Annotated in this window: 98 protein-coding genes, 3 tRNA genes and 1 pseudogene (2 of these 102 only partly in view); 62 read left to right on the forward strand and 40 right to left on the reverse strand. The window is 71.5% G+C overall.

The window, feature by feature from the left end; all coding sequences use genetic code 11:
• A protein-coding gene (locus ACZ7L4_RS16600; RefSeq protein WP_450809604.1) for a MerR family transcriptional regulator crosses the window boundary here: on the reverse strand, positions 1–220 show its 5' portion. 254 nt of this gene lie to the left of the window's left edge; the window shows 220 of its 474 coding nt (coding positions 1–220); it begins with the start codon at positions 218–220; its stop codon lies beyond the left edge, outside the window.
• Between the two features lie 108 nt (positions 221–328).
• On the opposite strand from ACZ7L4_RS16600, the gene ACZ7L4_RS16605 reads away from it, so the two are divergent.
• Both ACZ7L4_RS16605 and ACZ7L4_RS16610 read left to right on the forward strand, forming a co-directional pair.
• Entirely contained in the window at positions 329–796 is a 468-nt protein-coding gene (locus ACZ7L4_RS16605) for a GNAT family N-acetyltransferase (RefSeq protein ID WP_472103119.1), read from the forward strand.
• A gap of 30 nt (positions 797–826) precedes the next feature.
• Positions 827–1636 carry a serine hydrolase domain-containing protein gene (locus tag ACZ7L4_RS16610; RefSeq protein ID WP_472103121.1) on the forward strand — a complete coding sequence of 270 codons (810 nt, stop codon included), beginning with the start codon at positions 827–829 and terminating at the stop codon, positions 1634–1636.
• 28 nt (positions 1637–1664) lie between these two features.
• Here ACZ7L4_RS16610 and ACZ7L4_RS16615 read toward each other — a convergent pair whose 3' ends face one another.
• Positions 1665–2330, reverse strand: coding sequence for a pirin family protein (locus tag ACZ7L4_RS16615; protein ID WP_472103122.1), 666 nt, complete (start codon positions 2328–2330; stop codon positions 1665–1667).
• 85 nt (positions 2331–2415) lie between these two features.
• On the opposite strand from ACZ7L4_RS16615, the gene ACZ7L4_RS16620 reads away from it, so the two are divergent.
• The 5 genes from ACZ7L4_RS16620 to ACZ7L4_RS16640 all read left to right on the forward strand — a co-directional run bounded on the left by ACZ7L4_RS16620 (position 2416) and on the right by ACZ7L4_RS16640 (position 7384).
• Positions 2416–3645, forward strand: coding sequence for a PucR family transcriptional regulator (locus tag ACZ7L4_RS16620; RefSeq protein WP_450809600.1), 1230 nt, complete (start codon positions 2416–2418; stop codon positions 3643–3645).
• 89 nt (positions 3646–3734) lie between these two features.
• Positions 3735–4655, forward strand: a complete 921-nt coding sequence (locus tag ACZ7L4_RS16625) for an ACP S-malonyltransferase (RefSeq protein WP_472103124.1) — start codon at positions 3735–3737, stop codon at positions 4653–4655.
• An 18-nt stretch (positions 4656–4673) separates the two neighbouring features.
• Entirely contained in the window at positions 4674–5705 is a 1032-nt protein-coding gene (locus ACZ7L4_RS16630; RefSeq protein WP_472103126.1) for a beta-ketoacyl-ACP synthase 3, read from the forward strand.
• Positions 5706–5777: 72 nt separating this feature from the next.
• Positions 5778–6026, forward strand: coding sequence for an acyl carrier protein (locus tag ACZ7L4_RS16635; RefSeq protein WP_472103128.1), 249 nt, complete (start codon positions 5778–5780; stop codon positions 6024–6026).
• A gap of 86 nt (positions 6027–6112) precedes the next feature.
• Positions 6113–7384: a beta-ketoacyl-[acyl-carrier-protein] synthase family protein gene (locus ACZ7L4_RS16640; protein WP_472103130.1), complete on the forward strand. Its 1272-nt coding sequence runs from the start codon at positions 6113–6115 to the stop codon at positions 7382–7384.
• A gap of 87 nt (positions 7385–7471) precedes the next feature.
• Here the strand turns inward: ACZ7L4_RS16640 and ACZ7L4_RS16645 are convergent, their stop codons facing one another.
• Positions 7472–7966 (reverse strand): DUF3145 domain-containing protein, encoded by a 495-nt coding sequence (locus ACZ7L4_RS16645; protein ID WP_399233190.1) that lies wholly within the window; start codon positions 7964–7966, stop codon positions 7472–7474.
• 343 nt (positions 7967–8309) lie between these two features.
• Here ACZ7L4_RS16645 and ACZ7L4_RS16650 point away from each other — a divergent pair, with 343 nt between their 5' ends.
• Together ACZ7L4_RS16650 and ACZ7L4_RS16655 are read left to right on the forward strand one after the other, a co-directional pair.
• On the forward strand, positions 8310–9218 hold the full coding sequence (locus tag ACZ7L4_RS16650) for an SGNH/GDSL hydrolase family protein (protein ID WP_472103132.1): 909 nt from the start codon (positions 8310–8312) through the stop codon (positions 9216–9218).
• Positions 9219–9250: 32 nt separating this feature from the next.
• Positions 9251–10252, forward strand: coding sequence for an aldose epimerase family protein (locus tag ACZ7L4_RS16655; RefSeq protein ID WP_472103134.1), 1002 nt, complete (start codon positions 9251–9253; stop codon positions 10250–10252).
• Positions 10253–10284: 32 nt separating this feature from the next.
• Here ACZ7L4_RS16655 and ACZ7L4_RS16660 read toward each other — a convergent pair whose 3' ends face one another.
• A complete protein-coding gene (locus ACZ7L4_RS16660) occupies positions 10285–12741 on the reverse strand; it encodes a beta-glucosidase (RefSeq protein ID WP_472103136.1) in 2457 nt (818 codons plus the stop codon).
• Positions 12742–12852: 111 nt separating this feature from the next.
• Between ACZ7L4_RS16660 and ACZ7L4_RS16665 the strand changes: the two genes are divergently transcribed.
• Positions 12853–13437, forward strand: coding sequence for a TetR/AcrR family transcriptional regulator (locus ACZ7L4_RS16665; RefSeq protein ID WP_422407152.1), 585 nt, complete (start codon positions 12853–12855; stop codon positions 13435–13437).
• Here ACZ7L4_RS16665 and ACZ7L4_RS16670 read toward each other — a convergent pair.
• From ACZ7L4_RS16670 to ACZ7L4_RS16680, 3 genes are all read right to left on the reverse strand, one after another.
• Entirely contained in the window at positions 13434–14258 is an 825-nt protein-coding gene (locus tag ACZ7L4_RS16670) for an EI24 domain-containing protein (protein WP_472103138.1), read from the reverse strand. The genes ACZ7L4_RS16665 and ACZ7L4_RS16670 overlap by 4 nt on opposite strands.
• Positions 14259–14297: 39 nt before the next feature.
• The gene (locus tag ACZ7L4_RS16675; protein ID WP_450809591.1) at positions 14298–14720 is read right to left on the reverse strand and encodes an organic hydroperoxide resistance protein; all 423 of its coding nucleotides are present in this window, start codon (positions 14718–14720) and stop codon (positions 14298–14300) included.
• Between the two features lie 114 nt (positions 14721–14834).
• Entirely contained in the window at positions 14835–15860 is a 1026-nt protein-coding gene (locus ACZ7L4_RS16680) for an NADP-dependent oxidoreductase (RefSeq protein ID WP_450809590.1), read from the reverse strand.
• A 125-nt stretch (positions 15861–15985) separates the two neighbouring features.
• On the opposite strand from ACZ7L4_RS16680, the gene ACZ7L4_RS16685 reads away from it, so the two are divergent.
• Positions 15986–16423 carry a MarR family winged helix-turn-helix transcriptional regulator gene (locus tag ACZ7L4_RS16685; protein WP_450809589.1) on the forward strand — a complete coding sequence of 146 codons (438 nt, stop codon included), beginning with the start codon at positions 15986–15988 and terminating at the stop codon, positions 16421–16423.
• A 16-nt stretch (positions 16424–16439) separates the two neighbouring features.
• Here the strand turns inward: ACZ7L4_RS16685 and ACZ7L4_RS16690 are convergent, their stop codons facing one another.
• Positions 16440–17105 (reverse strand): SCO2400 family protein, encoded by a 666-nt coding sequence (locus tag ACZ7L4_RS16690; protein ID WP_472103141.1) that lies wholly within the window; start codon positions 17103–17105, stop codon positions 16440–16442.
• A gap of 214 nt (positions 17106–17319) precedes the next feature.
• On the opposite strand from ACZ7L4_RS16690, the gene ACZ7L4_RS16695 reads away from it, so the two are divergent.
• The 8 genes from ACZ7L4_RS16695 (at position 17320) to ACZ7L4_RS16730 (ending at position 27254) form a co-directional block, all read left to right on the forward strand.
• Positions 17320–18477: a mandelate racemase/muconate lactonizing enzyme family protein gene (locus ACZ7L4_RS16695; RefSeq protein ID WP_472103143.1), complete on the forward strand. Its 1158-nt coding sequence runs from the start codon at positions 17320–17322 to the stop codon at positions 18475–18477.
• The gene (locus ACZ7L4_RS16700; RefSeq protein WP_472103145.1) at positions 18474–19481 is read left to right on the forward strand and encodes a zinc-dependent alcohol dehydrogenase; all 1008 of its coding nucleotides are present in this window, start codon (positions 18474–18476) and stop codon (positions 19479–19481) included. Before ACZ7L4_RS16695 ends, ACZ7L4_RS16700 begins: the two co-directional genes overlap by 4 nt.
• A gap of 184 nt (positions 19482–19665) precedes the next feature.
• Complete coding sequence (locus ACZ7L4_RS16705) at positions 19666–20622, forward strand: hypothetical protein (RefSeq protein ID WP_472103147.1); 957 nt, start codon at positions 19666–19668, stop codon at positions 20620–20622.
• A 160-nt stretch (positions 20623–20782) separates the two neighbouring features.
• Positions 20783–21898, forward strand: a complete 1116-nt coding sequence (gene chvE / locus ACZ7L4_RS16710; protein ID WP_472103149.1) for a multiple monosaccharide ABC transporter substrate-binding protein — start codon at positions 20783–20785, stop codon at positions 21896–21898.
• Between the two features lie 30 nt (positions 21899–21928).
• Entirely contained in the window at positions 21929–23479 is a 1551-nt protein-coding gene (mmsA, locus tag ACZ7L4_RS16715; RefSeq protein ID WP_472103151.1) for a multiple monosaccharide ABC transporter ATP-binding protein, read from the forward strand.
• Positions 23476–24729, forward strand: a complete 1254-nt coding sequence (mmsB, locus tag ACZ7L4_RS16720) for a multiple monosaccharide ABC transporter permease (protein ID WP_472103153.1) — start codon at positions 23476–23478, stop codon at positions 24727–24729. Before mmsA ends, mmsB begins: the two co-directional genes overlap by 4 nt.
• Positions 24730–24765: 36 nt before the next feature.
• A complete protein-coding gene (locus ACZ7L4_RS16725; protein WP_472103155.1) occupies positions 24766–25938 on the forward strand; it encodes an aldose epimerase family protein in 1173 nt (390 codons plus the stop codon).
• 98 nt (positions 25939–26036) lie between these two features.
• A complete protein-coding gene (locus ACZ7L4_RS16730) occupies positions 26037–27254 on the forward strand; it encodes a pyridoxal phosphate-dependent aminotransferase (protein ID WP_472103157.1) in 1218 nt (405 codons plus the stop codon).
• Between the two features lie 3 nt (positions 27255–27257).
• On the opposite strand, the gene ACZ7L4_RS16735 is transcribed toward ACZ7L4_RS16730, so the two are convergent.
• The gene (locus ACZ7L4_RS16735) at positions 27258–27722 is read right to left on the reverse strand and encodes an RrF2 family transcriptional regulator (protein ID WP_472103159.1); all 465 of its coding nucleotides are present in this window, start codon (positions 27720–27722) and stop codon (positions 27258–27260) included.
• Between the two features lie 120 nt (positions 27723–27842).
• Here ACZ7L4_RS16735 and ACZ7L4_RS16740 point away from each other — a divergent pair, with 120 nt between their 5' ends.
• Complete coding sequence (locus ACZ7L4_RS16740) at positions 27843–28778, forward strand: sulfite exporter TauE/SafE family protein (protein WP_472103161.1); 936 nt, start codon at positions 27843–27845, stop codon at positions 28776–28778.
• Between the two features lie 14 nt (positions 28779–28792).
• Here the strand turns inward: ACZ7L4_RS16740 and arfA are convergent, their stop codons facing one another.
• The 8 genes from arfA to ACZ7L4_RS16780 form a co-directional block, all read right to left on the reverse strand.
• Positions 28793–30298 carry an arabinosylfuranosidase ArfA gene (arfA, locus tag ACZ7L4_RS16745; RefSeq protein WP_472103163.1) on the reverse strand — a complete coding sequence of 502 codons (1506 nt, stop codon included), beginning with the start codon at positions 30296–30298 and terminating at the stop codon, positions 28793–28795.
• Positions 30299–30325: 27 nt separating this feature from the next.
• Entirely contained in the window at positions 30326–31189 is an 864-nt protein-coding gene (locus ACZ7L4_RS16750; protein ID WP_472103165.1) for a carbohydrate ABC transporter permease, read from the reverse strand.
• The gene (locus ACZ7L4_RS16755; protein WP_472103167.1) at positions 31186–32127 is read right to left on the reverse strand and encodes a carbohydrate ABC transporter permease; all 942 of its coding nucleotides are present in this window, start codon (positions 32125–32127) and stop codon (positions 31186–31188) included. Before ACZ7L4_RS16755 ends, ACZ7L4_RS16750 begins: the two co-directional genes overlap by 4 nt.
• Positions 32124–33473: an extracellular solute-binding protein gene (locus ACZ7L4_RS16760; RefSeq protein WP_472103169.1), complete on the reverse strand. Its 1350-nt coding sequence runs from the start codon at positions 33471–33473 to the stop codon at positions 32124–32126. Before ACZ7L4_RS16760 ends, ACZ7L4_RS16755 begins: the two co-directional genes overlap by 4 nt.
• A gap of 177 nt (positions 33474–33650) precedes the next feature.
• Positions 33651–34499, reverse strand: a complete 849-nt coding sequence (locus tag ACZ7L4_RS16765; RefSeq protein WP_472103171.1) for an SMP-30/gluconolactonase/LRE family protein — start codon at positions 34497–34499, stop codon at positions 33651–33653.
• A complete protein-coding gene (locus ACZ7L4_RS16770; protein ID WP_472103173.1) occupies positions 34496–35272 on the reverse strand; it encodes an IclR family transcriptional regulator in 777 nt (258 codons plus the stop codon). Before ACZ7L4_RS16770 ends, ACZ7L4_RS16765 begins: the two co-directional genes overlap by 4 nt.
• A gap of 120 nt (positions 35273–35392) precedes the next feature.
• A complete protein-coding gene (locus ACZ7L4_RS16775) occupies positions 35393–36622 on the reverse strand; it encodes a PucR family transcriptional regulator (RefSeq protein ID WP_472103175.1) in 1230 nt (409 codons plus the stop codon).
• 3 nt (positions 36623–36625) lie between these two features.
• Positions 36626–36778 (reverse strand): hypothetical protein, encoded by a 153-nt coding sequence (locus tag ACZ7L4_RS16780; protein WP_356377293.1) that lies wholly within the window; start codon positions 36776–36778, stop codon positions 36626–36628.
• 230 nt (positions 36779–37008) lie between these two features.
• Between ACZ7L4_RS16780 and pgfA the strand changes: the two genes are divergently transcribed.
• The 11 genes and pseudogenes from pgfA (at position 37009) to ACZ7L4_RS16835 (ending at position 50452) form a co-directional block, all read left to right on the forward strand.
• Entirely contained in the window at positions 37009–38019 is a 1011-nt protein-coding gene (pgfA, locus tag ACZ7L4_RS16785) for a cell envelope lipid trafficking protein PgfA (RefSeq protein ID WP_472103177.1), read from the forward strand.
• A 181-nt stretch (positions 38020–38200) separates the two neighbouring features.
• On the forward strand, positions 38201–39352 hold the full coding sequence (locus ACZ7L4_RS16790; RefSeq protein WP_472103179.1) for a glycosyltransferase family 4 protein: 1152 nt from the start codon (positions 38201–38203) through the stop codon (positions 39350–39352).
• The gene (locus ACZ7L4_RS16795; RefSeq protein WP_472103181.1) at positions 39349–40107 is read left to right on the forward strand and encodes a class I SAM-dependent methyltransferase; all 759 of its coding nucleotides are present in this window, start codon (positions 39349–39351) and stop codon (positions 40105–40107) included. The genes ACZ7L4_RS16790 and ACZ7L4_RS16795 overlap by 4 nt, the downstream gene beginning before the upstream one ends.
• Before the next feature lie 5 nt (positions 40108–40112).
• A pseudogene (locus tag ACZ7L4_RS16800) lies at positions 40113–43208 on the forward strand (alpha-(1->3)-arabinofuranosyltransferase); the annotation flags it as partial.
• Between the two features lie 1140 nt (positions 43209–44348).
• Complete coding sequence (locus ACZ7L4_RS16805) at positions 44349–45644, forward strand: condensation protein (RefSeq protein ID WP_472104038.1); 1296 nt, start codon at positions 44349–44351, stop codon at positions 45642–45644.
• Entirely contained in the window at positions 45641–46387 is a 747-nt protein-coding gene (locus ACZ7L4_RS16810) for a class I SAM-dependent methyltransferase (protein ID WP_472103183.1), read from the forward strand. Before ACZ7L4_RS16805 ends, ACZ7L4_RS16810 begins: the two co-directional genes overlap by 4 nt.
• 6 nt (positions 46388–46393) lie before the next feature.
• Complete coding sequence (locus ACZ7L4_RS16815) at positions 46394–47308, forward strand: hypothetical protein (RefSeq protein WP_472103185.1); 915 nt, start codon at positions 46394–46396, stop codon at positions 47306–47308.
• On the forward strand, positions 47298–47540 hold the full coding sequence (locus tag ACZ7L4_RS16820; RefSeq protein ID WP_472103187.1) for a Trm112 family protein: 243 nt from the start codon (positions 47298–47300) through the stop codon (positions 47538–47540). The genes ACZ7L4_RS16815 and ACZ7L4_RS16820 overlap by 11 nt, the downstream gene beginning before the upstream one ends.
• A complete protein-coding gene (locus ACZ7L4_RS16825) occupies positions 47537–48370 on the forward strand; it encodes an FkbM family methyltransferase (RefSeq protein WP_472103189.1) in 834 nt (277 codons plus the stop codon). The genes ACZ7L4_RS16820 and ACZ7L4_RS16825 overlap by 4 nt, the downstream gene beginning before the upstream one ends.
• Positions 48342–48932, forward strand: coding sequence for a hypothetical protein (locus ACZ7L4_RS16830; protein ID WP_472103191.1), 591 nt, complete (start codon positions 48342–48344; stop codon positions 48930–48932). Before ACZ7L4_RS16825 ends, ACZ7L4_RS16830 begins: the two co-directional genes overlap by 29 nt.
• Positions 48933–49414: 482 nt before the next feature.
• Positions 49415–50452 (forward strand): rod shape-determining protein, encoded by a 1038-nt coding sequence (locus ACZ7L4_RS16835; protein WP_472103193.1) that lies wholly within the window; start codon positions 49415–49417, stop codon positions 50450–50452.
• Between the two features lie 114 nt (positions 50453–50566).
• Here ACZ7L4_RS16835 and ACZ7L4_RS16840 read toward each other — a convergent pair.
• The 3 genes from ACZ7L4_RS16840 to ACZ7L4_RS16850 all read right to left on the reverse strand — a co-directional run bounded on the left by ACZ7L4_RS16840 (position 50567) and on the right by ACZ7L4_RS16850 (position 50968).
• Positions 50567–50640 (reverse strand) — tRNA-Ile (locus ACZ7L4_RS16840).
• 177 nt (positions 50641–50817) lie between these two features.
• Positions 50818–50890, reverse strand: a tRNA-Asn gene (locus ACZ7L4_RS16845).
• Between the two features lie 5 nt (positions 50891–50895).
• Positions 50896–50968 (reverse strand) — tRNA-Asn (locus ACZ7L4_RS16850).
• A gap of 183 nt (positions 50969–51151) precedes the next feature.
• On the opposite strand from ACZ7L4_RS16850, the gene ACZ7L4_RS16855 reads away from it, so the two are divergent.
• From ACZ7L4_RS16855 to ACZ7L4_RS16870, 4 genes are all read left to right on the forward strand, one after another.
• On the forward strand, positions 51152–51463 hold the full coding sequence (locus tag ACZ7L4_RS16855; RefSeq protein WP_450809560.1) for a YtxH domain-containing protein: 312 nt from the start codon (positions 51152–51154) through the stop codon (positions 51461–51463).
• Between the two features lie 67 nt (positions 51464–51530).
• Complete coding sequence (locus ACZ7L4_RS16860) at positions 51531–52961, forward strand: xylulokinase (RefSeq protein WP_450809559.1); 1431 nt, start codon at positions 51531–51533, stop codon at positions 52959–52961.
• 145 nt (positions 52962–53106) lie between these two features.
• On the forward strand, positions 53107–54846 hold the full coding sequence (locus tag ACZ7L4_RS16865; protein WP_472103195.1) for an ABC transporter ATP-binding protein: 1740 nt from the start codon (positions 53107–53109) through the stop codon (positions 54844–54846).
• Entirely contained in the window at positions 54846–56771 is a 1926-nt protein-coding gene (locus tag ACZ7L4_RS16870) for an ABC transporter ATP-binding protein (RefSeq protein WP_472103196.1), read from the forward strand. The genes ACZ7L4_RS16865 and ACZ7L4_RS16870 overlap by 1 nt, the downstream gene beginning before the upstream one ends.
• A gap of 95 nt (positions 56772–56866) precedes the next feature.
• On the opposite strand, the gene ACZ7L4_RS16875 is transcribed toward ACZ7L4_RS16870, so the two are convergent.
• The 5 genes from ACZ7L4_RS16875 to ACZ7L4_RS16895 form a co-directional block, all read right to left on the reverse strand.
• The gene (locus ACZ7L4_RS16875; protein WP_472103198.1) at positions 56867–58126 is read right to left on the reverse strand and encodes an RNA polymerase sigma factor; all 1260 of its coding nucleotides are present in this window, start codon (positions 58124–58126) and stop codon (positions 56867–56869) included.
• Positions 58127–58503: 377 nt separating this feature from the next.
• Positions 58504–60402: a DNA primase gene (dnaG, locus tag ACZ7L4_RS16880; protein ID WP_472103200.1), complete on the reverse strand. Its 1899-nt coding sequence runs from the start codon at positions 60400–60402 to the stop codon at positions 58504–58506.
• A 57-nt stretch (positions 60403–60459) separates the two neighbouring features.
• On the reverse strand, positions 60460–61725 hold the full coding sequence (locus ACZ7L4_RS16885; RefSeq protein ID WP_450809554.1) for an NAD(P)/FAD-dependent oxidoreductase: 1266 nt from the start codon (positions 61723–61725) through the stop codon (positions 60460–60462).
• A 78-nt stretch (positions 61726–61803) separates the two neighbouring features.
• Positions 61804–63144, reverse strand: coding sequence for a deoxyguanosinetriphosphate triphosphohydrolase (locus ACZ7L4_RS16890; protein WP_472103202.1), 1341 nt, complete (start codon positions 63142–63144; stop codon positions 61804–61806).
• Between the two features lie 46 nt (positions 63145–63190).
• Positions 63191–64051: a sirohydrochlorin chelatase gene (locus ACZ7L4_RS16895; protein WP_472104040.1), complete on the reverse strand. Its 861-nt coding sequence runs from the start codon at positions 64049–64051 to the stop codon at positions 63191–63193.
• A 442-nt stretch (positions 64052–64493) separates the two neighbouring features.
• Between ACZ7L4_RS16895 and ACZ7L4_RS16900 the strand changes: the two genes are divergently transcribed.
• From ACZ7L4_RS16900 to ACZ7L4_RS16920, 5 genes are all read left to right on the forward strand, one after another.
• The gene (locus tag ACZ7L4_RS16900) at positions 64494–65165 is read left to right on the forward strand and encodes a SanA/YdcF family protein (protein WP_472103204.1); all 672 of its coding nucleotides are present in this window, start codon (positions 64494–64496) and stop codon (positions 65163–65165) included.
• A gap of 79 nt (positions 65166–65244) precedes the next feature.
• A complete protein-coding gene (locus ACZ7L4_RS16905; RefSeq protein ID WP_472103206.1) occupies positions 65245–67353 on the forward strand; it encodes a molybdopterin oxidoreductase family protein in 2109 nt (702 codons plus the stop codon).
• A gap of 339 nt (positions 67354–67692) precedes the next feature.
• Positions 67693–69267, forward strand: a complete 1575-nt coding sequence (locus ACZ7L4_RS16910) for a M4 family metallopeptidase (RefSeq protein WP_472103208.1) — start codon at positions 67693–67695, stop codon at positions 69265–69267.
• Between the two features lie 208 nt (positions 69268–69475).
• Complete coding sequence (locus tag ACZ7L4_RS16915; RefSeq protein ID WP_472103210.1) at positions 69476–70027, forward strand: hypothetical protein; 552 nt, start codon at positions 69476–69478, stop codon at positions 70025–70027.
• Between the two features lie 61 nt (positions 70028–70088).
• The gene (locus tag ACZ7L4_RS16920; protein WP_472103211.1) at positions 70089–70745 is read left to right on the forward strand and encodes a class F sortase; all 657 of its coding nucleotides are present in this window, start codon (positions 70089–70091) and stop codon (positions 70743–70745) included.
• 22 nt (positions 70746–70767) lie between these two features.
• Here the strand turns inward: ACZ7L4_RS16920 and ACZ7L4_RS16925 are convergent, their stop codons facing one another.
• Positions 70768–71550, reverse strand: a complete 783-nt coding sequence (locus ACZ7L4_RS16925) for a sulfite exporter TauE/SafE family protein (protein WP_450809547.1) — start codon at positions 71548–71550, stop codon at positions 70768–70770.
• A gap of 292 nt (positions 71551–71842) precedes the next feature.
• Complete coding sequence (locus ACZ7L4_RS16930; RefSeq protein ID WP_472103213.1) at positions 71843–73297, reverse strand: ferredoxin reductase family protein; 1455 nt, start codon at positions 73295–73297, stop codon at positions 71843–71845.
• A 200-nt stretch (positions 73298–73497) separates the two neighbouring features.
• Between ACZ7L4_RS16930 and ACZ7L4_RS16935 the strand changes: the two genes are divergently transcribed.
• From ACZ7L4_RS16935 to ACZ7L4_RS16950, 4 genes are all read left to right on the forward strand, one after another.
• Positions 73498–74748, forward strand: coding sequence for an NAD(P)/FAD-dependent oxidoreductase (locus ACZ7L4_RS16935; RefSeq protein WP_472103215.1), 1251 nt, complete (start codon positions 73498–73500; stop codon positions 74746–74748).
• Position 74749: 1 nt separating this feature from the next.
• On the forward strand, positions 74750–77269 hold the full coding sequence (gene nirB, locus ACZ7L4_RS16940; protein WP_472103217.1) for a nitrite reductase large subunit NirB: 2520 nt from the start codon (positions 74750–74752) through the stop codon (positions 77267–77269).
• Positions 77266–77616, forward strand: coding sequence for a nitrite reductase small subunit NirD (nirD, locus tag ACZ7L4_RS16945; protein ID WP_472103219.1), 351 nt, complete (start codon positions 77266–77268; stop codon positions 77614–77616). Before nirB ends, nirD begins: the two co-directional genes overlap by 4 nt.
• A gap of 201 nt (positions 77617–77817) precedes the next feature.
• Positions 77818–79083, forward strand: coding sequence for an LPXTG cell wall anchor domain-containing protein (locus ACZ7L4_RS16950; protein ID WP_472103221.1), 1266 nt, complete (start codon positions 77818–77820; stop codon positions 79081–79083).
• A gap of 64 nt (positions 79084–79147) precedes the next feature.
• Here the strand turns inward: ACZ7L4_RS16950 and ACZ7L4_RS16955 are convergent, their stop codons facing one another.
• The 3 genes from ACZ7L4_RS16955 to ACZ7L4_RS16965 form a co-directional block, all read right to left on the reverse strand.
• Positions 79148–80074, reverse strand: a complete 927-nt coding sequence (locus tag ACZ7L4_RS16955) for an oxidoreductase (protein WP_472103223.1) — start codon at positions 80072–80074, stop codon at positions 79148–79150.
• A gap of 203 nt (positions 80075–80277) precedes the next feature.
• On the reverse strand, positions 80278–82995 hold the full coding sequence (ppdK, locus tag ACZ7L4_RS16960) for a pyruvate, phosphate dikinase (protein ID WP_450809539.1): 2718 nt from the start codon (positions 82993–82995) through the stop codon (positions 80278–80280).
• A gap of 417 nt (positions 82996–83412) precedes the next feature.
• Entirely contained in the window at positions 83413–84615 is a 1203-nt protein-coding gene (locus ACZ7L4_RS16965) for an ROK family protein (RefSeq protein WP_472103225.1), read from the reverse strand.
• Between the two features lie 125 nt (positions 84616–84740).
• Between ACZ7L4_RS16965 and ACZ7L4_RS16970 the strand changes: the two genes are divergently transcribed.
• Positions 84741–86090 (forward strand): MGH1-like glycoside hydrolase domain-containing protein, encoded by a 1350-nt coding sequence (locus ACZ7L4_RS16970; protein ID WP_472103227.1) that lies wholly within the window; start codon positions 84741–84743, stop codon positions 86088–86090.
• Positions 86087–88045 (forward strand): amylo-alpha-1,6-glucosidase, encoded by a 1959-nt coding sequence (locus ACZ7L4_RS16975; protein WP_472103229.1) that lies wholly within the window; start codon positions 86087–86089, stop codon positions 88043–88045. The genes ACZ7L4_RS16970 and ACZ7L4_RS16975 overlap by 4 nt, the downstream gene beginning before the upstream one ends.
• A gap of 136 nt (positions 88046–88181) precedes the next feature.
• Here the strand turns inward: ACZ7L4_RS16975 and dusB are convergent, their stop codons facing one another.
• Positions 88182–89309, reverse strand: a complete 1128-nt coding sequence (gene dusB / locus ACZ7L4_RS16980) for a tRNA dihydrouridine synthase DusB (protein WP_450809535.1) — start codon at positions 89307–89309, stop codon at positions 88182–88184.
• Positions 89310–89442: 133 nt separating this feature from the next.
• Between dusB and ACZ7L4_RS16985 the strand changes: the two genes are divergently transcribed.
• Positions 89443–90912, forward strand: coding sequence for an MFS transporter (locus ACZ7L4_RS16985; RefSeq protein ID WP_472103231.1), 1470 nt, complete (start codon positions 89443–89445; stop codon positions 90910–90912).
• Positions 90913–90932: 20 nt separating this feature from the next.
• On the opposite strand, the gene ACZ7L4_RS16990 is transcribed toward ACZ7L4_RS16985, so the two are convergent.
• Positions 90933–91823 (reverse strand): helix-turn-helix transcriptional regulator, encoded by an 891-nt coding sequence (locus tag ACZ7L4_RS16990; RefSeq protein WP_472103233.1) that lies wholly within the window; start codon positions 91821–91823, stop codon positions 90933–90935.
• 101 nt (positions 91824–91924) lie between these two features.
• On the opposite strand from ACZ7L4_RS16990, the gene ACZ7L4_RS16995 reads away from it, so the two are divergent.
• The 3 genes from ACZ7L4_RS16995 (at position 91925) to ACZ7L4_RS17005 (ending at position 95096) form a co-directional block, all read left to right on the forward strand.
• Complete coding sequence (locus ACZ7L4_RS16995) at positions 91925–93355, forward strand: MFS transporter (protein WP_472103235.1); 1431 nt, start codon at positions 91925–91927, stop codon at positions 93353–93355.
• Positions 93356–93457: 102 nt separating this feature from the next.
• On the forward strand, positions 93458–94474 hold the full coding sequence (locus ACZ7L4_RS17000; RefSeq protein WP_472103237.1) for an aldo/keto reductase: 1017 nt from the start codon (positions 93458–93460) through the stop codon (positions 94472–94474).
• Between the two features lie 25 nt (positions 94475–94499).
• Positions 94500–95096: a TetR/AcrR family transcriptional regulator gene (locus ACZ7L4_RS17005; protein WP_472103239.1), complete on the forward strand. Its 597-nt coding sequence runs from the start codon at positions 94500–94502 to the stop codon at positions 95094–95096.
• A gap of 347 nt (positions 95097–95443) precedes the next feature.
• Here the strand turns inward: ACZ7L4_RS17005 and ACZ7L4_RS17010 are convergent, their stop codons facing one another.
• The gene (locus tag ACZ7L4_RS17010) at positions 95444–95899 is read right to left on the reverse strand and encodes an ATP-binding protein (RefSeq protein WP_472103241.1); all 456 of its coding nucleotides are present in this window, start codon (positions 95897–95899) and stop codon (positions 95444–95446) included.
• A 174-nt stretch (positions 95900–96073) separates the two neighbouring features.
• Here ACZ7L4_RS17010 and ACZ7L4_RS17015 point away from each other — a divergent pair, with 174 nt between their 5' ends.
• Genes ACZ7L4_RS17015 through ACZ7L4_RS17025 form a run of 3 tightly spaced genes read left to right on the forward strand, consistent with a single transcriptional unit; the run spans position 96074 to position 97388 of the window.
• The gene (locus tag ACZ7L4_RS17015; protein WP_472103243.1) at positions 96074–96931 is read left to right on the forward strand and encodes a helix-turn-helix domain-containing protein; all 858 of its coding nucleotides are present in this window, start codon (positions 96074–96076) and stop codon (positions 96929–96931) included.
• Positions 96931–97161, forward strand: coding sequence for a DUF397 domain-containing protein (locus ACZ7L4_RS17020; protein WP_472103245.1), 231 nt, complete (start codon positions 96931–96933; stop codon positions 97159–97161). Before ACZ7L4_RS17015 ends, ACZ7L4_RS17020 begins: the two co-directional genes overlap by 1 nt.
• Positions 97158–97388: a DUF397 domain-containing protein gene (locus tag ACZ7L4_RS17025; protein ID WP_472103247.1), complete on the forward strand. Its 231-nt coding sequence runs from the start codon at positions 97158–97160 to the stop codon at positions 97386–97388. Before ACZ7L4_RS17020 ends, ACZ7L4_RS17025 begins: the two co-directional genes overlap by 4 nt.
• Before the next feature lie 72 nt (positions 97389–97460).
• On the opposite strand, the gene ACZ7L4_RS17030 is transcribed toward ACZ7L4_RS17025, so the two are convergent.
• Entirely contained in the window at positions 97461–98843 is a 1383-nt protein-coding gene (locus tag ACZ7L4_RS17030) for a glycine--tRNA ligase (RefSeq protein WP_399233022.1), read from the reverse strand.
• A 188-nt stretch (positions 98844–99031) separates the two neighbouring features.
• On the opposite strand from ACZ7L4_RS17030, the gene ACZ7L4_RS17035 reads away from it, so the two are divergent.
• The 4 genes from ACZ7L4_RS17035 to ACZ7L4_RS17050 all read left to right on the forward strand — a co-directional run bounded on the left by ACZ7L4_RS17035 (position 99032) and on the right by ACZ7L4_RS17050 (position 102135).
• Entirely contained in the window at positions 99032–99988 is a 957-nt protein-coding gene (locus ACZ7L4_RS17035; RefSeq protein WP_472103249.1) for a metal ABC transporter substrate-binding protein, read from the forward strand.
• 17 nt (positions 99989–100005) lie between these two features.
• Complete coding sequence (locus tag ACZ7L4_RS17040) at positions 100006–100779, forward strand: metal ABC transporter ATP-binding protein (RefSeq protein WP_472104042.1); 774 nt, start codon at positions 100006–100008, stop codon at positions 100777–100779.
• 5 nt (positions 100780–100784) lie between these two features.
• Positions 100785–101669, forward strand: a complete 885-nt coding sequence (locus ACZ7L4_RS17045; RefSeq protein ID WP_472103251.1) for a metal ABC transporter permease — start codon at positions 100785–100787, stop codon at positions 101667–101669.
• A gap of 67 nt (positions 101670–101736) precedes the next feature.
• Entirely contained in the window at positions 101737–102135 is a 399-nt protein-coding gene (locus ACZ7L4_RS17050; protein WP_385756931.1) for a Fur family transcriptional regulator, read from the forward strand.
• Between the two features lie 78 nt (positions 102136–102213).
• Here ACZ7L4_RS17050 and ACZ7L4_RS17055 read toward each other — a convergent pair whose 3' ends face one another.
• The 3 genes from ACZ7L4_RS17055 to ACZ7L4_RS17065 are packed head-to-tail and all read right to left on the reverse strand — an operon-like array spanning position 102214 to position 104340.
• On the reverse strand, positions 102214–103026 hold the full coding sequence (locus ACZ7L4_RS17055) for an isoprenyl transferase (protein ID WP_450809521.1): 813 nt from the start codon (positions 103024–103026) through the stop codon (positions 102214–102216).
• A gap of 37 nt (positions 103027–103063) precedes the next feature.
• Positions 103064–103813, reverse strand: a complete 750-nt coding sequence (recO, locus tag ACZ7L4_RS17060; protein WP_472103253.1) for a DNA repair protein RecO — start codon at positions 103811–103813, stop codon at positions 103064–103066.
• 5 nt (positions 103814–103818) lie between these two features.
• Complete coding sequence (locus tag ACZ7L4_RS17065; protein ID WP_472103255.1) at positions 103819–104340, reverse strand: RrF2 family transcriptional regulator; 522 nt, start codon at positions 104338–104340, stop codon at positions 103819–103821.
• 65 nt (positions 104341–104405) lie between these two features.
• On the opposite strand from ACZ7L4_RS17065, the gene ACZ7L4_RS17070 reads away from it, so the two are divergent.
• Positions 104406–105851 carry an MFS transporter gene (locus ACZ7L4_RS17070; protein WP_472103257.1) on the forward strand — a complete coding sequence of 482 codons (1446 nt, stop codon included), beginning with the start codon at positions 104406–104408 and terminating at the stop codon, positions 105849–105851.
• A gap of 49 nt (positions 105852–105900) precedes the next feature.
• Here the strand turns inward: ACZ7L4_RS17070 and ACZ7L4_RS17075 are convergent, their stop codons facing one another.
• Entirely contained in the window at positions 105901–106116 is a 216-nt protein-coding gene (locus ACZ7L4_RS17075; protein ID WP_422407234.1) for a hypothetical protein, read from the reverse strand.
• Between the two features lie 354 nt (positions 106117–106470).
• Here ACZ7L4_RS17075 and ACZ7L4_RS17080 point away from each other — a divergent pair, with 354 nt between their 5' ends.
• Both ACZ7L4_RS17080 and ACZ7L4_RS17085 read left to right on the forward strand, forming a co-directional pair.
• On the forward strand, positions 106471–107304 hold the full coding sequence (locus ACZ7L4_RS17080) for a helix-turn-helix domain-containing protein (RefSeq protein ID WP_472103259.1): 834 nt from the start codon (positions 106471–106473) through the stop codon (positions 107302–107304).
• The gene (locus tag ACZ7L4_RS17085) at positions 107286–107564 is read left to right on the forward strand and encodes a DUF397 domain-containing protein (protein ID WP_472103261.1); all 279 of its coding nucleotides are present in this window, start codon (positions 107286–107288) and stop codon (positions 107562–107564) included. Before ACZ7L4_RS17080 ends, ACZ7L4_RS17085 begins: the two co-directional genes overlap by 19 nt.
• Positions 107565–107805: 241 nt before the next feature.
• Here the strand turns inward: ACZ7L4_RS17085 and ACZ7L4_RS17090 are convergent, their stop codons facing one another.
• Positions 107806–108993 carry an MFS transporter gene (locus tag ACZ7L4_RS17090; protein ID WP_472103263.1) on the reverse strand — a complete coding sequence of 396 codons (1188 nt, stop codon included), beginning with the start codon at positions 108991–108993 and terminating at the stop codon, positions 107806–107808.
• 100 nt (positions 108994–109093) lie between these two features.
• Here ACZ7L4_RS17090 and ACZ7L4_RS17095 point away from each other — a divergent pair, with 100 nt between their 5' ends.
• Entirely contained in the window at positions 109094–110029 is a 936-nt protein-coding gene (locus ACZ7L4_RS17095) for a LysR family transcriptional regulator (protein ID WP_472103265.1), read from the forward strand.
• Here the strand turns inward: ACZ7L4_RS17095 and ACZ7L4_RS17100 are convergent.
• On the reverse strand, positions 110001–111071 hold the full coding sequence (locus ACZ7L4_RS17100; protein ID WP_472103267.1) for a PP2C family protein-serine/threonine phosphatase: 1071 nt from the start codon (positions 111069–111071) through the stop codon (positions 110001–110003). The genes ACZ7L4_RS17095 and ACZ7L4_RS17100 overlap by 29 nt on opposite strands.
• A 242-nt stretch (positions 111072–111313) precedes the next feature.
• Between ACZ7L4_RS17100 and ACZ7L4_RS17105 the strand changes: the two genes are divergently transcribed.
• On the forward strand, positions 111314–112589 hold the 5' portion of the coding sequence (locus ACZ7L4_RS17105; protein WP_472103269.1) for an ATP-binding protein. Its footprint extends 803 nt past the window's final position; the window shows 1276 of its 2079 coding nt (coding positions 1–1276); its start codon is at positions 111314–111316; its stop codon lies off the right edge, out of view.

Genomic DNA, 112589 nt, shown 5'->3' on the forward strand with positions numbered 1-112589 from the left:
AGCGGCGCTGCCCGGTGTGCGAGCGGTCGACGTCGGGCATCAGGCCGATCCGCTCGTACCAGCGCAGGGTGTGGGCGGTCAGACCGGTGAGGGCGACGACCTCGCTGATGGTGTAGCGGTCCTGCCCTTCGGGGCGGGGGTGTGCGGGGGGCGCCGAGGCACAGTTGTCGGTCTTCCGGGTCGCCGCGCGGGACCGGGGCGTGGTCTCCATCACCGTCATGGCCCCCACGCTAGAACCTTGGAGTGCACTCCAAGCAAGCGCGGCACTGGAACACATCCCGGGAAATCGGGACGACACCCCGAAGGCGACCCGGTTACGGTGCGGGCCATGACTGCCGTACGCCGTGCCACGCCTGCCGACGCCGAGGAACTGGTCCGCCTGCGCAAGATCATGCTGGACGCGATGAGACCGAGCGACGACGTGGAGTGGCAGCCGTACACGACGAAGGCGCTGCGGTTCCATCTGGCCGACGCGGAGGGCCCGTTGGCGGTGTTCGTGGTCGACGCCCCGGACACTCCGGGAACGCTGGCGGCCTGCGCGACCGGCACGATCAACCTCAGCCTGGGCGGCCCAGGGAACCCCGAGGGCACCGCGGGCCACGTCTTCAATGTCTGCACCGATCCCGCGTACCGGCGCCGCGGCTACTCACGGGCCTGCATGGACGCGCTGCTGTCCTGGTTCAGGGAGCGGGCCGTGCGCCGCGTCGACCTGCACGCGTCCGCCGAGGGCGAGCCCCTGTACTCCTCCCTCGGTTTCGCCCGCACTCCTGCCCCCGCGATGAGGCTGACTCTCTGACGTCCTCGGTGAGGAATTAGGCTCGTACGCATGCAGAGCCTCGCCTTGATCGAGAACTGGCCGGTACCGACCGCCGCAGCAGCCGTCGTCCGTGCGGACGGCACGGTACTGGGGGCCCAGGGGCCCACGGCCCACCGTTTCCCGCTGGCCTCGGTCACCAAGCCGCTCGCCGCCTACGCGGCGCTGGTCGCCTACGAAGAAGGGGCGATCGAGCTCGAGGAGCCGGCGGGCCCGGAGGGCGCGACGGTCCGGCATCTGCTGGCACACACCAGCGGACTCGCCTTCGACGAGCACAGGACGACGTCGGAGCCCGGCACCCGGCGGCTGTACTCGAACGCGGGCTTCGAGGTGCTCGGGGACCACATCGCGAAGGCCACGGACATCCCGTTCGGCGAGTACCTGCGCCAGGCCGTGCTCGAACCCCTGGGGATGACGGCGACGACCCTCGACGGTTCGCCGGCCAAGGACGGCGTGTCGACGGTGGACGACCTGGTGCGGTTCGCCGCCGAGGTGCAGGCGCCGCGGCTGCTCGACCCGCGGACCGTGGCCGAGGCGATGACCGTGCAGTACCCGGGGACGAAGGGCGTGCTTCCGGGGTACGGGCACCAGAACCCGAACGACTGGGGGCTCGGGTTCGAGATCCGGGACCACAAGTCGCCGCACTGGACGGGTAGTTCGTCCTCGCCGCGGACGTTCGGGCACTTCGGGCAGTCGGGCACGTTCCTGTGGGTGGACCCGGATGCCGGGGTGGCCTGTGTGGCGCTGACGGACCGGGCGTTCGGGCCGTGGGCGGCCGAGGTGTGGCCGCCGTTCACCGACGCGGTGCTCGCGGAGCTCTGACTCGACGCCTCGCGTCACCCGGACCGGTTCAGCCGCCCATCTCCCAGATCAGCAGCTGCGTCTCCGTCGTCGCCAGCACCTCGAGGCCGGTCTCCGCGGTGATGCGGGCGGCGTCCCCGTCGGTCAACTCCGTGTCAGCAAGGCGCACTTCGCCCCGCACCACGTGGACATAGACGTGCGGGGCGTCCGGCACTTCGCCGCGCTCACCCGCCGCCAGCCGCCGCACGTGCAGCATGGCGCCCGCCGCGGGGACGTCGTACGGGGTGGAGTCCGCGATGCCGTGCACCACCTCGTACGCCGGGTCGCCGCCCGGGTCGACGGGAGCCAGCCACATCTGGACGAAGGTGAGGGGCTCGGCGCCGTCGTTGCGTTCGACGTGGCGGACGCCGCCGCCGGAGCTGAGGCGCTGCACGTCGCCGGGGCGGACCACCGACTCGTGACCGGTGGAGTCGCGGTGGGTGAGCTCACCGGTGACGACCCAGGTGACGATCTCCGTGTGGCTGTGCGGGTGTTCGTCGAAGCCGGCGCCGGGTGCGAGGCGCTCCTCGTTGCAGGCGAGGATCGCGCCGAAGCGCAGGTTGTCCGGGTCGTAGTGCGGGCCGAAGGAGAACGCGTGGAGGGATTCGATCCCCTCCTCGGGTTCGCCACCGGGATAGCGGTCGCCGGAGCGGCGTACATCAATCACGCGGTACACGGTAGTCCTCGTATCCGGCCGTTCGGCGGGCTCACCTCGGACCCTCCACTCCGCTGAGGCGTCCCGATAAGGCAGTCTTGTCCCCGTGCCCCAATCGGAATCAGAGCAGCCCTCAGCGAACGAACCAGCGGCCCGCCAAGGCGGCCCCGCGGAGCCTCACCCGCATTCGGCGACCCTGAAACGCCTGGAGAAGTCGTCCGGGGCACTCGCCGCGCAGGCGATTACGCGCATGGACGAGACGTTGCCCTGGTACCGGGCGATGCCTCCGGAGAACCGGTCGTGGATCGGCCTTGTGGCGCAGGCGGGCATCGCCGCGTTCACCGAGTGGTTCCGGCACCCGGACGCGCCGCAGGCCATCTCGACGGATGTGTTCGGCACCGCGCCCCGGGAGCTGACCCGGGCGATCACGCTGCGCCAGACCGTGGAGATGGTGCGGACGACCATCGAGGTCATGGAGTCCGCCATCGACGAGGTGGCGGCGCCGGGCGACGAGAGCGTGCTGCGGGAGGCGCTGCTCGTGTACGCGCGGGAGATCGCGTTCGCGACCGCCCAGGTGTACGCGCAAGCGGCGGAGGCGCGGGGCGCCTGGGACGCGCGGCTCGAGTCGCTCGTGGTGAACGCCGTGCTGTCCGGCGAGGCCGACGAGGGCGCGGTCAGCCGGGCCGCGGCGCTCGGCTGGAACTCCCCGGAGCACGTGTGCGTGGTGCTCGGCACGGCGCCCGACGGGGACAGCGAGCTGACGGTGGAGGCGATCCGGCGGGCCTCGCGCCACGCCAAGCTGCAGGTCCTGACCGGAGTCCTCGGCAACCGGCTCGTCGTCATCGCGGGCGGCAGCGACAATCCGCTGGCCGTGGCGAAGTCGCTGATCGGGCCGTTCGCCGCGGGGCCGGTGGTCGCCGGGCCCGTGGTGCCCGACCTGCTGGCAGCCACGCGGTCCGCGCAGGCCGCGGCCGCCGGACTCAAGGCGTGCGGCGCCTGGCAGGACGCTCCGCGCCCCGTTCTGGCGGACGATCTGCTTCCGGAGCGCGCGATCGCGGGAGACCCCGCCGCGCGGGACCAGTTGGTGGAGGAGATCTACAGACCGCTCGAGGAAGCCGGCTCGGCGCTCCTCGAGACGCTCAGCGTCTACCTGGAACAGGCAAGCAGTCTGGAGGGCGCGGCCCGGATGCTCTTCGTGCATCCGAACACCGTCCGCTACCGGCTTCGACGTGTGACCGACGTCACCGGCTGGTCACCCTCCGATGTCCGCTCGGCGTTCACGTTGCGGATCGCCCTCATCCTGGGGCGTCTGGCCGAGGCCGATCCCCAGTCGTAGGCTTTTGTCGGGGGCCTACAATTCCCCCTTCGGTTCTTCGTCCCTGTCCCCACCGGCGGCCCGACCCGTCCCCAAGAGAGAGTGTGAGAGTGCTCGTACTCGTCGCTCCCGGCCAAGGCGCCCAGACGCCCGGCTTCCTGACTCCCTGGCTCGAACTTCCCGGTGCCGCGGACCGCCTTGCCGCGTGGTCCGACGCCATCGGCCTCGACCTTGCCCACTACGGCACGCAGGCCGACGCGGACGCGATCCGTGACACGGCCGTCGCCCAGCCGCTCCTTGTCGCGGCCGGGCTGCTCTCGGCCGCCGCGCTCGGCGATGTCGCGCCGGGCGCCGTCGCGGGGCACAGCGTCGGTGAGATCACCGCCGCGGCGTTCGCGGGGGTGCTCGACGAGGCCACCGCGCTGAAGCTCGTGCGCACGCGTGGTCTGGCCATGGCGGAGGCCGCGGCGATCACGGAGACCGGGATGTCGGCGCTGCTCGGCGGCGACCCCGAGGTCACCGTCCCGCACCTGGAGAAGCTGGGCCTGACCCCGGCGAACGTGAACGGCGCGGGCCAGATCGTGGCCGCCGGCACGCTCGAGGAGCTGGCCGCGCTCGAGGCCGACAAGCCCGAGGGCGTGCGCCGCGTGGTGCCGCTGAAGGTGGCGGGCGCGTTCCACACCCGGCACATGGCACCGGCCGTGGCGAAGCTGGAGGAGGCCGCCAAGGAGCTGGCCCCGGCCGACCCCACGGTCACGTACGTCTCGAACAAGGACGGCCAGGCCGTCGCGACCGGCGCCGAGGTGGTCTCCCGCCTGGTCGGCCAGGTCGCGAACCCCGTCCGCTGGGACCTGTGCATGGAGACGTTCAAGGAGCGCGGCGTCACCGCGCTCATCGAGGTGTGCCCGGGCGGCACCCTCACCGGGATCGCCAAGCGCGCGCTGCCCGGCGTCAAGACCCTCGCCCTGAAGACCCCCGACGACCTCGACGCAGCCCGCGCCCTGATCGCCGAACACGCCACGACGGCCTGACAAGGAGATCCGAGCAGCATGTCGAAGATCAAGCCCAGCAAGGGTGCCCCGTACGCGCGCATCCTCGGCGTCGGTGGCTACCGTCCGACCCGGGTCGTGCCGAACGAGGTGATCCTCGAGAAGATCGACTCGTCCGACGAGTGGATCCGTTCGCGCTCCGGCATCGCCACCCGGCACTGGGCCAGTGACGAGGAGACCGTGGCGATGATGTCGGTCGAGGCGTCCGGCAAGGCCATCGCCGACGCGGGCATCCGCCCGGAGCAGATCGGCTCCGTGGTCGTGTCGACCGTCTCGCACTTCGCGCAGACTCCCGCCATCGCGACGGAGATCGCGGACAAGCTCGGCACGGACAAGGCCGCCGCGTTCGACATCTCCGCGGGCTGCGCCGGCTTCGGCTACGGCCTCACGCTCGCCAAGGGCATGATCGTCGAGGGCAGTGCCGAGTACGTACTTGTCATCGGCGTGGAGCGGCTGTCCGACCTGACCGACCTGGAGGACCGCGCGACGGCCTTCCTGTTCGGTGACGGCGCCGGTGCCGTGATCGTCGGCCCGTCCCAGGAGCCCGAGATCGGCCCGACCGTGTGGGGCTCCGAGGGCGACAAGGCCGGCACCATCAAGCAGACCGTGCCGTGGGACTCGTACCGCATCGGTGATGTCTCGCAGCTGCCGCTGGACTCCCAGGGCAACGTCAAGTTCCCTGCGATCACGCAGGAGGGCCAGGCGGTCTTCCGCTGGGCCGTGTTCGAGATGGCGAAGGTCGCCCAGCAGGCGCTGGACGCGGCCGGGGTCAGCCCGGACGACCTGGATGTCTTCATTCCGCACCAGGCCAACGAGCGGATCATCGACTCGATGGTGAAGACTCTGAAACTGCCGGAGCACGTCACGGTCGCCCGTGACATCCGCACCACCGGCAACACGTCGGCCGCCTCGATTCCGCTCGCGATGGAGCGGCTTCTGGCGACCGGCGAGGCGAAGAGCGGCGACACCGCGCTCGTCATCGGCTTCGGGGCGGGTCTCGTGTACGCCGCCACGGTCGTTACCCTCCCCTAGGCAACTGTCCGGATCTTCGGATCCGTGCGGATGCCGCCACACCCTCTGGATACACACCGAAGGAGCGCCAACATGGCCGCCACTCAGGATGAGATCGTCGAAGGTCTCGCCGAGATCGTGAACGAGATCGCCGGGATCCCCACCGAGGACGTCAAGCTGGACAAGTCCTTCACCGATGACCTGGACGTCGACTCGCTGTCCATGGTCGAGGTCGTCGTCGCCGCCGAAGAGCGCTTCGACGTGAAGATCCCGGACGACGACGTCAAGAACCTCAAGACCGTCGGCGACGCCACGAAGTACATCCTCGACCACCAGGGCTGAGCCACAGCCTCAGCCCATGGTCAGTCGCTCCGCCACCCGGCGGTGGCGCCGCTGAATCCCTCGGATCCGTTGGAGAAAGAATTCCTGTGAGCTCGACCAATCGCACCGTGGTCGTCACCGGTATCGGCGCAACCACACCGCTGGGTGGCGACGCGACATCCACCTGGGAGGGCCTGGTCGCCGGACGTTCCGGCGTCAAGCCCCTCGAGCAGGAGTGGGCCGCCGACCAGGCGGTCCGCATCGCGGCGCCGGTCGCCGTGGACCCGGGCGAGGTCATCCCCCGCCCGCAGGCCCGCAAGCTGGACCGCTCCGCGCAGTTCGCGCTGATCGCCGCCAAGGAGGCGTGGGCCGACGCCGGCTTCACCGACAAGGCGGGCGACGACGCCTCCGTCGACCCCGACCGTCTGGGCGCCGTCATCGCGTCCGGCATCGGCGGCGTGACCACGCTCCTCGACCAGTACGACGTGCTGAAGGAGAAGGGCGTACGCCGCGTCTCCCCGCACACCGTGCCGATGCTGATGCCCAACGGCCCGTCGGCCAACGTGGGCCTGGCCGTGAACGCCCGCGCGGGTGTGCACACGCCGGTCTCCGCCTGCGCCTCCGGCGCCGAGGCCATCGGCTACGGCATCGAGATGATCCGCACCGGCCGCGCCGACGTCGTCGTCTGCGGTGGCACGGAGGCGGCCATCCACCCGCTGCCCATCGCCGCGTTCGGCAACATGATGGCGATGTCCAAGAACAACGAGAACCCGCAGGGTGCCTCGCGCCCCTACGACACGGCCCGCGACGGCTTCGTCCTCGGTGAGGGCGCCGGTGTCATCGTCCTGGAGTCGGCCGAGCACGCCGCCAAGCGCGGCGCCCGTGTCTACGCGGAGGCGGTCGGCCAGGGCATCTCCGCCGACAGCCACGACATCGTGCAGCCGGAGCCGGAGGGCCGCGGCATCGCGCACGCCCTGCAGAACCTGCTGGACAGCACCGACCTGGACCCGGCGGAGATCGTGCACGTCAACGCGCACGCGACGTCGACGCCCGCCGGTGACATCGCCGAGCTGAAGGCGCTGCGCAAGGTGTTCGGCGACGACACCGACCACTTCGCCGTCTCCGGCACCAAGTCGATGACCGGGCATCTGCTCGGCGGCGCCGGTGGTGTCGAGTCCGTGGCGTCGGTGCTCGCGCTCTACAACCGTCTGGCCCCGCCGACCATCAACGTCGAGAACCTCGACCCTGAGGCCGAGGGCACGGCCGACGTCGTCCGCGGCGAGGCGCGCAAGCTGCCGGTCGACGGCCGGATCGCCGCGCTGAACGACTCGTTCGGCTTCGGTGGCCACAATGTCGTGTTGGCGTTCCGCACGGTCTGAGGCGTTCTGACGCTCCGCTGAGCACGACAGTGGGCCCGCTCCGGATGTTCCGGGGCGGGCCCACTGTCATTCACGTGCGCACGGTCCTCACACCACCTGGTGCAGCCACCTCACCGGCGCGCCCTCTCCGGCGTAGCGGAAAGGCTCCAGTTCGTCGTCCCAGGGCTTGCCGAGGAGGCCCGCGAGTTCGGCCTCCAGGTCCGTCTCGCCGGCCTTGGAGCGGGTCAGTGCGGCCCGCAGACGGTCCTCCGGGATGAGGATGTCGCCGTGGATGCCGGTGATGGCGTGGAAGATGCCGAGTTCGGGGGTGGCGCTGTAGCGCTCGCCCTCGGCGGTGGCGCAGGGTTCGGCCGTCACCTCGAAGCGCAGCAGCTGCCAGCCGCGCAGCGCGGAGGCCAGCTTGGCCGCGGTGCCCGCCTCGGCCCGCCAGGAGAACTCGGATCTCCAGGTGCCCGGCGCCGCGGGCTGCCGGATCCAGTCGAGGCTGACGCGCGCGCCGAGTACGCCCGCGACCGCCCATTCGACGTGCGGGCACAGCGCGCGCGGAGCGGAGTGCACGTACAGAACTCCACGTGTCGTCACCGGGACCTCCAGTGTGGGTCGAGGTTCGCCTTCCCCAGCGGCCTCGCGCCCGTGCCGAGCCTTCTTCCCTGTTGCCCGGAACGACAAGGTCCAGACAAAAAGGGACACATCTGACGTGTTGTAATTTAGCGGAACCGGTACAGCGGGACCCCAGTGGGTCGACCGGGGATCCCGGGGCGAGGCTATCGCGCAGCAGCGCAAGGAGTGTGACGTACTGTCGGTCCCGGGGCTCACAAACACCGACCTTTCACCCGGCGGGACGCAACCCCGACCCCGCGTACGACGTCAGAAGGGTCGGATCGGGTCGGGATCGGTGAGGGCGAGCGAGAGGGCAGGAGGGCCGATGCGGAAGCGCAGCGAGCGGTCGTTCGCCGTTCGGGCCGCTGTCGCCGCCGCCACGGCCGCCGTGCTCGCGGCCGGCTCGCTCGTCGCGTGCGATGCCGCCGGTGACAACTCCCCCGGCCCTTCGGGCTCCCCGAGCTCCGCGAAGCCGTCGCCGAAGCCCACTCCCACGTGGGACACGAAGCCCCGGTCGGTTGCCGCGGTGGGCGACTCGATCACGCGCGGCTTCGACGCCTGCTCGGTGCTGTCAGACTGCCCCAAGGTGTCGTGGGCGACGGGGACGGACAAGTCGGTCAAGAGTCTGGCCGTGCGGTTGCTGGGTGAGAGCCGCGCCAGGACGCACAGTTGGAACCATGCGCGGACCGGCGCGCGGATGGCCGACCTGCCCGAGCAGATGAACCGGGCGGCGGCCGAGAAGCCGGAGCTGGTGACGGTCATGGCGGGTTCGAACGACGCGTGCCGGCCGTCTGCCGCCGGGATGACCCCGGTCGCGGAGTTCCGGGCCGACTTCCAGGAATCCCTGCGGCAGTTGCGGCGGACGGCTCCCAAGGCGCAGGTGTACGTGCTGAGCGTCCCGGACCTCAAGCGGCTCTGGTCGCAGGGGCGGGTCAATCCGCTGGGCAAGCAGGTGTGGAAGCTCGGCATCTGTGCGTCGATGCTGGCCGATCCGGACGACCTGAACTCGGCGGCCACCGCGCGGCGGGACTCCGTGCAGGCGCGCGTGGTGGCGTACAACGAGGTGCTGCGCGAGGTCTGCGCGAAGGACAAGAAGTGCCGGTACGACGGCGGGGCCGTGTTCGGGTACAAGTTCGGGCAGGCGCAGTTGAGCGAGTGGGACTGGTTCCACCCGAGCATCGACGGACAGGCCCGGCTCGCCGCGCTCGCGTACCGCGGGGTGACCGCGAGGTAGCCGGGGAAGAGGCCGGGCGTAAGGTCGCGATCATGCGCAGCGAACTCTTCGGCACTCTGCCGGACCCCGATGGCACGCCCGTCCACCGCTGGACCCTGGAACGGGACGGGGTGCGGGTACGCGTCCTGACGTACGGCGGGATCCTGCAGTCGGTGGAGGTGCCCGACCGGGACGGCGCGGTCGCCGACGTGGTGCTCGGGTTCGCGGACCTCGACGGGTATCTGACGCACCCGGAGCCGTATCTGGGCGCGATCGTCGGGCGGTACGCGAACCGGATCGCGGGCGGCCGGTTCCCGCTCGACGGCCGGATCTACCACCTCGCGCAGAACAACGCGCCGAACGCGCTGCACGGCGGCGAGCGCGGCTTCGACAAGCGGGTGTGGGACGCGGAGGCCTTCGGGGAGCACGGGGTGCGGCTGAGCCGGGTGTCGCCGCACGGCGAGGAGGGGTACCCCGGGCGGGTCGAGGTCTCGGTGACGTACACGCTGGAGGCGGGCGGTGTCCTGCGGATCGCGTACGAGGCCGTGACCGACGCGCCGACGCCGGTGAACCTGACCAATCACACCTACTGGAACCTCGGCGGGGCGCGCTCCGGGAGTGCGGTGGGCGGTCATGAGCTGCGGATCGACGGCGGGCGTGTGACGGCCGTCGACGACACGCTCATTCCGACCGGTGAGCTGCTGGACGTCACCGGGACGCGGTTCGACTTCCGGGAGAGCCGGAAGGTGGGGGCGGGGTACGACCACAACTATGTGCTCGACAAGGGGGTGAGCGGCGAGGCCGTGGAGGTGGCCGAGCTGCACGATCCGGCGTCGGGGCGGGTGCTGAGCGTTGCCACGACCGAGCCGGGGGTGCAGTTGTACACGTCGGACGGGTTCGACGAGTCGTTGCCGTTCGCCGCCGGCGATGGGGTCGCGTTGGAGACGCAGCACTTTCCGGACTCGCCGAACCGGGTGGGGTTTCCGTCGACCGTGGTGCGGCCGGGGGACGTGTATCGGTCGGAGACGGTGTATCGGTTCGGGAACCGGGGTTGACGTCTCGGGGCTCTGCCCCCGGGCCCCGCGCCTCAATCGCCGGCGGGGCTTGAAATGCGGGCTCGGGCGCGGGTGTCCGTGAGGGAGCGGCCTGCCACCACCTCGTACGGGCCCGGGACGGAGGACCACGCATGTGTCGTCTCGTCCCAGATCTCGAAGGCTCGGCGCGGGAGGTCGATCGTGGCCGACACGCTCTCGCCGGGGGCCGCCGTCACGGTCGCGAAGCCGGCGAGCCAGCGGGCGGGGCGGTGCTCGTCGGGGGCGGCTGGTGACACGTACACCTGGACGATCTCGCGCCCCGGCCGGTCCCCGGTGTTGCGCACGTGGACCGTCGCCGTCGTGCCGTGGACCTCGATCGACTCGTACGTCCAGTCGGTGTAGCCGAGGCCGTGACCGAAGGGGTAGGCGGGCGTCGTGCCCGCCCTGTCCCAGGCGCGGTAGCCGATGAAGACGCCCTCGGTGTACGGGAGTTCGCCCTCCACCGGTGTCACCTGGGCGACCGGGGCGTCGGCCAGTGGGCCCCACGTGGTGGGGAGGCGGCCGCCCGGTTCCTCGGCGCCGGTGAGGACGTCGGCGAGGGCGGCGCCGCCCTCCTGGCCGGGGAACCAGGAGAGGAGTACGGCGGCTACGTCGTCGCGCCACGGCAGCTCCACCGGGGAGCCGGAGTTGACGACCACCACGGTGTTCGGGTTGGCGGCGGCGACCGCGCGGACGAGGTCGTCCTGGCGGCCCGGGAGTCGGAGGTCGGCGCGGTCGAAGCCCTCGGACTCGACGCGGTCCGTCGTGGCGACCACGACGACGGCGACCTCGGCTTCGCGCGCGGCGGCGACGGCCTCGGCGAGCAGCGCGTCCTCGTCCCGGCGCGGGTCGAGGTGCACGAGGCTGAACATCACGGCGGGCAGCGGCATGGCGAGGGACTTGTCGAGGGTGTGGAGGAGCGAGACCTCCACCGGGCGGCCCTCCGTCAGGGTCACCTTGCCGCGTTCGGCGGGCGCGCCGAAGAACGCCTCGAAGGGGTCGGACTCCGCGCCCATGGCCTGCACGCCCTCGTAGAGGACCGTGCCGTCGACGGTGAGGGTGAAGGCGCCGAGGCCGCGGGTGCCGAAGGCGTGGTCGCCGCTCTCGCGCGGGGTGAAGGTGCCCGTCACCTCGATGCTGTGGAGCGCCTCGTGGGTGACACCGGCCGGCAGGTCGGCGCCGAGCCACTGGACCTGGCCGTTCGGGAGCGTGCCCTCGCCGAGGACGGTGCCTTCGGCGTCGCGGCAGACGGCACGGAGCGTGAACCCCTTGTCGGCGACGGCGAGTTCGTCGCTCGGGTCGGCGCCGACGCTGTACGTCAGGGACGGCAGCGCGGCGCTCAGGCCGTCGAGCGGCGAGACGACGCGGGACGGGAAGACGGTGGCGGAGCCGCCGCCGAGGACGCGGGCGTCGCGCGCGGCGGCCCCGATGAGGGCGACCCGGGCGTCCGGACGCAGCGGCAGGACACCGGAGTTGCGGACGAGGACGAAGGAGCGGTGGGCGAGCTCGCGGGCCAGTGCCTCGCCGTCGACCTCCGCCGGGAGGTCCGTGACGGCGGGTTCGGCGCCCTCAAGGGCGCCGACGCGCGCCGCGAGCCGCAGCACGTTGCGCACGGCCGCGTCGACCTCGGACTCGTCGACCGCGCCGGAGCGGACGGCCGCCACGAGCGCCGGTCCGTACACCGTCTGCGGGCCGGGCATCGCGACGTCCAGGCCGCCCTTGATGTCCCCGACGGTGGAGCGGGCGGCCATCCAGTCGGAGACGTTGAAGCCGTCGAAGCCCCACTCGCCGCGCAGGATCTCGTTCACGAGGTGGCGGTGCTCGGTCATGGTGGTGCCGTTGACCGAGTTGTAGGCGGTCATGACGCCCCACGGCCGGGCGCCCAGGGTGATGGCCTCGAAGGGGGCCAGGTACAGCTCGCGCAGGGCCCGCTCGGAGACCAGGTTGTTGACCGTGAAGCGGTCCGTCTCCGCGTCGTTCGCCACGTAGTGCTTCATGGTCGTGCCGACGCCGCCGGACTGCACGCCCTGGACGTAGCCGGTGCCCATGAGTCCGGCGAGGTACGGGTCCTCGCTGTACGTCTCGAAGTGGCGGCCGCCGAGCGGGGAGCGGTGCAGGTTCACGGTCGGGGCGAGCAGCACGTGGACGCCCTTGCGGCGGGCCTCCTGGGCGAGCAGCACCCCCGCGCGGCGCGCGAGCGCCGGGTCCCAGGTGGCGCCGAGCGCGGTCGGGGACGGCAGCGCGATCGACGGGTCGTCGGCGCTCCAGCGCACGCCCCGCACGCCGATGGGGCCGTCGGACATGACGAGGGACTTCAGGCCGATCTCCGGGACCGCGGGCAGCGACCACATGTCCTGGCCGCCGAGCATGCGGGCCTTGGTGTCCAGGTCGAGCTTGCCGAGCGCGGCCTCCACCGCCGCCTCGCGGGCCTGGTCGGTCCGCTGCCTGCCGTCGTCCGCCTGCTGAGCCATGCCGGCACCTCCACGTCGAAGTCTGGGCGCCTCCATCCTGCACCCGCTACCTGTAGAGTGGTAGGTTTCGTTATTCGGTCGTTATCTATGGGGTGAAGGGGTGCCACGACCGTGCCGTACGGTGACCGCATGAGCAGCACCAGGACCGCCAGGAGCCAGGAACGTCGGGCCGAGATCCTGCGGGCGGCGCTCGACGTCATCGCCGAGCGCGGATACCGGGGCGCGAGCCTGGCGGCGGTGGCCGAGCGCGTGGGGCTGACCCAGCAGGGGCTGCTGCACCACTTCCCCACGAAAGAGGCGCTGCTCGTCGCGGTCCTCGAGGAGCGCGACCAGTGGGACTCGGTGCCCAGCAGCCAGTGGCGGCTCGATCTGCTCGGCACGCTGGTCGAGTACAACGCGATGCGGCCCGGGATCGTGCAGACCTTCTCGGCGCTGCTCGGTGAATCGGTGACCGAGGGGCATCCGGCGCGGGAGTTCTTCACGACGCGCTACACCGGCGTACGGGAGTCGATGGCCGAGGTGCTGCGCGCCGAGTACGGGGAGCGGCTGCCGGGCGGGCTCACGCCCGAGCGGGCCGCGCCGCTGCTCGTCGCGGTCCTCGACGGGCTGCAGTACCAGTGGCTGCTCGACCCGGAGGCCGTGGACATGCCCGGCGCGGTGCGCGACTTCCTGGGACTGCTGGCCGCGGAGGGCTAGTTGGTCCAGCCCTGGCCGTGCGGAGCCGGCCACTGCGTCTCGGGCCCCGGAGCCTGGGCCTGCGCCGGACCCGGCGTCCCCTGCTCGCCCTCCAGCTCACGCACCATCAGCGTCGCGCCGGCGACCGCCCCCGGCATCAGGAACACCGCGACGAACGGCACCAGGAACGCGAGCGCGAGCGGCGTACCGAAGCCCCACGCGAGGCCGCGGCGCGAGCGCAACACGGCGAGACGCTCACGGACTTCGCGGTTTCGGCGCTGCCACGCCACCGACGTCAGCTCCTCCGTGAGGAAGTAGCCGGTGACGAAGAAGCCGATGACCGGGACCACGGTCTGGCCGATGAACGGGACGAACCCGAGGGCGAAGAGGAGGATGCCCCACAGGGCGGCGCGCACGAGCAGCCGCAGGCTGTCACGGGCGGAGATCCACAGTTCCCGCATGAGGGAGAGGCCGGACTCCGGCGCGTGGCCGCCGCTCTCGGAGCGGTCGACCTCCTCGGACAGCGACTCGTAGAAGGGCTGGCCGATCAGCAGGGTCACCGCGGTGAAGGTGAGCACCGCGAGCAGCAGGGCGAGGGCGAAGAGGACCGCCGTGAGGAAGCCGCGGAACAGGCCCTGCCACGGGGACGTCCAGTCGTCGGCGAAGGGCGTGGACCAGGAGACGAAGTCGCCGCCCCAGACGCCGAGGCAGACCAGCGCCGCCGCGTACAGCACGAGGGTGATCAACCCCGGCAGCAGGCCCCAGCCGTACTGCTTTCCGTGCTGGGCAACCCAACGCTGCCCCTTCATCAAATAGCCGAAGCCCGCCCCGAGATCACGCATGGCGCAACCCTACGGGACGGGCCCGACCGCACATCAAGCTCAGACGGAGAGCGTGACCGTGATGTTGCCGCGGGTCGCCTTGGAGTACGGGCAGACCTGGTGGGCCTTCTCGACCAGGGCCTTGGCGGCGGCCGCGTCCACGTTCGGGATGGCGGCGGAGATCTCGACGATGATGCCGAAGCCCTCGTCGTTCTTGCCGATGCCGACGTTGGCGGTGACGGTCGAGCCGGAGACGTCGACACCCTCCTGGCGGGCGACGACGGCGAGCGCGCCCTGGAAGCAGGCGCTGTAGCCGGCCGCGAAGAGCTGCTCGGGGTTGGTGCCCTCGCCGGAGCCGCCCTGCTCCTTGGGCGGGTTGACGACGAGGTCGAGCTTGCCGTCGCTGGTGGAGACGCGGCCGTCGCGGCCGTTCTCCGCGGTGGCGGTGGCGGTGTAGACGACGTCGGACTGCGTGATGGCCATGACCGGCTCCCTCGTTCGCGCGTATGACTCTTTCGTTTTGCGGAACGAGGTTACCGAATCATGGAATCAATGGATGTGGCGGGGGTCACCCCACCCGCATCCGGGCGCGGGAGATCAGAGCTTGACGATCATCTTTCCGGTGTTGTCGCCGCGCAGTACCCCGAGGAACGCCTCCAGGTTGTTCTCGATGCCCTCGACGAACGTCTCGCGGTACTTCAGCTCGCCGGAGCGGACCCACGCGCCGACCTCCTGCACGAACTGCGGCTGCAGGTCGTAGTGGTCGCCGACGAGGAAGCCCTCGATGCGGCCGCGGGTCTGGATGAGGCGGGAGAGGTTGCGCGGGCCGGGGGCCGGCTCCGTGTTGTTGTAGACGGAGATCGCGCCGCAGATGGCGATGCGGCCGTCGCGGTTCAGGCGGGCGATGGCGGCCTCCAGGTGGTCGCCGCCGACGTTGTCGAAGTAGGCGTCGACGCCGTCGGGAGCGGCCTCCTTCAGGAGCGTGTGGACGTCGCCCGTCTTGTAGTTGAAGGCGGCGTCGAAGCCGTACTCCTCCAGGAGCAGCTTGACCTTCTCGTCCGAGCCGGCCGAGCCGATGACCCGCGAGGCGCCCTTGAGCTTGGCGATCTGGCCGACCTGGCCGCCGACCGCGCCCGCGGCGCCGGACACGAAGACGCTGTCGCCCTCCTTGAAGTCCAGCGTGCGCAGCAGGCCCGCGTAGGCGGTCAGGCCCGTCATGCCGAGGACACCGAGGTACGTGGACAGGGGCGCGGCGTCCGGGTCGACCTTCACAGCCTGCTTCGCGTCGAACGTCGCGTACTCGCGCCAGCCGAAGAAGTGCAGCACGTGGTCGCCGACGGCCACACCCTCGTCGTTCGAGGCCAGGACGACGCCGACGGCTCCGCCCTGCATGGCCTTGCCCAGCTCGTACGGGGCGACGTAGGACTTCGCGGCGCTCATCCGGCCGCGCATGTACGGGTCCACGGAGGAGTACAGGTTCTTGACCAGGACCTGACCGGGGCCCGGCTCGGCCACCGGGGCCTCGCGCAGCTCGAAGTCCTCGGGCTTCGGCCAGCCCACGGGGCGGCTGAGCAGGACCCACTCGCGGCCGGTGGCGGGGATCTGGGGGGTGTCGGCGGTCATGCGCTGATCCTTTGTCGAGGGGGCGGAAGCACGTGGGCCGAAGCATGCAAAAAATACTTCAGTACCTGAAACAACAATGCTCCTGAATATTTCAGGATGTCAAGCAACTGGGTACTCTGGACCACATGGCCGCAACGAGTTCCCCCCGCACGGACCCCCTCACGCTCGAGGTCGTCGAGCTGATCGGGGAGATCGTCGCGCGCTACCACCAGGAGTACGAGGAGGCCGCCTCGCGGCACGGGCTCACCGGGGCGCAGGCGCGCGTGCTCGGGCTGCTCTCCCTGGAGCCGCTGCCGATGCGGCAGGTGGCGCAGCGGCTGAAGTGCGAGCCCTCGAACGTGACGGGGATCGTGGACCGCCTGGAGGGCCGCGGCCTCGTGGAGCGGCAGCCCTCGCCGGGCGACCGCCGGGTGAAGGTGGCCGCCGCCACCGCGGAGGGGCGCCGGATCGCGCGGACCCTGCGCGAGACGCTCGACTTCGCGCGGGAGCCGCTTGCCGGCCTTTCGCAGGAGGAGCGGGTGGCGTTCCGGGACATGCTGCGGCGGATGCTCGGCGCGGGCTGAGACCGCCCCCGCACCCTTACGTGCACCACCACAGGAAGCGCTCGCACGTGGCCGACGGGTCCGGCTCGGCGGTGGGCGTGGCCGACGCCGAACGGGATGCCGAGGGAGCCGGCCCCGAGCTCTCGGAGGAGCGGGGCCCGGACGTGGCCGGGGCCGGGCGGGTCGACCGGTGCGTCGCCTCGGCGTCCACCGGACCCGAGGACCGCGTGCGCTCCGGCCGCGGCGGCGTCGAGGCGGGGGCCGACGACGTACGCGTGGCGCGGGACGCGGGCGGGGTGGAGCGTTCGGCGGTGACGGACGGGGACACGGTGTCGGCGTCCGGCGTAACGGTCGCGGTCGTGTCGGGAGCCGCCCGGGTGCGGGAGCCGTCGTCCGAGGGCCCCTCGTTCAGCTGAGCGACGCCGAGGCCGACGCCGCCGGCGACGAGCGCGATGCCCGCCGTGGCCAGCAGGACGCGGCCGCGCCGCCGGGAGCGCGCGGAGCGGCGCGTCGAGCGGTGCGAGCGCCGCCTGCCCCGCGTCCGGGCCGGCGCCACCTCCCCGCCCGGCTCGTCGTCGGCCGCCCCCTCCTGTGCGGCGACCCACTCCCCGTACGCGCGCACGGCGTCGACCGGCGTGCCGCAACCCGGGCATGCCAGGGCGCCGTTGAGGTGTCTGTGGCACGGATGGCAGTAGTCGTCCATGACCAACGGAGGCTAGGCGCAGGGCCGGTGAGGGAAAAAGTCCGTGCTGTGAATCTTCTGTACGGAACGCGACCGCGGCCGATCGGCCACCGACCCATGCGGACCGGTCGCGCGTACCTGCGCAGACCATTGACACCCCGATGAGGCCGACTTACTGTCTCGCCAGCATTTCGAACGTGTGACGAAATTTCGAACAGCACAGGGGGCAACTGCCTTGCGGATCACGGGAATCAGCACGCACGTGGTCGGGACTCCGTGGCGGAACCTGACCTACGTACAGGTGCACACCGACGAAGGACTCACCGGTGTCGGCGAGACCCGGATGCTGGGCCACACCGACGCGCTCATCGGTTACTTGCACGAGGCGCAGGCCAACCACATTGTCGGCTCCGACCCGTTCGCCGTCGAGGACCTCGTACGGCGCATGAAGTACGGCGACTACGGCCGGGCCGGCGAGATCGTCATGTCCGGCATCGCCGTGATCGAGATGGCCTGCTGGGACATCAAGGGCAAGGCCCTCGGCGTACCGGTGTGGCAGCTGCTCGGCGGCAAGGTGACCGACAAGGTCAAGGCGTACGCGAACGGCTGGTACACCACCGAGCGCACCCCGGAGGCGTACCACAAGGCCGCGCAGGCGGTGATGGAGCGCGGGTACAAGGCGCTGAAGATCGACCCGTTCGGCACCGGGCACTTCGAGCTGGACCACGAACAGTCCCTGTACGCCGTGTCGTTGATCGAGGCCGTGCGCGACGCCATCGGTCCGGACGCCGAGCTGATGCTGGAGATGCACGGGCGGTTCTCGCCCGCGACGGCGGTGCGCCTTGCCAAGGACCTGGCCCCGTTCAAGCCCGCATGGCTGGAGGAGCCGGTGCCGCCGGAGAACCTCAAGGCGCTGGAGAAGGTGGCCGCGAAGGTGGAGATGCCGGTGGCGACCGGCGAGCGGATCCACGACCGGATCGAGTTCCGGGAGCTGTTCGAGAGCCAGGCCGTCGACATCCTGCAGCCGGACGTCGGGCACATCGGCGGCATCTGGGAGACCCGGAAGCTGGCGGCCACGGCGGAGACGCACTACATGCTGGTGGCTCCGCACAATGTGGGCGGGCCCGTGCTGACCGCCGCTTCGCTGCAGGTGGGTTTCTCCACGCCCAACTTCAAGATCCTCGAGCACTTCAACGACTTCGCGGACGCCGAGATCAAGAAGGTCGTGAAGGGCGCGCCGCAGGTCGTCGACGGCTACTTCGAGCTGTCCCACGAGCCGGGCCTCGGCGTCGAGTTGGATGTCGACGCGGCGGCCGAGTTCCCGCAGCAGCAGGCCCGGTTCGACCTGTGGGCCGAGGGCTGGGAGAAGCGCGACCCGAAGGCGGCGTCGTGAGCTCCGCCGTCGTCGTCGAGGCGCCCGGCAAGCACCGGGTCGTACCGCACGAGCCCACCGAGCCGGGTCCCGGCGACGCGCGCGTGCGCGTGCACGCCGTGGGCATCTGCGGCAGCGACCGCGAGGTGTACCAGGGCAACAGGCCCGAGGGGTACGTGCGTTACCCGCTGACGCCGGGACACGAGTGGTCCGGCGTCGTGGACGCGGTGGGCGAGGGGGTGCCGGGCGGGCTCGTCGGGCGCAAGGTCGTCGGCGAGGGGTTCCGCAACTGCCAGGTGTGCGAGCGGTGCCACGCGGGTGAGACGACACTGTGCACGGACGGGTACGAGGAGACCGGGTTCACCCAGCCCGGGGCCATGGCCACGACGTTGGTGCTGCCCGCGCGGCTGCTGCACGTGCTGCCCGACGACGCCGATCTCACCGCCGCCGCGCTGCTCGAACCCGCGGCGTGCATCGCCGCCGCCGCGATCAAGGCGCAGGCGCTGCCCGGTCAGCGGGTGGGCGTGGTCGGGACCGGGACGCTCGGGATGTTCGCCGTGCAGTTCCTCGCGGCGGCGTCCCCGGCGGAGCTGGTGGTCGTCGGCACACGGGACGAACGGGCTGCTCTGGCGCGGCAGTTCGGCGGGACCGACTTCCGGCTGCGCACGGACGTGCTGCCGGACGACCTCGACGTCGTCATCGAGACCGCCGGGTCCGCGTCCGCGGCGCGTACGGCGGCGTCCTTGCTGCGGCGGGGCGGGCGGCTCGTGCTGACCGGGATTCCGGCGGCGGGGGCGGCGGAGGGGCTCGACCCGACGGATCTCGTGGTGCGGCAGCTGGAAGTCCAGACCGTGTTCGGGGCCGCGGCGGATGCGTGGGCGCATGCGGTGCGGATGTTCGGGGCGGGGTTGCTCGATCCGTTGCCGCTCGTGACGCACCAGGTGCCGTTGGAGCGGTTCGCCGAGGCCATCGAGTGGGTGGGGGCGGGTGACCCTGCGGTCGGCAAGGTGCTGTTGAGGCCTTAGCCACGCGAGCGTCCCGCGGCACCGGGGTCTTGCGGGGCTCTGCCCCGCACCCCGCTGCTCAATCGCCGCAGGGGCTTGATCAGCCCAACCCGCCGGGAGGGCCCGAGAAGTCCGAACCCCGCTGGGAGGGACCCGAGGAGTTCGAACTTCATCCGAAATCTCGAACAACCAGAAAAGGACCACCGTGACCCACACACCCCGCCGCCCCGGCGAACCCGCGCTCTCCGCTCTCGGGCTGAGCGCCCCCGAGCACTCCCCCGCCGACACCTCGCCGCACACGTTCCCCGACGGTGGCACCTGGCGGACCGAGATTCCCTCGGTCGAAGGGCCTGAGGCCCTCGCCACCGTGCTCAAGGAGTCCTCGCGGCTCGACGTGCCCATCCACCGGATCAGCCAGGGCAGCGGCATCTGGATGCTGCGGGACTCCGAGATCCAGGAGATGGTCGAGGCCACCGCCGAACGGGACATCGAACTCTGCCTGTTCACCGGGCCGCGCGGCTCCTGGGACACCGGTGCCTCCGTGCGCACCGACTCGGGCGGCGCGGGGCTGCGCGCCCGGGGGCACGACGCCGTCGCCGGGTGCGTCGAGGACGCCGTACGGGCGACGGAGCTGGGCGTGAAGTGTCTGCTCGTCGCCGATGAAGGCGTGCTGTGGACGCTGCACCGGGCGCGGCAGCAGGGCGTCGTCCCGGGCGACACCACGCTCAAGGTGTCCGCGCTCGTCGGGCCCGTGAACCCCGCCTCGTACGCCGTGTACGAGCGGCTCGGGGCCGACTCGCTCAACGTGCCGAGCGACCTCACGCTCGCGCACCTCACCGAGATCCGGCGGGTCTCCGCCGCGCCCATGGACATGTACGTCGAGGCGCCCGACGACCTCGGCGGCTATGTCCGGATGTACGAGATCGCCGAACTGGTGCGCCGCGGCGCCCCGTTGTACCTGAAGTTCGGCCTGGCCAAGGCGCCGGCGATCTACCCGTACGGGGCCCAGCTGCGCGACGTCACGCTGGACACCGCCCGCGAGCGCGTGCGCCGGGGCCGGCTCGCGCTCGATCTGCTGGAGCGGCACGGGGCCGCCGGCGGGATGTCACCGCTGGGTTCGCGGCTGCCCGGAGCGCTGAGCCGGTTCGACACGGGCGAATAACGTTCCGGGCACGCAACTTCCCAGAAGTGGACAGGGCCGCGCAGAATCCAACGCATCTCCACTCGGTTCAACCCACGCTCCGCGCAAGGGACTTCGCACCGCCCGAGCACCACCGAGCTCCGCCCCGCAGTTGTGCACTCACACATCAAGGATGATGACCATGCGAAACCGCCGAGCCGTCCTCACCGCGATAGCCGCGTCCGCGTCCCTCGCGCTCACCCTGTCCGCCTGCGGCCAGAGCAGCGAGGGCGGCAGCAAGGACGAGAAGAAGAGCGCGAAGGGCTCCACCGTCGGCATCGCGATGCCGACCAAGTCCTCCGAGCGGTGGATCGCCGACGGCAACAACGTTGTCAAGTCGCTGAAGGCGAAGGGTTACAAGACCAAGCTGGCGTTCGGTGAGGACGACCCCGACCAGCAGGTCTCGCAGATCGAGAACATGATCACCCAGGGCGTCTCCGCGCTGATCATCGCCTCGATCGACAACAAGTCCCTCACCAACGTGCTCCAGGAGGCGAAGGACGCGAACATTCCGGTGATCGCGTACGACCGCCTGATCCTGGACTCGAAGAACGTCGACTACTACGCGACGTTCGACAACGAGAAGGTCGGCGAGCTGCAGGCCGGCGCGATCGTCAAGAAGCTGGGCCTGGACAGCGGCAAGAAGGGCCCGTTCAACCTGGAGCTGTTCGCCGGTTCCAACGACGACAACAACACCAAGTACTTCTTCAACGGCGCGATGTCGGTGCTCAAGCCGTACATCGACAAGAAGCAGCTCGTCGTGAAGTCCGGGCAGACCAAGCTCAACCAGGTCACGACGCTGCGCTGGGACGGCGCCACCGCGCAGAAGCGCATGGACGACATCCTGACCTCGACGTACAAGAGCGACAAGGTCGACGCCGTGCTCTCGCCGTACGACGGCATCTCCATCGGCATCCTCTCCGCGCTGAAGTCCGACGACTACGGCACGAAGGCCAAGCCGCTGCCGGTGGTCTCCGGTCAGGACGCCGAGGTCGCCTCCGTGAAGTCGATCATCGCGGGCCAGCAGTACGCGACGGTCTACAAGGACACCCGCAAGCTCGCGGAGGTGTCCGTGGACATGGTCGACGACGTGCTCAACGACAAGAAGCCCAAGGTCAACGACACGAAGACGTACGACAACGGCGCAAAGGTCGTCCCGTCGTACCTGCTCACCCCGGTCAGCGTCGACAAGACCAACTACGAGAAGACGCTCATCGACAGCGGCTACTACACCAAGTCCGACCTGGGCCTGAAGTAGCCCGCACCCGTCTCAGAGAAGGGCACGACCATGGCGGGACCCGTCCTGGAAATGCGCTCGATCGTCAAGACCTTTCCCGGCGTCAAGGCGCTGTCGGACGTCTCCCTGAGCGTCCGTCCCGGCGAGGTCCACGCCATCTGCGGGGAGAACGGCGCCGGAAAGTCCACCCTCATGAAGGTGCTCTCCGGCGTCCACCCGCACGGAAGTTACGAAGGGGACATCCTCTTCGAGGGGGAGCACTGCGAGTTCAAGGACATCAACGCCAGTGAGGCGCACGGCATCGTCATCATCCACCAGGAGCTGGCCCTCGTGCCGTTCCTGTCGATCGCCGAGAACATGTTCCTCGGCAACGAGCACGCGAGCCGCGGCTTCATCAACTGGCACGAGACGCTGGGCCACGCGACGCGCCAGCTGCGCCGCGTCGGCCTGAACGAGAACCCCAACACCCGCGTCGCCGACATCGGCGTGGGCAAGCAGCAGCTCGTGGAGATCGCCAAGGCGCTCGCCAAGGAGGTGAAGCTGCTGATCCTGGACGAGCCGACGGCCTCCCTGAACGACGAGGACTCGGACACGCTCCTCGATCTGATCCTGGAGCTCAAGGACCAGGGCATCACCTCGATCATCATCTCGCACAAGCTGAACGAGATCCGCAAGGTCGCCGACTCGGTGACGATCCTGCGCGACGGCCGCACCGTCGAGACCCTCGACGTGCGGGCGCCGGAGACCACCGAGGACCGGATCATCTCCGGGATGGTCGGCCGGGACCTCGACAACCGCTTCCCCGACCGCACCCCGCACCAGCCCGAGGCGGGCGCCGCGCCGGCCATGGAGATCCGCAACTGGACGGTGCGCCACCCGATCGACCGCGAGCGCAAGGTCGTCGACGACGTCTCGCTCACGGTGCGCCGCGGCGAGATCGTCGGCATCGCGGGCCTGATGGGCGCGGGCCGCACCGAACTGGCGATGAACGTCTTCGGGCGTACGTACGGCAGGTACGCGGGCGGCGTCGTCCTCAAGGACGGCGAGGAGATCAGCACGCGGCACGTCTCCGACGCGGTCGGGCACGGGATCGCGTACGTCACCGAGGACCGCAAGCACTACGGCCTCAACCTCATCGACACCATCGGCCGCAACATCACGATGAGCGCCCTGGACAAGGTCGCCAAGCGCGGGGTCGTGAACGAGCACGAGGAGCGGCAGGTCGCCGAGGGCTACCGCAAGTCGATGAACATCAAGGCCCCGACGGTGTTCGAGCCGGCGGGCAAGCTGTCGGGCGGCAACCAGCAGAAGGTCGTCCTCAGCAAGTGGATCTTCGCGGGCCCCGATGTGCTGATCCTCGACGAACCGACGCGCGGCATCGACGTCGGCGCCAAGTACGAGATCTACACGGTCATCGACAAGCTCGCGGCCGAGGGCAAGGCGGTCGTCTTCATCTCCTCCGAGCTGCCCGAGCTGCTCGGCATGTGCGACCGCATCTACACGATGGCCGCGGGCCGCCTGACCGGCGAGGTGCCGCGCGCCGAGGCGACGCAGGAATCGCTGATGCGCCTGATGACGAAGGACAAAGAGGTAGCGCGATGAGCACGAACGTGACGGACAAGATCCCGGCGGCCGCGCCGCCACCGCCGCCCCGCAAGGCGGGCGAGGCGGCCGGGGGCGGGCTGCTCCAGCTGGTCGTCGACGGCATGCGCCGCAACATGCGCCAGTACGGGATGCTGATCGCGCTCGGCCTCCTTGTCGCCGTCTTCGCCGTGTGGACCGACGGCGACCTGATCCTGCCGCGCAACGTCTCCAACCTGGTGCTGCAGAACAGCTACATCCTGATCCTCGCGATCGGCATGATGCTGGTGATCATCGCGGGCCATATCGACCTGTCCGTCGGCTCGTTGACGGCGTTCGTCGGCTCGATGGCGGCGGTCCTCACGGTCAGCCACGACGTGTCCTGGCCCGTCGCCATGATCCTCTGCCTGGTGATGGGCGGCATCGCCGGTTCCATCCAGGGCTGGCTCATCGCGTACGGCGGCATACCGTCGTTCATCGTGACCCTCGCCGGCATGCTGGTGTGGCGCGGGCTCACCGAGATCCTGCTCAAGGGACAGACGCTCGGCCCGTTCCCCGACGGACTGCAGAAGATCGGCAACGGCTTCCTGCCGCAGGTCGGCCCGAACACGAACTACCACAACCTCACGCTGCTGCTCGGTGTCGTGCTCGCCGCCGCCGTGGTCTGGCAGGAGCTGCGCGACCGGCGCAGGCAGCGCGAATTCTCCCTGGACGTCGTCCCGTTCAACCTGTTCGTGCTGAAGCTCGTCGCGATCGTCGCGGCCATCGCGGTCGTGACGCTGCTGCTCGCCAGCTACAAGGGCACCCCGATCGTCCTGATCATCCTCGGCGTCCTGGTGGTCGGCTACGGCTATGTGATGCGCAACTCGATCTTCGGCCGGCACATCTACGCGATCGGCGGCAACCTCCCGGCGGCGAAGCTGTCCGGCGTGAAGGACAAGAAGGTCTCCTTCTACGTCTTCCTGAACATGGGCGTGCTCGCGGCCCTGGCCGGCCTGGTCGTCGCGGCCCGGCTGAACGCGGCCTCGCCGAAGGCGGGTCTCAACTTCGAACTCGAGGCGATCGCCGCGTCGTTCATCGGCGGCGCGTCGATGAGCGGCGGCGTCGGCACCATCCTCGGCGCGATCATCGGCGGTCTCGTCCTCGGCGTGCTGAACAACGGCATGAACCTGCTCGGCGTCGGCTCCGACTGGCAGTCGGTGATCAAGGGCCTTGCCCTGCTCGCCGCGGTCGGCTTCGACGTGTGGAACAAGCGCAAGTCCGGTTCGTAAGTCAGGTTTCGCATCTCACTTCTGGAGCCGCACACCATGGAACTGAGCAGACGTACGGTCATGGCCTCCGCCGCGGCGGCCGGTGTCGCAGCCACCGCGCTCGGCGGCACGGCGCACGCGTCGGGAGGCACCTCCGCACACGCGTCGGGAGGCAGGAAGCCCGTGAAGGAGCCCTTCGGCAAGCTCGCCGACGGCACGAAGATCTACCGCTGGTCCCTCGAGAACGGCGGCACCCGCCTCAAGGTCCTCAACTACGGCGGCATCGTCCAGTCGCTCGAACTCCCGGACCGCCGCGGCAAGTACGTGAACGTCTCCCTCGGCTACGACACCATCGAGGAGTACGTCGCCGGCACCACGTTCTTCGGCGCCACCATCGGCCGCTACGGAAACCGCATCGCCAAGGGGAAGTTCACCCTCGACGGCAAGGCCTACCAGGTCTCGGTCAACGACGGCGAGAACTCGCTGCACGGCGGCGCCAAGGGCTTCAACACGCGGGTGTGGGACATCGAGCCCTTCACCTCCGGCCCGGACGTCGGCCTGCACATGCACTACACGTCCGTCGACGGCGAGATGGGCTACCCGGGCACACTGAAGACCACGGTCACGTACACCCTGACGGCGCGCGGCGACTGGCGCATCGACTACGAGGCGACGACGGACAAGGCGACCGTCGTGAACCTCACGAACCACACCTACTTCAACCTCGCGGGCGAGGGCAGCGGCACGATCTACGACCACGAGCTGACGCTGGCCGCCTCCCGCTACACGCCCACCGACGCGGGCCTCATCCCGACCGGTGAACTGGCGAAGGTCACGGGCACCCCGTTCGACTTCCGCAAGGCGAAGCCCATCGGCCGCGACATCCGCGACGCCCACCCGCAGCAGATCCTCGCCAAGGGCTTCGACCACAACTGGGTGATGGACAAGGGCATCACGGCGAAGCCGGAGCTGGTGGCGACGCTGCGCGACCCGGTCTCGGGCCGCACCCTGAAGATCGCCACGGACCAGCCGGGCCTGCAGTTCTACTCGGGCAACTTCCTCGACGGCACGCTCGTCGGCCAGTCGGGGCGCACCTACCGGCAGGGCGACGGCCTGGCCCTGGAGACCCAGCACTTCCCGGACTCCCCGAACCAGCCGAAGTTCCCGTCGACGGTGCTGCGGCCCGGCGAGACGTACCGGACGACGACGGTGCACTCGTTCGGCACCTGAGCACTTTGAACTGCCTGAGCACCTGAGCACCACCCGTTGAACACCGCCCCGCCCGTATCCGTATGACATGCCACCACGGATACGGGCGGAGGCATGTGATGAGCGGAAGCGTGGTCTCGCTGTTCCAGGGGGCGACGGCCCACTCCCCCTCCTACGGCCAGCTGACGCGGGCCGGGGCGGTCGGCGCCGGCGGCGAGGTCGTCGACTTCTGCATCCCCTGCAACCCCTACTTCCCCACTCCGGGGATGCTGGATACGCTCCGCGACCGGCTGCACGAGATCCTCACGTACTACCCCAGCAGCGCCGAGCACATCACCGCCGAGCTGTGCCAGGTCCTCGGCCTCAACCCCCAGACCGTGGCCATGGGCAACGGCTCCACCGAGCTCATCACGTGGATCGACCACCTGCTGGTCCGCGAGTCCCTCGCCGTGCCGGTGCCGACGTTCGGGCGGTGGACGGACCAGCCGATGGAGACGGGCAAGCGGGTCGACATGTTCCCGCTGCCCGAGCGCGACGGGTTCGCGCTCGACCCGGCGGCGTACGCCGAGTTCATCCACGCGCGCGGCTCGCGCGCCGCCGTCGTCTGCAACCCCAACAACCCCGACGGCGGCCTGCTCCCCCGCCGCGCCCTGCTGACCCTCATCGACGAACTCCGGCACCTCGACCTGATCGTCATCGACGAGTCCTTCCTCGACTTCGCCGACACCGAGGGCGGCCGGGACCCCAGCCTCGTGCAGGAGGCGGTGCTGCGCCCGAACGTGATCGTGCTGCGCAGCCTCGGCAAGAACTTCGGCCTGCACGGCGTGCGCTTCGGCTACCTGGTCGCGAACCCGGGCCTGGCGGGGAAGGTGCGGTCGATGCTCCCGAAGTGGAACCTCAACGCCTTCGCCGAGACGGTCGTCTTCATGCTCCGCGAGCACCGCCAGGAGTACGCCGACAGCATCCGCCAGGTGTGCCGCGACCGCCAGGACATGCGCTGGCACCTGGCACGCCTGCGCCCGCTCACCGTCTACCCCTCGCAGGGCAACTTCCTCTACGTGCGGCTGCCCGACGGCGTCGACGGCGTGGCCGTCCGCGACCGGCTGCTCGCCGAGCACGGAGTCCTGGTGCGCGAGTGCGGCAACAAGATCGGATCGTCCAGCAGTTTCCTGCGCCTCGTGGTGCGACCCCAACCGGACGTCCTGCGCCTGGTGGCCGGTCTGGAGTCGCTCATGGGGAGCGGGAACGGAGCCGTCGTGCCCGAGCGATACGGAGGGACCACCTACAGCTCGGGCACGGCGGCGGTCGACCGCCTCATCAGGTCCGCGGGGGCCTGAGCCTCAGGGGTTGCGCCAGGCGGCGGGGTCCTCGGCCAGTTCCCGTACCGGTTCCGGCAGCCGGTCGTGCGCGAGGTCGGAGAGCGTGACGCCCTCCAGGATCTTGCGCACATTGGCCCGCAGCGCCACCCACAGCGGGAGCAGCGGTTCGGCGGGCCCGGTGTAACTGAGCGCGTTCGGCCGCTCACCGCGCACCGAGACGATGGGCCCCTCGACCGCGCGCACGACGTCGGCGACGGTGATCTCGGTGGCGGGCCGGGCGAGCAGATAGCCGCCGTTGCCGCCCCGCTTGCTCACGACGATGCAGCCGCGCCGCAGGTCGCTGAGGATCCCCTCCAGGAACTTGTGCGGAATCTCCTGTGCCGCGGCGACGGCCTCGGCCTTGATCGGCACGCCGTCCCCCTCGGCATGGACGGCGATTTCCAGGCAGGCACGTACGGCGTAGTCGGCGCGGGCGGAGATCCTCATGCGGCCATTGTCGTGGACACTCATGGATCTTCCAGCATCTGGGACGCACTTGCTTCCACCATCTGGGACACCCGGCTCATCCCTACCTTTCCCATAGGGATGGTGCGTACAGTCGCCGTCATGGACTTCTCCTGGGCGATAGTCGTGGCCGGTGCCCTGGTCGGGCTCGCGGTGGGCCTGACCGGCATGGGCGGCGGCGCGCTGATGACCCCGATCATGGTGATGCTGTTCGGCGTGAACCCGACGGCGGCGATCGGCAGCGACCTGGCCACGTCCGTGTTCATGAAGCCGTTCGGGGCGGCGGTGCATCAGCGCGCGGGGACCGTGCGCTGGGACATCGTGCGCTGGCTGCTGCCGACGGCCATGCCGGCGGCGGTGCTCGGCGCGCTCTGCCTGGGCCTGCTCGGGGACGGGGACCAGCTCCAGGAGCGGGTGAAGTACGTCATCGGGGGCGCGCTCGTCCTCGCGGTCGTGGGGATGCTGGCCCGGATGCGGCTCGACGCGCGGCGCGGCACGGGAGCGGAGGAGGCGGAGGACGCGCACGTGGCGGTCCGCCCGCTGGCCACCCTCGCGATCGGCCTGATCGGCGGCTTCATCGTCGGCATGACGTCCGTCGGCTCGGGCTCGCTGATCATCGTGATGCTGATGCTGGCGCACCCGCGCCTGAAGGCGAACCACCTCGTCGGCACGGACCTCGTCCAGGCCATCCCGGTGGTCGCGGCGGCGGCCCTCGGCCACGTGATCTTCGGCGACGTCGCCTTCGGCATGGCGGGCACGCTGCTGATCGGCGCGATCCCGGGCGTGGTCGGCGGCGCCCTCCTCTCGACCCGCATCTCCGGCCCGGCCCTCCGCTGGGCCCTGGTCACCCTCCTCGCGGGCTCGGGCCTGGCGATGTGGGGCGTGTCGGGAGTCCCCCTGCTGCTGGTGTGCGCGGTGTTCGCGGCGGTGGGCGTGACGGTGACGCTGCGGGGGCGGCGCGGCCGTTCCCTGGTGGTGGCGGGGGACGCCCACCACGCACCGGAGCCCGCTCCCGAGTCCCCTGCCGTGACGCGGTGAGCGGGCTCCCGCGGTCACGCCAGCCGGATCACGTTCCAGGACAGCGGGGCGAGTGAAGCCTTCAGGGCTGCGGCTTCCACGGTCGTGTCGGACACCGTGTGCGGGACCACGCGTTCCGGTTCCGCGAGGGTGTTGCAGGCATCCGGGTCGGCGTCGGAGAGCACGGTGTGTTCCACGACGCGGTCCAGGGAGAGGCCGTTCAGCGTCACTTCGAGCGGGAGCGTCTCCGTCTGGCTGCGGTTGACCGCGAAGACGGTGACCGTGCCGTCGTCCGCGCGGACCGCCGTCGCGTGCAGGAGGTCGGCGGTGCCGTGGCGGGCCGTGTCGTACGTGGGGCCCGAGACGCGGACGTCGAGGACCTCGCCGCGGCCGTACTTCGAGGCCGCCGCGAAGGGGTAGAACGTCGTCTGCCGCCAGGCCGGGCCGCCCGGTTCGGTCATGATCGGTGCGATGACGTTGACGAGCTGGGCGAGGCAGGCCACCGTCACGCGGTCCGCGTGGCGCAGCAGCGCGATCAGCAGCGAGCCGAAGACGACCGCGTCCGTGACCGAGTAGACGTCCTCCAGGAGGCGCGGCGCCTCGGGCCAGTCGAGGGCCGCGACCTGGGAGTGGGAGCGCGACTGGTACCAGACGTTCCACTCGTCGAAGGAGAGGTTGATCTTCTTCGGGGACTTGAGGCGGGCGCCCACGTGGTCGCAGGTCGCGACGACGTTCTCGATGAAGGACTCCATGTCCACCGCGGAGGCGAGGAAGGAGTCCCGGTCGCCGTCGTGCTCCTGGTAGTAGGCGTGCAGGGAGATGAAGTCGACCAGCTCGTACGTCTCCGCGAGGACCTTCGCCTCCCACTCGGCGAACGTCGGCATCGCCTGGCTCGAGCTGCCGCACGCGACCAGCTCCACATCCGGGTCGATCTGGCGCATCGCGCGCGCCGTCTCCGCCGCGATCCGCCCGTACTCCTCGGCCGTCTTGTGGCCGGTCTGCCAGGGGCCGTCCAGCTCGTTGCCGAGGCACCACAGGCGGATACCGAAGGGGTCCTTGTCGCCGTGCTCGATGCGGAGGTCGGACAGGGCGGTGCCGGCGGGGTGGTTCGCGTACTCCTGGAGTTCCATCGCCTCGGCCACGCCGCGCGTGCCCAGGTTCAGCGCCATCATCGGCTCGGCCTGCGGACCGAGCTTGCGCAGGAACGCGATGTACTCGGACAGGCCGAAGCGGTTCGACTCCGTGGTGCGCCAGGCCAGGTCGAGGCGGGCCGGGCGGTCCTCGACGGGGCCGACCGAGTCCTCCCACTTGTAGCCGGAGACGAAGTTGCCGCCGGGGTAGCGGATGGTCGTCACCCCCAACTCCCGTACCAGCTCAAGGACATCGGTGCGCAGGCCCGACTCGTCCGCGTGCTCGTGGCCCGGCTCGTGGATCCCGGTGTAGACGCAGCGGCCGAGGTGCTCCACGAACGAGCCGAAGAGCCGGGGGTTGACCGTGCCGACGGTGAAGGCGGGGTCGAGGGTGAAGCGTGCGGTGCGCAAGGTGTTCCCTTCCTTGAAGGACTTGGACTACTGCCCGGCCAGGCCCGTGTGGGCCACGCCCGCCACGATCTGGCGCTGGAAGAAGACGAAGACGATGATCAGCGGGAGGCCCGCCATGAGGCCGCCGGCCATCAGCTGGGCCCATTGGATGCCGTAGGAGTTCATGATCGTCGCGATGCCGTTGGGCATGGTCATCAGATCGGGGTTGTGGGTGACCATGTACGGCCACAGGAAGTTGTTCCACGAGTTGATGAACGTGAAGATGCCGACCGCGGCGAGCGAGGGCCGCGACAGCGGCAGGATGACGGTGAAGAAGATCCGCCAGCGGCCCGCTCCGTCGATGGCCGCGGCCTCCTCCAGTTCGCGCGGGACGCCCTGGAAGAACTTGTAGAGGATGTAGACCATCGACGCGTGCGCGCACTGCGGCAGGATCATGCCCCAATAGGTGTCGACCATCCCCATCTGCTGGACCGTGGTGAACAGCGGCACGCCGAGCACGGCGGGCGAGACCATCAGGCCCGCCATGACCAGACCCATCAGGGCGCCCTTGCCCCTGAACTCGGTGCGCGCGAAGCCGTATCCGGCGAGCGCGCTGGTCAGCACCACGACGGCCGTGACGCACACGGACACGACCACGGAGTTGACGAACCAGTTGGTGATGTTGCCGGTCTCGAAGATCGCGGACCAGGCCTGCCCGGTCCAGTTCTCGGGCAGCCAGTGCGTCGGCGACGCGACCGCCTCCGTCTCCGACTTCAGGGACGTGAACAGGGCCCAGGCCAGCGGCGAGAGGAACACCGCGGACACGGCCACCCCGAGGGCGGTGAGCACGATCTGGCTCACGGTCCACCCGCGGCGGGGCTTGAGGCGGATCTGCGGGGCGGTGGCGGTCATCGGGCGCCCTCCTCACGGTTGCGCAGCAGCCACATCCGCGCGAGCGCGACGGACGCGATGATCACGAAGAAGATGATGGAGGCGGCAGAGGCGTAGCCCACCCGGTAGGCGGTGAAGCCCTCTTCGAGGGTGAACTGCACGTACGTGCGCGTGGATCCCTCGGGCCCGGGCTCGAAGTCGAACATCACGACGGCCTGGTCGAAGACCTGGAGCGAGGCCAGGACCTGCAGCGTGATGACGAGCCCGGTGATGTTGCGCAGCATCGGCAGCGTGATGTGGACCATGCGGTGCCAGGCGTTCGCGCCGTCCAGCTTGGCGGCCTCGTACAGATGGGCCGGGATGCCCTGGAGGGCGGCCAGGTAGAGCAGGAAGCTGAAGCCGACCGTCCACCACAGCGTGCAGACGACGACGGCGAGCATCGCGTACGACGAGTCGGCGAGCCACGCCGTGTTCAGGCCGAAGACGTGGTTGACCATGCCCGCGGTGGGGTTGAACAGCCACTCCCACAGATTGCCCGCGACGGTCGAAGGCAGCAGGAACGGCATGAAGAAGCAGAGCCGCCACAGCCACTTCCCGCGCTCGATGTGGTGGGCCAGCATCGCGAGCAGGAACGCCATGACCGTGATGCAGGGCACGACCAGGAGCGTGAAGTACGCGCTGTGGCCGAGCGAGTCCCACAGCAGGTCGTCCTTGAGTGCCTCGCGGTAGTTGTCGAGGCCGATGAAGCTCGCGCCCTCGCCGGAGATGTTGGCGTCGGTGAACGACAGGTACAGGCCGCGCACCACCGGCCAGATCACGAAGAGGCAGAACAGCACCAGGAACGGCGCCACGAACCACCCGCCGTGCTGGAAGCCCTGCTTGCGGCGGACGGTGCCGCTCCGCGTGGTGGACCGCGCGGTCGCGGGGGCCAGGACGGGCTGCGCGCTGGTCGTGGTCATGAGACCGCACCTCCCTGGGCGGCGGTCTTGCCGTCCATCGGGTTCTTCGAGGCGAGGAGCTGGGTGAGGGCGCCCTTGAGGCGGCGGGCCGCGGCCTCGGGGCGCGCGGAGCCGGCGGACGCGGCCATCACGATCGGCCCGGTGCGCTGTCCGAGCAGCCCGGTGGAGCCGGCGAACCATGCCTTCGGCTCGGTCGCCATGTGGTTCATCGCGGACACGTACTCGCTCTGCGGCTCCATCTTTCGGTACGCGGCCGACGACAGGGTCGGCGTGTACGCGGGGATGTGGCCGCCGAGCGCCCACTTCCGGGCGTGCTTGACGACGTACGCGGCGAGCTGGTGGGCGCCCTCGTTGGCGGCGCCGCCGCGCTCGGCCTGGTGCGGGAGGACGAAGGCGTGGGACTCGGCGTGGGTGGCCTGCTTGCCGAAGACCGGTGGCAGCGGCGTCGCCCCGTACGACACCTTGGCGCTGTCGAAGACGGGCACCGACCAGTTGCCCTCCCAGGTGAACGGGGCGCCGTTCACGAACTGTTCGGCCCCGATGGCGCCCTCGACGGAGTACCCGTCGGTGACGTGCTTGCGCAGGAACTCCAGGACCTGGGTGGCCTTGTCGGTGTCGAAGGTGACCTCGGTGCGGTCGGCGCTGAACCAGGTGCCGCCGAGCTGCGTGTAGAAGGCGACGAACATCCACCACTGGATGTTCATGTCCTCGGCGTTCAGGCCGAGGGTCTGCACGCCCTTCCTGGCCGCCTTCTTGGCCTCCTTCAGCACGTCGAACCACGCGTCGGTGGAGGTGACCTCGGCCATCCGCCCGTCGGCGTCGAGCAGCCCCGCCTTCTTCAGCACGTCCTTGCGGTAGAAGCAGAGCTGGACGTGGATGTCGAGCGGCAGGCCGTAGAGCTTGCCGTCGACCGTCGCCCGCTTCCACAGGACCTGGTTGAAGTCCTCCTGCCGCACGCCGTACTTGGCGAGCAGTCCGACGTCCCAGGCATCGAGGAGGGTGCCGGGCGCGAAGCCGGGGATCCTCCCGAGGTGCATCACGGCGAGGTCCGGGGCACGGTCGCCCGACGCGGTCATCGCGAGCTTGGAGTAGTACGGATTGCCCCACTGCAGCGTGGAGTCCTTCACGTCGACGTCCGGATGCCCACGACGGAAGTCGTTCAGCATCGAGATCATGTTGTACCCGTCGCCGCCGCTGAAGAGGTTCCAGTAGCGCACGCGGGTGTCCGCGCCCGAGGCGAGCGCGTCGGCGCCCGTGCCCATGGCCGCGAATCCCAGGCTTCCCGCGACCGCCAACCCACCCGCGCCGGCGAGGAGTTGTCTGCGGTTCAGGCCAGGTCGTCCCACAACCGGCCCCTCCCTACGTCCGATATTTCGAATGCCGCCCGTAACTTCGAACGGACCGTAAAATCGAAGCGCTTGCGCGTCAATGGGTCGCGCGGGATTCGCGGGAAAAAGGCTGTGGGGCGCACGACGCGAACGCCGTACGCCCCACGGGCATCCACCGGGCCGGGGCCCGAACCGTCAGCCGCCGAAGGCCGCTTGGGCGAGGCCTTGGCCGACTCCCGGTACCACCAGCAGGGACCCCGCCAGCGGCTCGGGGCCGTCGAGCCCGACGCGCGCCGTCGACACATACAGGTCCCCCAGGTCCGCGCCGCCGAAGGCGCAGGCCGTGGGGCGGCTCACCGGCAGCGGCAGCACCCGGTCGAGCTCGCCCTCGGGCGTGTAGCGGCGGACCGCGGCGCCGTCCCACAGGGCCACCCACACGCAGCCGTCCGCGTCGACGGTGAGCCCGTCGGGGGAGCCCGCGCCGTTCTCGACGCTCGCCAACTCCCGCCGGTTGCCGATCCGTTCGCCGTCCACGTCGAAGACGTCGATGCGGCCCGTCGGGGTGTCGACGTAGTACATGCGCGTGCCGTCGGGGCTCCAGCCGGTGCCGTTGGAGATCGTGACGTCGTCGAGGACCTCGGTCACCGCCCCGTCGGGCGCGACCCGGATCAGGTTGCCGCCGCCGGGCGTCTCGTCGTACGACATCGAGCCCGCCCACAGCGCGCCGTCGGGGGCCACCGCCGCGTCGTTTCCGCGCCGACCCGGGACGGGCTCGCGGTGCAGCCAGGAGAAGGCGCCGTCGGGGGCGTAACTCCCCACTCCGTCACGGAGGTTGACGACCAGGCCGCCGTCGGCGCGCGGCTTGGCGGCGCCCACGTGCTGCTCGGTCGTCATGACGGTGCGGCGGCCGCTGCCCGGTGCGTAGGTGTGCACGCGGGAGTTCAGGATGTCCACCCAGATCACGCGGCCCGCGGCCGGATCCCAGGTTGGCCCCTCGCCCAGCTCGGCCGAGGCCCGCACGGCCTCCTCGACGCGGATCCTCATCGCGCCACCCCCCGGTGGCCGAGGCGCTCGGAGAGGTCCGCGGCGCCCTTCGCGGCGAGCCCGGCGAGCTCCTCCTCGCGCGCGTCGCTCCAGCGGATCATCGGTACGGAGATGGAGAGCGCGGCGACGACCCGGTTGGTGCGGTCGCGCACGGGCGCGGCGACGCACGACACGTCCGTGTTCGACTCGCGGCTCTCCACGGCGATGCCTCGGTCGCGCACCCCCACCAGGTGTGTGCGCAGGGCCGCCGGGTCGGTGATCGAGTTCTCGGTCATGGCGACGAGGTCCGCGTCGTCCGGGATCCGCGCGCTCAGTTCGGCCTCCGGCAGCGACGCGAGCAGCATCTTGCCGACGGAGGTGCAGTGCGCGGGGAGGCGGCGGCCCGCGGCGGACACCATGCGCACGGCGTGCGTGGAGTCGACCTTCGCGATGTAGATGACGTCGGTGCCCTCGAGGATCGCGACGTGGACGGTCTCGTCGCAGGTCTCCGCGACGTCGCGGGCGACCTGCTGCCCCTCGGCGGCGAGGTCGAGCTGCTCGGCGTACCGGCTGCCGAGCTGGTAGGGGCGTACGCCGAGGCGGTAGCGGCCCGGCTGGCCGGGGACCTGCACGATGTACTGGCGGGCGGCGAGCGTGGTGACCAGTTCATGGACCGTGGTCCGCGGAAGCTGTAGCTTGCGGACGATGTCGGGGGCGGACAGCGTGCCGTCCCCGTCCAGGAACAGCTCGAGTATGTCCAGAGCACGGGTCACGGCTGGTACGAGACGTCCCACAACCGACCCCTCCCTATGTTCGGTATTTCAACAGACGGTCGGTATCGCGAACATAGGCTAAGCACAGGGGCATTGACCGGGCAATGGCCGATCCGCTGCCCTGTACACGGTCTGCACGGTCTACACAGGCCCGAGTTCCCCCCGAAGGCGCCGGGCCCGAAGCACCAGTTCCAGTTCGAAGCGGCGGTCCGGGTCGTCGACCTCCTCGCCCCACAGCTCGCGGATCTGGCGCAGCCGGTAGCGGACGGTCTGCGGGTGGACGCCGAGCCGGGCCGCGACCTCCGGGGCGCCGCCGCGCGTTTCCAGCCAGGCGAGCAGGGTCTCGGCGAGCCGGCGCGCGTGCGTGGGGCCGCAGCGGGTGAGGGGTTCGAGGGCGCGCCGCGCGAGGTCGTCGACCAGTTCCTCGGGCTGGAGCAGGACGAGGGCCTGGGTGTGCTGGGTGCACTGCACCACTTCGGCGTCGGGCAGCAGTCCGCGCTCCATGAGGGCGACGGCGGCCTCCGCCCAGCGCAGCGACTTCGCCGCGTCGGCGGGCGCGACGGGCGGGCCGATCGCCCCGGTCCAGCCGGACAGGGCGCGGCGCAGCAGGTCGGCGCGGCCCGCGGCGTCGGGCTCGGACAGCACGAGCCGGGGCCGCTCCGGCTCCATGTCGAGGAGGACGTCGGGCCCGACGGCGGGGGCGACCGCGTCGCGGGCGGGGCGCAGCAGCACACCGACGGCGACGTGCGCGGGCACCTGCCAGCCGACGCGTGCCGCGCGCTCGGTGAGCGCCTGCACAGGGTCGCGGGGCGCCGCGGTGCGCCCTTCGAGAAGCAGGTCCATGAGCTTGCGCTGCTGGCGCAGCCGCTCCCCCGCCTGCCGGGCGGCGGCCTCCGCGTAGCCGCGGACCGACTGGTCGACGAGGCCGTCGAGGTACTCGTAGCCGGCCTCCGCGAGTTCGTACATCGCCGGGGGCGGGATGTGCAGCCGCTGTCCGATGTCGGCGAGGCGGCGCCAGGCCATCTTCACGCCGAGCCGGTACATCGCCTGGAGCGAGTCGAGGCTGCGGCCGTGCAGGGACTGGCCGCGCCCGAACTCCTGGAAGAGGGCGGGCGCCTGCCCCTCGGGGACGCCGTCCGCGGCGCCGTCGGCGAATCCGCGCACGAAGTCCTCGACGGCGCGCCGGATGCCGACGAGGGCGACGGCCTCGCCCGACTCGTCGAGCACGACGGGCAGTTGGGGGAACTCGCGGTGGATCTCGTCGAGGATGTCCCGGGCGAGCCGGGGCGCCTCTTCGAGGGCGAGCGCCACGAACTGCTTGGCCTGGAGCCGCGGCACGTCGCACCACGCGGAGCGTGTGGTGGCCGGCACGGGTCAGCGCCCTTGGCCGGGCGTCTCGTAGGTCACCAAGGGGGTGTTGGGCTGGTCCGGCGTCGCGTTGATCAGCGCGAGCACGCCGAAGGCGGCCGCGAGGGCGAGCGCGGCTCCCGTGGCCGCGGACAGCGCGGCGGCGAGCAGTCGGTTCATCGCAGGGTCAGCCTCTCGTCCGTGCCCGATCCGTGGTCCACCGATCGGGGTATCGAGGTCGCCAGAGGTCGTTCCCCACCCGTGCGATTGCGACGAACAGCAACCCGTTCGCCTCAAGTCCCCAGTCTTCACAGCCCGTTGACACTTCGTCAAGGGTGCGTCTACGGTTCCCGGCCCATAACCGGCCGACCGCGAACAGAGCGCGGATGCCCTTCCTCCAGGAGTGCCGGATGCGCCGTACAGCCTCACCATTCTCCCTGGTAGCAACAGGTCTCGGCACGTTCCTGCTCGTCCTCGCGGGGATGCTCGCCTGGTACGTGGAGCCGCGCGCCGAGCGCACCAGCATCGACGTCGACGTGACGACCGTGTTCACCGGAACCGGCAGCTATTTCGACACCGACAAGATCAGGACCGTGCGCGATCGCAAGCTGATCGTCACCCGGCAGGCCCGCGGCGACGTGGCCGAGAGCGAACGCAGCGGCAACGCCGTGTGGGACGTGGCGACGTCCGTCGACACCGCGAAGTCGCTGCCGGCGTCCGACCCGCACGACGCGCTCCAGTGGACCCTGGAGCGCTGGGTCGTCGACCGGAGGACCAACGAGCCGCAGCACTGCTGCGGCGAGCAGCCCGCCTTCAGCGGCGAGGCCTACCTGAAGTTCCCCTTCCATGTGGAGAAGCGCACCTACACCTGGTGGGACAACACCCTCGGCGCGACGGTCCCGCTCCGCTTCAGCGGCGAGACCAAGGTCCAGGGCTACGAGGGCTACCGGTTCACCGGCACCGTCGCCCCCGCCAGGACCGGCTCGCGGCTCGTGCCGGGGCGGCTCGTCGGGCAGCCGAACAAGGGCCAGGTCCTCGCCGAGGAGTGGTACGCCAACCACCGCGTCGAGCTCGTCGTCGACCAGGTCACGGGCCGGGTCCTGTACGCGGCCATCGGCCCCCGCAAGACGCTGCGCGCGCCCGGCACGGACAAGGACGCGGCGGTGCTCCTGGACAGCCGGAGGATCGCCTTCACCCCGGCGACGCAGCGCGCGCAGGTGGCGCTCGCACAGGACGACAACGACCGGCTCACCCTGCTCGGCACGACGTTGCCGCTGGTGACGGGTGGGCTCGGGGTGCTGCTCGTGGCGGCCGGGCTCGTGCTGGTCGTGCGGGGCAGGGGCGGCAGGCCGGAGCCGGAAGGGACGGAGCGTCCGGATCCCGATACGTCCCCGACGACCCTGGAAACGTCCACGATGTGACGGTACGTCAGTCGAATACGGACCCAAACTTGTCACGCGGGTGAGTAGCCGCATCGAACAGCGGGGCGAAAACTGTCCCTCCCCACCCCGTGCACAGGCCCCGCACAGCCTCGGCACCGTACCTCCCAGTACGCCCAGGTACGCCTGAACACCGGCGTACGCCCGACGAGTTGGAGCACCCATGCCCCAGCACGTGCCCCTCCCGCTGCGCGCCACGTCCCCACACGCCGCGCGGCATCCGCAGCACGACCCCCCACACCCGCGCCGCATCGTGTTCCTCGCCCACCGCGACCTCGGCAACCCGGCCGCGGGCGGCTCCGAGCTCCTGGTCGACCGGCTCGCCGAAGGACTGACCCGCCAGGGCCACCAGGTGACGCTGCTGTGCGGCGGCCCGGCTGCCTACCGCGACTACCGGGTCGTCTCCGCGGGCGGCGAGCACGCCCACTACCTGCGGGCGCGCTCGGCCTTCGCCCGCCAGGTCGGCGACTGCGACCTGCTCGTCGAGGTCTGCAACGGGATGCCGTACCTGGCCCCGCTGTGGCACCGCGGCCCCACGCTCTGCCTGGTCAACCACGTGCACACGGACCTGTGGCGGATGCGCCTGCGCGGACCGCTCGCACCCGCGGCCCACCTCGGCCGAAGACTCGAACACTGGGCGCTCTCCGGGGCGCAGCGCCGCAATCTGCTCGTGGCCGTCTCGCCGTCGACGGCACACGCGCTGCACGACATCGGCGTGGACCCCGACCGGATCCGCCTCGTCCCGAACGGCGTCGAGGAGCCGGGCCCGTGCCCGGACCGCTCCCCCGACCCGCTGTTCCTGGCGATGGGCCGGCTCGTCGAGTACAAGCGGATCGACCTGCTCCTTCGCCTGTGGGAACGGGTGCGTCCGGTGACGGGCGGCCGCCTGGTGATCGTCGGGGACGGGCCCGAGGCGGCGCGTCTGCGCCAACTCGCGGGCGAGGGCGTCGAGTTCACGGGACATGTCTCCGAGGCCGAGAAGCACCGACTGCTCTGCGAGGCCTGGCTGCTCCTGCACCCCTCGGCGGTCGAGGGCTGGGGCCTGGTCATCACCGAGGCGGCGGCGCGCGGCACTCCGGCGGTCGGCTTCGACGTGCCCGGAGTGCGCGACTCCGTCGAGGACGGCGCGACCGGACTGCTCGCGCACGGCGAATCGGCCTTCGCGGCGGCCTGGTGCACGCTCGCCCTGTCCGGGCACCGCCGCGAACTGATGGGCAAGGCGGCCCAGGAGCGGGCCTCGGGCTACCGATGGGCGCACACCGTGCGGCAGTTCGGCGCGGTGGCGGCGGAGGCGGTGCGGGGCTGGACGCCATGACGGCGGCCACGGGGGTAGCGGGGCAGGCCGGGTTCAGGGATCCGTCCCCGGCCCGCTCGCTCGCGCTGTTCCGGGCGTTCCTGCGCGAGCAGCAGGACCCCGAGGCGTGCTACGCGCTGCTCGCCCGCGACGCCGCCGACCAGGTGGAGGCGTACGGGAAGGTGGCCGGGAAGGTCGTCGTGGACGTGGGCGGCGGCAGCGGGCACTTCACGCGCGAGTTCCGGGCGCGCGGCGCGCAGGCCCTCCTCTTCGAGCCGGACACCACCGAGCTGGGCCAGGACCCGCCGGCCGGCACGGTGGTCGCGGACGGCTATCTGCTGCCGCTGCCCGACGCGTCGGCGGACGTCACGTTCTCCTCGAACGTCCTGGAGCACGTCGCCGACCGCGACACCTTCGTGAGCGAGCTGGTCCGGGTCACCAAGCCCGGCGGCCTGATCTACGTCGCGTTCACCAACTGGCTGTCCCCGTGGGGCGGTCACGAGTGGGCGCCCTGGCACTATCTGGGCGCCGACCGCGCGCAGGCCCGCTACCGGCGGCGCACCGGCAGGGCGCCCAAGCACACCCTCGGCGAGAACCTCTTCGCCCACCACATCGGCCCCACCCTGCGCCATGTGCGCGCCCGCGACGACGTGCGCGTGGTCGCGGCGCGCTCCCGCTACTGGCCGTTCCTCGCGGAGGCGGTCACGCGGGTCCCCGGCGTGCGCGAGTTCGCCACCTGGAACCTCCTCCTCATCCTCAGGCGGTGTCCCCCATGACGACCATGGTCCAGGCCCCACCCGCGGCGGCGACGCACCCGGAACCCGAGCCGGGACCGCGTTCGCGCCGCTGGCTGCTGACGTTCTGGGCCGTGCTGTTCGTCGCGTTCTGCGCGGTGCAGCCAGGGCGGGCGACGTTCGAGACGAAGCTCGGGGTCTCGCAGGACCCCTGGAAGTTCCTCGGCGACCTCGGGGAACTGTGGCACGACAGAGCCGGCTTCGGCGGGATCGCCGACCAGTACATCGGCTACGCGTTCCCGATGCTGCCGTACTACGGCCTGACCGATCTGCTGCAGATCCCGGTGTGGCTGGCGGAGCGGCTGTGGATGTCGATCGTCGTGACCGTCGCCTTCTGGGGCGCCCTGCGCCTCGCCGAACGCCTCGGAGTGGGCTCGCCGCGCAGCCGGCTGCTCGGCGCGGTGGCGTACGCGCTGTGGCCGACGTTCACGATCGTCGTCGGCTCGACGTCGGCGGCGGCGCTGCCCGGCGCGTTCCTGCCGTGGGTGCTGCTCCCGCTCACCAACCCCCGTACGACCGCCCGTATTTCGGCGACCCGCTCGGCGCTCCTGATCCCGTTCATGGGCGGCGTGAACGCGTCCTCGACGCTGGCGTCGCTGCTCCCCGTGGGCCTGTACCTGCTGTCCCGGCCGCCGTCCGCCCGCATGCGCCGCCAGATCGCCTGGTGGATCCCGTCGGTGATCCTCGCGACGGCCTGGTGGACGATCCCGCTCGTCCTGCTCGGCATCCACGGCGAGAACTTCCTGCCGTACGTGGAGAGTTCGCAGACCACGACCGAGACGATGTCCGCGACGGAGACGCTGCGCGGCTCCGGGAACTGGGTGGCGTATCTGCACCTGGGCGACGCCTGGCTGCCCGCCGGCTGGGCGGTGGCGACGTCGGTGGTCGTCATCGTCTGCTCGGCGCTCGCCGCCGCGATCGGCCTCGCGGGCCTCGCGCGCCGCGACATCCCAGAGCGCCGCTGGCTGCTGCTCGTCGTGATGGCCGCCGCCCTCGTCACCCTCGCCGGATACGGGGGTTCGCTCGGTGCACCCTTCCACGACACGGTGCGGTCGTGGCTGGACGGGGGCCTCGCCCCGTTCCGCAACGTCTACAAGTTCCAGACCGGGATCGCGCTCGCCCTCGCGCTCGGCATCGCCCACCTCGTGGGCGTGGCCTCCGACCCGCGCGGCGCCCGCCCGCTGCGCGCCCGCCGGCACGCCACGCTGATCGCCGCGATCCTCATCGTGCCGGGCCTCGCCTGGCCGTACCTCAACGGCTCGATCCTGCAGCCGGGCGCGTTCCAGAAACTCCCCACGTACTGGGAGACGACAGCCGACTGGCTGAAGAAGTACTCACCGGACTCCCGCGCCCTCGTCGTGCCCGCGACCGCCCACGGCATCTACACCTGGGGCTCCCCCATCGACCAGCCGCTCGACGTGCTCGCCGACTCCCGCTGGGCGCAGCGCGACTACGTCCCGTTCGGCACGCCCGGCAACCGGCGGGCCATGGACGCCGTCGAGCAGTCACTGATGAGCGGCACCCAAGTACCGGGACTCCAGGACTACTTGATCCGGTCCGGCCTGTACTACGTGGTGGTCCGCAACGACCTCGACCCCGACCAGTTCGGCTACGTCCCGACCGCCACGGTCAAGCGCACGCTGACGGAGTCGGGCTATCACCGGGTGACCGGATTCGGCCCGCAGGTCACGGGCGGCCGCATCGCCGAGAAGACCCCGGTCCAGATCGAGGGCCTGTACCCGCGCAGCCGCTCCGTCGAGATCTACGCCCCGCGCGGCGACGCGGGCCGGCCGGGACAGGCGGGCCTGCTCCCGGTGGCGGACACGGCGGAGGTCGGCGGCGGCCCCGAGGCCCTGCTCCGACTGTCGTCCGACCCGTCGTTCCTGAACCGCCCCGCCGTCCTGACCGGCGACAACCACCCCGGCATCGGCAACCCGGCGCTGCGGATCGCCGCCGACGGCCTGCGCCGCGCGGACACCCGCTTCGGCCTGGTCAACACCAACACCTCGTACCCGTACACGCCGACGGAGCGCAACGGTCCGAACGCCTCCGAGAACCCGGGCGAGCCGCCGAAACAGATCCTCCCGACCGAGGGCATCGCCCACCAGACGACGGCCGACATCCGGGGAGCCCGCTCGGTCACGGCGTCCTCCAGCGGCAACTGGCTGCTGCACCTCCCCCAGTTCGACCCGGTGAACGCCTTCGACAAGGACCCCGACACGGCGTGGACGGAGGGCGCCGCCGACTCCGCCAAGGGCGAATGGGTCCGCGTCGACTTCACCCGGCCGACCCGGATCCCCGCGACCATCCACCTGACACCGCTGCCGCAGGACAACGTGCGGGCGGCCCCGACCCGCGTACGGATCGAGACGGACAAGGGCTCCACGACGGCCAGCATCCAGCCGAACGGCAAACGCCAGGCCATCAAGTCCCCTGCGGGCATGGCCAGTTGGCTGCGCGTCACGATCCTCGACACGCAGCGCGCCCGCCCGGGCCTCACCGGCGCCGGGTTCACGTCCATCGACGTCCCCGGCGTCAGGGCGACCCGCGCGCTGCGCCTCCCGGCCGACTCCGAGCGGGCCGACCAGTACTCCTTCCACCGCGCCACGAGCGACGGCGGCCTCACCCTCACCGACACCGAGCGCTCCCTGAACCGCGTCTTCACGACGACGGGCGAGTCCACCTACGAATTCACGGCGACGGCCGCCCCCACGCCCGGCCCGGCCCTCGACAAGCTCCTCTACGACCTCGCCCCCGACCAGCGCCGCAGGATGACGGCGACCGCGGACTCCACGGCCGAACTCGGCCTGAACGCCACGCCCCGCAACCTCACCGACGGCGACCTGACGACCGCCTGGATCGCGGGCGACGACCCCACGATCCACCTGCGCTGGCCGGACAAGCAGCCCGTCTCCACTGTCGTGCTCCCCGGGGCGGGCGGCCTCACCACGCGCCCCGAGGAGATCGAGATCAGCAGCCCGGACGGCGCCGCGGTCGCGGGCGTCGACAAGAACGGAGTGGCCCGCTTCGAACCCATCACCACGAACCGCCTCGACATCACCATCACGAAGGCGGCCCGGCTCAAGGTTCACAACCCGGTCGCCGACAAGGACCTGCAGCTCCCGGTCGGCCTGACCGAGGCCTACATCCCGAGCCTCGACGCGTACCGGGTCGAACAGCCCACTCCGGAGCGCGAGTTCAGCCTCCCCTGCGGCAAGGGCCCGACGGTCACGATCGACGGCACCCGGCACCGCACCTCGGCGAGCGGCACCTTGCGCGCCCTGACCGAACGCCGCCCGGTCACCGTGAAGCCGTGCGGCGACGCCCTGGACCTCCCCGCGGGCCCGCACACCCTGAGGACCTCGCCCTCCGGCCCGCTCTCCCTCACGGACATCACGCTCACGAACACCACGGCCACCACCGAGGCGACCCCCACCGCCCGCGGGCTCACGGTCCGCGACTGGCTCGGCGACCGCCGCGAGGCACGGGTCGACGCGGGCGAGGCGACGTACCTGACCATGTACGAGAACGCCAACGACGGCTGGGAGGCCACCCTCGACGGCAAGAAGCTGACCTCGCTGCGCCTTGACGGGTGGCAGCAGGCGTGGCTGGTCCCCGGCGGCGCGAGCGGCACGGTCAAGCTGTCCTACGCCCCGGCCCGCACGTACGAGGTCGGCCTGTTCGCCTCCGGCGCGGCGCTCCTCGCACTCGGCGCACTCTGCCTGTGGCGCCGCAAGGAAACGGAGCAGGACCCCCCGGCCCCGCCACCGGCCCCCGGCCTGCTCATCGGCACGGCCCTCCTGACGGCCATCGGCATCGTGATCGCGGGCCCCTGGGCGGCCCTGGTCCCGGCCCTCGCCCTCCTCTCCTGGAAACGCCACACCCTCCTGGTCCCGCTCGCGTTCCTGACGATGACGGCAGCGGGCGTGGTGGCGGCGACAGGCGCGGGAGAACCGGTCCGGGAGGGCGCGGGCGCGTACAGCACAGCAGCCCAACTCCTGGCGCTGATAGCCCTGTTCGCAGCGCTGACGACCACAAATCAAGCCCCGAATCAAGCCCCGCCGGCGATTGAGGCGCGGGGCCCGGGGCAGAGCCCCGAGTCCGCAACCACCCGGGGCGAAGCCCCCACGACGGGACGGGAAGGGGAGGAAGGGGGCGACTTCCCCGGGCCGGAGGCCCCCGCTCCCGCCGAAGCCGGACCCCACGACACCGGGGAGCACCCCATGACCACACTGGACCGCCCCACCAACGGCGGAAACCGCACGACCCGCATCCCCTTCCCGACCGTCGACGAGGTCTCCCGCCACTGCCTCCAGGACCGCGAACCGGAAACCGTCCACATCGAGATCCACCTCACCGGACGCCTCGACCCCACCCGCCTCACCCACGCGTTCACGGACGCCCTCCGCCACCACCCCCGCATCCTGATGCGCGAGGCCCCCCGCCACTGGTACAGCAGCCACTACGAGTGGGAACTGACCCGCACCCCGGACACACCCCCCGTCTCCTTCCCCGCCCCCACCCCGAACGCCCTGCACGAGGCCCGCACCCGCTCCCTCGCCGACGCCCCACCCCTCACCGCGTCCCCACCCATCCGCCTGGAAGCGGTGGAGGACCCCCGGACCCGCACCACCGTCCTGTTCGTCACGATCAACCACACGGCCCTGGACGGCCCCGCCTGCCTGCGCGTCGTCGCCACCGCGGCGGAGCTCTACTCCGGCCGCGACAACTCCCCGCCGCCCACCGCTCCCCCGCTCCTGAGCCCCCGCCCCCCGCAGCCCCCGCCCTCCCCCTGGTCCCGCCCGGCCCGCGTCTCCTCCGGCACCCCGGACCCCCGCCCCGGCAACGGCCTCCTGGTCACCGAACTGTCGGTGCCGCGCCGCCCGAAGGGCGCCCCGTACACGGTCAACGACCAGCTGATGGTGGCCACGGCCCGCACGATCGCCGACTGGAACGAGGAGCACGGCACCCACCACACCCGCCGCCCGCTGCGGGTCACCATGCCGGTGGACGACCGCCCGCGCGACACGACGATGCCCATCGGCAACGGCACCCGCCTGGTGGAAGTCGCCCTCACCCCAGCGGAGTTGAAGTCCCCGACACCCGAACTCCTCCGCCTCACCGCCACCCGCACCGCCGCACTTAAGTCCCAGCCCCGCCCCCAACTCGGCCACGGCGCCGCCCTGTTGACCAGCCCCTACGCCCCGGTCGCCTGGCGCGCCGCCGCCACCCGCGCCCTGCGCACGGCGGCTGCACCGTGGACGTCGACCACCCTGCTCAGCAACATCGGCCGCGTCCCCTACCCACTGGACTTCGGCGACGGCGGCCGCGCCCGCGCCGTCTGGTTCTCCGCGCCGGCCCGCATGCCGCGCGGCCTCACGTTCACGACGGCGTCCACGGCGGGCCGGCTCCACCTGGCCCTGCGCTGGTCGCGCACCCTGCTCGGCCCCGGCGACGGGGCCCGCCTGCGCGACCTGTTCGAGCAGCACCTCCACGCGACACAGGAGGAGGCACCATGACGACACCCACCGAACTCGACGCCCCGCCCGCGGACCTGCGGGACTTCTACGAGAACCCGAGCGTCCCGGTGGCCTCCGGCACGCCCCGTACCCGCCGCCAGGCCCGCGTCCTCGCCGCCGCCCTGTCCGGCACCCGGCACGCCACCGTCCTGGACATCGGCTGCGGCGACGGCTCGGCCGCGGCCACCACCGCCCGCCTGCTCCCCGCACCCGACGGCCACCGCCTCGTCGGCGTCGACTGGTCGCAGGACGCGCTGCGCCGCGCGGCCGACCGCGTCCCCCGTGTCGTACGCGGCGAACTGACGGGCCACGGGCTGCCGTTCGCGGACGGGGCCGCCGACGCGGTCCTCCTGTCCGAGGTGATCGAGCACCTCGTCGACCCCGACGCGGCGCTCGACGAGATCCGCCGCGTCCTGCGCCCGGGCGGCCATCTGATGCTGTCCACGCCGAACCTGGCCGCCTGGTACAACCGGGCGCTGCTCCTCGCCGGCGTGCAGCCCGTCTTCTCGGAGGTGAGCCTGCGCGCGATCCACGGCAGGCCGGGCACCGAGGTGGTCGGTCATCTGCGCCTCTACACGCCGCGCGCCCTGAAGGAGTTCGTCGGCGCGTCGGGCTTCGACGTCGTAGGGCTCACCGGGGCACCGTTCCACGGCGTGCCCCGCCCGCTGCGCCCCCTCGACCGGCTCGTCTGCGCGGCCCCGTCCCTCGCCTCGATCCTTCTCCTGCACGCGCGAAGGACGTGAGCGGCGATGCCCGCCGTGGCATGGGGAGTCGGCGCGGCACTGCTCGCCAACACGCTGTACAGCGTCGGCTTCGTCCTGGAGAAGCGGGCCCTCACCCGGCTGCCCGAGGTGAGCGTGCGCCGCCCCGCCCACCTCCTGCGCCAGGTGGTGACGAGCCCGCTGTGGCTGGCCGGGTCCATCGCCCTGGCCTCCGGCTTCGGCGCCCAGCTCGCCGTCTACCGCACGCTTCCCATCGCCGCCGCGCAGGGCATCTTCGTCTCGGGCCTGGTCCTGCTGCTCCTCCTGTCGGCCCGGCTCCTCGGCGAACGCACCTCGGGCCGCGAGCGGTACGCCATCGCCGCGATCCTGGCGGCGCTGCTGATGGTGGTGCTCTCGCTCCAGCAGGATGGCGACGCGGTGGGGCACGATTCGCCCGCGCCCCTCATCCTCCTGGTGTGCGTGCCCTCGCTGGCAGCGGGCCTGTCTCTGTACGCCTCGGCGGAGCGCCGCGCGCGACACCGCCACCGGCTCCCGACGACGGGCGTCGAGTACGGGGTCGCGGTGGGCCTGCTGTACGGGGTCAGCTCGCTCGCCATCAAGGGCGTGTCGGGCGTGCTCCCGGACGTCCCGGCGCTGTTCGCCTCCCCGTACCCGTATCTGCTGATGTGCACGGGCGCCTTCGGCCTCGTCATGTCGCAGGCGGCCCTGCAACGCTGCCGCGCCTCGCTGATCGTCCCGGTGTGCACCACGGTGACCTGCCTGTTCACGGCGGTCCTCGGCACCCTCGCGTTCGGCGAATCGCTCCCCCACGAGCCGGTGCGCCTGGCACTGCGCGTGACGGGCACGGCCCTCGCGGTCGCCGTGCTCCTCCTGATGCCGAAGCACGACACCCCCGCACAACCTGACCAAGAGCCAAGGGAGTTGCTCCCGAATGAACCCTGACGACCCGCTGCTCAAGATCCTCGCCTGCCCTCTCGACAAGGGCCCCCTGCTCCTGCTGCCCACGCCGGAGGGGGAAGCGGTCGACTGCCTCTACAACCCCCGGCTGCACCGCCGCTACCCCATCGTCGACGGCATCCCGCAGCTCCTCCCTTCGTCCGGCGAACAGGTCCCGGAGGGCGAGCACGAGCAGCTCCTCCAACGCGCCGAGCAGGCGAAACGGGCGCTCCCATGACGACCATCGCCGCCCGGATCGCCCCCTGGCTGCCCGCCCGGCTGACCGCGGCGACGGCCCGCGCCCTGTACCCGCGCTTCGAGCCCGAGCTGACCCGGCTCGCCGACATGCTGCCCGCCGCGGGGTCCTGCGGCACGGCCGTGGACGTCGGCGGCTGGTACGGCCCGTGGACCCACCGCCTCGCGGGCCCGGCCCGCCGCGTGATCACCCTCGAACCGGTCCCGCACCTGGCCCGGGTGCTCGCCGCGTCGGCGCCCGCGAACGTCCAGGTCGTCCGCGCCGCGGCCAGCGACCGCCCCGGCACGGCCCCGCTGTGGCAGCCCCCGCACGACGAACGCGGCGAGCGCGGCGTGTCCTCGCTCGTCCGCCGCGACGACCTGCACGCGCCGACCGGCCGCGAGGTCCCGTGCGTCACCCTCGACGAACTCGCCCTCCAGGACGTCGACTTCATCAAGGTCGACGTGGACGGGGCGGAGCTGCGGGTGCTGCGCGGCGCCCGCGCCCTGCTCGCCCACGACCGGCCCGCCCTCTTCATCGAGCTGGAGACCCGCATCCAGCCGATCACCCCGGTCGTCGCCCACCTGCGCGCACTGGGCTACGAGGGCTGGGTCCTGCCGGACACCGACACCGACTGGCTGCCCCTGCCCTCCTACGATCTGGCGGCCCATCAGCGCGGCACCTCCCACATCGCCTCGCAGGGCCTGCTGCGCCGGGCCCTCACCCCGGCCGGGCGCCGGCCGCGGTACGTGAACTCGGTGCTGTTCCTGCCGGACGGGCGGACCCCCGGCGCCGTACGCCACCATGGGGCGCATGCCCGCACGCCCCGCTGAGCCCTTCACCCCGCTCGACTTCCAGCTGGTCCTGCTGCGCCGCATGGCGGACCACAACCCGGAGCTCGTGGAGACCGCCCGCGCGGATCTCGGCGTCTCCGTCGCCGAGATGCGGGAGGCGAACCGCCGCTGGCAGGCGAAGCTGCACTCGCGGCATCCGCAGGCGGCGGTCTCCCGGTACCGGTCCGTGCTCGGCGCCCCGGAGCGCACGCTGCTCCGCAAGGTCGGCGACCTGGAGTGCGAGGCGCTGCTGTGGCCGGTGCCGCTCTGGCCCGACCTGCGCTTCGAGGTGCTGCTCGCGCCCACGGGCGGGATCTGGAACGAGTGGCTGATCCGCGCCCCCGGCACCCCGGGCCCGGCCCTGCGCACGCTCGCCGACCTGACGCCCTGGTCCTGCACGGTGGACGAGGCGGCCCGCGCCTTCGCCCCGGCCCGCCCCCTGGAGGGCTCGGCGCCCACCCGCTGGGGCCTGGCGTTCCGGGCCCCGGACGAGTCGGGGACGCCGCGCGAGGTGCGGGCGGAGTTCACGTGGGGCCTGCTGCAGCGCTGGTACGAGGCCTGAAAACGCACGAGCCGAAGAACACGCAATACGAACACCCGATACGAACAGGGGCGCAGTTGTTCCCTTGAACAGGTGGTCGTCGCCGAAGAGTTTGCATGGGGCGTACGTGAACAACGATGCTTACGGTGCGCAAGCAACGGGCTGCAGACCGTAGCGACCGCATCGCGATGCACATCTCAAGTCCCAAGTCCCACATGCACTTTGCACCCCCTGTGCACAGCGCATCATCGCTAGGAGAACGCGTCACATGAACGTCATCACCGACATCGTCGCCGGCCTCGCCCACTTCCTCGGCTGGCTGGTGTAACACCGTCGGACACCGAAGCGGCGCCGTCTCCCTCGTCCCACGGGAGGCGGCGCCCCGGCGTTTGCGGACCCGCTCGGCCTACTCCAGCGAGCGCCCTCCCGCGCGCGACCGCAGGATGCCAGAAGGGTCGCCGCCCGGCGAGCCATCACGGTCCGCGCTCTCGGGAGGATCTGCCATGACCGCCAGTCTGGAGCAGTTGCGCCGCTGCCACTTCGCCGTCGATCTGGGTGCCGCGCGCACCCGCGTGTACGTGAAGGGCGCGGGCCTCGTCGTCGATGAACCGAGTGCCGCCGCGGTCAACACCCGCACCGGCGCCCTGATCGCCGTCGGCGACTTCGCCGAGAAGATGACAGGACGCACCCCGCACTACATCCGCGTCGTACGCCCCGTCTCCGGCGGCACGGTCGTCGACATCGAGATGGCCCAGCGGATGCTGCGCCACCTGCTCGGCGACAAGCTCCGCCGCGCCCTGCGCCGCAAGCCCCGGCTGCGCGCCGCGGCCGCCGTGCCGCACGACGCGGACCCACTGGCCCAGCGCGCCGCGGTCGAGACCCTCGTCGGCCTCGGCGCCCGCCGCGTGGAACTCGTCGACACCCTGATCGCGGCGGCCGTCGGCTGCGGCCTCCCGGTGGAGCAGCCCGAGGCCACGATGATCATCGTCTGCGGCGCGGCCACCACCCAGATCGCGGTCCTCTCGCTGGGCTCGATCGTGACGGCGGCCCGGATCCCCGTCGGCGGCGACGCCATCGACCACGCGGTCGTCCAGCACCTGCGCCAGCACCACGCGCTGATGCTGCCGTCCCAGTCCGTACGCCCCCTGCAGCTCGCCCTGAGCGGCAACGGCCTCACCCCGCAGGGCCCTGAGCAGACCGAGATCCACGGCCGGGACGTGGCGACGGGCCTGGCCCGCTCGGTGCACGTGGACACCGCCGCGGTGCGCAGCGCGATCCACACGCCGCTGACGGCCGTCCTCGACGGCATCGGCAGGGTGCTGCGCGACTGCCCGCCCGACCTGGTCGCCGACCTCGCGGAGCGCGGCATCATGATGGTCGGCGGCTCCGCCCTGCTGCCCGGCCTCGACCAGATGCTGCGGGACGCGACCGGCGTCCCCGTGCACATCGCCGAGCGCCCCGACGTGTGCGCGGTGCGGGGTCTCGGCGAGATGCTGGAGGGCCGGATCCAGCCGATGGAGCTGAACCCGCTGGCCGACTGACCCGGGACACCGAGCCCGACCACCGGAACGACAGATGGCCCGTCACGGCGTGCGTGACGGGCCATCAGTCCGTGTACGAACCGGTCGCATCGTTTCTGCGCCGCGTACGTGCGGTGGGGCGGGTGGGACTCGAACCCACGGCCGACGGATTATGAGTCCGCTGCTCTAACCGGCTGAGCTACCGCCCCGTTTCGGCGTGGCGCGTACAAGTGTGCGCGCCGTCTGCCGCAGCATAGCCGCTCATACGATCTCCTGCCTCGGATGGTCCGGCTCTGCACGACCATGAGGACTCCGCCCGTGCGCGCACGGTTCCACCAGGCAAGAAAAAGCCCCCCGGAGCGGACTCCGGAGGGACTTGTTCACAGCTCTCCCGACTGGACTCGAACCAGTAACCTGCCGGTTAACAGCCGGCTGCTCTGCCAATTGAGCTACAGGAGATCGAGCTCCCCCGACTGGACTCGAACCAGTAACCTGCCGGTTAACAGCCGGCTGCTCTGCCAATTGAGCTACAGGGGAATGACCTCGTTTGCTTCGAACGAACCCACCTGGGTACTTGCCAGGCGGCGCGCGCTCGCTGCGACACATACATTAGCGCAAGCAGGGGGGTGGTCCGCCAATCGGTACCCCCCAGGTGATCAACAAGCTCCGAATCGGACCGCACCGACCACGAACGCCTCGCTACGGAAAGGGTGGCCGACCATGCGCTATCGGCTCACATTCATCGCCGGTCTGGCCCTGGGTTACGTACTGGGCACGAGGGCCGGCCGGGAGCGCTACGAGAAGCTGAAGAAGTCCGCGCGCGAGATCGCCCAGAACCCGGCCGTGCGCAATACGGCGGAGACGGCGGCGCAGCAGACGCGGAACGTCGCGGGCAAGGCCTTCCACTCGGTGAGCGAGAAGGTCGAGAGCAAGGTGCCGGACTCGGTCGCCGACCGGGTGCGCACGCTGCGCGAGCGCGGCGGTCCCGGCGACGAAGGGGCGACCGACGACTGGGGCACCAGCAACACCTGACGCCCCGGACCCCACAGCCCGCGCCCGACGGCACAGAAGCGTCCGCCGGTACGGCAGAATTTCAGTCATGGGGATAGTCGCCGGGCTGGACAGTTCGCCCGAATTTACGCGCATTGTCGTTTGTGACGCCGACACCGGGGCCGTGCTGCGGCAGGGGTACGCCCCGCACCCGCTGGAGGTACCGGAGGGCGGCGGACGGCCGTCCGACGTCGATCCCCAGGCGTGGCTTCTCTCGCTCGGCGAGGCCGCGGGCGGGGGGCTGCTCGAAGGCGTGCAGGCCATCGGGGTGTCCGCGCAGCAGAACACCGTGGTGCCGCTGGACGCGCAGGGCAACACCGTCCGCCCGGCGCTGGTCGGCGGGGACAAGCGGGCGCAGGTCGCGGCTGCGGACCTGGTGGACCGGCTCGGCTCGCGCGAGGCGTGGGCCGAGGCCGTGGGCAGCGTGCCGCAGGCGGCGCTGCCGGTGACCAAGCTGCGCTGGCTGGCCCGCAGCGAGCCCGAGAACGCCGAGCAGGTCGCCGCCCTCATGCAGGCGCACGACTGGCTGGTGTGGCAGCTGCTCGGCCGGCCCGCGCGCCGGACCACCGACCGCGGTGGCGCCTCCAGCACCGGGTACTGGTCGGCGGCGAGCGCCGCGTGGCGGCCCGATCTGGTGGAGCTGGCGCTCGGCCACCAGGTGGCGCTGCCCGAGGTGATCGGCCCCGGCGAGGCGGCCGGGCGGACCCCGGAGGGCCTGGTCATCTCGGCCGGGACCGGGGAGACGATGGCCGCCGCCTTCGGCCTCGGCGTGCAGTCGGGGGACGCCGTGGTCTCGCTCGGGGCCTCGGGCTCCGTGATGGCCGTGCACCACGAGGCTCTCGTGGACTCCAGCGGCTCCATCACCTCGCTCGCCGACGCGACCGGGATGCATCTGCCCGTGGTGCACACGTCGAACGCGGTACGGGCGCTGCGGGGCACGGTCGACATGCTGGGCCTCGACGGAGGCCTGGAGGAGCTGTCCGAGCTGGCCATGAAGTCGACGCCGGGCGCCCACGGCCTCGTACTCCTGCCCTATCTGGAGGGCGAGAAGACGCCGAACCTGCCGCACACCGCGGGGACGCTGAGCGGGCTGCGGCGGGAGTCCATGAAGCCGGAGCATCTGGCGCGGGCCGCGTTCGAGGGCATGCTGTGCGGGCTCGCCGACGCCATGGATGTGCTGCGCGGACGCGGCGTGGAGATCCGGCGGGTGTTCCTGCTGGGCGCCGCGTCGGAGCTGCATGCCGTGCAGAGCGTGGCGCCGGCCCTGTTCGGGGCGCAGGTCGTGGTGCCGCAGGCGGCGGACTACGCGGCGATCGGCGCGGCGCGACAGGCCGCGTGGGCGCTGAACGGGCAGCTGCCGCAGTGGCAGGGCGCGGCCGCGCAGGTCTTCGAGGCGGGCGACGAACTGCCGGTGGGCCAGGCGGTGCGGCAGCAGTACCGGGCGGTGCGGGAGCAGATCCACCCCGGCGCTTTTGCCTGAGTCTTGGTTAATTCGGTTGAGGTAACGCGGGTGGAGTGTTCGACGATAGGGGTCCATGCGTACGTCGCCGTCCGGCGGCGCACGCGTCGATCCCCCTCCCCGAACACCGCTCCTCCCACTACCGCCGACCACCGAGAGACCGAGCGTGCTCATAAGACTTCTGCGGACCCATCTCAGTCCGTACAAGAAACCCATCGGGCTGCTGGTGCTGCTGCAGTTCCTGCAGACCTGCGCCTCGCTGTATCTGCCCACTCTGAACGCCGACATCATTGACAACGGTGTCGTGAACGGCGACACCGGCTACATCCTGGAGTTCGGCGCCCTGATGCTGGGCGTCACCGTCGTCCAGGTCGTCTGCAACACCGGCGCCGTCTACTTCGGCGCGCGGACCGCCGCCGCGGTCGGCCGGGACCTGCGGGCGGGGATATTCGACCGCGTGCAGTCCTTCTCGGCCCGTGAGGTCGGCCAGTTCGGCGCGCCTTCGCTGATCACCCGCACCACGAACGACGTGCAGCAGGTCCAGATGCTGGCCCTGATGACGTTCACGCTGGTGGCCTCGGCGCCGATCATGTGTGTCGGCGGCGTCGTCATGGCGCTCGGCCTCGACGTGCCGCTGTCGGGCGTGCTGCTCGCCGTGCTGCCCGTCATGGCGATCGTCCTGTCGCTGATCATCCGTAAGATGCGGCCGCTGTTCCGGTCCATGCAGACCAAGCTGGACACGGTGAACCGGGTGCTGCGCGAGCAGATCACCGGCAACCGCGTCATCCGCGCCTTCGTCCGCGACGACTTCGAGAAGGACCGGTTCGGAGCCGCGAACCGGGAGCTGACCGACGTGTCGGTCGCCACCGGCCGGATCATGGCACTGATGTTCCCGTTCGTGATGACGATCGTGAACGTCGCGTCGATCGCCGTGGTCTGGTTCGGTGCGCACCGCATCGACAGCGGCGGCATGCAGATCGGTGACCTGACCGCGTTCCTCGCGTATCTGATGCAGATCGTGATGAGCGTGATGATGGCCACGTTCATGTTCATGATGATGCCGCGCGCCGAGGTGTGCGCCGAGCGCATCCAGGAAGTGCTCGACACCGATTCGAGCGTCGTGCCGCCGCGGCCCGAGGCGTCGGTGCGGGCACTCCGCCGCCACGGCCACCTGGAGCTGCGGGGCGCCGACTTCGGCTACCCGGGCGCCGAGGAGCCCATCCTGCGCGGTGTCGACATCACGGCCCGCCCCGGCGAGACCACGGCGATCATCGGTTCGACCGGCAGCGGCAAGTCGACGCTGCTCGGCCTCGTACCGCGGCTGTACGACACCACCGCCGGGACGGTCTACGTGAACGGCGAGGACGTCCGCGCGATCGATCCGGCGCTGATGGCCAAGACGGTCGGGCTCGTACCGCAGAAGCCCTACCTGTTCTCCGGCACGGTCGCCACGAACCTGCGCTACGGCAGCCCGGACGCCACCGACGAGGAGCTGTGGCACGCGCTGGAAGTGGCGCAGGCCAAGGGCTTCGTCTCCCAGCTGGAAGGCGGACTGGACGCGCCCATCACCCAGGGCGGCACGAACGTCTCCGGCGGTCAGCGCCAGCGCCTCGCCATCGCGCGCACGCTCGTGCAGCGGCCGGAGATCTACCTCTTCGACGACTCGTTCTCCGCGCTCGACTACGCGACCGACGCCGCGCTGCGCCGGGCGCTCGGCGAGGAGACGGCGGAGGCGACCGTGGTGATCGTGGCCCAGCGCGTCGCGACGATCCGTGACGCCGACACGATCATCGTGCTCGACGAGGGCCGCGTCGTCGGCACCGGACGCCATCACGAGCTGATGGCCGACAACGAGACGTACCGGGAGATCGTTCTCTCCCAGCTGACGGAAGCGGAGGCCGCCTGATGAGTGGGCCCATGGGGCGAATGGCGGCCGGTGCGCCCGGTTCGCGTTCGATGGACTTCAAGGGGTCCGGCAAGCGGCTCCTGAAGCGGCTCGCCGCACACCGCGCGGCGGTCATCGGGGTGCTCGTCTCCGTCGTGATCAGCGTCGGCCTCTCGGTGGTCGGACCGAAGATCCTCGGACGCGCCACCGACCTGCTGTTCGGCGGGATCATCGGCGGGCAGATGCCGGCCGGGCAGACCAAGGAACAGGTCATCGAGGGCCTGCGGGCCAAGGGCGACGGCGGCATGGCCGACATGCTCGGCAGTGTCGACTTCACCCCGGGCCAGGGCGTCGACTTCACCGCGATCGGCGAGGTGCTGCTGCTCGGGCTCGCCGTGTTCGCGGTCGCGGGGCTGACGATGATGATCGGCACGCGGCTCGCCAACCGGACGATCAACCTGGCCGTGGGGCAGCTCCGCGCCGAGCTTCAGGACAAGCTGTCGCGGCTGCCGCTGTCGTACTACGACAAGCAGAAGCGCGGAGAGGTGCTGAGCCGGGCGACCAACGACATGGACAACCTCGGGCAGACGCTCCAGCAGACGATGGGCCAGATGCTCAACTCGCTGCTGACCGTCATCGGCGTGCTCGCGATGATGTTCTGGATCTCCTGGCTGCTCGCGCTGGTCGCACTCGTGACCGTGCCGCTGTCGGTGTTCGTCGCGGCGAAGGTCGGCAAGCGTTCGCAGCCGCAGTTCGTGCAGCAGTGGCGGGCGACCGGCGCGCTGAACGCGCACATCGAGGAGATGTACACCGGCCACAACCTGGTGAAGGTGTTCGGCCGGCAGAAGGAGTCCGCCGAGCAGTTCGCCGAGCAGAACGAGGAGCTGTACCAGGCCGCGTTCAAGGCGCAGTTCAACAGCGGCATCATGCAGCCGCTGATGTTCTTCATCTCGAACCTGAACTATGTGCTCGTGGCCGTGGTGGGCGGTCTCCGCGTGGCCAGCGGCTCGCTGTCCATCGGCGATGTGCAGGCGTTCATCCAGTACTCGCGCCAGTTCTCGATGCCGCTGACGCAGGTCGCGTCGATGGCGAACCTGGTGCAGTCGGGTGTCGCCACGGCCGAGCGGGTCTTCGAACTGCTCGACGCCGAGGAGCAGTCGGCGGAGCCCGTGCCCGGCGAGAAGCCGGACCACCTGCGCGGGCACGTCGAGTTCGAGCACGTGGCCTTCCGCTACGAGAAGGACAAGCCGCTCATCGAGGACCTGTCGCTGACGGCGGACCCCGGTCACACGGTGGCGATCGTCGGCCCCACGGGCGCGGGCAAGACCACCCTCGTCAATCTGCTGCTGCGGTTCTACGAGGTCACGGGCGGGCGCATCACGCTCGACGGGGTCGACATCGCGAAGATGTCGCGGGAGGAGCTGCGCGTCGGGATCGGCATGGTGCTCCAGGACACCTGGCTGTTCGGCGGGACCATCGCGGAGAACATCGCGTACGGCGCCCCGAAGGACGTCACCCGCGAGGAGATCGAGGAGGCGGCGAGGGCCGCGCACGCCGACCGGTTCATCCGGACGCTGCCCGACGGGTACGACACCGTGCTCGACGACGAGGGCACCGGCGTCAGCGCCGGTGAGAAGCAGCTCATCACCATCGCGCGGGCGTTCCTGTCCGACCCGGTGATCCTGGTGCTCGACGAGGCGACCTCCTCCGTCGACACCCGGACCGAGGTGCTGATCCAGAAGGCGATGGCGCGGTTGGCCGCCGGCCGTACGTCGTTCGTGATCGCGCACCGTCTTTCGACGATTCGCGACGCGGACACGATTCTCGTGATGGAGAACGGGGCGATCGTGGAGCAGGGCTCGCACGACGCGCTGGTCGCCTCCGGCGGGGCGTATCAGCGGTTGTACGAGGCGCAGTTCGCGCAGGCGGTCGCCGAGGTCGACTGAATCTGTTCGGCTCCGCCGAAAATCAAGCCCCGCCGGCGATTGAGGCGCGGGGTCCGGGGCAGAGCCCCGGGACCGCAACGCCGGTGGGGCATGATCTAGTCCAGGTAACCCCGCAGCTGGTCCGCGAAGGCGTGGTCGCGGAGCTTGTTCAGGGTCTTCGACTCGATCTGGCGGATGCGCTCGCGCGTGACGCCGAAGATGCGGCCTATCTCCTCCAGGGTGCGCGGACGCCCGTCCGCCAGCCCGTACCGGAGCTGGACGACCTTGCGCTCGCGCTCGCCGAGCGTGGAGAGCACCGCCTCCAGGTGCTCGCGCAGGAGGAGGAAGGCCGCCGATTCCACGGGGCTCGTCGCGTCGCCGTCCTCGATGAGGTCGCCGAGCGCGACGTCGTCCTCCTCGCCGACGGGGGCGTGCAGCGAGACCGGTTCCTGGGCGAGCCGCAGCACCTCGCTGACCCGCTCGTGCGGCAGGTCGAGGTGGGCGGCCACCTCTTCGGGCGTCGGCTCGTAGCCGCGCTCCTGCAGCATGCGGCGCTGGACGCGGACGACCCGGTTGATCAGCTCGACGACGTGCACGGGCACCCGGATGGTGCGGGCCTGGTCGGCGAGGGCGCGGCTCATGGCCTGCCGGATCCACCAGGTCGCGTACGTCGAGAACTTGTAGCCGCGGGCGTAGTCGAACTTCTCGACCGCGCGGATCAGGCCGAGATTGCCCTCCTGGACCAGGTCGAGCATGGTCAGACCGCGGCCCACGTAGCGCTTGGCGACGGAGACGACCAGGCGCAGGTTCGCCTCGATGAGACGGCGCTTGGCCATCCGGCCCATGACCACCAACCGGTCGAGATCCAGGGCCAGTTGGGAGTCGAGGTCGGGGGCGTGGGCGAGTTTCTCCTCGGCGAACAGGCCCGCCTCCACGCGCCGCGCGAGCTCCACTTCCTCGGCCGCAGTCAGCAGCGGGATCCGGCCGATCTCGCGCAGGTACTGGCGGAACAGGTCGGAGGACGGGCTGCCGCCTTCGGCACGGGCGCCGCGCACCGGCTCGGGCGGATCCTCGGGGTCGGCCTCGGGATGGTGCGCCACTCGGCTCTGCGAGGGCACCGAGGCCAGCACGTCGCCCTGCGGCACGGCACCCTTGGGCGCGGCTTCGGGGTCGGCGAGGGCCTGCGCTGTGCTGTCGCTCTGGGTGAGGGTCTGGGTCTGCACGGGGGCGACCTCCAAAGTGATCGCATCTGAGGCGTGCGGCAGGGGGGCGGGAACGGCAGCCACGCCGCCGTCCTTCCCGTACGCGATGAGCGGAACCGCGGGGGTGTCGGACCCGTTGTCCGGGCTCCGGCCGCGCTCCGAGGACTCAGGCACCGCAACCCAGTGTGGAGTACGACACAGCGCCGCCACGAGGGGCGTGCGTTGACTTTTTGAGTCCGGTGCGTGACCGAGCGGTTACCGTGCTGAACGGGTGCCCGCCCTTCCCCGATCCGAACGGAGAAAAACGGCGCGTTGGAGTGCGGCATTCAAGCCTCGCAGTTGAACGAGAGCCAGCGGGGCCCGGGGCAGCGCCCCGATCTTTCAAGCCCCGCCGGCGATTGAGGCGCGGGGTCCGGGGCAGAGCACCGATCTTTCAAGCCCCGCCGGCGATTTAGGCGCGGGGTCCGGGGCAGAGCACCGATCTTTCAAGCCCCGCCGGCGATTGAGGCGCGGGGTCCGGGGCAGCGCCCCGAGACCGGAGGACGGCGCGGCTACAACGCTTCCGCGCCACGCTCCCGGAGCGCCTGACCGTACTGCTGCAGCACCCACAACTCGTTCTGCACCGCGGCCAGTTGCTGCGGATCGCCCCCCGCGCCGAGCCGGGTGAGCGTGCCCTGGACATCACGGATGCGCCGGTCGACGGCCCGCTTGCGCACGGTCACCAGCTGCTCCCCCGCGTACGCCTCGTCGACGGTCTTGCGGCGGATGGCCTCGACCGCGAGCTCGGTCACCATCGCCCGCACCGCGTCGTCCGGCGCCGCCTCGCGCACCGAGACCAGGTACTGCTGCGGGTCGTGGACCCCCTGCTCGGCGCCGCCCGCGTCCATGACGGCCTGGCGGACGGCCGCGTACGGGTCGGCCGTGAACTCGTCGACCCCGTACGCGTCGAAGGCCGGGGACACCAACTGCGGGTACTGCAGCGCCAGTTTGAGCAGTTCGCGCTCGGTCGTGAAGACCGGGTTGCGCAGGGTGAGCGCGGCTCCGCTGAACCGCGGGGCCGATCCGGCCAGGGGCGCGGACTGCGCGGAGGGGGTCGGCGCGGGACCGCGGCCACCGCGCTCGCGGGCCCAGCGGGCGAGCTGCCCGACCCGCTTGACCACGAACTGGGTGTCGAGGATGCCGAGCATGCCGGCGAGCTGGACCGCGACCTCGTGCTGCGAGGCGCTGTTCTTGATGCGGGCGACGACGGGCGCCGCCTCGTCGAGCGCGGCGGCGCGGCCGGCCGGGGTCTCCAGGTCGTAGCGGCCGACGATCTGGCGGAGCGCGAACTCGAAGAGCGGCGTGCGGGGCTCGACCAGGTCGGCGACCGCGTCGTCCCCCTTGGCCAGGCGCAGGTCGCACGGGTCCATGTTGTCCGGCGCGATCGCGATGTACGTCTCGGCGGCGAACTTCTGGTCGTCCTCGAAGGCGCGCAGGGCTGCCTTCTGGCCCGCCGCGTCGCCGTCGAACGTGAAGATCACGCGCGCCGAGCCGTTGTCCATCAGGAGGCGGCGGAGGATCTTGATGTGGTCGTTGCCGAACGCCGTGCCGCACGTCGCGATGGCCGTCGTGACACCCGCCAGGTGGCAGGCCATCACGTCCGTGTACCCCTCGACCACGACCGCGCGGGAGGACTTGGCGATGTCCTTCTTGGCGAGGTCGATGCCGTACAGGACCTGCGACTTGCGGTAGATCGGCGTCTCGGGCGTGTTCAGGTACTTCGGGCCGTTGTCGTCCTCGCGCAGGCGGCGGGCGCCGAAGCCGACGACCTCGCCGCCGATGTCGCGGATCGGCCACATCAGGCGGCCGCGGAACCGGTCGATGGGGCCGCGGCGGCCCTCCTGGGCGAGCCCGGAGAGCAGGATCTCCTTGTCGCTGAAGCCCTTGCCGCGCAGGAAGCGCGTGAGGTGGTCCCAGCCCGCCGGGCTGTAGCCGACGCCGAAGTGCTGGGCGGCGGCCTGGTCGAAGCCGCGCTCGGCGAGGAACGCCCGGCCGATCTCGGCCTCCGGCGACTCCAGCTGCTCGACGTAGAACTGCGCGGCGATCTTGTGCGCCTCGACCAGGCGGATCCGCTCGCCGCGCTGGTGGGTGGGGTTGTACCCGCCCTCCTCGTAGCGCAGCGTGATGCCCGCCTGACCGGCGAGGCGCTCCACCACCTCGGAGAAGGAGAGGTGGTCGACCTTCATCACGAACGTGATGGTGTCGCCGCCCTCCTGGCAGCCGAAGCAGTGGAACAGGCCCTTGCTGGGGCTGACCTGGAAGGACGGGGACTTCTCGTCGTGGAACGGGCAGAGGCCCTTGAGGTTTCCGCCGCCCGCGTTGCGCAGCTGCAGGTACTCGGACACCACGGCGTCGATCGGGACCGCGTCCCGAACCGCCTTCACGTCCTCGTCATTGATCCTGCCTGCCACGCGGCAAGTCTACGGTGCCCCTCTGACACTCCAGTCACCGCTCCACAAGATCATTTGTCACTCCTCGACAAGATCACCGAGCGGAACCGACGGGTCCGAGAGCCGCTCGACGCCGGGCCTCGACCCTGACCTGATGAGCCGCTGGATCTGCTCCGTGACGTCCCACACATTCACGTTCATCCCCGCGAGGACCTGCCCGTCCTTCAGCCAGAAAGCGATGAACTCGCGCTTGCCCGCGTCCCCGCGCAGCACCACCTGGTCGTACGAGCCCGGGGGCGCCCAGCCCGAGTACTCGAGGCCCAGGTCGTACTGGTCGGAGAAGAAGTACGGGACGCGGTCGTAGCTGACGTCCTTGCCGAGCATGGCGCGGGCCGCGGCCGGTCCGCCGTTCAGCGCGTTCGCCCAGTGCTCGACGCGGAGCCGGTCGCCGAAGAGCGGGTGCTGGACCGCCGCCACGTCGCCCGCCGCGTAGATGTCGGGGTCGGAGGTGCGCAGCGTGGCGTCCACGGCGATGCCGCCGCCGTGCGCCCGGTCCGCCAGCTCGAGGCCCGCGGCCTCGGCGAGCGCGGTGCGCGGGGCGGCGCCGATCGCGGCCAGCACGTCGTGCGCCGGGTGCTCCTCGCCGTCGTCGGTGAGGGCGGCGAGAACCATGCCGTCCTGTCCGGTGATCTCGGTGAGCTTCGCTCCGAAGTGGAAGCGGACGCCGTGGTCGCCGTGCAGCTCGGCGAAGATCTGGCCGAGCTCGGGGCCGAGCACGGAGTGCAGCGGCGTGGCCTCCGGCTCCACGATGGTGACCTCCGCCCCGTACTCACGGGCCGCCGCCGCGACCTCGAGGCCGATCCAGCCGGCGCCGGCGATCACCAGGTGCCCGTTGTCCCTGCCGAGCGAGGCCAGCACGTTCTTCAGGCGCTCGGCGTGCGCGAGGCGGCGCAGGTGGTGGACGCCCGCGAGGTGCGTGCCCGGGATGTCGAGGCGGCGCGGCTCCGCGCCGGTGACGAGCAGCAGCTTGTCGTAGCGGACGACGGTGCCCTCGCCGAGCCGCACGGCCTTGTCCGCGCGGTCGATCGTGGTGACCGTCTGGCCGAGGTGCAGCTCGATGTCGTTGCTGGCGTACCAGGCCGGTTCGTGGACGAAGACGCTGTCGCGCTCCTCCTTGCCCTGGAGGTAGCCCTTCGACAAGGGCGGTCGTTCGTACGGGTGGTCCCGTTCGTCACCGATGAGGATCACCCGACCGGTGAAGCCCTCCGAGCGGAGTGTCTCGGCGGCCTTGGCTCCTGCGAGCCCTCCCCCGACGATGACGAACGTCTGGTCCGCGTCGACCACTTGATGCCTCCTCATTGCCATGCCGTCATATGCGAGCGTCCCGCACGCAGCGTAATGCGGGAAGGGGGCGTGGCCCGATCAGGGCATCTTTTCGTCACGCCCAGTGGTCGCGTCTCCCCCTCGATGATCCCCGTCGGCGGTGAGCCGCGCGTGCAGGGATCTCGCCGAGGCGTCCGTCAGCGAGGCGATCTGATCGACGATCACGCGCTTCTTCGCGCGGTCGTCGGGCGCGGCGTCGAACAGCGCGCGGAACTGCGGGTCGAGTCCTTCGGGCGCGCGGGAGGTCAGCGCCTGCGCCAACTCGGCGACCACGACGCGCTGATCGGCCCGCAGCCGCTCCTGCTGGGGGCGCTGCATCACATACCGGTCGGCGACCGCCTTGAGCACCGCGCACTCGAACCGGGCGGCGCGCGGCACCACCAGCTCCGCCGCGTAGCGTGTCAATCGGCCCGTGCCGTGTCTCGCGCGTGTCGCGCCCTCGGCGGCGAGGCAGAACCGCCCGATCAGCTGGCTGGTCGCGTCCTTGAGGCGGGCCTGGGCGACCGCCGTGCCGTCGTAGCCGTGCGGCCACCACTCCTGGTCGAGGAGGCGGTCGAGGGCGGCGGAGAGCTCGGCGGGATCCGTGTCCTCGGGAACGTAGCGCCCGATGGCGACCGCGAAGACGTCGGCGCGCTCGGGCTCGGCGTGCAGCATGTTCGGATCCAAGTGCCCCGCGTGCAGGCCGTCTTCGAGGTCGTGCACGGAGTACGCCACGTCGTCCGACCAGTCCATGACCTGCGCCTCGAAGCAGGTGCGGCGGCCGGGTGACATCTTTCTGATCCAGTCGAAGACCGGCCGGTCGTCCTCGTAGACCCCGAATTTCTGTGAGTCGGGGTCGCTGGGGTGCTCGCCTCGCGGCCACGGGTACTTCGTCGCGGCGTCCAGTGCGGCCCGCGTCAGGTTCAGCCCGACGCTGGTCAGCTCACCGGTGGTCTCGCTGCGCACGAAGCGCTTGGGCTCGATGCGGGTGAGCAGGCGCAGCGACTGCGCGTTCCCCTCGAAGCCGCCGCAGTCCTCCGCCACCTCGTTGAGCGCCTGCTCGCCGTTGTGCCCGAAGGGCGGGTGGCCGAGGTCGTGCGAGAGGCAGGCCGTCTCGACGAGGTCGGGGTCGCAGCCGAGCGCGGCGCCCAACTCCCGTCCCACCTGGGCGCATTCCAGGGAGTGCGTGAGCCGCGTGCGCGGGCTCGCGTCCCAGTGCCTGCTGCGGGTGCCCGGCGTGACGACCTGGGTCTTGCCCGCGAGGCGGCGCAGCGCCGAGGAGTGCAGCACCCTGGCCCGGTCGCGCTGGAACGCCGTGCGCCCCGGGCGCTTGTCGGGCTCGGGGGCCCAGCGCTCGGCCGCCGCCTCGTCGTACGTGTCGCTGCCCACGCTGTCTTCCATGGCCCGACAGTACGGCCAGCCACCGACAACCGGGAGCCGCGACGGCTCAGACGGACGCGGTACGCGCCACCGGGGCGTACGTGGCCGTGGCCGGTGCCCGGTCGTAGCGGTGCAGGACGAGGCGGGCCAGGGCCGGGTGGGTGCCGAGCGGCGCCGCGGCGATGCCGGGCGCCGCCGCCGCGGCCTCCGAGGCGAAGCGGCCGGGGGCGGTGAAGTACGAGGCGACGGCGATCCGGTCGCGGCCGTGGGCGATGAGGGAGCGGACGGCCGTGGCGATGTCGGGGGCGGTGGCGGACGCGTAGCCCGGGACGACGGGGACGCCGAGGCGGCGGGCGAGGAGCGCGGCCGTGCGGCGGACGTCGGCGGCGGCGTGCGGGTCGCGGGAACCGGCCGCGGCGAGGACGACTCCGGCGCGGCGGCGGTCCCGGTCGGTGGGGTGCTCGGGCCAGCCGGCCTCGACGAGCCGGTCGTGCAGGGCCTCGACGAGCAGCGGGTGCGGGCCGAGCGGGTCGGCGACGCGGGTGAGCAGGTGGTCTGCGGCGTCGGCGGCCCGCGGCAGGTCGTGCTTGACGTGGTGGCCGCGGGAGAGGAGCAGCGGCACGAGGACGGCACGCCCGGCGCGCAGCCCGGCGAGGGTGTCGTCAAGGAGCGGCTCGTTGAGCTCGATGTGGCCGAGGCGGACGGTGAGGCCGGGGCGTCGCGCGCGTATCCGCTCGGCGAGCTCCGAGACGGTGGCCAGGGCCCGAGGGTCGCGGCTGCCGTGCGCCACGAGCACGAGGGCCGGTGGCTGCCGGGGGGCGCGCAGCGGGGAGACGTGGCTGAGTCTGCTGCCGAGCTGGTCGCTGATCATGGTGAGGAGTCCCGCCGTGCCGACTGTGTGATCCAGGTGGGTCGTGCCGTGGTCCATGGGGCCGTACGACTCGTCCGTCATGAACAGATCGTGCCGGGCGGGGGTTGCCGGGCTGTTGCGGGGCGGTGACGGGTGGTTGCCGGTCGTTCACCGGGTGGGCGGGGGTGCGGTGAGCCGTTCCGGTTGCGCGGCACCGGGGTGCCGCCTTGCCCACCCTGCCGCCCAAGGCGGCAGATTGCCCAAGGCGGCGGCGACACCTCAAGCCCCTGCGGCGGGTGGGCATCTTGAGCCCCTGCGGCGGGCGGGCATATTGAGCCCCTGCGGCGATTGAGCAGCGGGGTCCGGGGCGGAGCCCCGATCTTTCCAGCCCCGCCGGCGATTGAGGCGCGGGGTCCGGGGCGGAGCCCCGAGGCCGTAACGCCGGTGCGGGTGAACCGGCGGGGGCGCGGAGGCGTCTTAGGCCGCGCCGTTGCCGATCAACCACACAGGGGGGCCCGCGATGCACCTGCCACGCACCCGGAGGGCTCAGCGCAGGACCGTCCAGGCGGTCATGGTGGCCTGCGTGCTGGCGCTGCTGCCGTCGACCTGGCTGTTCGTGTCGACCGGGGACCGGCTGCGGACGCCGGCGGACGTGCCGCGCACCGAGGTGGCGGTGGTGTTCGGGGCGGGCCTGTGGGACGGGGAGCCCTCCCCGTACCTGGCGCACCGGCTCGACGCGGCGGCCGAGCTGTACCGCGCGGGGAAGGTCCGCGTCCTGCTCGTCACGGGCGACAACAGCCGCGAGGAGTACGACGAGCCGGACGCCATGCGCGCGTACCTGACCCGCCACGGGGTGCCGTCGAAGGCCGTGGTCAGCGACTACGCGGGCTTCGACACCTGGGACTCCTGCGTCCGCGCGAAGAAGATCTTCGGCGTCGACCGGGCCGTCCTGGTCACCCAGGACTTCCACGCGCGGCGCGCGGTGGCCCTGTGCCGGGCCGCGGGCGTCTCCTCGTACGGGCTCGGGGTCGCCGAACCGCACGACGTGACCTGGTACGCGGGCGGGGCGCGGGAGACGCTCGCGGCGGCGAAGGCGGCGCTCGACGTGGCGGTGCGGCCGGACCCGCACTTCCTCGGCCGTGAGGAGAAGGGCGTGCGGGAGGCCCTGGAGTGGACCTCACGCCGTCCGTAGGACGGCCGGGAGATGCTCGTTCCGGCCACGTAACCGGGCGCGCGCCGACCGGCAACACACCCGGCGCACCCTCGACGGCATGCTCAACACGACGGCGACGCCCACCCACTGTCCGTACTGCGCCCTTCAGTGCGGCATGAACGTGCTGCCGGGGCCCGCGGTCGAGGGCCGCGCGGACTTCCCGGTCAACCAGGGCGCGCTGTGCGGCAAGGGGCAGAGCGCCGCGTCCGTGCTCTCCTCCGGAGTGCGGCTCACGGAGCCGCTGGTCCGCAGCGCCGCCACCGGTGAGCTGACGCCCGCCACCTGGGAGGAGGCCCTTGACCGGGTCGCGGACGGTCTGGCACGCGCGCGTGCCGGGCACGGGGCGGACGCGTGCGGCGTGTTCGGCGGGGGCGGCCTGACGAACGAGAAGGCGTACGCGCTGGGCAAGTTCGCCCGCATCGTGCTCGGCACCTCGCAGATCGACTACAACGGCCGGTTCTGCATGTCGTCGGCGGCCGCCGCGGGGCAGAAGGCGTTCGGGCTCGACCGAGGGCTGCCGTTCCCGCTGGAGGACATTCCGCGCGCCGGGTGCGTGATCCTGGTCGGCTCGAACCTGGCCGAGACGATGCCGCCCGCGCTGCGCTATCTCTCCGAGCTCAAGGCCAACGGCGGCACGTTGATCGTGATCGACCCCCGCCGCACCCGCACCGCGGACCAGGCCGACCTGCATCTGGCGCCCCGCCCCGGCACGGACCTGGCGCTCGCGCTCGGGATGCTGCACTTGGTGGTGGCGGACGGCCGGGTCGACGAGGAGTACGTACGCGACCGTACGCGGGGCTGGGAGGAGGCCCGGTCGGCAGCGATGGCGCACTGGCCGGAGTACGTGGAGCGGGTCACGGGGGTGCCGGTGCCCCAACTGCGCGAGGCCGTCGGCATGTTCACCGGGGCCGAATCGGCGATGGTGCTCACCGCGCGCGGGCCGGAGCAGCAGTCCAAGGGCACGGACACGGTGGGCGCGTGGATCAACCTGGCGCTCGCGACGGGGCGGCCGGGCCGGCCGTTCTCCGGGTACGGGTGCCTGACCGGTCAGGGCAACGGGCAGGGCGGCCGTGAACACGGCCAGAAGGCGGACCAGTTGCCCGGGTACCGCAAGCTCACGGATCCGGCGGCGCGGGCCCATGTGGCGGAGGTCTGGGGGGTGGATCCGGACGCGCTGCCAGGGCCGGGGCGGTCGGCGTACGAGCTGCTCGACGCGCTGGGCGGTGACATCCGGGCGCTGCTCCTGATGGGTTCGAATCCGGTGGTGTCGGCGCCCCGGGCGGCGCATGTCGAGTCCCGGATCCGTTCGCTCGACTTCCTGGCCGTCGCGGATGTCGTCCTGTCCGAGACCGCCGAACTGGCCGATGTGGTGCTGCCGGTGACGCAGTGGGCCGAGGAGACGGGGACGGTGACGAATCTGGAGGGGCGGGTGCTGCTGCGGCGGCGCGCGCTGACGCCTCCGGCGGGGGTCAGGTCCGATCTGGACGTCCTGCAGGGGCTCGCGGCGCGGCTCGCGCCCGATCTTGAGAAGGGGTTCCCGACGGAGGCGCGGGAGGTCTTCGACGAGCTGCGGCGCGCGTCCGCGGGTGGGCCGGCGGACTACTCCGGGATCAGCTACGAGCGGTTGGCCGAGGGGGAGGGTGTCTTCTGGCCGTGTTCCGCCGACGCCGAGGGTTCCTCCGGTACGCCGCGGCTCTTTCTCGAACGGTTCGCCACGGAGGACGGGCGGGCGCGGTTCGTGCCGGTGGCGCACCGGGCGGCGGCGGAGGAGCCGGATGCGGAGTACCCGCTGTATCTGACGACGGGGCGGGTCGTGTCCCAGTACCAGTCAGGGGCGCAGACGCGGCGTGTGCCGGAGCTCAACAAGGCGGCTCCCGGGGTGTTCGTGGAGCTGCATCCGCGGCTGGCGGGGCGGCTCGGGGTGGCGCAGGGTGACGCGGTCGCGGTGACGTCGCGCCGCGGCCGGGTCGAGGCGCCGGCCCGCCTCACCTCGACGATCCGCCCGGACACGGTCTTCATGCCGTTCCACTGGCCGGGGGCGGGCCGGGCCAACACGTTGACCAATCCGGCGCTTGATCCCGCGTCGCGGATGCCGGAGTTCAAGGTGTGCGCGGTGCGGGTGGAGCGGGCGGGGTCACCGGGCGGACCGGGCCCGGGGCCCTCGTAACCGACGCGCGGCACCGGGGCCCACTTGGTCGACCGGGGCCGGACCCCTCGTCATCGGCGCGCCGCACCGGGGGCCGCCTTGCCCACCCTGCCGCCCAAGGCGGCAGATTGCCCAAGGCGGTAGCGGCACACGGCACCCCGCAGGGCCTACGCCCCCGGAGGGGGCGGGTGGGTGGGAGATGGGCAGGGGAAGCGGGGACTGACCACCCCCGCCCACCCTCCTCCTTCACAGGTCCGACACCGTGGATCCCTGGACTCCGTTTGTCATGGACCCCTAAAACTGAATCAGCGTCAGGATCTGAAGTCGCCGCTCATCTCATCGTCCCCACGGAGCCGCCTGATGAGACACATACGGACCACATCGCGCCTCACCACCGGCATCACCACCCTGGCCACCCTCCTCGCCGCCACCCTCGCCCTCGCCCCCACGGCGACCGCGGCCCCCGACTCCGCCGAGGCCACCTCCGTACGGGACGTGATCACCGACCCGGACGGGGCCCGGCACGTGCGGTACGACCGGACGTACGGTCAGCTCCCCGTCCTTGGCGGGGACTTCGTCGTGCACACGGCCGCCGACGGCACGTACGAGGGCACCGACCGCGCCGTCCCCGGCAGCGTCTCCGTGCCCACCACGACACCCCGCCTCTCCGCCCCCAAGGCCGCGGACCTCGCCACGACGCTGCTGCGCGAGGCCAACCCCGGCACGCTGCTCCACAGCCTCGTGGCCAAGCCCCAGCTCGTCGTGGACGCGCTGCACGGCAGCCCCAAGCTGGCCTGGCGGACGACCGCCGCCGCCAAGGACTCCCTCGGCAACCCCATGGCCCGTACGGTCCTCACCGACGCCACCACCGGCGCCGGCATCGACTCCTGGGACAGCCTCGAAACCGCCGCCCCCACGGGCGAGGGCCGCTCCCTCTACTCCGGCACCGTCGCCCTCACCACCAGCCGCGCCTCCTCCGGCGGCTACCAGCTGAACGACGCCACCCGCGGCAACACCTACACCGGCGACGCGAACAACAAGACCGACACCTGCGTCCTCGGCATCTGCCTCGAACGCGCCCCGGCCAAGGTCTTCACCGACGCCGACAACCACTGGGGCACGGGCAAGGCAACGGACCGCAGCACGGCCGCCGTCGACGCCCAGTACGGCACGGACCGGACCCGGGACTACTACAAGGACATGCACGGCCGGATCGGCATAGCCGACGACGGCAAGGGCTCGTACAACCGCGTCCACTACGGGAAGGACTACAACAACGCCTTCTGGGACGACAACTGCTTCTGCATGACGTACGGGGACGGCGACGGCAAGACGTTCGGCCCGCTGGTCGCCCTCGACGTGACGGGCCACGAGATGTCCCACGGCGTCACCTCGTCCACCGCGGCCCTCACCTACTCCGGCGAGTCCGGCGGCCTCAACGAGGCCACCTCCGACATCTTCGGCACGCTCGTCGAGTTCCACGCGAACAACGCCTCCGACCCCGGCGACTGGCTCATCGGCGAGAAGATCGTCAAGCCCGGGGCGAAGGCGTCGGCCCTGCGCTACATGGACAGGCCCAGCCGGGACGGAAAGTCGGCCGACTGCTGGAACAAGAACGTCGGCAACCTCGACGTGCACTACTCCTCCGGCGTCGCGAACCACTTCGCGTATCTGCTCGCCGAGGGCAGCGGCCCGAAGACGGTCGGCGGCGTCCGGAACGACAGCCCGACGTGCGACAAGTCGAAGCTCCCCGGCATCGGCAAGGAGAAGCTCGGCAAGATCTGGTACCGCGCGCTGACCGTCTATATGACGTCGTCCACCGACTACAAGGGCGCTCGCACGGCCACGCTGAAGGCCGCCAAGGATCTGTACGGCGCGGACGGCAAGGAGTACGCGGCCGTGGCCGCCACCTGGTCCGCGGTGGCGGTGAACTGACCGGGCATCACCCGGTCGCACGCCTCCCCGCCCCCTTCGGGTACTTTCCGGCCCGCACGCCGTTGACCTGCTGGAACGTACCCGAGGGGGCGTCAGGAGTGCTGCCCGGACAGGTCTCATGACGGCACATCAGGAGGCGGGACGCGACGACTGGCACTTATCTCGTCCTTGGCAGGGCGCGCCCGACGCCCGCGAAGGAGCTTGGACGATGCGCGTGCGCAGGGGCATGGGCCGACCGCTGACCGCGGCGGCGTTCCTCACGACCGCGGCCACGGCAGCGGTGCTCGCCGTCGCCGCCCCCGCGACCGCCGCGCAGGGCGGCCTGGAGGTCTACCCGGCGACGGCGGCGCCGGGCGACCGGGTCACGGTGGACACCACCGCGTGCGGCGGGAGCGACACGGCGACCGGGGACGCCAGCGCGGTCGGCGCGGGCACCTTCACCCTGGCTCCGGAAGCGGGCGCCCCGGGCGCGTCGAACGCCACGGGACGCTTCCGGATCCCGGTGTCCGCGCAGCCGGGAACGTACGAGATCGTCGCGAGGTGTGCGAGCGGCCCCGAGGTGACGGGCGACCTCATCGTCTCCGTGACCGGCACCGGCGCCTCCGTGGCCCAGCTCCCCAAGGGGCACGTGGACACGGGCGTCGGCGGCGCCCTCGGCCCCGAGCCCACGCGGACCTCCGCGGGCGTCGCGGCGCTCGCCCTCGCCGCCGCGGGCGGCACCTGGCTGCTGCACCGCAGGGCGCGCGGCGACCGCATCTGAGCCGGTCCCGCACCACCCCGCCCTGTGACCGAGTGACGAACTGCGAGGAACCCAAGACCCCATGCGCAAGCCCACGCGCACCGGCGCGCGCCCGCGCGCCACGAACCGTGTCAACACCGCCACCGGAGCGGCCACCGCCCTGGCCCTCGCCGCCGGCGCCTGGCTGCTGGCCAGCGGCGCCGAGGGGAAGCCGCCGCCCCAGCCGTCCGCCGCGCAGGCCCACGTCGACCGCGCCCGTGAGGCGCCCGCTGCCGCGCCCCTGGCGCCTTCTCCGCCGGACCGCATCCGCATCCCGTCCCTCGAGGTCGACGCCCCGCTGATGGGCCTGGACCTGACCCGCTCCGGCAGCCTCGACGTGCCGCCGCCGGGCAGGAAGAACCTCGCGGGCTGGTACCGGGCCGGCACCAGGCCCGGCGAGACGGGCACGGCGGTGGTCGCGGGCCACGTCGACAACGCGCGCGGCCCGGCCGTCTTCTACGCCCTGGGCTCGCTGAAACGCGGCCGCACGATCGAGGTGGAGCGGCGGGACGGCTCGGCCGCGGTGTTCACGGTGGACGCGGTCGAGGTGTACGACGCGAAGCACTTCCCCGACGCGAAGGTGTACGGCGCGGCCCGCCGCCCCGAACTCCGGGTGATCACCTGCGGCGGACCGTACTCGCGCACGACGGGCTACCAGGGGAACGTCGTCGTCTTCGCGCACCTGACGGGAAGCCGCTAGCGCCCGTTCCCGAGCAGGCGGTTCACGCCACCCACTGCTCGTACGCCATCTTCACCACGAGCGCGCACACCACCGTCAGGAGCACGACGCGCACGAATCCGGCGCCCCGCTTCAGGGCGGTGTGCGCGCCCACCATGCCGCCCGCGAGGTTGAACACGGCCATCAGGCCCGCGAGCTGCCAGTACACCTGGCCCTTCCAGGCGAACATCGCCAGGGCACCGGCGTTGGTGCAGCAGTTGACGATCTTCGCGGTGGCGGAGGCGGTCACCAGGTCGAGGTGGAGGATCGCGGTCAGGGCCAGGACCAGGAAGGTGCCGGTGCCCGGGCCGATCAGTCCGTCGTAGAAGCCGATGCCGAGGCCCGCGAAGCCGATGGCGGCCCAGATCCGGCGGGGCGAGGCCGGGACCGCGGACGGGGCCGTGCCGAACGCCGGGCGGAAGATGACGAACGCGCCGACCGCCACGAGGACCACCATCACGACCGGCTTGAGGACGTCCGTGCTCATGCCCGTCGCGAGCAGCGCCCCGCCGGTCGACCCGGCGAGCGCGGCCGTCCCGATGCGGACGGCGAGGCGTACGTCGACGGGGGCCTTGCGGGCGTAGGTGACGGCGGCGCCGGTGGTGCCGACGATGGCGACGGCCTTGTTGGTGCCGAGGGCGTGGCCCGCCGCGGCGGAGTTCGGCAGGCCGAGGAGGAGGGCCGGGAGCAGGAGCAGTCCGCCGCCGCCCACCACCGCGTCGACCCAGCCCGCCGCGAGCGCGGCGACGCACAGCACGACGACGGTGGTCAGGGATATGTCAGGCATGATCAGGACTCTACGGACGCGCCGCCTGCACGACCTCGGGGGCCCTGGAAGGCTGAGGTTGATCTGAGGGTTCCGTACCGGTATGTGGGACGGCCCGGTCGGGGGCCGGGGGCGCCGCCGGGTCGACGGTGAGCGCGAGGCACGCCGCGACCAGGGCGCTGGCCGAGGCGAGTCCTGCGGTGAACCTGCGGCGGGCCTGGACCGTGGGGGCGTGTGCGGTGCGGGCGGGTCTGGTGTGGCGGCCCATGGGGGTGTCTTCTCTTCTCCGGGAGCGGGGCGGGTGGGTGCGTGGTCAGTAGGTGAAGGACTCCGCGTGGATGCGGCTCTCGGGGACGCCCGCCCTGGTCAGTGCCGCCGTCGCCGTCTCCGTCATGCCGGGCGGTCCGCACAAGTAGACGTCATGGTCGGGGAGTTCGGGCACGAGGTCGCGCAGGGCCTGCGGGGCGAGGGGGTCGAAGGCGGCTCCGGAGGGGCCGAGGAGGTAGTGCAGGGCAGCCCCGCGGGTGCGGGCGACGGACTCCAACTCCTCGCGCAGGACCAGCTGTTCCGCGCTGCTCGCGCGGTAGAGGAGCGTGATGTCCCCCGGGTCGCCGGGGAGCGTCTCGAACAGGGCCCGCAGCGGCGTGATGCCCACTCCCCCGGCGAGCAGCAGCACCTTGCGCCGGGTGCGGCGGTGCGCGGTGAGCGCGCCGAACGGGCCGGTGGCGATCACCCGTACCCCCGGCCGCAGCCGCCGCACCCGGCGGGTGTGGTCGCCGACGGCCTTCACGGTGACCCGGACGTGGTCGCCGTCGACCGGCGCCGACAGGGAGAACGGCAGCGCCGTGTGCCAAAGGCGTCGGGTGAGGAACCGCCAGCGCAGGAACTGGCCCGGTTCGGCGCGCAGCAGACCGAGATCGGTGCCGCGCATCAGGACGGAGGCGACGCCGGGCCCCTCCTGCCGTACGTCGACGATCCGCAGCCGGTGCCGCAGCGCCTGCCGCACCGGGACGACGAGCCGGTACCAGACCAGCAGCACCGCGACGGTGGCGTGCAGCAGCGACCACAGGCCGAGGCCGAGCGGACCGGACGCGATGTCGGGGCCCGACAGCTGGTGCGCGGAGGCCAGCGCCGCGGCAAGGTACGTCAGCAGGTGCAGGCCCCGCCACGTGCCGTGCCCGACGCGGCGGCGGACGGCGCGGGCGCTGCTCACTCCGACCGCGGCGAACAGCACGGTGCCGGCCGCCGCCGCGGCGATCCCCGGATAGCCGAGCAGCTCGGTGACCGTGCCGACCAGGTCGGTCCCGGTGTGCGCCGCGTATCCGCACAGGGCGAGCACGACGTGGGCGGCGCACAGGGTGAGGACGTGCCGGCCGCCGCGCGCGTGGTGGCGGGCGAGCCGGTCGGCGCCGATGCCGTGCTCGACGGCGGGCACCCGCGCCATGAGGAAGAGCATGACCAGGATCCCGTACCCGGCGAGCAGTCCGCTGAGGTGGGCGCCGGTCGTGAACAGCGCGTCGATGCGTGCCGAGGGGCGTATCTGCGCCATCCACAGCGCGGTCACGAGCAGCGCGCCCGCGCGGATCCCGGCGCGCAGCCCGTGCGGGGTGAGCCGGGCGGGCGCCGCGGGCCGCACCCGGGGCGCCCTGCGGGGGCGCGGCGGGATCGGCGGGGCCTTGCGGGGCTTCTCGGTCTGTCGGCGGTAGGACGCCAGAGCGGGGTAGCGGGCGAGTTCGGGATCGACGGCCTTGGTGGTCACGACCGGCACACTAGGGTCCGCGGGGCCGGGGTTTGGGCTGGTCAGCGCCGTACGGCCGATCCTTAAGGCACCCTTGAGGACGGACTGAACACGGGTTAAGCCCGCTACGTTTCCCTCACATCCGCCCACCGGCCCCGCTGAGCGCACCGTTCCCCCCGGGAAACCATCGGGACGCCACCGGGTAACACCCGCCGCGCACGCTGCGATGCATGACCGCACCGTACGAGCACGTCGACGCCACGACCGGCCCCGGCCGCGTCGTCGTCATCGGCACCGGCCTCGCCGGCACCCGCGTCGCCCACCGGCTCGGCGAGCGCGCCACGCTGATCGGCGAGGAGACGCACGCCCCGTACAACCGCGTGCTGCTCGCCGAGGTGCTGGCCGGGACGTACGCGCCCGAGGTCATCGAGCTGCCCCGCGCCACCGGGCCGCACCTGCGCACCCGCGCCGTCCGGATCGACCGCGAGCGGCGGCTCGTGCAGTGCGAGAACGGGGACGAGGTCGGCTACGACACCCTCGTCCTCGCCACCGGCTCGAACCCCGTACTGCCGCCGCTGCGCGGCCTGTTCGCTCCGGACGCCACCGAACTGCCGGGCGGCGTCCACGCGTTCCGCACGATGGACGACTGCCTGGCGCTGACCGAGGCCGTCACCGACGGCACCCGCGCCGTCGTCATCGGCGGCGGCCTCCTCGGTGTCTCCGCGGCCCGCGCGCTCGCCCGGCGCGGCGCGCAGGTGGTCCTCACCCAGCAGTCCGAGCGGCTGATGGAGCGCCAGCTCGACCCGAACTCCTCCGAACTCGTCCGCCGCCACCTCACCGACCTCGGCGTGGAGATCCACACCGAGTGCCGGGTGCGTGGCGTCGGTGTCGTCGAGGGCCACGTCCGCCGCGTCGAACTGCACGACGGATACGTGCTCGGCACCGACGTCACCGTCCTCGCCTGCGGCGTCCGCCCCCGCGTCGGCCTCGCGCAGGCCGCGGGGCTCGACGTCCGCAAGGGGATCGTCGTCGACGACGCGCTGCGCACCAGCGATCCGCACATCCGCGCGGTCGGCGACTGCACCCAGCACGCCGACACGGTCTACGGTCTGGCGACCCCGGCCCTGGAACAGGCCGACGCGCTGGCCGACCTGCTGACCGGCACCGACAGCGCGTACACCGGCACCCGCACGCTCACCCGGCTCACCCTCCCGCACGAGGCCGGGCCGCTCGACCTCGCCGCGTTCGGCGAGACCGAGGCGCTGCCCGGCGACGACGTCGTGCAGCTCGCCGACGCCACCCGCGGCACGTACCGGAAGGTCGTCGTGCGCGGCGACCGCCTGGTCGGCGGGGTGCTGGTCGGGGAGCTGGCCACGGTCGGCGCGCTCGCGCACGCCTGGGAGTCCGACGAATCACTGCCCGCCGACGACGCTGTTGGCGCGCCTCTGCTGCACCTGCTCACCCACGACGGAGGCCTCTGACATGCCCACCATCGTTCTCATCGGCCACGGCATGGTCGGCCAGCGCTTCCTCGAAGCCGCCGCCGAGCGCGGACTCACGGAGTCGCACCGCGTGGTCGTCCTGTGCGAGGAGCCGCGCCCCGCCTACGACCGCGTGCACCTCACCTCGTACTTCTCGGGCACCACGCCCGAGGAACTCTCCATGACGGACCCGGAGTTCATCGAGAAGCACGGCATCGAGCTGTACGTCGGCGACCCCGCCGTGGTCGTCGACCGCGAGGCCCGCACCGTGCACGCGCGCTCCGGCCTCAAGGTCGACTACGACACGCTCGTGCTGGCCACCGGCTCGTACCCGTTCGTCCCGCCGGTGCCCGGCAAGGACGCGACCGGCTGTTTCGTGTACCGGACGATAGAGGACCTGTACGCGATCGAGGAGTACGCGAAGAACAACGCGACGGTCGGCGCCGTCGTCGGCGGCGGACTGCTCGGCCTCGAGGCCGCGGGCGCGCTGCAGGGGCTCGGCCTTTCCACCCACATCGTGGAGTTCGCGCCGCGCCTGATGCCGGTGCAGGTCGACGACGGCGGTGGCGCCGCCCTGCTGAAGACCATCTCGGACATGGGGCTCGACGTGCACACGGGCGTCGGCACCCAGGAGATCGTCACCGACGCGGACGACGCCGTACGCGGCATGAAGCTGTCCGACGGCTCCGAACTCGCCACCGACCTCGTCGTGTTCTCCGCCGGCGTCCGCCCCCGCGACCAGCTCGCCCGCGACATGGGCCTCACGGTCGGCGAGCGCGGCGGCATCGCCGTCGACGAACGGTGCCGCACCAGCGACCCCGACGTCTTCGCGATCGGCGAGTGCGCGCTCGCCTCCGACGGCCGGGTGTACGGACTGGTGGCCCCCGGCTACGAGATGGCGCTCACGGTCGCCGACACCCTCGCCGACGCGGACGCGTCCTTCACCGGCGCCGACCTCTCCACCAAACTCAAGCTGCTCGGCGTCGACGTCGCCTCGTTCGGCGACGCGCACGGCGCCGCCGAGGGCTGCCTCGACGTCGTCTACTCCGACTCGCGCTCGGGCACGTACAAGAAGCTCGTGATCGGCGGCGAGGGCGAGCTGCTCGGCGGCATCCTCGTCGGCGACGCCGAGGCATACGGGACGCTGCGCGCGCTCACCGGGACCGTGCCGCCGATCGCCCCCGAGCAGCTGGTCCTCCCGGCGGGCGCGGGAGCCCCCGCCCAGCTCGGCCCGGAGGCGCTGCCCGCCGACGCCGTGATCTGCTCCTGCCACAACGTCACCAAGGGCGAGATCTGCGAGCACACCTCGCTGCCCGAGGTGAAGAAGTGCACCAAGGCCGGTACGGGCTGCGGCAGTTGCGTCAAGCTCATCGGCCAGCTGCTGCCGAAGTCGGGCGACGACGGGCTGTGCGGCTGCTTCGCGCACACCCGCTCGGAGCTGTACGAGATCGTGCGCGTCAAGCGGATCACGACGTACGCGCAGCTCCTCGACGAGCACGGCCGGGAGGGTGCGCGCGGCGGCGAGGGCTGCGAGATCTGCAAGCCGACCGTCGGCTCGATCATCGCCTCGCTCGCCCCGTCGATCGGCGCGGACGGCTATGTCCTCGACGGCGAGCAGGCCGCACTCCAGGACACCAACGACCACTTCCTCGCCAACCTCCAGAAGAACGGCTCGTACTCGGTCGTGCCCCGGATCCCCGGCGGCGAGATCACCCCCGAGAAGCTGATCGTGATCGGCGAGGTGGCCCGCGACTTCGGCCTCTACACGAAGATCACGGGCGGCCAGCGCATCGACCTGTTCGGCGCGCGGGTCGACCAACTACCCATGATCTGGGCCCGGTTGGTCGACGCCGGCTTCGAGTCCGGGCACGCGTACGGCAAGGCGCTGCGCACCGTGAAGTCGTGCGTGGGACAGACCTGGTGCCGCTACGGCGTGCAGGACTCGGTGAGGATGGCGATCGACCTGGAGCTGCGCTACCGGGGCCTGCGCGCGCCGCACAAGCTGAAGTCGGCGGTGTCCGGGTGCGCCCGCGAGTGCGCGGAGGCCCAGTCGAAGGACTTCGGCGTCATCGCCACAGCCAACGGCTGGAACCTGTACGTGGGCGGCAACGGCGGCATGACCCCGCGCCACGCCGACCTCCTCGCCCAGGACCTGAGCGACGCCGAACTGATCCGGCTCATCGACCGGTTCCTGATGTTCTACGTCCGCACCGCCGACCGCCTGGAGCGCACGTCGACCTGGCTGGAGCGGATCGACGGCGGGCTCGACCACGTACGGGACGTCGTCGTGCACGACTCGCTCGGCATCTGCGACGAGCTGGAAGCCCTGATGCGGGCGCACGTCGCGCACTACCGCGACGAGTGGGCCGAGACCATCGACGACCCCGAGCGCCTCGCCCGCTTCGTGTCCTTCGTCAACGCCCCCGACACCCCGGACCCGACGGTCCGCTTCATGCCCGAGCGCGACCAGATCAAGCCCGAGCTGCCGCTGATTCCCCTGGAAGGACTGGCCGTCCGATGACCATTGCCCCTGAACTGACGACCACCACGACCCTCGTCCAACTCGACGTGGACGGCGAGCCGTTGGCCGTGTGCGAGCCGGCCCGCCTGAGCGGGGGGCGCGGCGTCGCCGTGCTGCTGCCGGACGGCCGCCAGGCGGCGGTGTTCATGGACCGCGCGGGCCGCGTGTACGCGATCGACAACACCGACCCGTTCACGGGGGCGTCCGTGCTCTCGCGCGGGCTGCTCGGCTCGGCGGAGGGCCGGCCGTTCGTGGCCTCGCCGCTGCTGAAGCAGCGCTTCGACCTGGAGACGGGGCGGTGCCTGGACGACGACGCGGTCACCGTCGGGACGTACGCGGTGCGTTGAACCAGCCGTGACATCAGTCACAGAGAAAACACAGGGATAGAGAGCAACTTTCACGATCCGTCCGTATTTCGTCCTCAGTAAGCGCAGAACACCGCTCACACCCGGACAGAAAGCCCCGCACGGGCGCCCTCGAACCGCCTTAGGATCTCGGCACCTCAGCGCTTATTCGCGCCTTACTCCGATCCGAACAGAGGGCGTCCCGTGCAGATCCGTCAGATTCTCGCGACAGCCGCAGTCGCCGCCGTGACCGCTCCGGTGGCGCTGCTGTCCGTCTCTCCGGCGTTCGCCGACACGAAGCCTGCGGCCCAGACCGAGCAGAAGCCCTCCATAGCCGAGTTGAAGAAGGCGGTGAAGGAGGCGCGGAAGGCGTACAAGGCGGCGGTCGCCGCCGAGCAGGCGCTGGAGGACAAGTTCGACGCCACGACGAAGCCGGAGCACCCGCTCATGGTCGCCGTCGCCGAGGCGCAGGCTGCGGCCGACAAGGCCGCGGCCGCGAAGACCACCGCCGACACGGCGGTCACCGAGGCGCAGAAGAAGCTCGACGAGGCCGCCGAAGCGGACAAGGCCGCGGCCGAGGAGGAACTGAAGAAGGCCCAGGCCGCCGCCACCGAAGCCGCCACCGCCAAGTCGAACGCCGACGCCGAGCTCGCGGCCGCCGGCAAGGCCCGCGACGACGCCCGCGTCGAGCTCGCGCGGCAGATCGACGAGGCCCAGAAGGCCGTCGAGGAGGCCCGCGTCGCGAAGGAGGCCGCCGAGAAGGCGCTCGCCGACGCGCGGGACGACGAGCCGGGCGACCCGAGCGAGCCCACCGACCCCGACTGCGCACCCGACTCCACGCTCAAGGTGGCCCTCTCCGGCCTGCCCTCGAAGGTCGCCGCCGGTTCCTCGGTCGACTTCAAGCTGAGCGTGACGAACACCAGCAAGCGGACCCTCGACGCGGTGCTGCCGTACGCCGAGGTGGCCGCGTTCGCGAAGTCCGACGGCAAGGAAATCACCGACAAGCTGCACCTCAAGGCCAAGCAAGGCGGCGCCTGGAAGTCCCTCGGCACGGGCGACATCGCGGGCGAGTTCACCAACGTGAAGTCGGGTGCGGGCGTCGAGGTGCCGCTGCGTCTGACGATCGACCGCTCGACCCCGGCCGGCGAGGGCGTCAGCGTCGCCGCGGGCATCCACTTCAACCGCGACGAGAGCTGCGGCTACAGCGAGCCCACCGAGTACTACTTCACGATCAACCCGGTCGGCGCCGGCAACTCCACCACCCCCGCCGACAAGGGCAACAAGCCCAAGCCGCAGGGCAGCGCCTCCCCGGTGGCCAACTCCGGTACGGGCTCCACCGACGGCTCGCTCGCCCACACCGGTTCCTCCTCCGCCCTGCCGACGATCGGCCTGGCGGGCGGCGCGGCCGTCGTGCTCGGCGCCGGTGCGGTGTACGTGGTGCGCCGCCGCAAGGCCGACGCCAACAGCTGACCGCCGCACCCATGACCGACGTCGGGCCGGCACCCCTGCTGGAGGGGGTGCCGGCCCGACGTCCTCACCGGCCCAGCGCCTTGAAGTCCACGCCCGTCAGCTGCTCCGACGCGGCCCACAGCCGCTCCCCCGCCGCGTCGTTGACCGTCCACGACGCCCGCCAGGACGTGGTGGGGGCGCCCCGCCACATCAGCACGCGCGGGCCGAAGAAGTCGTCGGGGCGCACGCCCGGGTCCGTGGCCGCGCGCAGCGTCGGCAGGGCCCCGTCCGCCGCGGGCTGTCCGAAGAACCGGTTGCCGACCTCGAAGAACCGCTCCAGGCCCTTGCGGCCCTCCATCCGGGCGCTGCGCGCCTGCAGTTCGGTCGCCGCGTACCCGGGGTGCGCGGCCGCCGCGACGAGGTTCGAGCCCGCCGCCCTCGCCTGCCGCGACAGCTCGTGCACGAACAGCAGGTTGGCCGTCTTGGACCGCCCGTAGGCGACCCAACGTCCGTACTTGCGCTCGCTGTTGAGGTCGGCGATGTCGATGTTGGCCAGGGCGTGCAGCGCGCTGGAGACGGAGACGACGCGGGGCGCGGGCGCCGCGAGCAGGTTCGGCAGCAGCAGCCCGGTCAGGGCGAAGTGGCCGAGGTGGTTGACGCCGAACTGGGTCTCGAAGCCGTCGGCGGTGCGCCCGAACGGGAGCGCCATCACGCCCGCGTTGTTGACGAGGAGGTCGAGCGGGCGGTCCTGGCGGGCCTCGGCGAAGGCGCGTACGGAGGCGAGGTCCCCGAGGTCGAGCGGCGCGAACTCGGCCCGCGCGCCCGGCACTTCGGACGTCAGCCGGTCCAGGGCCGCGGTGCCGCGCGGCTCGCTGCGGCAGGCCAGGACCACGTGGGCGCCCGCGCGGGCCAGTTCGCGTGCGGTGACGTAGCCGATGCCGGTGTTGGCTCCGGTGACCACCGCCGTACGGCCCTGCTGGTCGGGGATGTCGGTCGCGCTCCAGCCGCTCATGGGGTCGGCTCTCCTTCGGGGGGATGTCGTCTGTGGGGGTTACCGAAGGGTACGCACGCACGGAAAAGGGCGGCACCCCCCGCACAGGGGTGCCGCCCTTTCGTGGATACCGGGGCCGCCGCGAATCGGTGAGGGTCGGGGACTCGCGGCGGCCCCGGAGTTCAGGGCCCGTCAGGAGCGGCCTGACGGGCTCCGTCCGCCGGTCAGCGGTGGTCGCTGCCCTCCGAGCTGCTGGCCGCGCGGCCGGCCTCCAGGCGGGCGACCGGGATGCGGAACGGGGAGCAGGAGACGTAGTCGAGCCCGACCTCGTGGAAGAAGTGGACCGACTCCGGGTCGCCGCCGTGCTCGCCGCAGACGCCGAGCTTGAGGTCGGGCCGCGTGGCACGCCCCGCCTCGACGGCGGACTTCACGAGCGAGCCCACGCCGTCCTTGTCGATCGTCTCGAACGGCGACACCCCGAAGATGCCCTTCTCCAGGTACGCGGTGAAGAAGCTGGCCTCCACGTCGTCCCGGGAGAAGCCCCACACGGTCTGCGTGAGGTCGTTCGTGCCGAAGGAGAAGAACTGGGCGGCCTCGGCGATCTGCCCGGCCGTGAGGGCGGCGCGTGGCAGCTCGATCATGGTGCCGATGGCGAGCTTCAGCTTGACGCCGGTCTGCTCCTCGACCTCCGCGATGACCTGGTCGGCCTCCTCGCGGACGATCTCCAGCTCCTGGACGGTGCCGACGAGCGGAATCATGATCTCGGCGCGCGGGTCGCCCTTGGCGTTCTTGCGCTCGGCCGCCGCCTCGGCGATGGCGCGGACCTGCATGGTGAACAGGCCGGGGATGACGAGGCCGAGACGGACGCCGCGCAGACCCAGCATCGGGTTCTGCTCGTGCAGCCGGTGCACGGCCTGGAGGAGGCGCAGGTCGTTCTCGTTGTTGTCCTTGCGGGACTCGGCGAGCGCGACACGGACCGACAGCTCGGTGATGTCGGGGAGGAACTCGTGCAGCGGCGGGTCGAGCAGGCGGACGGTGACGGGCAGGCCGTCCATCGCCTCGAACAGCTCGACGAAGTCCTGCTTCTGCAGCGGCAGGAGGAGCTTCAGGGACTCCTCACGCTCGCTGTCCGTGTCGGCGAGGATCAGCTTCTCGACGAGCTCGCGGCGGTCGCCGAGGAACATGTGCTCGGTGCGGCACAGGCCGATGCCCTGGGCGCCGAACCGGCGGGCGCGCAGCGCGTCCTCGGCGTTGTCGGCGTTGGCGCGTACGCGCAGGCGGCGTACTCGGTCCGCGTAGGCCATGATCCGGTGCACGGAGCCCACGAGTTCGTCGGCGTCGTCGGCGCCGGCGTGCATCCGGCCCTCGAAGTACTCGACGACCGGGGAGGGCACGACGGGCACCTCGCCGAGGTAGACCTTGCCGGTGGAGCCGTCGATGGAGACGACGTCGCCCTCCTCGACGACGGTCTCGCCGATGGTCATCCGGCGGCGCTTGGTGTCGACCTCCAGCTCCTCGGCGCCGCAGACACAGGTCTTGCCCATGCCGCGGGCGACGACGGCCGCGTGCGAGGTCTTGCCGCCGCGCGAGGTCAGGATGCCCTCGCAGGCGATCATGCCGTCGAGGTCGTCGGGGTTGGTCTCGCGGCGGATCAGGATGACCTTCTCGCCGGAGCGCGACCACTTGATGGCGGTGTACGAGTCGAAGACCGCCTTGCCGACCGCCGCGCCGGGCGACGCGGCGATGCCGCGGCCGAGCAGCTCGACCTTCGCCTCGTCGTCGAAGCGCGGGAACATCAGCTGCGCGAGCTGCGCGCCGCTGACCCGCTGGAGGGCCTCGGCCTCGTCGATCAGGCCCTGGTCGACGAGCTGCGTCGCGATGCGGAAGGCGGCACCGGCGGTGCGCTTGCCGACGCGGGTCTGCAGCATCCACAGCTGGCCGCGCTCGATGGTGAACTCGATGTCGCAGAGGTCCTTGTAGTGGTTCTCAAGGGTCTCCATGATCTGCATGAGCTGGTCGTACGACTTCTTGTCGATCTGCTCGAGCTCGGCGAGCGGCACCGTGTTGCGGATGCCCGCGACGACGTCCTCGCCCTGGGCGTTCTGCAGGTAGTCGCCGTAGACGCCCTGGTGGCCGCTGGCCGGGTCGCGGGTGAACGCGACGCCGGTGCCGGAGTCCGGGCCGAGGTTGCCGAAGACCATCGAGCAGACGTTGACCGCCGTGCCGAGGTCGCCGGGGATGCGCTCCTGGCGGCGGTACAGCTTGGCGCGGTCGGTGTTCCACGACTCGAAGACCGCGTTTATGGCGAGGTCCATCTGCTCGCGCGGGTCCTGCGGGAAGTCGCGCCCGGCCTCGGTCTTGACGATCTTCTTGAAGCGCGTGACGAGCTTCTTGAGCTCGGCGGCGTCCAGGTCGGTGTCGACCGTGACCTTCTTGGCGGCCTTGGCCTTCTCGAGGGCGTCCTCGAAGAGCTCGCCGTCGATGTCGAGAACGGTCTTGCCGAACATCTGGATGAGGCGGCGGTACGAGTCCCAGGCGAAGCGGTCGTCGCCGGCCTGCTTGGCGAGGCCCTGCACCGACTTGTCGGAGAGACCGATGTTGAGGACGGTGTCCATCATGCCGGGCATGGAGAACTTCGCGCCCGAACGGACCGACACCAGAAGGGGGTTGTCGGCCTGGCCGAGCTTCTTCCCCATCTTCTTCTCGAGCGCGTCGAGGTGCTGGGTGACCTCGTCACGGAGTGCCACCGGCTCCTCGCCGCTGTCGAGGTAGACCTTGCAGGCCTCGGTGGTGATGGTGAAGCCCGGAGGGACGGGAAGGCCCAGGTTGGTCATCTCGGCGAGGTTCGCGCCCTTGCCGCCGAGAAGGTCCTTGAGGTTCTTGTTGCCCTCGGTGAAGTCGTAAACGAACTTCGCTACCTGAGGATCTTTGTTTTCCGACACGGGTCTCGACTCCTCGAGGCTCGGGTGGCTGCCCTGACGGCGAGGAACATACCCAGATCCAAGGCCTGTGGGTACGTCCACTCAGCTGTCATACGGGCGTAACCACCCGTCCGCCAGGAGATCGAAAGCGATGGGCGGGAGGTGGCCTCTTTGACCTTGTGTTCATTACTTGAAGGCACTACCCCCGTAGACCCCCTCCATCGCTCACATGAGCGCGCTCTGCTCGTTTGTGCGTTCAGGGCATAAATGATCGAGCGTTGGCACTGAGTGCCAGGGCTTGGAGAAGTGCAGACGGGTTTTAAGCGCTCATCTGAGCGCAACCCCGATCAGGGGTGGCGAGAATCACGCCGTTTGAAGCGGCTCCCGGACGCTCCCGTTCCAGCATGCGGACGGCCCTCGGGGGACGAAACGGGCGCGTCACAGGCCCAGTACGGCCAGTCGGCGCTCGGCCCGCACGGGGGCGTACAGCTCCTCCACCACCAGCGCTCCCGCTCCGATGAGCGCCGAGCGCTCGCCGAGCCGGGAGGTGACCACGTCCAGGTGCGCGGTCGAGCGGGGCAGCGCCCGTTGATACAGGAGTTCACGGACTCCCGTGAGGAAGGCAGTTCCGGCCAGATCTCCGGCGATCATGAGAACGCCGGGGTTGAGGAGCGTCACGACGGTCGCCAGGACCTCGCCCACGGAGCGCCCCGCGTCCCTCGCGAGCCGCAGCGCCTCCGGGTGCCCGGCGGCGAGCAGCTCGCGCACGTCGGAGCCGGAGGTCGCGGGGACGCCCGCCCCGGTGAGGCGGCGCGCCACGGCCCGGCCGCTGGCGACGGCGGCCAGGCAGCCGTACGAACCGCACTTGCACAGCGCGTCCGCGCCGTCCGGCACCCGGATGTGCCCGATGTCGCCCGCGCCGCCGTCGATGCCCCGGTAGATCGCGCCGTCCACGACGACGCCCGCGCCGATCCCGGTGGAGACCTTGACGAGAGCGAAGGCCCGGCAGTCGGGGTGGGCGGTGCGCTGTTCCCCGTACGCCATGAGGTTGGCGTCGTTGTCGACGAGGACCGGGACGTCCGCCGGGGTGCCCGCGCCCTCGGCTGTCGCGCGGGCGAGCCGGCCCACGATGTCGTAGCCGTCCCAGCCGGGCATGATCGGTGGCTGGACGACGCGGCCGGAGCCGAAGTCGACGGGGCCCGGCACCGCGAGGCCGATCCCGCACACCAGGTCGGGCGAGCGGTCCGCCTTCCTCAGCAGGTCGCCGAACCAGCCGCCCAGCTGGGAGAGCACCCGCTCGGGCCCGTCCTCGACGGTCAGGGTGTCCATGTGCTCCGCAAGCACCTCGCCGGTCAGCGACAGCACGGCGGCGCGGGCATGCCGGGTGTCGAGGTCGGCGGCGAGCACCACGGCGTGCGCGTCGTCGAACTCCAGGTGGATCGAAGGGCGGCCGCCGAGCCGGGAGTTGACCGGTCCGGCGGCGCCCTCGCGCAGCCAGCCCGCACGGAAGAGCCGGTCGAGGCGCTGCCCGACGGTGGCCCTGGACAGGCCCGTGACCTCCTGGAGGGCGCCGCGCGTGGTCGCTCTGCCGCTGCGCACCAGATGCAGCAGCTCTCCGGCGCTCGCCTGATTCCCCGCCATGCCGTTCCTGCCCCCTTGCGTTCACCAACTCTGCGTTACATTCTAGGTTTTGCGTGTTAAATGGACGTAACCCTATGCGGCGATCCGCGTAACCGACACCCGTTGGAAGGGGTGTGGGAAAGCCTGTGGAGCACACGACCGAGCGGCGCGGCGGAGCGCTGCGGCCCGCGCGGCCCCGCTCCTCCTTACGGGACCGCGCCGCGCGCGTCCTCGAAGCGAACTGGACGGGTACGTCGACGGTCCCCTCGCGCACGCTCTACCCCCACCAGTGGTCGTGGGACTCGGCGTTCATCGCGATCGGCCTGCGCCATGTCTCTCCGCTGCGCGCCCAGGGCGAGTTGGAGACCCTGCTCGCCGCGCAGTGGGGCGACGGCCGGATCCCGCACATCGTCTTCAACCCCGCCGTCGCGCTCGACGCCTACTTCCCGAGCCCCGACTTCTGGCGCTCCTCCACGGCGGGCCGCGCCGCCGGCGCCCCGGTCGCCGTGCAGACCTCCGGCATCGTGCAGCCGCCCGTGCACGCGCTGGCAGCCTGGCTGGTGCACCGCGCGGACCCGGGCCTCTCCCGTTCCCGCGGTTTCCTGGCGCGCGTGTATCCACGGCTCGCCGCCTGGCACCGCTATCTCCTGCACCGCCGCGACCACGGCGGCGCGGGCCTCGCCTCGGTGATCCACCCCTGGGAGCAGGGCATGGACAACAGCCCCTGCTGGGACGCCCCGCTCCGCCGCGTCTCCCCCGCCCGGGCGTTCCGCCGCGCGGACCTGGCGCACGGCGCGGCCCAGGACCGGCCGACGGATCTGGACTACGGGCGGTACGTACGGCTGGCAGCCGACTACAGGGATGCCGAATACGCGGACGGGGAGGGCGAGTTCGCGGTCGAGGACCCGTCCTTCAACGCCCTGCTCGCGGCCTCCGAGCACGCGCTGGCCCGGATCGCCCGCGAACTGGGGTCCGCGGGCACGGCGCGGCACGCGCGCGCGGAGCGGCTGACGACGGCCCTTGTGCGGCGGCTGTGGGATCCGGAAGCCGGAATGTTCTTCTGCCGGGATCTACGGGGCGGGGGCGGCCTTGTCCGCGAGTACGGCGTCTCCGGGCTGCTGCCGCTGATCCTGCCGACGCTGCCGCGCGAGGTGGTGCGGGCACTCGTGGACACGGCGTGCGGACCGCACTTCGGCGTCGGCGACCTGGTGCGGATGGCGCCCAGCTACGACCTGCTCGGTCCCGCCTTCGACCCGCACCGCTACTGGCGCGGGCCCGCCTGGTTCAACACCAACTGGCTCCTGGAGCACGGCCTGCGGCTGCACGGCGAGCACGCGCGGGCCGGGCGCCTGCGCGCGGCGATGCTCGACGTCGCGGGGGCCTCGGACTTCGCCGAGTACGTGGATCCCCGTACGGGGGCGGGCCGCGGCGCCCGCGGCTTCGGCTGGACGGCCGCACTGACGCTGGATCTGCTGGCCGAGAGGACGTCGCGATGACGGATGGGTACGGACACGGACAGGGCCGCCAACTCCTGGTGCACGGAGGGACGTTCGCGGCGACCGACCCGTCCGGCGCGCTGACGGCGGTGCGCGGCGGCTCCTCGCCCGACGGCCTGTTCGTGCGGGACGCGCGCCACCTGTGCCGCTGGCAGCTCACGGTCGACGGGGCGGCGCCGGAGGTCCTCACCCCCATGTCGTACGAGGAGGAGGGCATCGGCCGCTGTGTGCTCGTGCCGCGCGGCGGCGGGCGCCAGGACCCCTCGGCGTACACGCTCTTCCGCGAACAGGCGGTGGCGGAGGGCTCGTTCGTGGAGCTCCTGAAGGTCGTCTCGAACCGCCCGGTGCCGACGACGGTACGGATCGCGCTGACGGTGGACGCCGACTTCACCGACCAGTTCGAGCTGCGCTCGGACCACCGTACGTATGTGAAGACCGGGGCGGTGCGCACCCGCGAAGTCCGCGACGACGGCGTGGAGTTCACGTACACGCGCGGCGACTGGCGCTCCTCGACGACGGTGACGAGCGAGCCCGCGCCGGACGGGGTGGAGGAGACGGGCACCGGGGCGCGCCGCCTCGTGTGGGCGCTGGACCTCGCGGGGCAGGGCAGCGCGGAGCTGACGCTGCGGGTGGTGGCGCGGCCCTCGGGAGCGGAGCGGGGGCGGCCGGCGTCGAGCCCGTCGGCGGTGGCGGTCGAACTGGCGGAGACTGTAAGGGAGTTCACGAAAGGCGTCGAACTATCTGGGGCGTGGCCCGAACTCGCGGACGCCTGTACGCGGGGGCTCGCCGATCTCGCGGTGCTGCGAGTGCCGGCGGCCGGGCCCGACGGGGAGCGGCATCTGGTGCCCGCGGCCGGGGTGCCGTGGTTCCTGACGCTGCTGGGCCGGGACGCGGCGCTGACCTCGCTCTTCGCGCTGCCGTACCGCCCCGAACTGGCTGCCGCGACACTCCCGGTTCTGGCGGCTACGCAGGCCACCGAGTCGCTGGAGGGCGCGGTCGCGCAGCCCGGGAAGATCGTGCACGAGGTGCGGCACGGTGAGTTGGCACACTTCGGGCAGGTCCCCTACGGCCGCTACTACGGTTCGGTGGACGCGACGCCGCTGTTCCTGATCCTGCTCGGCGCGTACGTGGAGCAGACCGGGGACGTGGACCTCGCCCGGCGACTGGAACCTCAGGCGCGGGCGGCGGTGGGCTGGATGCTCGACCACGGCGGCCTGACCTCGCGCGGCTACCTCGTGTACCGCGCCGACCGGGGCGGCCTCGCCAACCAGAACTGGAAGGACTCCCCCGGCGCGATCTGCTCGGCGGACGGCGGCCGGGCGACGGGCCCCGTGATGGCGGCGGGGGCGCAGGGATACGCGTACGACGCGCTGCGCCGCACGGCGACGCTCGCGCGCACGGTCTGGTCCGACGCGGTCTACGCGGATCTGTTGGAGCAGGCGGCGTCGGACCTGCGGGACCGTTTCGTACGGGACTTCTGGATGGCGGATGAGAGCTTCCCCGCACTGGCCCTGGACGGCGAGGGCCGCCAACTGGACGCGCTCGCCTCGGACGCGGGCCACCTTCTCTGGTCGGGCCTCCTCGACAAGGAGTACGGGGAAGCGGTGGGCCGCCGCCTCCTTGAACCGGACTTCTTCTCCGGCTGGGGCGTCCGCACGGTGGCCTCCGGCCAGGCCGCGTACCACCCGCTCTCCTACCACCGCGGTTCGGTGTGGCCGCACGACAACGCGCTGATCACTCTCGGCCTCGCGCGGTACGGACTGCACGACGAGGCGCGGCTGGTGGCGGAGGGCCTGATCGCGGCATCGACCACGTCCGCCGGCCGCCTCCCGGAAGTCATCACGGGCTACGCCCGCTCGTCCCACCCGTCCCCGGTCCCGTACCCCCACGCGTGCGCCCGGGAGTCACGCTCGGCGGCGGCACCACTGGCACTGCTGACGGCGGTGGGCGCCTAAAATCAGCCCCTGCGACGGGTGGACCAATCAAGTCCCTGCTACGGGTGGGCAATTGAAGCCCCTGCGGCGATTGAGCAGCGGGGTCCGGGGCGGAGCCCCGAGGCCGTAACGCCGGGGCCGCGCAACAGGAGACCCGTCAGCCCCCAGACGTGTCCAGTTCCGCGTCCTCCGAGACCCCCGCACAGTCGTACGGATCGTTCAGCCAGCCGTCCGGCAGGACCACCCGGCCGTTGCCCGACGTGCGGCCGCGAGGGCCGTCCGCGCCGGCCGGCCAGCCCTGGTCGAGGTCCAACTCGTCGAGGCCGGAACGGAGTTCCTCCAGGGACGACGTGGTCGCGAGCCGCTTGCGCAGCTCGCCGCCGACCGCGAAACCCTTGAGGTACCAGGCCACGTGCTTGCGGAAGTCGATGACGCCACGCGATTCGTCGCCGATCCACTCACCGAGCAGCGACGCATGCCGCACCATCGCGTCCGCCACCACCCGCAGCGTCGGCCGGACCCGCTCCTCGCGCCCCTCGAACGCCGCCACCAGATCCGCGAACAGCCACGGCCGCCCCAGGCACCCACGCCCCACGACCACCCCGTCGACCCCGGTCTCGCGCACCATCCGCAGCGCGTCGTCCGCCGACCAGATGTCGCCGTTGCCGAGGACGGGGATCTCCGGCACGTGCTCCTTCAGGCGCGCGATCGCGTCCCAGTCCGCCGTGCCGCCGTAGTGCTCCGCCGCCGTACGCCCGTGCAGCGCGATCGCCGTGACACCCTCCTCGACCGCGATCCGCCCCGCGTCGAGGAACGTGATGTGGTCGTCGTCGATGCCCTTGCGCATCTTCATCGTGACCGGCAGGTCACCCGCCCCCGACACGGCCTCGCGAAGGATCGCCCGCAGCAGGTTCCGCTTGTACGGGAGCGCGGACCCGCCGCCCTTGCGCGTCACCTTCGGGACCGGGCAGCCGAAGTTCAGGTCGATGTGGTCGGCGAGGTCCTCCTCCGCAATCATGCGGACGGCCTTGCCGACGGTGGCCGGATCCACCCCGTACAGCTGGATCGAGCGAGGCTTCTCGGTCTCGTCGAAGTGGATGAGCTGCATCGTCTTCTCGTTGCGCTCGACCAGCGCCCGCGTCGTGATCATCTCGCTCACGAACAGGCCCTTGCCGCCCGAGAACTCCCTGCACAGGGTGCGGAACGGCGCGTTCGTGATCCCCGCCATGGGGGCGAGCACCACGGGGGGCTGCACCAGGTGGGGGCCGATGGTCAGAGCGGACATCTCAGGGCTCTCCGGGACGGACGACGGGTGGGGGCAAGCATCCATTGTCCCTCACTCCCCGAGCGGCCCCTGCCGAGCCCGCACGGGGCACCGCGCATGCCCTCTCACAGCACATCCGGCTACCGTCGGACACATGCCCGATGCACGACAAACCCTGACCCACGGCAGGCGGATGCTCGTCCTGGCGATCTGCTGCATGAGCCTGCTGATCGTCAGCCTCGACAACACCGTCCTGAACGTCGCCCTCCCCTCCATGGCGAAGGACTTCGACGCCACGCTCTCGGGCATGCAGTGGACGATCGACGCCTACACGCTGGTCCTCGCCGCGCTGCTGATGCTGGCGGGGTCGACCGCCGACCGGATCGGGCGGCGCAAGGTCTTCACGATCGGCCTGACCGTCTTCACCGTGGCGTCCGTGGCCTGCTCGCTCGCGCCGAGCCTGGAGGCCCTGGTGGCGTTCCGTATGCTGCAGGCGGTCGGCGGCTCGATGCTCAACCCGGTCGCGATGTCGATCATCACGAACACCTTCACGGACCCGCGTGAGCGAGCACGTGCGATCGGCGTGTGGGGCGGCGTCGTCGGCATCTCCATGGCGGCGGGACCGCTGGTGGGCGGCCTCCTTGTGGACTCCGTCGGCTGGCGCTCGATCTTCTGGATCAACCTGCCGGTCGGCCTCGCGGCCCTGCTCCTCACCCTCCGCTACGTCCCCGAGTCCCGCGCCCCGAAGGCCCGCCGCCCCGACCCGGTCGGCCAGCTCCTGATCATCGTGCTGCTCGGCTCGCTCACGTACGCGATCATCGAGGCGCCCGACGCGGGCTGGACCTCCGTCCGGATCCTGATCTTCGCGGCGCTCGCGGTCGCGGCCCTGATCGGCCTTCTGCTCTACGAGCCGCGCCGCGAGGAACCCCTCATCGACCTGCGGTTCTTCCGCTCGGCCCCGTTCAGCGGCGCCACCGTGATCGCGATCTGCGGATTCGCGGCGCTCGGCGGCTTCCTGTTCCTGTCGACGCTGTACCTCCAGGACGTGCGCGGCCTCGACGCCCTGCACGCGGGCCTGTGGATGCTGCCGATGGCCGCGATGACGCTGGTGTGCGCGCCGCTGTCGGGCCGCCTCGTCGGCAGCCGGGGCCCGCGCCTGCCGCTGCTCGTCGCGGGCGTGATGATGACGGCGAGCGGGGTGCTGTTCGCGGCGTTCGACGCCGAGACCTCGAACGTCACGCTCGTCGTCGGCTACGTCCTGTTCGGGATCGGCTTCGGTTTCGTGAACGCCCCGATCACCAACACCGCGGTCTCCGGGATGCCGCGCGCCCAGGCCGGAGTGGCGGCCGCGGTCGCCTCCACCAGCCGCCAGATCGGGCAGACCCTCGGCGTCGCGGTGATCGGCGCGGTCCTCGCCTCCGGTGTCGTCGAGTCCTCGTACGCCGACACCTTCGTCGCCGCCAGCCGCTCCTGCTGGTGGATCATCGCGGGCTGCGGCCTCGCCGTCCTCGTCCTCGGCGCGCTGACCAGCGGCCACTGGGCCCGCGAGACGGCGCGCCGGACGGCGGAACGCCTGGAGGACGCGGAGGACGCCGAGCTGACCCGGGCGGCCACCCGGTCATGACGCCCGGGCAGGGCGCCCGGTCATGACGCCCGGGCGGCCGCCAACGCGCCGAGCGCTTCGAGGCGTTCGCGCGACGTGTCGTCCGCCGGCGTGTACGTGACCAGGCGGGCCCCGCAGTCCCGGCCGAGCCACAGGTCGGTGTGGACGACGGAGACCGGCCCCACGTGCCGGTTGTGGAACCGCTTCACCTTGCTGGGCACGGACCGCACCACCTCGTGCCGCTCCCACAGCTCGCGGAACTCGTCGGACTCCTCGGTGAGCCGCCCCAGGACCAGCTTCCAGGCGGGCTCGGCCAGGTGCTCGGCCATGCCGGAGCGGAACTTGGCGGCCATGGTCCGCAGCACGTCGTCGAGGCCGATGATCGAGGAGCGCCACTCCTCGTGCGTGAACGCCAGCAGCATGCAGTTGCGGTCCTCCGGCGGGATCTCGTCGAGGTCGCAGAGCAGCATCCCGTAGGTGCGGTTGTAGGCGAGGATGTCGTACCTGCTGTTCTGTACGCAGGCGGGGAGGGGATCCAGCCGGTTCATCAGGTCGAGGATTTCGGGCGTCAGCGTCGCGCAGCTCGCCGCCGGTGTCGGGTCGATGGCGCCCGCGAGGCCGAACAGATGGGCCCGCTCGCTCCGGTCGAGCCGCAGCGTGCGGGCGAGCGCGTCGAGGACCTGCGCCGAGACCTGGATGTCGCGGGCCTGCTCCAGCCACGTGTACCAGGTGACGCCGACCGCCGAGAGGTGCGCGACCTCCTCGCGGCGCAGCCCGGGGGTGCGGCGGCGCCTGCCGCGCGGCAGGCCCACGTCCTCGGGTGCGATCCGCTCGCGCCGGCTGCGCAGGAAGGCCCCCAGCTCGTGCCGCCTGATGTCGGCCGAACCGCTGCCCCGCAGGTCCGTCGCGTCCCGTGTCGTCATCGTGGCCATTCCCCCAGGGTGGACCCGTCCCGAGCCTGTTTCCAGGTGGCGTTTGTACCAGGACAAGGACACTCTGGTACCCGTCTCGGGCCGGGTCGACGCTCGATGGCATGACGACCCACATCCAGGCCGGGACCGCCCGTGCCGGTGACCGGACCCCGCCCGCGCTCGGCGGTCCCGGTCTGCTCACCGTGCTGCTCGGCGCGGCCCTGCCCCTGATCGACTTCTTCATCGTCAACGTCGCCCTGCCCACCATCGGCCACGACCTGCACGCGAGCGAGCCCGTCCTCGAACTCGTCGTCGCGGGCTACGGGATCACGTACGCGGTGCTCCTCGTCCTCGGCGGCAGGCTCGGCGACCTCGTCGGGCGGCGCCGTCTGTTCCTCGCGGGCACGGCGGCCTTCGGCCTCACCTCGCTCGCCTGCGGCCTCGCCCCGACCGCCTGGGCGCTGGTCGCCGCCCGGATCGCGCAGGGCGCCGCGTCCGCGCTGATGCTGCCGCAGGTCCTCGCCACGATCCAGGCCACGACGAGCGGCCCGCACCGGGCGCGCGCCATGAGCAAGTACGGCGCGACGGCCGGCCTGTCGATGGTGGCGGGGCAGGTGCTCGGCGGCCTGCTCGTCTCGGCGGACCTCCTCGGCACGGGCTGGCGCTCGGTGTTCCTGGTGAACGTTCCGGTGGTGCTGCTCGCCCTGGTGCTCGCCGCCCGTACGGTCCCCGAGACCCGCTCCGAGCGTCCCGAGCCGGTCGACGTGCCGGGCACGGTGCTGCTCGCGCTCGCCCTGATCGCGCTGCTTGCCCCGCTGACCGAGGGCCGGGCGGCGGGCTGGCCGCTGTGGACGTGGCTGTGCCTCGCGGCGTTCCCGTTCCTCGCGTACGCCTTCTACGCGGTGGAGCGCGCGGCCGACCGCACGGGACGCACCCCGCTCGTACCGCCCTCGCTCTTCCGGCTGACGTCGCTTCGCCGGGGGTTGGTGATGATCGTGCCGTTCTCGATCGGCTTCAGCGGCTTCATGTTCGTGATCGCGGTGGCGCTGCAGCGCGGCGAGGGCCTCGGCGCGACGGAGGCCGGTCTCGCGCTCGCCCCGATGGCGGCGGTCTTCTTCGCGACCTCGCTCGCGGGGCCGCGCCTGGTGGCCCGGTGGGGCACGCGGGTCGTCACGGTGGGCGGCCTGCTGCAGGCGGCGGGGGTGGCGCTGATCGCGTTCGCCGCGTGGCGGACCTGGCCGGACCTCGGGATCCTGGAGCTGCTGCCGGGCGCGGTCCTCGCGGGGGCGGGCCAGGCGCTCCAGCTCCCGATCCTCTTCCGGATCATCCTCTCCGAGGTGCCCGCGGCGCGGGCGGGCGTCGGCAGCGGCGTGATGACGACGACGCAGCAGGCGGCGCTCGCGCTGGGCGTGGCCACGCTGGGTTCGCTGTTCCTCTCCGTGGCACCCGGCGCGGGCATGCGCGACGCCCTGGTGACGACGCTGCTCGTGCAGCTCGCGGCGGTGGCGCTGACGACGCTCCTGAGCGTGCGGCTGCCGCGCCGGATCGCCTGACGGCACACGCACGTCGCCATCGCGCGTCGCATGACAGCTGACAGATATTGAAATCTGTCAGCTGTCATGCGACGCTGGTGTCACCCACCCGAAGGAGCCCTCATGAGCACCGCCCTCCCCACCCGCACCCTCGGCACCACCGGCCCCCGCACCGCCGCCCTCGGCCTCGGCTGCATGGGCATGTCCGCGCTGTACGGCGAGGCCGATCGCGCCGAGTCCGTCGCCACGGTGCACGCCGCGCTCGACGCCGGGGTCACGCTCCTCGACACCGGCGACTTCTACGCGATGGGCCACAACGAGATGCTGCTCGGCGAGGCACTGCGCACGGCCCCCGCGACGGCCCGGGAGAACGCGCTGGTCAGCGTGAAGTTCGGCGCCCTGCGCGGCCCGGACGGCTCGTGGAACAGCTACGACGCCCGCCCCGAGGCCGTGAAGAACTTCGCCGCGTACTCGCTGCAGCGCCTCGGCGTCGACCACATCGACATCTACCGGCCCGCCCGCCTCGACCCCGAGGTGCCGATCGAGGAGACGGTCGGCGCCATCGCCGAGCTCGTCGAGCAGGGCTACGTACGCCACATCGGCCTGTCCGAGGTCGGCGCGGACACCATCCGCCGGGCGGCGGCGACGGCCCCGATCTCGGACCTCCAGATCGAGTACTCGCTCATCTCGCGCGGCATCGAGGACTCGATCCTGCCCACCACCCGCGAGCTCGGCATCGGCGTCACCGCGTACGGCGTGCTCTCGCGCGGCCTGATCTCCGGCCACTTCAGCCGGGACCGCAAGCTCGGCGCGGGCGACTTCCGCGCCTTCAGCCCGCGCTTCCAGGGCGAGAACCTCCAGCACAACCTGGACCTCGTCGAGCAGCTCCGCAAGATCGCCGAGCAGAAGGGCGCGAGCGTCGCGCAGATCGCCATCGCATGGGTCGCCGCGCGCGGCGAGGACATCGTCCCGCTGGTCGGCGCCCGCCGCCGCGACCGCCTGACCGAGGCCCTCGGCGCGCTCGACGTGACCCTGGACGCCGCCGACCTCGCCGCGATCGAGGAGGCCGTGCCCGCCGACGCCGCGGCCGGCGACCGTTACCCGGCGGCCCAGATGGCACACCTCGACAGCGAGCGCTGATCAGCGGCCCGGTAACTTCGTAGCCATGGCCCCCGAGACCCTGACCCCCGAGCGCATCCTCGCCGCGACCGAGGAGGTGCTGCGCAGGCACGGCCCCGCGAAGGCGACCGTGGTCGACGTGGCCCGCGCGCTCGGGGTCAGCCACGGCTCGGTGTACCGGCACTTCCGTACGAAGGCGGAGCTGCGCGGCGCGGTCACGAAGCGCTGGCTGGACCGCACGACGGCGCGGCTCGCGGAGGTCGCCGCGGGCGAGGAGCCCCCCGCCGCCAAGCTGCGCCACTGGCTGGCGACCCTCTTCGAGGCCAAGCGCCACAAGGCGGGCGACGACCCGGAGCTGTTCGCCACGTACTCCGTCCTCACGGACGAGCAGGGCGGTGTGGTGGACGCCCATATCGCCGAACTGACGGGGCAGTTGACCTCGATCCTCCAACAGGGCGTGGACACCGGCGAGTTCGACATCCCGGACCTCCCCGCGACGGCCCGCGCCGTCTTCGAGGCGACCGCCCACTTCCACGACCCGGTGTACGCGTCCGAGTGGTCGCGCCCCGGCGCACAGGCCGCGTTCGATGCGGTGGTGTCCCTGGTGGTGCGCGGTATCGCGGCCCGGCCGGCGGCCTCCTGACCGGCCCGGCACCCGATCTCGGCCATGCTTTCCGAACAATTTCAGCACAAGCGGAAGGCCGTAGTCGGCGCGCAGCGCCCCGGGCAACGCGCACACCAGCCGTAATACCGTTGGCCAAGGTTCAAGTCCGGCCGGACACCCCGTCAAACGCCTGACCGAATCCACATTGCTGCCACTGTGAAGTTTTCGCGCCCGCTCGTACTCTCCGGACGAGGGCGGAACCACGCACCGTGTCCGCCCCTCGCATTCCGCCCCATACGGAAACAGCGCCCCGGACCCCGGCGCGGCCCCGCGTGCACCCCCACGCGACCACGCAGAGGATTCGGTTGGACACCCACAGACGCACGTCAGTCGGCCCCGCCCGAGTCGACGTCACCGAGGGCCAGTTCGGCCCACACCGTCTTTCCGGTGGACGTCGGCAGCACACCGACGGCGGAGGCATAGGCCGAGACCAGGAACAGGCCCCGGCCGCCGGTCGCGAGGAAGTCCGGCGGCTCCGTGGGGATGACCACCAACTCGGGGGACGTGTCCGTCACTTCGAGGCGGACGCCCTTGGCGGTGCGCCCGATGGCGAACTCGAAGGTGTTGTCGTCGCAGTGCCGCACATTGCTGCACAGCTCCGTCGCCACGAACGAGGTCGCGTACACCAGCTTGTGCAGGCCCCAGCACCGCAGGCGGGCACCGACGATCCTGCGGATCTGCTCCAGGCGGTGCGGGCTGTACTCCATACGGATCGAGCACGGCTGATCGAGCATCTCCAGCACCTCGATCACATCGATCTCGTCCGTCGTCTGGTCCTGCATTACCCCTCCGGGGGTCCCATGGCGGTGAACTCGCTTGCGGACAAAGGGCGTTGCATCGTCATCCTGACGCCGAAACTATGCCTTAGGCAAGTATTACGCGCGAGTCAGCATATTGATGGAGTGGGTAGGCATATGACAGTTGTGTGGCCTGAAGGCGCGGGACATCATGTGCCCATGCCCCAGAGCGAGATGCCCACCATGCGCAGCCGTCGCCTAGGAGCCGAGCTGCGACGACTGCGCTCCGAAGCCGGCCTGAAGGTCAATGACGCGGCACTGGCACTCGAATGCGGGCAGCCGAAGATCAGCCAGATCGAGACGGGAAAACGAGGCATCCGCCAGCTCGATCTGACAACGCTCCTCAATCTGTACGGAGTCGACGACGACCGGCAGCGCACCAATCTCAAGCGGCTGGCCCGCGACATCCACAAGGTGGACTGGTGGTCGGGCCAAGGGCCGCTGCTGAGCGACGACTTGCGCGACTACCTCACCCTCGAGGCCGACTCCTCGCTCGTGCGCTCCTTCGAGCCCTCGGTACTTCCAGGGCTCCTGCAGACCGAGGAGTACATGCGCGAGATATTCACCGTGGGGGCCGAGGAGGCCCGCGTCGAAACGCTCGTGAAGACCCGGATGCGGCGCAAGGACCTGCTCGATGGACCCGCGGAATTCCGTCTGAGAGTGGTCATCGACACGCCCGCGCTGCACCGCATTCCGGGCCCGCGGGAATTGATCCGTCAGCAGTTTGAATACCTGATGGAAGCAGGTGAGCTGCCCAATGTCAGCATTCAGGTCCTGCCGTTGGACATCACCCTGCCGCTCGCACAGTACGCTCCGTACACGCTGTTCACGATGCGCGGCGAACCGCCCGTACAGGTCGCGTGGCTGGAGCACATGACCGGCGGGACGCTCCTCGAGCAGCGCCCCGACGTGGAGATGTACGCAAAGTCGTGGGACGACCTGACGGCTGCCGCGCTGTCCCCTGCTCAGTCCCGCCGGTACATCAGTGACCGAATCAAGCAAGAAAGCGGGTCGTGATGCCCCCCACCTCCGCCCCCACCGCCTCGCTCGCCGAAGTCGGGTCAGCGGTCTGGCGAAAGAGCACGTTCAGCGGCGCGTCCAATGGATGCGTCGAGCACGCCGAACTCACCTCGGGACGGCGCGCCGTCCGCGACACCAAGCACCGGGAGTTCGGGGCCATCGTCTTCGAAACCCCGGCGTGGCGCGCATTCGTTTCGAGCATCAACTCCGGAGCCCTGCCGCTGTGAACGCGACGAAAGAGAAGGAGCGGCTCTACGCGCTCGACATCTCCGAGGCGCAATGGCTGAGCGCCCCGGGCACGCCCGCCCGGAGCGGTCCCGTGGAGGTCGCCGCGCTCGGCGGCGGCGCCGTGGCCCTGCGCAATCCGGCCGACCCCCGAGGGCTCGTGCTGCGCTTCACCGCCCATGAGTGGGAGGCGTTCAAACTCGGGGCGCTGCACGGCGAGTTCGACTGACGAACCGACAAGAAACGCCCCGGCCCACCGTGTCTCCACGGTGGGCCGGGGCGTTCGTGCGCCGGGTACCGGTCAGCAGCCGACCAGGCGGCTGGCCAGGTAGCCCTCGATCTGGTCGAGGGAGACGCGCTCCTGCTTCATGGTGTCGCGCTCGCGCACGGTCACCGCGTTGTCCTCGAGCGTGTCGAAGTCGACCGTGACGCAGAACGGCGTACCGATCTCGTCCTGGCGACGGTAGCGGCGGCCGATGGCGCCGGCGTCGTCGAAGTCGATGTTCCAGTTCTGCCGCAGCGCCTGCGCGAGGCCCTTGGCCTTCGGCGACAGCTCCGGGTTGCGGGACAGCGGGAGGACCGCGACCTTCACCGGGGCGATGCGGTGGTCGAAGCGCATGACCGTGCGCTTCTCCATCTTGCCCTTGGCGTTGGGCGCCTCGTCCTCGACGTAGGCGTCGAGCATGAAGGCGAGCATGGCGCGGCCGAGGCCGGCCGCGGGCTCGATGACGTACGGCGTGTAGCGCTCGCCCTTCTCCTGGTCGAAGTAGGAGAGGTCCTGGCCGGAGGCCTTGGAGTGCGCCGACAGGTCGTAGTCGGTGCGGTTGGCGACGCCCTCGAGCTCGCCCCACTCGCTGCCGCCGAAGCCGAAGCGGTACTCGATGTCAGCGGTGCGCTTCGAGTAGTGGGAGAGCTTCTCCTTCGGGTGCTCGAACCAGCGCATGTTCTCCTCGCGCATGCCGAGGCCCGTGTACCAGTTCCAGCGCTGCTCCATCCAGTACTCCTGCCACGCCTCGTCCTCGCCGGGCTTGACGAAGAATTCCATCTCCATCTGCTCGAACTCACGGGTGCGGAAGATGAAGTTGCCGGGCGTGATCTCGTTGCGGAACGACTTGCCCGTCTGCGCGATGCCGAAGGGCGGCTTGCGGCGCGAAGTCGTCTGCACCTGGCTGAAGTTGGTGAAGATGCCCTGCGCGGTCTCGGGGCGCAGGTAGGCGACGGAGCCGCTGTCCTGCGTCGGGCCGAGGTGCGTGGAGAGCAGGCCGGAGAACTGCTTGGGCTCGGTGAACGTGCCCTTGTTGCCGCAGTTGGGGCAGGAGAGGTCGGCGAGGCCGTTCTCGGGCAGGCGGCCCTTCTTCGCCTCGTACGCCTCCTCCAGGTGGTCCGCGCGGTAGCGCTTGTGGCAGGAGGTGCACTCGGTGAGCGGGTCGGTGAACGTGGCGACGTGACCGGAGGCCTGCCAGACCTCGGTCGCCAGGATCACGGACGAGTCGATACCGACGACGTCCTCGCGCGAGGTGACCATGTAGCGCCACCACTGGCGCTTGAGGTTCTCCTTCAGCTCCACGCCCAGCGGCCCGTAGTCCCAGGCGGCACGCTGACCACCGTAGATCTCGCTGCAGGGGTAGACGAAGCCACGGCGCTTGCTGAGGCTGACGATGGTGTCGATCTTGTCGGCGGCCACGGTGCTCTCTTCATTACGACGACGGTGAGCGCGCTGGATACGCGCTCCGGGAGCGAATGCCTCAGGTTACCGGCGGGCCCACCCCCCTAACCAAATCGGTTCCGGGGACAGAGCGGGACCGAGCGTGACGAAGACCTCGACGAACACTTTGTTGACAACCGTTTCCAGTTTTGTTGAAAATGACTGTCATGAACGTACGACGCTCCCGCAAGCTCATACCCGTCGCCGCCGTCACCGCCCTCGGTCTCGGCGCCCTGACCGCCTGCGGCAACTCCGCCGCGCAGGACAAGGGGAGCGACGGCAAGCTGAGCGTCGTCGCGTCGTTCTATCCGATGCAGTACCTCGCCGAGGAGATCGGCGGCGACCACGTCGACGTCACGAACCTGACCGAGCCCGGCCAGGAGCCCCACGACCTGGAGGTCAGCGCCAAGCAGCGCGCCCAGCTCGAGGAGTCCGACGTCGCCCTCTCCCTGAAGGGCCTGCAGCCCTCCGTGGACGAGGCCATCGACCAGTCGGACATCAAGACGAAGATCGACGCCGGCACCCTGACCTCCCTCGAGAAGCACGGCAACGAGGTCGACGGTCACGACCACGGGCACGGCGAGGAGACCCACGACGAGGAAGCGGCCGACCCGCACATCTGGCTCGACCCGGTGAAGTACGCCGAGGTCGCCGAGGGCGTCGCCAAGGCCCTGGAGAAGGCCGACCCCGACCACGCGGCCGACTACAAGAAGAACACCAAGGCCCTCGTCGGCAAGCTCGACGAGCTGAACACCAAGTTCGAGAAGGGCCTCAAGGACACCAAGTCCTCGACCTTCATCACCACGCACGCCGCCTTCGGCTACCTCGCCGAGCGCTACGGCCTCACCGAGGAGGCCATCAACGGCCTGGACCCGGAGAGCGAGCCCAGCGCCGCCCGCGTCAAGGAGCTCCAGAAGACGGCGAAGCACGACGGCGTGGGCACCGTCTTCTACGAGACGCTCGTCAGCGACAAGACGGCCAAGACCCTCGCGGGCGACGCCAAGCTCAAGACCGATGTGCTCGACCCGATCGAGGGCATCACCAAGAAGTCCAAGGGCGACGACTACATCTCGGTCATGGAGTCGAACCTGGCCGCGCTGCAGAAGGCGCTGGGCAGCAAGTGACCACCAAGGAGGGCGACATGGGCGAACGGGAAGCCGTCATCTCGCTGAGCACGGTGACGGCCGAGCTCGGCGGGCGCCCCGTACTGCGCGGCATCGACCTCACCGTGCACCGCGGCGAGGTCGTCGCCCTGCTCGGGGCGAACGGGTCCGGCAAGTCCACCGCCGTCCGCAGCGTCATAGGCCAGGTCCCGACCACGGGCGGCGCCATCGAGCTCTTCGGCACGCCGCGGCGCCGCTTCAAGGACTGGGCGCGCGTCGGCTACGTACCGCAGCGCACGACGGCCGCGGGCGGCGTGCCCGCGACGGTGGCCGAGGTCGTCTCCTCCGGCCGCCTCTCGCGCGCGCGGTTCGGCGTGCTGCGCAAGGCCGACCGGGACGCGGTCACCCGCGCCCTCGAACTCGTCGGGATGGCGGACCGCGCGAAGGACTCCGTGGACGCGCTCTCCGGCGGCCAGCACCAGCGCGTGCTCATCGCGCGCGCCCTGGCCTCCGAGCCCGAGCTGCTGATCATGGACGAGCCGATGGCGGGCGTCGACCTGGCCAGCCAGGAGATCCTCGCGGCGACGCTGCGCACGCAGGTCGCGGCGGGCGCGTCCGTCCTGCTCGTGCTCCACGAGCTCGGCCCGCTGGAGCCGCTGATCGACCGCGCGGTCGTGCTGCGCGACGGCTGCGTGCTGCACGACGGCCCGCCCCCGAAGGCCGTCGGCCAGCACGCGCTGCCCGGCCACGACCACGTGCACCCGCACACCTCGGTGGACGCCGAACCGATCCGCACAGGACTGCTGAGCTGACTGACATGGAACTCCTCTCCTACGACTTCATGCAGCGGGCGCTGCTCGCCGCCGTCCTCGTCGGCATCACGGCCCCGGCCGTCGGCATCTACCTCGTGCAGCGCCGCCAGGCCCTGATGGGCGACGGCATCGGCCACGTGGCGATGACGGGTGTCGGCCTCGGCTTCCTGCTCTCCACCTCGCCGGTGTGGATGGCGACGGCCGTCTCCGTACTCGGCGCCGTGATCATGGAGTTGATCCGCTGGTACGGGAAGACGCGCGGCGACATCGCGCTCGCGATGCTCTTCTACGGGGGCATGGCGGGCGGCGTCATGTTCATCAACCTCGCGCCCGGCGGCTCCAACGCCAACCTCAACTCGTACCTCTTCGGCTCGCTCTCGACGGTGTCGCAGGACGACGTCCTCGCCATCTGCCTGCTCGCGGCCTTCGTGGTGCTCGTGACGGTGGGCCTGCGCAGGCAGCTGTTCGCGGTGAGCCAGGACGAGGAGTTCGCGCGGGTCACGGGGCTGCCCGTGCGCTTCCTGAACCTGCTGATCGCGGTGACGGCGGCGGTCACGGTGACCGTCGCGATGCGCGTGGTGGGCCTGCTCCTGGTCTCCGCCCTGATGGTGGTGCCGGTGGCGGCCGCCCAGCAGCTGACCCGCAGCTTCAAGGCGACGTTCGTGATCTCGGTGGCGCTCGGCGTCGTGGTGACGCTCGGCGGCACCGCGACCTCGTACTACCAGGACGTGCCGCCCGGAGCGACGATCGTGCTCCTGACGATCGCGGCCTTCATCGTCCTCGCGCTGCTCGCGAAGCCGCTCGCCCGGCGCAGGGCGCGATCCGTCCCGGTGCCCGCCGGGGACCCGGCCGAGTGCCCGATCCCTGAGCAGGCCGCCGCCAAGGTCTGAGCCACCTACAGCGTCGCCTGGCACAATGGCGGCCGTACGTACGTGGCAGGGATGTGAGGAGAAACCCGTGGCAGCCCCGGTTCGAGGCAGGTCGACCCGCCAGCGCGCGGCCGTGGCGGCGGCGCTCGACGAGGTGGACGAGTTCCGCAGCGCCCAGGAGCTGCACGATGTCCTCAAGCACAAGGGGGACTCGGTCGGGCTGACCACGGTGTACCGGACGCTGCAGTCCCTCGCCGACGCCGGCGAGGTCGACGTGCTGCGGACGTCCGAGGGCGAGGCGGTGTACCGCCGGTGCTCCACGGGTGAGCACCACCACCACCTCGTGTGCCGCGTGTGCGGCAAGGCGGTCGAGGTCGAGGGCCCGGCGGTGGAGAAGTGGGCCGAGGCGATTGCCTCCGAGCACGGGTACGTCAATGTGGCGCACACGGTGGAGATCTTCGGTACGTGTGCGGAGTGCGCCAAGTAGCCCCTGCGGGCAACGGCGTTGCGGTCTCGGGGCTCTGCCCCGGACCCCGCTGCTCAATCGCCGCAGGGGCTCAAAGACTTACTTCTGCAGCTCGTTCGGGATCGCCCCGCCGAACCGGCGGTCGCGGGAGGCGTACTCGACGCACGCCCGCCACAGGTCACGCCGGTCGAAGTCCGGCCACAGGACGTCCTGGAAGACCATCTCGGCGTACGCGCTCTGCCACAGCAGGTAGTTGGACGTGCGCTGCTCGCCGCTGGGCCGCAGGAACAGGTCCACGTCCGGCATGTCCGCGTAGTACAGGTACTTCGCGAACGTCTTCTCGCTGACCTTCGACGGGTCGAGCCGCCCCGCCTTCACGTCCTCCGCGAGCGCCTGCGCGGCGTCGGCGATCTCGGCGCGGCCGCCGTAGTTCATGCAGAAGTACAAGGTCAGCTTGTCGTTGTCCTTGGTCTGCTCCTGGGAGATCTCCAGCTCCTTGGCGACCGACTTCCACAGCTTCGGCATGCGGCCCACCCACCGCACCCGGACACCGAGCTCGTCGAGCTGGTCGCGGGTCCTGCGGATGAAGTCCCGGTTGAAGTTCATGAGGAAGCGGACCTCGTCGGGCGACCGCTTCCAGTTCTCGGTGGAGAAGGCGTAGAGGGAGATGGCGCCGACGCCCATCTCGATGGCGCCCTGAAGGACGTCGAGCACGCGCTCGGCGCCGACCTTGTGGCCCTCGGTGCGCGGCAGGCCGCGGTCCTTCGCCCAGCGTCCGTTGCCGTCCATGACGATCGCCACGTGCTGGGGCACCAGCTCGCCGGGGATCTTCGGCGGCCGCGCGCCCGACGGGTGCGGTTCGGGCGCTGTGTACTCACGGCGGTTCCGTCCGAGGATTCCGCGACGTGCCATGTTCCGGGCCTCTCCCCTAGCTCAGTGCCAGCTCTCGCTAGCTTTTCTCTACGTAGCGCAGCGAGCGCAGTCCGCGCTCCAGGTGCCAGTGCAGGTAGGCCGACACCAGCCCGTTGCCCTCGCGTACGAACCGTGCCTCGCACGTGTCCGCCGTCTCCCAGTCTCCCGTGAGCAGCGCACCGAGCAGGTCGAGGGCCTGCGGTGAGGGTACGACGCTGCCCGGTACCCGGCAGTCGACGCAAACCGAGCCGCCCGCGCCGACGGAGAAGAACCGGTTGGGACCGGGCATTCCGCACTTGGCGCAGTCGCCGAAGCTGGGGGCGTAGCCGTTGACCGCGAGGGAGCGGAGCAGGAAGGCGTCGAGGACGAGGCCGGGCGCGTGCTCGCCGCGCGCGAGCGTGCGCAGGCCGCCGACGAGGAGCAGGTACTGCTGCACCGCGGGTTCGCCCTCATGATCGGTGAACCGTTCCGCCGTCTCCAGCATCGCGGTTCCCGCGGTGTACCGGGCGTAGTCGGTGACGATGCCGCCGCCGTACGCGGCGATGGTCTCGCTCTGCGTGCAGAGCGGGAGGCCGCGGCCGATCAACTCGCTGCCGCGGGCGAAGAACTGCACGTCGACGTGGGAGAAGGGTTCGAGCCGGGCGCCGAACTTGGACTTGGTGCGCCGCACGCCGCGGGCGACTGCGCGCACGCGCCCGTGGTTGCGGGTGAGCAGCGTGATGATGCGGTCGGCCTCGCCGAGTTTCTGGGTGCGCAGCACGACCCCGTCGTCACGGATCAGACTCATGCCACTCATTGTCCCTTACGGACGGAGCCCGTTTGCGGGAACGGGGGCAGGGGCGCGGCCGGGTCCGCGAGCCAGGCGCGGCCGCGCGAGCGCAGCGTGTCGGTCAGTCCTGCGCTCAGGTCCGCGACCGTCACGGCCCGCAGCGAGTCCCGCCAGGCCCGGTCCGCGTCGTACATGACCTGTGCCACTCCGCAGGGTCCCGTGCACCGCTCGGGCGGGATCGCGCACGCGCCGCGCTGCCGGATCTCGCCGCAGACGAAGGCGGGCGCGGAGCCCTCGACGGCCTCGACCACGTCGAGCACGGTGATGTCCTTCGGTTCGCGGGCGAGCCGGAAGCCGCCGCGCGGCCCGGATGTGGCGATCAGCACACCGGCCGAGGCGAGGGACTTGAGGTGCTTGGCGAGGTAGGCCTCGGGCAGCCCGTAGTACCCGGCGAGGGTGGAGCGGCGCACGGCCGCGCCCGGCTCCGCCTGCGCGAGGAGCACGCAGCAGTGCACGCCCCACTCGACGCCCTGCGACAACTTCATGGGACCCGAGATTACCCCTCCATCCACTTGATGGACATTGAATGTCGATGATATCGATTGGCGTCATGGCAGAGACTCGGATCGACACCGGCCCGGCGCAGGCCGCCCCCGCGGGCCCCTCCCCCGCAGACCGCCGCATGCTCGCGGTCGCGCTCACCGCCACGTTCATGGGGAGCTTCGACCTCTTCGTCGTGAACGTCGCCACCGAGGCGCTCCGCGCGGACCTGCGCGCGAGCGACGCGGCGCTGGAACTCGTCGTGTCCGGCTACGCGTTCGCGTACGCGGCGGGGCTGATCACGGGCGGACGGCTCGGGGACCGGTTCGGGTACCGGCGGACGTTCGTGGCGGGGATGGTGGCGTTCACGGTGACGTCGCTGCTGTGCGGGCTCGCCCAGGGGGCCGGGGAGCTGGTGGTGGCGCGGCTGGCGCAGGGGCTCTCGGCGGCGGTGATGGTGCCGCAGGTGCTGTCGCTCGTGACGGCCCGCTTCCCGGCGGCGCACCGGGGCCGGGCCACCGGCTGGAACGGGGCGGTGGCGGGCATCGGATCGATCGCCGGACAGCTGCTCGGCGGCGTACTGCTCCAGGCGGACGTGCTCGGCCTCGGCTGGCGCGCGGTGTTCCTCGTGAACGTCCCGGTGGGGGTGGTGGCATCGATCGCCGCGTGGCGGATGCTTCCGGCCCAACTGTCGGGCCCGCGACGGCAGTTCGACGCGCTCGGCGCGCTGGGGGTCACGGCGAGCCTGGCGCTGCTCCTGGTCCCGCTGACACTCGGCCGGGACGAGGGATGGCCGGCGTGGACGTGGCTGTGCCTGGCGGCGACCGCCCCCACGGCCTGGGCGACATGGCGATGGCAGCGGAGGCTGCGGGCGCAGGGCGGGGAACCGGTCCTCAACCCCGCCCTCTTCGGCAACCGCCCGTATCTCACCCTGCTCGCGGGCCTGGGCGCCTTCCAGCTCTACTTCGGCGCGTACATGTTCACGCTCGCGCTGCTGCTCCAGGCGGGCCTCGGCGCGAGCCCGCTGACGGCCGGCGCGGCGTTCGTCCCGCAGGCGGTGGCGTTCACCACGGGTTCGCTGCTCAGTGGGCGGCTCACGGCGCGGCACGGGGTGCGGTGGCCGGTGGCGGGCGGGGCGCTGGTGGTGGCGGGCCTGACCCTCACGTCACTCCAGCTCACGGTGTCCGACGGCGCGATCTCCCCGTGGTCCCTGACCCCCGCCCTCCTCCTGAACGGCCTCGGCAACGGCCTGCTGATGCCACCGATCATCGGCGCGGCCCTGTCCCGGGTGACACCGGCGACGGCGGGCTCGGCATCCGGAATGCTCAACACGACCCAACAGGCGGCAAGCGCCCTCGGCATCGCCCTGCTGGGCACACTCTTCTTCACGGCATCGGGCCCGTCCCTGCGGGACGCCCGAACCGGGATGGCGACGGTCTCGGCGGCGTTCGCGGTCCTGGTGGCGGCATCGACATTCCTGATGTGGTCGACACACCGCCGCGCCGCGGCGGCGTAGCCCAGCAGTTGTGCAACAAGCCGTTGCACAACTGCCCCCGCCGCCCGCTCTACGGCACCTCGCCCCGGCTCCTTCTGTTCTCGTACGCCGTCGCCGCGCGCACTCGTTCCGTCGTCGACGCCACGCGCAGCACATCCGGCGGGCAGTCCCATTCGCGCCCGCCGCCGAAGGGGCGCAACTGTACGTACGGCCCCTCGTGCCCCATCACTCGTCCCACCTGACCCGTGCTCGTGTCGACCGCGTACGAACCGATCGGCGGTTTCATGGCGTAGCGCTCCTGTCGTCCGTCCCTGCGAGGAGTACGGCGGCGAGCCGGGCCGCCGCGTCAACCGGACAACGCCCCAATTCCACCAAGGGACACGGGGCACTCCGTGCGATTGACCCGGGATCGAGGCCGAGCGAGGGCAGCACAATTCCCGCTCCGGCGAGTGCGGCTCGCAATGTCTCCACCATTTCCTCGGCTTCCTCCACGCACAGCGCGGCGTGCTTCGATTGTCCCGTCACGTGGCTCCCCTGCCTCATTGAATTTCACGCTTTGCACCTCCACGGTGGCGTGCCGTCCCTACAGTGGGGAGAGGTCTGCGCACTACAACTGCGGGGCTTCACTTGGTGGTTAGCCATGGCCAAGGGTTCGCGCCAAGCGGCGTGGGAGTTCTTCGGGATCGAGTTGAAGCGGCGCCGCGAGGACGCGGGGCTGACCCAAGTGGAGTTGGGGATACGGGTATTCGTTTCCGGTGGCTACATCGGCCAATTCGAACAGGCAATTCGCAAGCCGCAGTTGGATGTAGCCCGCAGGATCGACGAGGCGCTGCAAACCGACGGTATTTTCGAGCGGATGTGGCGGGGGCTGATCGATGACCATCGCTACGCGGGGTATTTCGCGGAAGTGGTCGAGCTTGAGCGGCTCGCGACCCGCATCTGTGAGTTCGCGCCGATTGTGGTGCCGGGCCTGCTGCAGACGGCCGCGTACGCGCGGGCCGTCACACTCGCGGCGAACCCGTTCGTCACGGACGAATACGTGGAGGAGAAGGTGACCGCCCGCCGGGAGCGGGCGAACATCCTCCGGGACGCTACAAGGCCCGAGTATTGGGTGGCGCTGCACGAGAACGTGCTGCGCACGCCGGTGGGCGGGCCGGACACTATCGCTGAGCAGTTGGAGCACATCGCCGACGTGATACGTCGGCGGGTGGCGTTGGTTGTCGTGATCCCGTACGCGGCAGGGGTGTTCCCCTGCATGGGCGGGATGCTCAAGCTCATGGAGTTCGAAGACGCCCCACCGGTTGCCTATACAGAGACGGAGTATTCGGGGACGCTCATCGACGATCCGGCCGTGGTGAAGCATGCGTTACGCACATACGATCTCCTCAGGGGCACCGCGCTGTCGCCGGAGGTCGCCCTGGCCCTGATCGAGTCGGCGGCGGAGGACCACAGACGATGCGCGACTACGACCTGAGCAACGCCCGCTGGAGCAAGAGCAGTTACAGCAACGGCGAGGGCGGCAGCTGCATCGAAGTCGCCTACGACTTCGTGGGAGCGGCCCGTTGGCGCAAGTCGACGTACAGCAACGGCCAAGGCGGTGACTGCCTCGAAGTCGCCGACGGAGTCCCCGGTGTCGTGCCCGTTCGGGACTCCAAGGTCGTCGACGGCGACGTCGTCGTCATCGGCGCGGCGGCGTGGTCGGCGTTCGTGACGGGAGCCAGGGCGACGACCTGAGCCAGGCGCCACCCCGCGGGGCCGAAGCCCCCGGAGGGGGCGGGCGGGTGGGAGAAGGCGTGGGCGAATAACGGCCGGCGCCCGCGCGGCGGGCTGCGGCGCGACATCCCCACAGCCGAGCCGGACACCGTACGCCCCAGGACGTGACCGAGGCCAGGACGACGACCTGAGCCAGGCGCCACCCCGCCGGGCCGAAGCCCCCGGAGGGGGCGGGCGGGTGGGAGAAGGCGTCAACGGCGGGTTATCGGAGCCCCGCCGTCGGGCGAGAGCCAGCGGGGGCCGGGGCGGAGCCCCGTGACGTCGGCCATGCGGTGAGGGCCGCCAGGGCCGCCACCGCCCCCAGCACCGCAGGTACCGGCGCCACCCTCGACGTCAACGTAATGACGTACGGCGTGAACATCCCCACGTACGCCGCCGTCCAGAACCTCGCCGTCCACCCCGCCAACTGGTGCGGCGGCGCCAACGCCACCGTCCGGGTCAGCCCGTACGTGAGCGTCAACCCGTACCCCGCACCGAGCACCGCCGCGGCCGGCAGGGCCAGCACCGCGCTCCCGGCCCCCGCCGCCCCCGCGGCCATCGCCGCACCCACCGCCACCGTCAGCAGCCCCGGCACCGGGGACGCGACCGCACGGCGCGCCGTCAGCAGGCCCACCCCGGGGACCACCGCCGTCGCGACGCCCGTGAAGATCAGCCCCGCGTGCAGGCTCCCGGGCAGCGTCACGAAGCCGATGGTCGGCGCCGTGAAGATCCACGGGGCGACCGTGAGGACCTCGCGGCGGAAGGCGCGGCTGGGGTGCCCGCCCACGGGCGCCGTCACGGCGGCGGGCACGGTCCGCGTCTCCGGCTCCCGTACGGCCATGAGGCCCGCCACCACGCCCAGCACCACATGCGGAACGTACGCCGTCACCATCGGCCACGGCGCCCACTCGGCGATGAGCGCCGCGCCAAGCCCGCCCGTGGCGAAGCCCGCCGAGACGAAGAGGCCCGAGCGGCGCGGCGAACCGGACAGTTCCTTGATCCACGCGCTGCCCGCCGCGAGCAGCGCCCCCGCGCTGACCCCGGTCAGGAACCGGCCCGGCAGCAGCAGCCACGTGGCCCACAGGCCCCCGGCCATCAGCAGGAGCGTGGAGAGCACGTTCAGGGCCAGTGCCGCGAGCGCCACCGACCGCCGCCCCCTGCGGTCCGCCATCGGGCCCGCCACGAGGAGCGCCGGTATGAGCCCCACCACGTACACGGCGAAAAGGCCGGTCACCGTCGACTCGGTCAGTCCGAGATTGCTGCGGTAGGCCCCGAGCAGCGCCGAGAACTGGTTGGCGCTCCACCCGGACGCCAGCATGATCCAGGCGGCCCGGCCCCCACGGGCCGGATCCTTGGCGGGCGCGGGCGCGGGGACGGGCACGGTCGGCGCGGAGGTCACTGGTCGGGTCATGCCACCAGTGCTACGTGCCCCGCCGCACGCCACGCACCGGGCCTTCATGAATCGTGAACGGCCCGTGCCGCTCGCCCGGCTCTCCGCCTACGCTGGATGTATGGCGCTTGACCTGCGGCTTCTGTCGTCGTTCCTGGCGGTCGTCGAAGAAGGGCACTTCGGGCGGGCCGCCGGACGGCTGTTCCTGTCCCCCGCCGCCGTCACTCAGCACCTGCAACGCCTGGAGGGCCAGGTCGGCGCGCGGCTGCTCGACCGGACGGCGACGCCCGTCGTACCGACCGCCGCCGGAGTGCGCCTGGCCGGGCACGCGCGCGTACTGCTCGCCGCCGCGAACGCCGCGCTCGACGACGTCGCCGAGGTCACCGCCCGGGAGCCGGAGACCGGCCGCCCGCTGCGGGTGGGGATCATGGGGCACGGCTCGGCCGAGCTGACCCCGGCCGCCATCAACGCCTACCGCCGGGCCCGCCCCGACGTGAAGGTCGAGATCCGCCAGCTGGACTTCACGGAGCATGTGACCGCCCTCCTGGAGGACCGGGTCGACGTCGCGTTCGTGCGGCCGAGCCCGGCCGACGAGCGGGTCGTCGCCGACGTCCTCACCACGGAGCAGCGGATCGTCGTGGTGCCCGACCGCTCGCCCCTCGTGGACGCCCGCGCGACCGGTGTGGGCGTCGCGGACGTCGCCGACCTGCCGTTCTTCCGGGTGCCCCGGCGCACCCCGCACACCTTCGTCGACTACCTGTACTTCGACGACCGGGCGCGGCGCCGCAGCACCGAGTGCGCGCTCACCCCGCAGGAGGTGCTGACCGGCGTCGTGACCGGCCGGGCCGCCGGGTCGGGTCTGCGGTCGTTCGCGCGGTACTACGCGTGGCCGGGCGCCGTGTTCGTACCGGTGCTCGACGCGCCGTGGGAGAGCAGTTACCTCGCGGCGCGCGCCACGGACGACAACCCGGAGGTACGGATCTTCCGCGCGCTGGCGACGGCGCTCGCGAAGGACCTGGGCCCGGTCATCAACTCGCGTCCACTGCCCGGTGCTTGACCGTCACCGGGCGATCGGCGCCGGACGGGGCACCCACCACCCCGCTCTCGCACAGCACCATCGCGACGTCGTCCCGCAGCGGCCCGCCGGTGTGCGCGGTCACCTCCGCGTACAGCCGGTCGAGGGCCTCCCACGGCAGGGCCTGGGACAGGGCCTTGTGGGCGCGCTCGAAGAGCGGGAACTCCGTGCCCCTGTCGTCCCGCGCCTCCACGAGCCCGTCCGTGTAGAGGAGCAGCCGGTCGCCGGACTGCAGCCAGTACCGGGACTGGGCGGGCGCGCAGCCGAGGCCCAGCGGCAGTGAACAGGCCACCGGTTCGAGGAACTTGGGCCGGGCGCCCATCCGCAGCGGCGGCGGATGCCCGCAGTTGACGAGCCGGACCTCGCCGGGGGCGAACTCGGCGAACACGGCCGTGACGAAGTCCTCCGGACCGAGCACGGGGGCGATGCGGGCGTCGAGGCGCACGGCGAGTTCCGTGAGGTCGGCGGTGACGTAGGCGAGGTCGCGGAAGCCGTCGGCGACCGCCGCGTTGACACACATCGCGTCGAGGCCGTGCCCCCGTACGTCGCCGATGAACACCCGCAGTCCGTACGGGGTGTCCGCCACGGCGTAGACATCGCCGCCGACCGTGGCGGAGGCGACCGCGCAGTGGTGGCGGGTGTGCACGTCGATGTCGCCGAACCGCGCGTCGACCGGGCGCAGGAGTGCCGCCTGGGTCGCCTGCGCGACGGCGCCGAGCTGGCGCAGCCGGGCCGAACGGGCCGCGGACACCCGGGCGATGTGGACCGCGGCGAGGCCGCCGACGAGCAGCACGAGGTACTCGACCACGAGCTGCGGTCCCGCGTCGGCGCCCCGGGTGACGCCCACCGTCACCGCGAGGGCCAGGGCCCAGGCCGCCGTGGTCAGCGTGGCCCGCACACCGAGCCGGGTGCAGGCCAGGACCGGCCCGATGAGCAGGACGGCGACCGCGGGGGGTGCGGGACGCCAGACGTCGACGCAGGCCGCGAGCACCGTGCACAGGCCGAGGACGGCGCCGCACACCATGTGGGCTCCCCATCGACTTCGTAGCATTTCCCGACCTCGCCGCTCCGAACCCGCCCCGCGTGAGTGAACGGCCCACTATGGCCCACCGCACCGGCACCCACGCACCGTTGACCCGCACCGGACCGGAGCAGACCGGAACTGGTCACTCTCCGTCGCATTCCGTCCGGTATCCGGGGCCGGCCGCACCGCAGGCGCTCAGCTCAGCGGATCCCCGCGAGTCGGCGCGCCGGGCGGAGCAGACTGTGACCGTGGAGAACCTGCCCGTCGAGGCCACCCAGTTCATCGGCCGTGAGGCCGAACTCGCGTACCTGGACCAGGAGCTGAGCGACCACCGGCTGCTGACACTCACCGGGGTGGGCGGGGTCGGCAAGACCCGGCTCGCCGCGCGCCTGGCCCTGCGCACGGGCCCGCGCCTGGCGGACACGGTGTGCTTCGTGCCGCTCTCCCCGCTGCACGACCCGACGCTGCTCGGCAACGTACTCCTGGAAGAGCTGCGGCTCGCCGACAACTCGAACGAGGACGCCACCGACGTCGTCGCCCAGTGGCTCGCCGACAAGCGGGTGCTGCTCGTCCTCGACACCTGCGAGCACCTGCTGGCCGACTGCGGCCGCCTGATCCGCAAGCTGCTCGACGTCGCACCGGGCCTGCGCGTCCTGGCGACGAGCAGGCAGCCACTGGGGCTCGACGACGAGCACCGGTTCATGGTCGCGCCGCTGCCCGTCACGGCCGAGGGCGACACGGGGCGGCCCGGCGACGCGGTCGCGCTGTTCGCCGACCGCGCGACGCTCGCCGCACCCGGCTTCCGGCTCGGTCCAGGCGAGCGGGACGTCGCCGAGGCCGTCTGCCGGCACCTCGACGGCATCCCGCTGGCGATCGAGCTGGCCGCGGCCCGGCTCGCCGAACTCCCCCTGGAGCGGCTCGGTTCCCTGCTCGGCGACCGCCTGGACGCACTGACCGCCGCGGAAGGCCACACCGGCCCCCCGCGCCATCGCACGCTGCGCGCCACCATCGGCTGGAGCCACGAACTGTGCACGCCGCTCGAACGGCTGCTGTGGGCCCGCCTCTCCGTGTTCACCGGCGGCTTCGACCCGGCGGGCGCGCGGGCGGTGGGCCGCGGCGGACCGCTGCGCGAGGCCGAGGTGTCCGGGGCCCTCGAAGGCCTCGTGGCCAAATCACTGGTGCGGCGCAGGCCCGGCGGGCGCTACGACATGCTCGACACGGTCCGCGAGTTCGGGGCCTCGTGGCTGGAGCAGCTCGGCCCCGACGAGCTGACGGGCGCGCGGCGCAGGCACCGGGACTTCCACCTGGAGCTCGCGCGGCGGGCCGACGCGGGCTGGATGGGGCGCGAGCAGGAGCAGTGGTACGAGCGCCTCGTCACCGACCACCCCAACTTCCGTACGGCGCTGGACTTCTGCCTGGAGACCCGCGAGGGACCGGCCGCGCAGCAGCTGTGCGGGCACCTGTGGATCCTCTGGTTCCCCTGCGGGTTCGCCCGCGAGGGCCGGCGGTACGCGGAGG

It is taken from the genome of Streptomyces sp. NPDC107575, from assembly GCF_055657265.1.

Bases quoted from the DNA above. Each gene is read 5' to 3' on its own strand.
- ACZ7L4_RS16605 (WP_472103119.1), top strand. From the start codon at position 329: ATGACTGCCGTACGCCGTGCCACGCCTGCCGACGCCGAGGAACTGGTC.
- ACZ7L4_RS16610 (WP_472103121.1), top strand. From the start codon at position 827: ATGCAGAGCCTCGCCTTGATCGAGAACTGGCCGGTACCGACCGCCGCA.
- ACZ7L4_RS16630 (WP_472103126.1), top strand. From the start codon at position 4,674: ATGTCGAAGATCAAGCCCAGCAAGGGTGCCCCGTACGCGCGCATCCTC.
- ACZ7L4_RS16635 (WP_472103128.1), top strand. From the start codon at position 5,778: ATGGCCGCCACTCAGGATGAGATCGTCGAAGGTCTCGCCGAGATCGTG.
- ACZ7L4_RS16650 (WP_472103132.1), top strand. From the start codon at position 8,310: ATGCGGAAGCGCAGCGAGCGGTCGTTCGCCGTTCGGGCCGCTGTCGCC.
- ACZ7L4_RS16655 (WP_472103134.1), top strand. From the start codon at position 9,251: ATGCGCAGCGAACTCTTCGGCACTCTGCCGGACCCCGATGGCACGCCC.
- ACZ7L4_RS16660 (WP_472103136.1), bottom strand. From the start codon at position 12,741: ATGGCTCAGCAGGCGGACGACGGCAGGCAGCGGACCGACCAGGCCCGC.
- ACZ7L4_RS16670 (WP_472103138.1), bottom strand. From the start codon at position 14,258: ATGCGTGATCTCGGGGCGGGCTTCGGCTATTTGATGAAGGGGCAGCGT.
- ACZ7L4_RS16675 (WP_450809591.1), bottom strand. From the start codon at position 14,720: ATGGCCATCACGCAGTCCGACGTCGTCTACACCGCCACCGCCACCGCG.
- ACZ7L4_RS16680 (WP_450809590.1), bottom strand. From the start codon at position 15,860: ATGACCGCCGACACCCCCCAGATCCCCGCCACCGGCCGCGAGTGGGTC.
- ACZ7L4_RS16685 (WP_450809589.1), top strand. From the start codon at position 15,986: ATGGCCGCAACGAGTTCCCCCCGCACGGACCCCCTCACGCTCGAGGTC.
- ACZ7L4_RS16690 (WP_472103141.1), bottom strand. From the start codon at position 17,105: ATGGACGACTACTGCCATCCGTGCCACAGACACCTCAACGGCGCCCTG.
- chvE (WP_472103149.1), top strand. From the start codon at position 20,783: ATGCGAAACCGCCGAGCCGTCCTCACCGCGATAGCCGCGTCCGCGTCC.
- mmsA (WP_472103151.1), top strand. From the start codon at position 21,929: ATGGCGGGACCCGTCCTGGAAATGCGCTCGATCGTCAAGACCTTTCCC.
- mmsB (WP_472103153.1), top strand. From the start codon at position 23,476: ATGAGCACGAACGTGACGGACAAGATCCCGGCGGCCGCGCCGCCACCG.
- ACZ7L4_RS16725 (WP_472103155.1), top strand. From the start codon at position 24,766: ATGGAACTGAGCAGACGTACGGTCATGGCCTCCGCCGCGGCGGCCGGT.
- ACZ7L4_RS16730 (WP_472103157.1), top strand. From the start codon at position 26,037: ATGAGCGGAAGCGTGGTCTCGCTGTTCCAGGGGGCGACGGCCCACTCC.
- ACZ7L4_RS16735 (WP_472103159.1), bottom strand. From the start codon at position 27,722: ATGAGGATCTCCGCCCGCGCCGACTACGCCGTACGTGCCTGCCTGGAA.
- ACZ7L4_RS16740 (WP_472103161.1), top strand. From the start codon at position 27,843: ATGGACTTCTCCTGGGCGATAGTCGTGGCCGGTGCCCTGGTCGGGCTC.
- ACZ7L4_RS16750 (WP_472103165.1), bottom strand. From the start codon at position 31,189: ATGACCGCCACCGCCCCGCAGATCCGCCTCAAGCCCCGCCGCGGGTGG.
- ACZ7L4_RS16755 (WP_472103167.1), bottom strand. From the start codon at position 32,127: ATGACCACGACCAGCGCGCAGCCCGTCCTGGCCCCCGCGACCGCGCGG.
- ACZ7L4_RS16765 (WP_472103171.1), bottom strand. From the start codon at position 34,499: ATGAGGATCCGCGTCGAGGAGGCCGTGCGGGCCTCGGCCGAGCTGGGC.
- ACZ7L4_RS16780 (WP_356377293.1), bottom strand. From the start codon at position 36,778: ATGAACCGACTGCTCGCCGCCGCGCTGTCCGCGGCCACGGGAGCCGCG.
- pgfA (WP_472103177.1), top strand. From the start codon at position 37,009: ATGCGCCGTACAGCCTCACCATTCTCCCTGGTAGCAACAGGTCTCGGC.
- ACZ7L4_RS16790 (WP_472103179.1), top strand. From the start codon at position 38,201: ATGCCCCAGCACGTGCCCCTCCCGCTGCGCGCCACGTCCCCACACGCC.
- ACZ7L4_RS16795 (WP_472103181.1), top strand. From the start codon at position 39,349: ATGACGGCGGCCACGGGGGTAGCGGGGCAGGCCGGGTTCAGGGATCCG.
- ACZ7L4_RS16805 (WP_472104038.1), top strand. From the start codon at position 44,349: ATGACCACACTGGACCGCCCCACCAACGGCGGAAACCGCACGACCCGC.
- ACZ7L4_RS16810 (WP_472103183.1), top strand. From the start codon at position 45,641: ATGACGACACCCACCGAACTCGACGCCCCGCCCGCGGACCTGCGGGAC.
- ACZ7L4_RS16815 (WP_472103185.1), top strand. From the start codon at position 46,394: ATGCCCGCCGTGGCATGGGGAGTCGGCGCGGCACTGCTCGCCAACACG.
- ACZ7L4_RS16820 (WP_472103187.1), top strand. From the start codon at position 47,298: ATGAACCCTGACGACCCGCTGCTCAAGATCCTCGCCTGCCCTCTCGAC.
- ACZ7L4_RS16825 (WP_472103189.1), top strand. From the start codon at position 47,537: ATGACGACCATCGCCGCCCGGATCGCCCCCTGGCTGCCCGCCCGGCTG.
- ACZ7L4_RS16830 (WP_472103191.1), top strand. From the start codon at position 48,342: ATGGGGCGCATGCCCGCACGCCCCGCTGAGCCCTTCACCCCGCTCGAC.
- ACZ7L4_RS16835 (WP_472103193.1), top strand. From the start codon at position 49,415: ATGACCGCCAGTCTGGAGCAGTTGCGCCGCTGCCACTTCGCCGTCGAT.
- ACZ7L4_RS16855 (WP_450809560.1), top strand. From the start codon at position 51,152: ATGCGCTATCGGCTCACATTCATCGCCGGTCTGGCCCTGGGTTACGTA.
- ACZ7L4_RS16860 (WP_450809559.1), top strand. From the start codon at position 51,531: ATGGGGATAGTCGCCGGGCTGGACAGTTCGCCCGAATTTACGCGCATT.
- ACZ7L4_RS16870 (WP_472103196.1), top strand. From the start codon at position 54,846: ATGAGTGGGCCCATGGGGCGAATGGCGGCCGGTGCGCCCGGTTCGCGT.
- ACZ7L4_RS16890 (WP_472103202.1), bottom strand. From the start codon at position 63,144: ATGGAAGACAGCGTGGGCAGCGACACGTACGACGAGGCGGCGGCCGAG.
- ACZ7L4_RS16895 (WP_472104040.1), bottom strand. From the start codon at position 64,051: ATGGACCACGGCACGACCCACCTGGATCACACAGTCGGCACGGCGGGA.
- ACZ7L4_RS16900 (WP_472103204.1), top strand. From the start codon at position 64,494: ATGCACCTGCCACGCACCCGGAGGGCTCAGCGCAGGACCGTCCAGGCG.
- ACZ7L4_RS16905 (WP_472103206.1), top strand. From the start codon at position 65,245: ATGCTCAACACGACGGCGACGCCCACCCACTGTCCGTACTGCGCCCTT.
- ACZ7L4_RS16910 (WP_472103208.1), top strand. From the start codon at position 67,693: ATGAGACACATACGGACCACATCGCGCCTCACCACCGGCATCACCACC.
- ACZ7L4_RS16915 (WP_472103210.1), top strand. From the start codon at position 69,476: ATGCGCGTGCGCAGGGGCATGGGCCGACCGCTGACCGCGGCGGCGTTC.
- ACZ7L4_RS16920 (WP_472103211.1), top strand. From the start codon at position 70,089: ATGCGCAAGCCCACGCGCACCGGCGCGCGCCCGCGCGCCACGAACCGT.
- ACZ7L4_RS16925 (WP_450809547.1), bottom strand. From the start codon at position 71,550: ATGCCTGACATATCCCTGACCACCGTCGTCGTGCTGTGCGTCGCCGCG.
- ACZ7L4_RS16935 (WP_472103215.1), top strand. From the start codon at position 73,498: ATGACCGCACCGTACGAGCACGTCGACGCCACGACCGGCCCCGGCCGC.
- nirB (WP_472103217.1), top strand. From the start codon at position 74,750: ATGCCCACCATCGTTCTCATCGGCCACGGCATGGTCGGCCAGCGCTTC.
- nirD (WP_472103219.1), top strand. From the start codon at position 77,266: ATGACCATTGCCCCTGAACTGACGACCACCACGACCCTCGTCCAACTC.
- ACZ7L4_RS16955 (WP_472103223.1), bottom strand. From the start codon at position 80,074: ATGAGCGGCTGGAGCGCGACCGACATCCCCGACCAGCAGGGCCGTACG.
- ACZ7L4_RS16965 (WP_472103225.1), bottom strand. From the start codon at position 84,615: ATGGCGGGGAATCAGGCGAGCGCCGGAGAGCTGCTGCATCTGGTGCGC.
- ACZ7L4_RS16975 (WP_472103229.1), top strand. From the start codon at position 86,087: ATGACGGATGGGTACGGACACGGACAGGGCCGCCAACTCCTGGTGCAC.
- dusB (WP_450809535.1), bottom strand. From the start codon at position 89,309: ATGTCCGCTCTGACCATCGGCCCCCACCTGGTGCAGCCCCCCGTGGTG.
- ACZ7L4_RS16985 (WP_472103231.1), top strand. From the start codon at position 89,443: ATGCCCGATGCACGACAAACCCTGACCCACGGCAGGCGGATGCTCGTC.
- ACZ7L4_RS16990 (WP_472103233.1), bottom strand. From the start codon at position 91,823: ATGGCCACGATGACGACACGGGACGCGACGGACCTGCGGGGCAGCGGT.
- ACZ7L4_RS16995 (WP_472103235.1), top strand. From the start codon at position 91,925: ATGACGACCCACATCCAGGCCGGGACCGCCCGTGCCGGTGACCGGACC.
- ACZ7L4_RS17000 (WP_472103237.1), top strand. From the start codon at position 93,458: ATGAGCACCGCCCTCCCCACCCGCACCCTCGGCACCACCGGCCCCCGC.
- ACZ7L4_RS17005 (WP_472103239.1), top strand. From the start codon at position 94,500: ATGGCCCCCGAGACCCTGACCCCCGAGCGCATCCTCGCCGCGACCGAG.
- ACZ7L4_RS17010 (WP_472103241.1), bottom strand. From the start codon at position 95,899: ATGCAGGACCAGACGACGGACGAGATCGATGTGATCGAGGTGCTGGAG.
- ACZ7L4_RS17015 (WP_472103243.1), top strand. From the start codon at position 96,074: ATGCCCCAGAGCGAGATGCCCACCATGCGCAGCCGTCGCCTAGGAGCC.
- ACZ7L4_RS17020 (WP_472103245.1), top strand. From the start codon at position 96,931: ATGCCCCCCACCTCCGCCCCCACCGCCTCGCTCGCCGAAGTCGGGTCA.
- ACZ7L4_RS17035 (WP_472103249.1), top strand. From the start codon at position 99,032: ATGAACGTACGACGCTCCCGCAAGCTCATACCCGTCGCCGCCGTCACC.
- ACZ7L4_RS17040 (WP_472104042.1), top strand. From the start codon at position 100,006: ATGGGCGAACGGGAAGCCGTCATCTCGCTGAGCACGGTGACGGCCGAG.
- ACZ7L4_RS17045 (WP_472103251.1), top strand. From the start codon at position 100,785: ATGGAACTCCTCTCCTACGACTTCATGCAGCGGGCGCTGCTCGCCGCC.
- ACZ7L4_RS17055 (WP_450809521.1), bottom strand. From the start codon at position 103,026: ATGGCACGTCGCGGAATCCTCGGACGGAACCGCCGTGAGTACACAGCG.
- recO (WP_472103253.1), bottom strand. From the start codon at position 103,813: ATGAGTCTGATCCGTGACGACGGGGTCGTGCTGCGCACCCAGAAACTC.
- ACZ7L4_RS17065 (WP_472103255.1), bottom strand. From the start codon at position 104,340: ATGAAGTTGTCGCAGGGCGTCGAGTGGGGCGTGCACTGCTGCGTGCTC.
- ACZ7L4_RS17070 (WP_472103257.1), top strand. From the start codon at position 104,406: ATGGCAGAGACTCGGATCGACACCGGCCCGGCGCAGGCCGCCCCCGCG.
- ACZ7L4_RS17075 (WP_422407234.1), bottom strand. From the start codon at position 106,116: ATGAAACCGCCGATCGGTTCGTACGCGGTCGACACGAGCACGGGTCAG.
- ACZ7L4_RS17080 (WP_472103259.1), top strand. From the start codon at position 106,471: ATGGCCAAGGGTTCGCGCCAAGCGGCGTGGGAGTTCTTCGGGATCGAG.
- ACZ7L4_RS17085 (WP_472103261.1), top strand. From the start codon at position 107,286: ATGCGCGACTACGACCTGAGCAACGCCCGCTGGAGCAAGAGCAGTTAC.
- ACZ7L4_RS17090 (WP_472103263.1), bottom strand. From the start codon at position 108,993: ATGACCCGACCAGTGACCTCCGCGCCGACCGTGCCCGTCCCCGCGCCC.
- ACZ7L4_RS17095 (WP_472103265.1), top strand. From the start codon at position 109,094: ATGGCGCTTGACCTGCGGCTTCTGTCGTCGTTCCTGGCGGTCGTCGAA.
- ACZ7L4_RS17100 (WP_472103267.1), bottom strand. From the start codon at position 111,071: ATGGTGTGCGGCGCCGTCCTCGGCCTGTGCACGGTGCTCGCGGCCTGC.